Source organism: Serratia sp. PAMC26656 (assembly GCF_016469055.2).
Taxonomy (GTDB): domain Bacteria; phylum Pseudomonadota; class Gammaproteobacteria; order Enterobacterales; family Enterobacteriaceae; genus Serratia; species Serratia plymuthica.
Map to the genome: position 1 here is coordinate 2,846,375 of NZ_CP150486.1, position 113,354 is coordinate 2,959,728.

Below are 113,354 nucleotides of genomic sequence, written 5' to 3' on the forward strand. Positions count from 1 at the left end.
TGGCACGCCAGATGACGCTGCAATTTGACTATGTGTGGTTTGTGCCTTCCAGCGCGGTTAAAACCGATATCGCCGCCGGGCAGCTTATCCCCCTGCCGCTGCCTACCCAGGGTATGGAGGAAGCCGTGGGTATTTTGAGCCGTAACGACGGCGAACTCAGTGATGCGGCGCTGGCGTTTATCGCCACCGTGCGCCGCATCGCCAACGCCACGCGTTCCGCTTAGCTCGCTTCGCGGTCCTGTTCAGCGAATACCTCTTCCGCCAGATGGAACGCCGAGTTTGCCGCCGGCAGGCCGCAGTACAGCGCGCTTTGCATCAATACTTCTTTGATCTCCTCGCGGGTCACGCCATTATTCGCTGCCGCTTTCAGGTGCATGCGCAGTTCGGCTTCGCGGTTAAGGGCGATCAACATGGAAATGGTGATCAAGCTGCGGGTGTGGCGTGCCAGCCCTGGCCGGGTCCAGATCTCCCCCCAGGCGTAGCGGCTGATAAAATGCTGAAATTCCTCGTTTAACGGGCTGAGCCGGTCAAGACTGCGATCAACGTGGGCATCCCCCAGCACGGCCCGCCGCACCTCAATGCCCTGCTGATAACGTTGCTCATCATTCATATCGTTTTGCTCCTGCGGTTAACCGGGATGCCTGTTCCAGCACCCGTTGAGTAAATGTCTGCGCGCTGCCGAGGTAATGCTGCGGATCCAGCAACACAGCCAGCCGCTGCGGGGTTAAATGGGCCATTACCCTGCTGTCTTCCAGCAAGACGTCGAGCAACGTGCGTTGCTGCGCCAGTGCCAGATGGCACTGTTTTTCAATAAGCTGATGGGCTTGCTGGCGGCCGATAGCTTCGCCCAACGCCATCGTCACGGCTTCGGCCATGATCAACCCACCGGTTAACTTCAGGTTATGTTGCATCTGCTGCGGGAACACCTGCAAACCGGCGATCAGATCGCCTGCCGTATGCAATGCGCCCGCCGCCAACATCACCAACTCTGGCAAGCTTTCCCACTCGGCGTGCCAGCCGCCCAGGCCACGTTCATGTTCCTGCACCATAGCGGCATGCAACCCGCCGACCAGCGCCGGAACCCGGTTGGCCGCCGCGAGGATCACCGCGCAGGCCACCGGATTGCGCTTATGTGGCATGGTGGAGGAGCCACCGCGCCCTTCTGCCGCCGGTTCGGCGACCTCCGCCACTTCGGTTTGCATCAGCAAAGAGATGTCTCGCGCCAGTTTGCCCAGCGTACCGGTTAAACCGGCGTACCAGCCGGCAATCTCCAGCAGCCGATCGCGCTGACTGTGCCAAGGCGTATCCGCCGCGCTCAGTTGCAACCGCACGGCCAATGCGGTCACCAGCAGATCACCGTCTTCACCCAGTGACGCCAACGTTCCCGCCGCGCCGCCCAGTTGCAGCGCCAGCACCCGCGAGCGCATTTCATCGAACCGCTGCCGGTAACGCAGCAAAGCATCCAACGTACCGGCCAACTTTAGCCCCAGCGTGGTCGGCAACGCGTGTTGCATCCAGGTGCGCCCAACCAGCACGCAATCCTGATGCAACGTAATTTGTTGCACCAGCGCCGCGATCAACCGGTTCAGATCCTCTTGCGTGAAGGTGATAGCCTGCCGCAGTTGCAGCATCAAACCGCTGTCGATGGCGTCCTGACTGGTTGCTCCCCAGTGAACAAAGCGTGCGGCACCGGTATCGCGCTGCGCGACCAACGCCGTGAGTTGCTTTACCAGCGGGATCGCCAGGTTGCCGGCCAGCGCCGCCGCCTGCGCCAGCGCTGCGCTGTCTATTAAATGACTGTGGCAACAGGCGGCGATGTGTTGCGCGGCGTCTGGCGGAATGATCCCCAACCCAGCCTGCGCGGTGGCCAGCGCGGCTTCGAAATCCAGCATGCCCTGCAGGGTGGCGGTATCGCTGAAACATTCGCTAACCGCTGAAGACCGCAGCAACGGCGTCAGTAATTCCATAAATTCTCCGACCTAAAAGGGGCCTTTCCCGATGATGGCGCGACCCAAGGCAGGGTGCAAGAGCGATAAACGCTACTTTGGGCGATAATCGAAACATTGAACATCTTTCTGCTGCCGGTTGTGTTTTTTGTGATCCCGGTTGGGGTCAGCTCATCTGAAAAGGTGAGCCGACGTAATTTTCCGCCAGCACCGTCATGGCGCTGCGCGACTTCACCGTATATTGCAGTTCCGACAGCTGCAGCCTTTGCTGGAATGCGCTGCCGTCAGGATGGGTGTGCAGCATGTTGGTCATCCACCAGGAAAAATGCTCGGCGCGCCATACCCGCTTGAGGGCATCGTCGCTGTAGCTGTCAAGCCGCCGCCAGCTTTTGCGCAGATAAAACGTCTCCAACGCTTGCGACAGCAGGCAGACGTCCGCCATCGCCAGGTTTAACCCCTTCGCCCCGGTCGGCGGTACGATATGCGCGGCATCCCCCGCCAGCAGCAGGCGCTTGCAGCGCATGGGCTCAGTGACAAAGCTGCGCATGCCAACCACGTTTTTCTGGAAAATACGGCCCTTTTTCAGCGACCAGCCGTCGTGATTTTCCAGCCGGGTTTCAAGTTCGTTCCAGATGCGATCGTCCGACCATTGATCGACGTTTTCCGCCGGATCGCACTGGAAATACATCCGTTGCACGCCTGCCGACCGGGTACTGATCAGTGCGAAACCCCGCGCATGCCGGGCGTAGATTAATTCATCACTGGAAGGGGGTGCCTCCACCAGAATGCCGAACCAACCGAAGGGATAGGTCCGGGTGTAATCCTGGCGCAACCCACCGGGCATCGCTGCCCGGCTGATACCGTGAAATCCGTCGCAACCGATAACGAAATCGCAGCTTAGCTGCTGCTGTTCGCCGGCGTGGCGGTAATGAACCTGCGGCCGTTCGCTGTCCAGTGCCTGTAATGACACCTGTTCGACCTCAAAATAGAGCTGGGCCTGCGCCGCCTGCCGGGCGGCGATCATATCCTTCAGCACCTCGTGCTGGGCATAAACGGTGATCGCCCGGTCAGTGAGCGCAGTGAGATCTATCCGGTGCTGTTGGCCGCCAAACGCCAGCCGAATGCCGTGGTGCTGCGCGCCTTCTCTGCGCATGCGCTCGCCAAGCCCGGTTTGGTTCAGCAGATCTACCGTGCCCTGTTCGAGCACCCCGGCACGAATAGTGGATTCCACCGCCTGCCGGCTGCGCGTCTCCAGTACCACAGACTCAATACCCTGCAGATGCAGCAGGTGCGACAACATCAATCCGGCCGGGCCGGCGCCGATAATGGCAACCTGTGTACGCATGTTTATCTCCCTTATAGCGCTTTATTGAGTGAGCTGGGCAACGCCGGCGTGCGGGTGGAAAAGTGTTTGATCATCAGTGCCACTGCGGCAACCAATGCGGGAATGGCCAGCAGAGTGAAAATGGTGCTGAACGACAGCTGCATTTGCATCAGCACGCCGCCGCTCATGGCGCCAAGAATACCGCCGAAGCGCCCCAACCCCAGCATCCAGGCCACGCCTGTCGCCCGCCCCTGGGTCGGATAAAAACCGGCGGCCAGCGCTGGCATTGAGGACTGCGCCCCGTTCATGCAGGTACCGGCGATAAATACCGTCACCGCCATCAGCACCGGATGGGTATAAACGTAACCAATCGCACAGACAAACAGCCCGGTCAGCAGATAGCCCACCGCCACCACCTTGTGGGGGTTCATTCGGTCCATCAGCCAGCCGATGATCAGCACGCCAATGCCGCCGCCCAAAGGAAACAGTGCGGTAATCAACGAAGCCTGGCGGATGGAGGCGCCGGTTTCGCGGATCAGCAGCGGCAACCAACTGGTCAACAGGTAGAAAATCATCAGGCCCATAAAGTAGGTCAGACACAGCATCAGCGTGCCCATCAGATAGCGCTGGGAGAAAATCACGCCCAGCGCCGATTTCGCCTTCACCTGGCCGCTTTCACTCAGGGTAAAACGCAGCGATTCCGGCAAGTTGATCGGTGCTATGCGCTTGAGCACCGCAGCGATGCGTTCGCGCGGGTAACCGTGCACCGCCATGAAACGGGCGGATTCCGGCAGGGCGACAATTAACACTACCGCCAGCAGCAGCGGCATTACGCCGCCCAGCACCATCACGCTCTGCCAGCCAAAGTGCGGGATCAACCAGGCGGAAACGAAACCGCCCATGGAGGAGCCGAGCGGGAAGCCGCAGAACATCAGGTTCACCAGCAGCGCACGTTTGCGCTCGGGCGCATATTCCGACATCAGGGTGGCGGCATTCGGCATCGCTGCCCCCAGACCCAGTCCGGTTAAAAAACGCAGTAACGTCAACATGGGCAGCGAGGTGGCAAACGCCGTCAGCAGGCTGAAACCGCCAAACAGGATCAGCGACATCACCAGCACCTTTTTGCGGCCAATGCGGTCCGCCAGCGGCCCGGCGGTCAACGCGCCCACCGCCAGCCCCACCAGTGCGGCACTCATCACCGGCCACAGCAAGGTCTTCTCAATCCCCCAGTCCTGCACCAGCGAAGTGGCGATGAAACCGATGATCGCAGTATCGAATCCGTCCAGCGCCACCGTTAAAAAACACAGTATCAGGATCATCCACTGATAACGGGAAAAGGGCTTGGCATTGATAAACGACTGAATTTCTAAGGTGTTGTGATCGGACATTGGCGTTTCCTAAGTTGGCCTGGCGACATAAGCCCGGCGGGAACGGCCAGACGCGACGCTGGCATAATCGCTTTTTGTGCGATTATCGAAACTTGGTTCGTTAATCGACGTTCAAATCAAAACACCGCCAACAATAAGTTTCAATATTGTTAAATTAATTAGCGTGCGATTACCGAACGAGAAAACGTCAACCTTTCTGTAAGGTTTTTATTTTCAAATGGATGAGCGGGTTTTTCGCAAAATGGAATGAATGGTTTTCTGTGAACTGATTAACATTGATGAAACATAATTTTCAGCCGCGCACCGGCCCGATTAACCGGCGCGCTGCCTCAAGGATCAAATGCTCTTGGCGATTTCGCCTGTAGGTAACTGGGCCTGGCGATTATAGCCGCGGATGCCTTTAAGAAAGATGGCGCAAGCGGTGATCACCGCCGGAATGGCGATAATGGCGAAGATGCGTTCGAACCCCCACCCCAGCGCCAGCATCTCTGCGCCGGCAAAGGCGCTGAGGATAGCGCCAATGCGCCCGACGCCATGCATCCAGCTGGACCCGGTCGCCCGCGCCTCGGTCGGGTAATAGTGCGCCGACAGCGCATTCATGCCGGTATTGGCACCGTTCAGGCAAAAACCGCAGGCCAACGCCAGCACGCCGAGCATCACGCTGCTGTGAGAAGCCAACCCTATCATCACCGTGAAACAGGCACCCAGCAGGTAGATCACACCCAGCGCCCGATGGGGATTAACGCGATCCATCAGCCAGCCGGCAAACAGCGAACCTGCGGTACCACCGGCCTGATACAACGCCGTAATCACCGCCGCTTGCGCCACGCTCATCCCAATGCCTTTCACCAGCGTCGGCAGCCAGCTGCCCAGCAGATAGACCAGGAACAACGCCATAAAATACCCCAGCCATAGCATGATGCTGCCAAAACGGTACTGAGGCGATACCACAATCTGCATCGAGCCTTTACCGGGGGCAACCAGCGGCGGCAACGTGTAACGCGTGTTGGCATCGGTACTCCCCGGCGCCAGTTTTTCGACAATTTTGCCAATGCGTTCAGGGCTGGCGCGTTTGGTCACCAGGAATCGCACCGATTCCGGCAGCTTGGCGATCAGCAGCGGCACGCTAAGCAACGGCAGTATGCCCCCCAGCAGCAGCAGCGCATGCCAGCCCATCTGCGGAATAATCCATGAGGCGGCAAATCCCCCCAGCGCAGCGCCGAAGGTAAATCCACAGAACACGACGGTGATAATGAACGATCGTTTCTTTTCCGGTGCATATTCGGATATCAACGTGCCGACGTTCGGCATAGCTGCCCCGAGCCCCAGCCCGGTCATGAAGCGGAAGAAAATCATTTGATCGATATTCTGCGAAAATGCGGTGATCAGCGTCCACAAACCAAAAAAGAACACGCTGTTGATGATTATCACCCTGCGGCCCATCCAATCCGCCAGCGGCCCGGACAACAACGCGCCTATCGTCAGGCCGATCAACGCCGCACTGATCACCATGCCAAGCTGATGATTGCCAACGCCCCATTCGCTTTTCAGCTCCGGCGCGATAAAGCCCATCAGGGTAATGTCGAAACCGTCCAGTGCAATAACGATAAATCCAAGCAAAACGATCAATTTTTGATACCCGGATAACGGGCGATCGTTAATCAGTGTGCGAACATCAATTTCGTTTGAAGCCACAATGTCTTCCTCCGTACAGTCGGCTCAGGCCGCAAATGTCGTTATAAGCGTCGGGACTGTCTCCGCATCGCTGTGTTATTCGCTTTACGGCCACCAGGGCTACAGGCGCAGATGAATGCAAATGTTCGATAATCGCACTAACATTCAAATATCGCACTTCCAATGTAAGAACTCTCAAGCGAGTCGGCAACGGAGGGTATCGATAATCTGGGCGGTTATCGAACCCATTGGTACGTTTGTCGCCAAGTTAAAACACCGCTCTACCGAGAGCCGATAATACAAAACGCTGAAAACTAATATAATTAATAACCTTATTGCCGGGTGAAACGCCAGCGCAGCGGCGAAAAATAATGTTGCCGAAGTGTGAGGAAGATCATTATGACGATGCCAACACCCGCAAATTGCTTAACATTCAGCCAGCATGATGCCGATCACAAATCAAAAATAGCCGGTTTACATAAGGTACCAAATGGTTCATTTTTTCTTCAGGCCGCCATCCACGGCGACCCAGCCCAGACACGGAGAAACCATGAATAATGACCCACAACGTCGCCCGCTCTATTTGCTCGCCCTGCTGGGCCAGGGCATTCAGGGTTCATTGTCACCGCAGTTGTACGAGCAGGAGGCCCGTCGGCAGGGACTGCGTTGCGCCTATCAACTGCTGGATTTCACCCAGCGCGGTTGGGATGACGATCGCCTGCCGGAGGTGCTCGACAGTCTGGCGCTGTTGGGTTTCACCGGCTGCAATATCACGCATCCGTTCAAGCAACAGGTCATTCCCTGGCTGGATGAGCTGTCGCCGCAGGCCAGCGCCATCGGCGCAGTCAATACCGTATTGTTCCAGAATGGCAAACGCATTGGTCACAACACCGATTGCGACGGGTTTATCACCCACTTTAGCCAAGGATTGGCTGGCAAAAATATCCATCGCGTGGTTCAGGTGGGTGCAGGCGGCGCGGGTTATGCGGTGGCTTACGGCCTGCTGGCGCACGGCGTCGGCCATTTGATGTTGCACGATCGCGATCCGGCGCGCAGCCACAGCCTGCAACAGCAGTTGGCGCGGCATTTTGGCGAACAACGGATTAGCGTGACGGAAAACGTAGCCGGAGCGCTGGCCGACAGCGACGGTCTGGTACAGGCCACGCCGATCGGCATGACCGGCCACCCCGGTATGCCGATAGACATCGACTGGCTGCAACCGTGCCACTGGCTGGCGGACGTGATTTATGTTCCCCTGGAAACCGAGTTGGTGAAAAAGGCCCGCGCCAAAGGCTGCCGGGCGATCGTGGGCGACGGAATGGTGGTGCATCAGGCCGCGCTGGCGTTTCAGCTGTATACCGGGCACGTGCCGGATACCGCAAGCATGAGCCAGGTATTCCAGCAGGCCGGTTAACCATAACGGGCGCGGTCAATGTGAACCGCGCCCTGCTATCATCGCAATTGCCTCATCGCCGCCAAACGCGCCGCACCATTCACCGCACCATACTGGGCATAACCGCCTGACCTTTGCAGTAACTCAAAGAAGAAGCGCCCTTCGGCAAAAGGTTGGCTGTAAACGTGCAACAGTTCACCGCCCTGCGCGTCGCGATCGTAGAGGATATGGAATTGCGCCAGCCGGGCGATAAAGGCGTCATCGAGATCAAAACGGGCAGCCAGATCTTCGTAGTAATTATCGGCGATGGCCAACAGCCGCATCCCCTTGGCTTTGGCTTGTTCAACCGCCTGAAAAATATCCCCGGTCGAGAACGCAACGTGTTGTAACCCGGCGCCGTGGTAAGTCTCCACCGTTCTGGCGCTCAGCGTCGCGTTGCTCTGCGAGACGTTAAGCGGCAGGCGGATGCCGTTACAGCGGCTGTGCATTACCCGGCTGTGCACCAGCCCGTAAGGATCCGGCAGCAGTTGTTCGCCGTCCGGCTCGAAACCCGGCACGCAGCGCAAAAACATCACCCAGTTTTTTAAGGCGCTTTCGGGCATCGCCACCGCCAGATGATCGATACTCTCAAGCTCAAAAACGGAGCGCGATGGTCGTTCGCGCAGATGGAAGTCATCCCGATAAATCGCCGCTTCGTCGCCGTTTACCGGAGTCTCGACCAGATAGATCAGGCTGCCATCGGGCGCGCACAGCGCCGGAATACGGTGTTCGTTAGGGCCAACCTGCCCCTGATAGACAGGATAACCGAAGTCATGCGCCCGCTGCAGCAAAGCGGACGGATCCGCCACCCGCCAGGCCACTGCGCACAGCGAAGCGCCATGCCGTTCACGGTAGTCATCGGCGAAAGAGTCGTTTTGCTGGTTAAGGATGATGCGAACCGCGCCGTTCTGATACAGCGTCACTGTCTTGGAACGGTGTTCACCGCGCAGGCTGAACCCCATTTGCTGCAGCCAACCGGCCAGACTTTCCGCCTCCTGCCGGTTTACCGCAAACTCGATAAACTCGATCTGCTGGCTTTCGGGCAAAGGCGCGCTGCGGAACAGTTCCGGCGTGGGCGGCTGAGTGGCGGCCACCTGTTCTTCCAGATACAGCAGCGAACGCAGGCCGTCCTGCGCCGTTGGGGCGCTCGGCGTTGCGCGAAAACCGTCGTTGAAAATCTCCAGCGACCAGGGGCCGGCGTAGCCTTTTTCGACCAGGCGACGGGCGAACTCGACCAGCGGTAATTCCCCCTGTCCAGGGAAACAACGGAAATGCCGGCTCCATTCGATCACTTCCATGTTCATCAACGGCGCATCGGCCAGTTGCAGGAAACTGATTTTCTCCGCCGGGATATCATCCAGTTGATCGAGGTTATCGCCCAAGGCCAAAATATGAAAACTGTCCAGCACCAGCCCCAATGCCGGGCTGTCGACGGCGCGAACCCGTTCCCAGGCCTGGCGATAGCGATTCACATGCCGCCCCCAGGCGAGCGCCTCGTACCCCACCACGATGCCCTGTTGCTGCGCCAGGTTTGCCAGACGCCCCAGATCCTCAATCTGCAGATCAATATCCGCAGAGCAGTCGGGCGCCACATTGCTGCACAGCAGCATGCGATCGCAGCCCAGCGCCTGCATCAGCGCAAACTTGCGCCGCACGCGCTCAAGGTTGGCTGCCAGACGGTTGCGCGGGCCCCCTTCAAAGTCGCGGAACGGCTGGAACAGCGTAATCGCCAGCCCAAGCTCCTGCGCCAGCCGGCGGATATCCGCCGGTTTGCCGGGATAATACAGCAGGTCGTTTTCAAAAATCTCCACGCCGTCAAAACCGGCGGCGGCAATCGCTTCCAGCTTTTCCGGCAGGGTTCCCGCGATGGAGACGGTGGCTATAGAACGAAACATGACTTTTCCCCTTTACGACAGTGGTTACAAATCGGCTCGCCGCCGTTAAAGGGGGAAACGGGCGGCGGCATATGCAGTTATAAATGAACCATAAGGTTCATTGTGTCAATGTGCCGCCCGCGAACGTTAACAACTCTTTAACCCGGATCACAAAAGCGCCGTCACTGCGCAGGGGATCAGATGTTATTTCAGCTTAAGCATCTTCCCGAGCAGGATATCCGTGGGTTCGAGTATGTCCGTATCAATCCCTGCCGAGGGGGTGAAGGTCAATTCACCAAAGATGACTTTACCCTTGGCGATATAGAAATCAACGCGGACAAATTCAAAGGGCGCAGATAATTTCCTGGCATACTCAAAGAGCTCATCGTAGCCTTCGGGTTTCACAAAAGCGTCGATCTCTTCCTGGCTGAGCGCCAGGCAATCTTGGCTATAACAAAGAAACTTGAAGTCTTTATCGAAGAAGTAATATTTTGGCATGCCGGTTTCTCTACCGACGCAAAGTAACGTGCAGTAAGGAACACCATGAAAGCAGTATATTTTATAATCATCAGGGCCAGCGCTATTAGATGACTCTATGAATTTCTCACCTATTATTTTTTTATCGATGTTCTTATAATTTAACTCTGCATAGACCTTCCAATAGTCCTCGCGCATCCAGTTTTCAATGGTTTTCGATGTTTGCACCCTATCCAATGAACTTTTATCCTGACAAATCAGGTTGTAACCCGAACCGTGGTTCCCCTTAATCACGAACTTGTCAGGTAAAGACTCCCACGGGATCTCATGAACCGAATCGCAGGCGAAGTAAAGCTCATTGAGAATTTCTTCACATCCCTGCGCTTTCAAATACTCCCTAACGGCGTATTTATCCGCGCATTGCGTGACCAGTGCATTGTTGCTGTAATTGTTAAGCTTAAGATAATTTATCTTCTCGTTCCATGTCGAAGGAGGATTTAAGTTTAACGCTTTCCCGAATGCCTTTTTATATATAAGTTTGGTCTTGAACGTCGGCGCGAATGTAGCCAGTTGATTCATGATGAATTTATTAATGTGTCTTCTCATACAACCTGTCTCATCATTTGATAACAATATTAAAGGGGTGACCAAGAGGCCATCAAGGGGTTTAAAGCGACGGGTTGTTCTTGCTCACTGCGCCATTGAATCATCGTCGGAGTGGTGCTCAAATCAAATTGGTTATGGCCTAAAGCTCGATTGAGAATACGTGCCGATCGCCAGGCCACCAGGCTAAGCTGCGGATCGGCAATGCCGTGGTGATGCATACTGGCGTTAACGGCAAACAAGCAATTGTCATGTGCCCCTTCCCGCTCAAGGGTAAAATCAGAAGCAATACGGTATTGCCCATCGGGGGTGGTTAACAAACGGTCAGCCAGGGAATCAAGAAATGCCGGGCGGGCTTGTTCATAGCCAGTCGCAAAAATGACCACGTCTGCATCAAAGCTTTCTCGCCCTTGGTCAAGGTGATGCAGCGTCTCTAGCCGATAAACATTATCTTTGGCATTAAGGGCCGTCACTGAACGGCTGGGCAGCAGGTGCACCCATCGTTTCTCACGGAGTACGTCGAAGTGGTGATACATGGCACGATAAATTGCCAACAGAGACTCGCTGGTGATCCCATCGGAAGTCATCTTTTGTTCTTGCAGCATGTGTTCTTTGGCCGCGTGGCCGAGCGTGTAGAAGTTGTCGACATAATCTGGCGTAAAATACTCGTTGGCAAAGGCGGCTTCATCAAGTGCGTTGTAGTTGTTGCGCCGAGATATCCAGCCAAGTTGTTCTGGCCGGCCCCATTCTCCCTGGAAAATATTCAAGAACAGGTCAGCACCGCTTTGACCGCCGCCCACAATGACCACGCGTTTTCCGGCAAGGTTTGGCTGGCGCAACATCATTTCGCTGGCGTGAAAGCATTGATCATTTTGCTCGGTCACACAGTCCGGCAGTTTGATTTGCTTGCCTATGCCCACACACAGATGTTTAGCGTAAAGCACGTCATTCTGGGTGGAGACGACAAACTGCCGCTGTTCGTCATCAAAGTCCACATGGCGAACCTCTTGGTTGAACATCAGCGAATCCAAACCCGTTGCCGCCCAGTTGAGATAATCGGCAAACTCTTCGCGCGACGCTGTACGCTGTTCAGTCGTCAGGAAGCGGTAGAACTTTTTACTCTTCACCAGATAGTTGAGAAAACTATAAGGGTTGGTTGGCGAGACGGCAGTGACCAGATCCTTCAAAAAATGGGTCTGCATATTGCTATCTGCCAGGATCATGCCCGGGTGCCAGGAAAAGTGCGGTTTACGTTCGAGGAATCTGCAATTGAAACCCTCGATTTCGCTTCCAAGCGCAGCAAGACTGAGGTTGGACGGGCCAATACCTATGCCGATAAAGTCCAAACGCTGGTTCATTGTGTGTGCTCCTGAGTGAATAAATCTATTTCCAAAAAAATACATCATGTGGCTGGATAAAATAACGCAACGAAAATTCATAGTGACATTGGGATTATTGACACTATCGGAATCACGCCCTGCATTATTGTTACCAAACCCGAACGCCTGCCATTGACGACCACAAGATCAAAATAACGACCCATTCCGTTTTTTATTTCAATTGAAATTATCACTCACCGTTATTTGATAAATGAATCTCAAATGAAATAAAAAAACTTCAGCGCTATGAGAAGAGAATGCTTTAGGAGACACTGTCGAGTTGATGGAATTCGACGGATTGACCGAGGAATTCATAACATGTCCCTATGTTAATTTGCATATTCCGCATCGCATCATCCTTAATGAGACATTGCCGAATCAGAGTATCGCTAAAGCTGAAGTCTGGCATGTGAAAAAGCATAAAATTAAAGTCTACACACAGGTTATCAATGTGAAATTAAAAGTGAAATCGTCAATATTCATGAAATTTCACTTTGGTTTAGCCTCTTTCGCACCTAAAACCTGGGTTGTCGTGCAGTTAAAAAACAAATAAAAACATACAAATTCAACAAATTACAAATAAATGACCATAAATCAACCGTCACACCTGACCTTGCGCAATGCCTGTGTGATTTCTATCCATTTACATCGTCGCATACGATATTGTGAGCAATTTTAAATCCAAAGTCGGATTTTTTATCCTGAATTCGTATTTTTTACCGGAGGAAAGGCATAATCAGAGACGTTGAAAATTTGGAAAAAAATACTTTCCTGTACGAAACGCATTCAGCTTGTGTGCAATATTTTAGATCCAGCTTAAGGTTTCCATATCAAACCTGGCCCCAGTTCAGATTGATATATTCTCTGCTATGTGGTTATAAACAAGAAAGTAGTCTCCTATTACTATTATGCCATTTTCTATACAGCTTCTTTCTCCACACAGCCTATTCCACTCGTTTCATTAACACATATTGGGCGATGTCGCTCAACATCCCGACGCCCCGCCATCCCTATTTGAGCAACATGATGGCGCTCACAAAAGCGCTGACGTGGCAGATTGTATTACCGGGTTACCCCGGTTACTCTTAACCGGTGTCCCCAAAACGATAAGTGACTGATGTGTTGAACAATGATGAGATCCCCACGACCAAACGCAAAAATGACCCTGTTGGTCTGAAGCAGCGAATTTTCGCCGGAGCGCTGTGTGAGTTTGCCGAGGCGGGCCTGAAAGGGGCTCGCATGGAGAACATTGCCGAGCACGCATCCACCACCAAACGCATGGTGGTTTATCATTTCAAGAACAAGGAGTCGCTCTATCTGGAGGTGCTCGAGCACGTGTATCAGCATATCCGCGCGCACGAATCCGCGTTGGATCTGCAAGCGTTGCCGCCGGTAGAAGCGATGACCCGGCTGGTTGAGGAAAGCTTCAATTACCATGCGGAACACCCTGACTTTATCCGTGTGATTTGCATGGAAAACATGCTGCGTGGTCAGTACATCCGCCAGTCACCGCGTATCAAGGCACTGAATCAGAGCGCCTTGACCCTGCTGGAAGATATTTTGCAGCGCGGCAAGCAAAGCCGGGAGTTTACTGCAGATGCCAGCGCCGCCGACGTGCACCGCTTGATCAGCAGCCTGTGTTTCCACTATGTTGCCAATCAGTACACCTTTAATACGCTATTCGAAAGTCATGAACCGCCGGAGGATCAGGTTATCCATAACCGCCGGCTGGCCGTCGTGGCGACCCTGCGCTATCTGGCGCTGTAAGCATTTAAACCGGGAGCCTGAATGGCCAAGACCTCTGCCAGCGAAAACATCGCCACCCATGACATTTTGCTGTCCGCCGCCAGCGGCGATCCCTTCAAGGGCGATCCCAACTTTATGGCCTCGCTGGCGCGGGGGCTGGAGGTGATCCAGGCCTTTACCCCGCAACGCCGCCTGATGTCGATTTCGCAAATCAGCCAGAAAACCGGCATTCCGCGCGCTGCGGTGCGCCGTTGCCTGTATACCCTGAACAAGCTGGGATTTGTCTACGCGCAGGACGGCAAAAACTTCGAGCTGCGCCCGCGTATTCTGACGCTGGCCCACGCCTATCTCGGCTCGACGCCGTTGGCCAAGGCTACCCAGCCGGTGCTGAAACACATCAGCCAATTGCTGAATGAATCCTGCTCCATCGCCACGCTGGACGGCGACAACATTTTGTATATCGCCCGCGCCTCCGCCGAGCGCATCATGACTATCGATCTGAACATAGGCAGCCGGCTGCCTGCATTCGCCACCTCGATGGGGCGCGTGCTGCTGAGCCATCTGCCGGCGGATAAACGGGATGATTACCTGCAACGCATCACCCTGATGCGCTATACGCAATACACCATCGGCTCCATCGACAAATTGCGCGAGGAGCTGGATAAAGTCCGCGCGCAGGGGTATGCGATTAACGATCAGGAGCTGGAGATTGGGCTGCGTTCCATCGCCGTGCCGATCATGTCGGCCAACGGCAGCGTCACCGCCGCGTTAAACGTCGGCGTACAAGCCGGCCACGTTCCGGTAAGTGAATTGACCGAGCGCATCCTGCCGATCCTGCTGGAAGGCGCGCAAGAGCTTTCGCTGCTGACGCACTAACCGGCCTCGTGCGCGTTGGCCAGGTATTTCGCCATTTCCGCCTCTGGCACCATGCCGCCGCCGGTAGCCCATACCAGGTGAGTGGCTTGGTTCATCTGCGGTTCATCCAGCCCGCGCTCGGCCAGCCATTCAGGGCTAGCCGCCACCCGCCACGGCCCTGCCATGCCTGCCAGCGCCGAAGGTTCCAGCTGAATGTGCTCCTGACTGTCCAACAGTCCCAGCAACGCGAACATCTCGCGATCGCTTAACGTGTAAAAACCGCTGAGCAGGCGCTCCATGGCGCGGCCGACAAAACCGGAGGCACGCCCAACCGCCAGCCCGTCCGCAGCGGTTTGGTTATCGATGCCCAGATCCTGCACGGCGATCCGGTCATGCAGCCCGGTATAGACCCCAAGCAGCATGCACGGCGAGTGCGTCGGCTCGGCAAAGATGCAGTGAACGTGATCGCCAAAGGCCAGTTTCAGCCCAAAGGCCACCCCGCCCGGCCCGCCGCCGACACCGCAGGGCAGATAGACAAACAGCGGATGCTGCGCGTCAACCTCAATGCCACGTTCGGCGAACTGCCGCTTCAGGCGCCCACCGGCTACCGCATAGCCCAAAAACAGCGTTTGCGAGTTTTCGTCATCGATAAAAAAGCAGCTCGGATCGTTCGCCGCTTGCAGCCGGCCCTGCTCGACGGCAACGCCATAATCTTGCTCGTACTCAACCACGTTGACGCCATTGTCGCGCAGCTTCTGCTTTTTCCATTCGCGCGCGTCCGCCGACATGTGCACGCTAACGCTGAAACCCAGCCTGGCACTGATGATGCCGATCGACATCCCCAGATTGCCGGTTGAGCCCACGGCAATGCGGTAACGGCTGAAAAACTGGCGGAACTCTTCCGAGAACAGCTTGCTGTAGTCGTCCGTAAGCTGCAACAACCCCGCCTCCAGCGCCAGCTTTTCCGCATGTGCCAGCACCTCATAGATGCCCCCGCGCGCCTTGATTGAACCGGAAATCGGCAGGTGGCTGTCTTTTTTCAGCAGCAGATGGCCGCCGAGCGTCACGCCGTAGCGCTGGTCGAGCGCAGTTTGCATCGCCGGAATGGCCACAACCTCAGATTCGATCACCCCTTTGGCAGCGCGGGTTTCCGGAAAAGCGGCGCTCAGATAAGGGGCGAAGCGCGCCAGCCGCTGCTCCGCATCGGCGACGTCGTCTGCGCCCAATCCTACATAGGGCAATCCGGCCTGCAAGCTGGTTGCTCGCGGGTTGAACCAGGTTATCGGTTTGAGGTCGATCAGGTCCTGCACCAAAGGGAATTGCGTAACCCACTGCTGAATCTGTGATTTATCCATTATTATTCTCTACACTACGTAACGATTCCCTCTAGGGTGCAGCGATTCACCGGCGCTGACAAATGATAAAAACTCAGCCTTGCGTGAGCGGCATTAATGCAAAAGCTGATTTTTTGTTGTGGGGTGAGCCTGACGATTACCCCAGCGCGGATCCAAACAACAGGCCGACGCCAGAAGAGACCGCCATCGCCAGCGCGCTCCAGAACAGGATCCGCACTATTCCCGGGCGGATCGGTGCGCCGCCAGCCTTGGCGGCAACACCCCCGAGAATGCCCAAAGATACCAGAGCAGAGACCACGATGGCCGGAATGGTCCATGTGACCGGCGCCAGCACCGCAACCAGTAACGGCAACAGCGCCCCGACGGAAAAACTCAACGCCGAGGCCAGCGCCGCCTGCAATGGCCGCGCCGTGGTGATGGCCGAAATCCCCAATTCATCGCGGGCATGGGCTCCCAGCGCATCATGCGTCATCAGTTTTTCAGCCACCTGTTTGGCCAGCGCCAAATCCAACCCGCGATGCACATAGATCGAGGTCAGCTCACGGTGCTCGCCCGGATAATCGCTGAGCAACTCCGACTGCTCCTCCGCCAGCGCGGCCTTTTCCGTATCGGCCTGCGATGACACCGAGACGTATTCGCCGGTAGCCATCGACATCGCGCCGGCAACCAACCCGGCAATGCCTGCGAGCAAGATACCGCCGTGCGCCGCATTGGCCGCCGCCACGCCGAGCAACAGGCTGGCCGTCGAGACAATCCCGTCGTTTGCGCCCAGCACCGCCGCCCGGAGCCAACCTATATTCTCAATGCTGTGCCGCTCTTTGTGCATCAGGTCCGTCCTTGTTGTAGGGGATAAAGTTAACCGCGAGCCGCCGCTTCCAGCCCGGCGATATCCAGTTTGACCATCTGCAGCATAGCTTCAGTCACCCGTTTCACCTTCGCGCTGTCGGGATCGCTCATCAACTCACCCAGCCGCTGAGGGACAATTTGCCAGCTCAGCCCCCAGCGATCGCGCAACCAGCCGCACTGCTCTGTGGTTCCGCCTTCGCTCAACGCCTCCCACAACCGATCCACTTCCGCCTGATCCGCGCATTCGACCATAATCGAAAAACTGTGATTGAAAGCATCGAGCGGGCCGGCTTCAATCGCCGCATAGCGCTGATCGCCGAGGGTAAAGGCCGCCAGTTTTACGCTGCCTGCGGGGCCGCTTGGGGTATCGGCGGGCAAGGTGGAGTTCCAGGTCAGGGAAGAACCGGGGATCAGCGCTATGTAACAACGCAGCGCCGCTTCCATGTCTTTTTCAAACCACAGGTGTTGTGTGATCTTCATCGCACCCTCCCCGCTACTCGTCAAGGATCGGTTCGAAACCGCCGAAAATCATGCGTTTGCCGTCAAACGGCATCTGCTCGCCCAGCGCCTTCATGCGCGGGTCGTTCATCATTTTCTCGTTGGCGGCGTCGCGCACCGCTTTTGAGGGATATTCGATCCAGCTGAAAACCACCACTTCATCGGCCCCGGCTTTCACCGCACCGCGAAAATCGGTGAGTTTACCTTCGGGCACGTCGTTGCCCCAACATTCGACAATCCGCGTCGCGCCGAACTCTTTAAATAAGGGTGCGGCCGTGGCGGCCAGCTTAAGGTACGCCTCCTTATTGGCGGCAGGCACCGCCACAACAAAGCCATCAACATAGTTCATGAGATGATTCCTCTTGTCCGTTCGGACATCAGGTAGGGCGCAGGCGATATTGCCCACGCTCCCTTCCATTTTAGACCCGCTGGACGGGGTCAACCATGAACGACAAGTGGCGGGTTTCAGCGGTCGCTGTAAATCAGTGGGGATATTTCTGGCGTGGCGACGCGATTGCGGCCGCTGTTTTTGGCTTTGTAGACTGCCATGTCGGCGATTTTCAACAGATTATCGAGATTTTGCTCTGTACCGCCGATGCAGGTCACCATACCGATGCTGACGGTGATTTGCAGATGATTGCCGGCGGGCATGGCGATCGATTCGATTTCCACCCGCCGACGCAGGCGTTCGGCCAGATACATCGCATCTTGCTGACGTTCGATAAGCGCAACGATCGCGAACTCCTCCCCACCCATGCGACCAAACAGATCGGAATCGCGCAGGTCGCCGGTGATGGCGCGGGTAAAGGACATCAGCGCGGCGTCACCGCCTGCGTGCCCAAAGCGATCGTTGATGGATTTGAAGTAGTCGATGTCCAGCATCATGATGCAGACCTGCTCGCCTTTTTGATTGAGCAGCCGCGTGCCGCGCTGCATAAAGGCATTACGCGTCAGCACATGGGTCAGCGCGTCATGGTTCGCCACGTGTTCCAGTTGCCGCAGCAGTGCATTGCGGGCGAAATTCATGCTGGCGATCGCAATCGGCCCCAGCGCCAGCAGCGCCACCCCCAGCCGCATCGACACGGTGTTCTGCAACGCCTTCATATCGACGTTAATGGCGATCAGACCCAAATCAATGGCCAGATGGCACCATAAAACGTAGATCAGTACCACCACCAGGGTGGTGAAGAGTGAAAACGACATCGCCAGCCACAGCAGGATTGGCATCGGGAAAATCACCGCGCCGGGGCCACCAATCAGGATACTGCCGACGCAGGCCAGCAATAACAGCACCAGAACCGCCAGTTTTCTGCCGGTGTTATACCACTCACGCCGTTGCGTCATACCCTGAACGATACCGCGCAGATAGCCCCGCCAATCGGCAGGAAAGGCCAGGATAAACGGCATCAGGGTAATGTAATTGGTAAACTCCGAAGACATCCACAGCGCCAGCGCGGGGAAATACTCGCGATCAAACAGCAACACCGAGGCCCCGGCTCCGATCACCCCGGTGGTGCCGGCGCTGGCCAGACAAATCGCAAACAGATAAACGCTGGCTGACGTGCGCTCCAGCGTTCTGACCTGCGGCGGCACACGCTTAAACAACTGATACCCCACCACGACACCGGCAATGTTGGCGCCGTTCAGCAACAGGGTTTTGTCGAGCGTGCTGCCGGTGATCAGATCTGCCGTCAAATATCCCAACATCGCCATCACCCAGCCTAAACGGCTGACAAGCCCCGGATAACGAACGAACACCGCCAGCAACACCGCATTGCTCGGCCAAAAGGCCGCCAGAAAGCCAATGGGCCGGCTCTCAATACCAAAGATACAAGCGGCGAACACCAGTATAAAGACGGTGAGCGCTGGCTGTAATGTTGTGGTGTCAGGTGACTGGGTGGTGTGCATCTTGCTTCCAGAGCATTCAAAGAATACGGATAAAATCCTGCCAATATGATGAGGGCGACAATCGATTCATCATACATGAGGGTACGCGTGAAAAATGAGCGGCCAGAGTGGCATTATTGCGACTTTCACAGGTCCGATCACCTGTTAATTGAAGGTTCGCCAATATATTTCAACTGTAGCGCCAAATGGGGCAATACACCCACCTTCCTGCATGCATACCGCAAACCAGGAACAAGGGAGAAAGCGTTGGCATGAATAACGTGCGGGTTACTGAAGGATAGCCACACAGCCTGAGCCTGTGGCCATGATGTTTAGACCTTTGGCGCCGTTATCAACGGCGCCTTGTTGTGGCAGGTTTCCCGTAATTTCAAAGCATTTTTCGGTACATCACAGCGATGGTCAGCGACCTCTAACGCCGATGCGCCAACGAGCGGACCAGACGATCGCCCAGGGTTTGCACGCCCTGCACCAGGATCACCAAAATAATCACCGTCGCGACCATCACCTGATTGTTGAAACGTTGATAACCATAACGGATCGCCAGATCGCCTAATCCGCCTCCGCCGATCACGCCGGCCATGGAAGAAAAACCAATCAGCATCACCACCGTCAGCGTCAGCCCGGCCAGCAGCGTCGGCAAGGCTTCCGGCAGCAGCACTTTAAAAATGACGTGGCGTGCATTGCCGCCCATCGACAAAATCGCCTCGATCCGCCCTTTTTCCACCTCATCCAATGCAGACTCGACGATGCGCGCAAAGAACGGAAAAGCGCCAATGGTGATCGGCACTACCGCCGCGGAACTGCCTAACGTGGTGCCGATAATCAGCCGGGTTAACGGGATCAAGGCTATCAACAGCACCACAAACGGCAGAGAGCGCCCCAGATTGACGATAGCGCCCAGCGCCCCGTTGATGCGCGGTGCGGGCAAGATGCCCTGTTTGCGGGTGATAAACAGCACCACGCCAAGCGGCAGACCGATCGATAAGGTAAACAGCGATGCCAGCGCCACCATATACAAGGTTTCGCCGGTGGCGTTCAGCACCAGCGCCAGAAGATCTTCCCAGGGCAATAGGTTTCTCATAGTAATTCGGCCCTCACACCCCGTTGATTGAGGAATGCCACCACCTCCGCCAGCGGCAAGCCGCCCTGCGGCGATCGCAAACCCACGCGGAAACGGCCGACGCTCTGGCCGGCAATCAGTTCAACGCCCCCACCCAGCAGCGTAACGTCCACCGCATGGCGCTGCGCCAGTTCGCTGAGCACCGGTGAGGCGCGCACGCTGTCGAAAAATGTCAGCTCCGCCACCTGGGTTTCCGGCGCCACCGGCGTCAGGCAGCCCGGCAACAGCGCCTGCCCCAGCGGCGATGCCGGGTTCGCCAGCAACTCGCCAATCGGCCCCCATTCAACCACCCGACCGGCAGCCAGCAGCGCCGCATGGTCACAAATGGCTTTCACCACGTCCAGTTCGTGAGTGATCAGTACAATGGTTAATCCCAACTGGCGGTTGATGTCTTTCAACAAGGCAAGAATAGAAGCGGTGGTTTCCGGATCCAACGCGCTGGTCGCCTCATCGGAAAGCAAATAGTCCGGCCGGGCAGCCAACGCCCTAGCGATACCGACGCGCTGTTTCTGCCCGCCAGAAAGCTGGGAAGGAAAAGCGCGTGCCTTGTCGTTCAGCCCGACCAGATCGAGCAGTTCACCGGCGCGGCGAATGCGTTCCGCACGCGGTACGCCGGCGATCTCCAGCGGCACGGTGATGTTATCCCGCACGTTGCGGGCATGCAGCAGATTGAACCCCTGAAATATCATACCGATACGTTGGCGCTGGCGCCGCAGTTCCGCTTCGCTCAGTTGGGTCAGATCGCGCCCGTCCATCAAAATGCGGCCCGTGCTGGGCCGCTCCAGTAAATTAAGGCAGCGGATCAGGGTGCTCTTGCCCGCGCCGCTGCGGCCGATAATACCGAACACCGAGCCGTCGTTAATGGTAAGCGACACCTGTTCCAGCGCCGGCGGTTCACCGGCGCCGTAGGTTTTACCGAGCCCTTCTACGACAATCATCAGCCGGCGTCCGCAGGTGCCACGGGGATCACCGAGCCCTGATATTTTTGCTGAATGAATTTGGCCACTTCCGGCGACTGCAAATCTTTGGCCAGCTGTTTGATGCGCGGATCGCTCTCCAGTTGCGGCGTAGTAACCAGAATATTGGCATACGGATTATTTTTCGGGCTTTCCAGCCCCAGCGCGTCCTTGGCTGGCGTAAGCCCCGCCTCCAGCGCATAGTTGCCGTTAATCACCGCCAAATCGACGTCATCCAATGCACGCGGGATCTGCGGCGATTCAATCTCCAGTATCTTGAGGTGTTTGGGGTTACCGGCGATGTCTTTTGGCGTTGCCTGATCCTTGGCCGGATCGTTAAAACCGGCTTTCAGGGTAATCAACTCTTGCGCCTGCAGCAGGTATAGCGCCCGGCTCAGGTTGGTGACGTTATTGGGCACCGCCACCTTGGCGTTGTCCGGCACCTCGCTCAGTTTTTTATACTTGCTCGAATAGATGCCCAACGGTTCGATATGCACCGTCGCCGCCACGGCAAATTTTGTGCCCAGCGCCTGCTCTTGCGAATGCAGATAAGGCAGGTGCTGGAAGTAGTTGGCATCCACGTCGCCGTGCGCCAGCAGCTCATTGGAATTCACGCCGTTACTGATCTCAATCACCTTCAGTTTCAGCTGCGGGTCAATTTTCTGCACGTAGGCCAGGATCTCCGCATGGGGCACCGGATCGGCCGCCACCCGCAGCGGTTCCGCCGCCAACAGAGAGGCCGGTAGCGCGAGCGCCGTCAGCAGAGCCAAACGGGAAATCGTCGTTTTAAACATGGTCACCCCCAAGGAAAGATCAAACCTCTGCGCCGGTTAAGAACCGTACGTTCTTATTTATGGTAATTTGATGCCATAAAGTAATAAAAAACTAGCACCAAGCCTTCGCGCACCACCAATACCATTCCGTTATAAGGTATTAATAATCATAATCTTATTAATGAATTAGCTTTCCCGGAAATGGCATATGGGATCCGTTCCTTCATTGCTACGCTGGCAGCCTCGTTCCCCGCAGGCTGGCGCTCTCATGGATTATTATCTCGGCATCGACATAGGTACTTCGAAGATCAAATCGGTTTTATTCGACGAGCAGTTTAATCAATGCCAGGTTGCCAGCGCCGACAACCTGACCGAAGTGCCGTTCCCCGGTTATGCCGAGCAAGATATGGAACAGCTGTGGCGCAATGTGGTCACGACATTGCGAACGCTGGCCGATTCGCCGTTGTTGCAACAAGGGCGCATCCGCGCCATTGGCCTCTCGGGCCAGGGCGAAGGCGCCTGGCTGGTCGATGCTGCAGGGCGACCGGTTCGCAAGGCCATTTTATGGAGCGATACCCGGAGCGCGCCTTTAGTGGCGCGTCTAAAGCAACAGCCGGAACGGGAAGAAAGGTTGTTTCGGGCGACCGGCACCCGCCTGCTGCCGTGCAACAGTTCGCTGATCCTGAAATGGTTGGCGGAAAATCAGCCCGCCGCGCTAAATAGCACGCGCTATTTCTTCTTCGCCAAAGACTGGATCCGCTATCGTCTGACCGGTGCGGCAAATATTGAGTTGACGGATACCGGCACCTCACTGCTCGATCTTCACAGCGAAACGCTCTCCGACGAGGTCTTGACGGCGCTGGGCCTGCAGGCCCTTCGGCCGCTTTTCCCGCCGCTGTTGCGCCCCGGCCAACGCGCAGGAGAGATTACGGTGCAGGCGGCGGCTGTCACCGGGCTGGCGGCGGGCATTCCGGTATGCGCCGGTGCGCTGGATGTGTCGGCGGCAGCGTTGGGCATTGGCGCCGTGCATCATGACGACGTTTACACCCTTTTGGGCACCACCTGCTGCACCGGCATTGTCTGCAACAGCCTGGCGCAGGTCAGCCCGAAAACGCGCTTTATCGCCCATGCGCAACAAGGACGTTATATCAACCTGTTCGCCATGCAAGCGGGCACGCCGAACCTGGACTGGGCGGTACGTGAGCTGGCCGGCGATGGCGATCTCGAGCGTATTGGCGAGCAGATCGCCACCATTCCCGCCGGCAGCGGCGGCGTGATCTATCAGCCCTATCTGAACGGTGAACGCGCCCCCTTCTACAGCCAGGCGGCCCGCGCAGGTTTTTTCGGCATCGGTCAGCATACCGGCAATCTGCACCTGCTGCGGGCGGTGTTTGAAGGGCTGGCATTTGCCATTAAAGACTCGCTGCACGATTACCCGCCGCAGGGCGATCTTTACCTTGCCGGCGGCGGAGCCGCTTCGGACGTATGGTTGCAGATCATCGCCGACTGCACCGGCCGGCGGGTGATCACCAGCCGGGTGAAAGAGCTGAGTGCCCGAGGCGTGGCTATTTTGGCGGCGCAAAGCATTGGCGTGACGGTGTCACATGAAACGCTTGTTCAAGCCGAAAGCCGCCGGCTATTTATCCCCGATCCGGCCAACCAACAGATCTATCAGGCACTCTATCCACTGTTCCGCCAGTTACGCCATCAGCTTGAACCGCTGTGGCAAAGCCGGGAGCAAATACTCAATGCCCTTAACGCAGGAACCCCCGCACCATGAAAACCCTCTTTACCGCTGAATATGCCGGCTCGCTTGATGATTTCCGCCAATTGGGCGAGTTGGTCATCCGCGGTTGGGCGGCCGGCGAAAGCAAACTGAACGAAGACGCGCTGATTGATCTGGCCCATGACGCCAGCTTTATCATCACCAGCTACGACGATATTACCGCCCGGGTGATCGACGCCTGCCCGCAGTTGCAACTGATTGCCTGTACCCGCGCCAATCCGGTCAATATTGACCTGCAGGCCGCCGCACGGCGCAATATTCCGGTGATCTACACCCCAAGCCGCAATTCGGACGCTGCGGCGGAGCTGACGCTGGCGCTAATGCTGAACCTGGCCCGCCATATTCCCCAGGCCCACGCAGCGCTCAAACGCGGTGAGTTCACCCGCGAGCAGCCGCAAGCGGCGGCGGCCAAAGAGGGTCTGCGCAGCGATGTGGTGTGGGACGTGGATAAATCCAGCCCTTATGAAGTGTTTAAAGGCAGCGAACTGCGCAACAAAACGCTGGGCATCGTCGGTTACGGCAGCATTGGCCAACGCGTCGGCCGTATTGCCCGGGCTTTCGGCATGCGGCTGTTGGTGGCGGACCCTTACGTTTCCGGCGTGGAAATTAACGAGCCGGGCATCGAGAAAACCACGCTGGAACGGCTGTTCAGCGACGCCGATTTTATCAGCCTGCACCTGAAGGCGACGCCGCAAACCGACGGGCTGATTGGCCGCGAATTGTTTAACCGCATGAAACCCCACGCGCTGTTTATCAATACCTCGCGCGCGGCGGTGGTGATTGAAGAAGATCTGATTGCCGCCCTGCGGGCAAAACGGTTGGCCGGCGCGGCGCTGGACGTGTACGCCAGCGAACCTATTGACCGTCGGCATCCGTTTATCACCGAGTTCGACAACGTGGTGATTACGCCGCACATCGCCGGTGCCACGCGGGAGACGCTGGTCAAACATACCGAGATGATCGCCCAGGACATACAACGCTATCTCAAAGGCGAGCCGCTGCTGTACGCCTGGCGCTAAGCGCTGCGCGGCGTTTGCTGCATAAACCGCCGGGTGTGTTCCCAGTCGATCACCCCGGCGTCCGATCCCAACCCGCCTGCAACCAACCCCGCCACCGCCGTCGCCAGCAAGCAGGCTTCCGGCACCGCCAGCCCACGGCTTAGCCCGGCGATAAACCCACCGCAGTAGCTGTCGCCGCAGCCGGTGGTGTCCACGACCTCAACCTGATAGGCCGGAATGCGCACGCAGGCATCGCGGGTGACGATAAAGGATCCCTGCTCACCGGCTTTGAAAATACAGCTCCCCACCCCCTGGTCGAGGAAGAACGCGCCAATCTCCTGCGGCGTTTGCCGACCGGACAGGTAAGCAGCCTCCTCCAGCGACGGCATAAAGTAATCGACGCTGGCCAACAGCGGCAGCAACAACGCCAGGGTATGCGGGCCAGGCGCAATCAGGTCGACACTGGTGGTAACGCCGAGCCGTTTGGCATGGCGCAGCAATTTGGCGCTTTGACCGTCGTCCATCGCCGCCAGCAGCCCGGTGCCGCCATGATGCAAAAAACGGGTATCGCACAGCGCATCAAAATCCGATTCGTCAACGAACAGGAAATCCGAGGCCCCACGGTAATGCAGCGCCGGGCGCTCGCCGTTGGGCCTGATCGGCAAAATGGTGGCGGACGTTTCCGCCAGCGTCGTGCGCTGGATCAGCGAGCAATCGATGCCCAGCCGACGGTAGGCACTGAGGATAAACTCCGCCTTTTCATCCTCACCAAGACAGGCCGAGGTGGCAGTGCATATCCCCAGCTTGGCGGCATTCATCACCGCACCGCTGGCGGTGCCCGCCGGGTTCAGCCGGATCTGCTCAATAAACTGCACGCCGCCGCCTGCCGGGATAGCGCTGACCGGCCGCCCCGCGATATCGAGCAAGGTTAGACCGACAAAGACCGCATCATATTGACTCACCGCCAGCCTCCGCCTGTTGCGTCTGTTTTAACCGGCTCTGGATAAAGGACAGCGCCAGCGCCACCACCAGGATCACGCCGGTCAGCGCATCTTTCACCATAAAATTCAGCCCCATCAGGTTCAGGCCGTTCGCCACCATGCCCAGGAACAGCACGCCAACCAGCGTGCCCAACACGTTGGGGCGCCCCTGCGGATGAAACGCGGTGCCGATAAACACCGCCGCGATGGCGTCCAGTAAATAGGCCTGCCCGGCCAGCGGGGTAAACTGGCGCAGGTTGGCCGAAAGGATCACGCCTCCCAGCGCGCAGGTCATGCCTGAGGCGATCAACAGCCAGCACAGGTAACGACCATTGCGGATCCCCACCGCGCGGGCTGCCTGCGGGTTCAGTCCGATGGCATGAATCCGCTTGCCGAAGATGGTGCGCTCGAAAAACAGAAAATAGCCCAGCAGCAGTACGGCCGCGATAACTATCGGTAACGGCACGCCGCCGAGGTTGCCCACCGCCAGATCGTGATACTGCTGCGCCATGCGGCGGTAGGCGATCGAACCCCCACCGTCGGTATAAATACGTTCGATGCTGCTGCCGATGAAAAAGGTGCCGAGCGTCGCCAAAAAGGGCTTAACCCGGAAGTAAACGATCAGCAACGCATTGAGTGCACCGATCAGTGCGCCGCCGGCCAGCGCGGCGACTATCGCCATTTGCCAACTGAGCTGGTATTGCTTCAGGGCGATCAGCGCAAAAGCCGCGCCAAAATCCAGCGCGACGCCCACCGACAGGTCAACGCCACCGGCGGTCACTACCAGCGTCATGGCCAGCGCGACAATCAACAATATTGCGTTACCCTGTAACAAATTACTGAGATTACCCAGGCTGTAAAACACGCTATTGCCCCAAGAGAAGAACAGGAAAAAGACGATAACAATCAGCATAAAGCCGTAGCGAATCAGCAGTTTGTTCAACGCCGTCATGGGTTTCCCCCCCGGTTTTGCCTTGTAGCGGCGGCCAACACCAGCAGGATCAGCCCGCCTTTGATCGCCCCGACCCAAAAGATGTCTACCCGCAACAGCGCCAGCCCGTTCGACAACGCATTGACCAGCAAGGCCCCCAGCAGCGCCCCCCAGACGGTCACGACTCGCCGGCGCGAGAAGGCCGCGCCGATAAAGGTCGCCAGTACCATTTCCAGCAGCAGCGGTTCTTCACTGCCGGGTGAGCTGCCTGAGCCACGAGCTACCAGGGCAAAGGCCGCCAACCCGGCCGCGGCCGCCGCCAGCAGGTAAGAGCCAATCACCAGCTGTTTGACGCGCAAACCGGAGATCTCCGCCGCTTCGCGATTGCCGCCCGCCGCCTGCAACTGCATGCCCCAACGGGTGTGGTGCAATGCCCAGCCAAACAACGCCAGCGCGGCGAGCATTAACCAAACCATCAGCGGCAACCCCAGCCAGGTGTCGTCACGCAGCGCGACAATGGCCGCGTCACTGACGCTGATGCGCCGCTGTTGGGTGATCAGGTTGGCGATACCCACCACCGCCACCGAACTGGCCAGCGTTGCCAGCAACGGCGGCAACCCGACGGCCACCACCAGCAAAGCGTTGACGCCCCCCGCCAACAGCGCTGCGCCAAACGCCAGCACCGCCAGCCACAGATAACCGTCACCGTCGTGAGTCAGGCCGTTACTGATGATAGCCGCCCCCAACACGGCGATCGCCGGCAGGGAAATATCGATGCCGCCGGAAACCACGTCATCACCGCCGCCGCTGATCACGCAGGTCAGGCCAAAACACAGTATCGCCAGCGGCACGCTTTGTTTGAGGATAGTGCTCAGATTCTGCCAACTGGTGAAGTACGGTGCCTGCAAACAGAAAAACAGCAACAGCGCGGCAAACAACAACAGCGGAATTTTATTGGCGATCTGCTCTCCGGGCGGTAAAAAGCGACGCCGGGAGGAGCGTGCCGCCACATTGCCCTCGGTCAATTGGCTCATAGAACCGGCTCCTGTACTAAAGGGGACGCCGTTGAACCGCCGCTGGTCAACGCCAGTAGCGCGTCCTGCGTCAGCCCGGCGGTACGGACATTCGCGACAATCTCGCCGCGCAACATCACCAGAATGCGATCGCACAGCCCAATCAGTTCGCTGCCGTCGCTGGACGACACCAGCACGCAGCGCCCTTCAACCGCCTGGGCGGCAATCAGTTGGTAAATCTCCGCCTTGGCGCCGATGTCTACGCCCAGGGTAGGTTCGTCGAGGATCAACAGTTGTGGGTTAGTCGCCAGCCAGCGCGCCAGAATCGCCTTTTGCTGATTGCCGCCGCTTAACAAACGCACCGGCAATTGCAGATTACGCGGGCGGATATCCAACTGTTCCGCCAGCGTTTTGGCGTGCAGCCGGGCCTTTTTGCGCAGTTCCCACCCCGCACGCGCCAATGTGCCAAGCGACGCCAGGTTGATGTTGTCCGCCACCGGCATGGGCAACACCAGACCGGTATGCCGCCGATCGCGAGGCACCAGCGCCATCCCTGCGGCAGTGGCTTGTGCCGGGGAAGCGATGCGCACCGGCTTGCCGGCTATGCGCAGTTGCCCCTGCTTCAGCAGGCGCAATCCATACAGAGCGTCGATCAAGGCTTCGCGGCCAGAACCCAGCAACCCGGCGATGCCGACGATCTCCCCCGGCGCCAGTTGCAAGCTGACATCGCGCAGCTGTGCACCGTCCGACAGACTTTCTGCGCTAAGCCAGGGCTCCGCCGCCGCCCGTCGTGCCGGGCGCGGGGCAAACAGGTGGGTGATTTCGCGGCCGACCATCATCGGGATCATGCGTGCAATATCGCCATCGCCCAGTTGTTGCAAGGTGCCCACGTCGCGGCCATTGCGAAACACCGTGACGCGGTCACAAATCTGGGCGATTTCCGCGAGATAATGAGAGACGTAAATAATGGCGATGCCGCGCTGTTTCAACCGGGCAATCGCGTTAAACAACAATTGCGACTCTCTGGCTTCCAGCGGCGCAGTAGGCTCGTCAAACACCACCAGTTGCGCCTGCCCGTCGATTAACGCCCGGGCTATCTGCACCAGCTTGCACTCGGCAATGCTGAGATCGCGGACCAGTCGGTTACCGTCCAGGCGGGTGTCCAGCACCTCTGACAAAAACCGTTCTGCGTCATGACGCATGCCGCGCTTGTCCAATCCCAGCCAACGGTTACGCCGCTCCTGGCCGACATACACGGACTCCGCCACGGTGAAGTGCGGGATCAAATGCAGTTCCTGATGGATAAATCGCACGCCGGCCGCCCGTATCGCCGCCGGGGTGACGGAAGCCAGCCGCCGGCCGCCAATGCGAATCTCCCCGCCGTCTTGCGTATAAACCCCGGCGAGGATCTTGATCAACGTGGATTTACCGGCGCCATTTTCGCCAATCAAGCCGTGGACTTCGCCCGGCAGCACTCGCAGTGAGGCACCGCTGAGCGCCTGGGTACCGGGAAAACGTTTCTCGATGCCAATCATTTCCAGGCCGCCCACGGCGGGAGCGGCCTGCGTTTCCTGCTGGCCCATGGCGTTATTTCAGCTCGCCGTAGCCGAGCTGTTTGTACACCGCTTTTGCCTCTTCCGGCCCTTTCACCGGCAATACCGGCACAAAGGTTTGCGGTTGCAACTTCTCGCCGGCGAAATAACGCGCCACGTTATCCGCTGAAGTGGTGCCGATTAACCGCGGCTGTTGCGCCACGTTGGCAACCAGCGGGCTGCCCTTTTCCGCCATGATTTCCAGGGTTTCCGGCCCGGCGTCGATCGCCGTGACCTTAACGTCGCCGGCGCGGCCGCTCTCTTCCAGCGCCTGCACGATACCGATCGCCGGCTGGTCCCAGCAGGCGACGTGAATTGCGTCCAGCGTGCCTTTCGGATGCTGGCTTAACAGTTCGAGGGTTTTCTTGCGCGCATCTTCCGGCGAATTGGCGTATTGCTCGGCCAGCTCCGGTTGAATGATTTTGATGTCCGGGTAATCTTTCAACACGTACTTCCACAGATCGTAGCGAATGCCGCAGATGCGCAGTGAGTTGGAGAAGGCGTTGAACACCGCCACATTGCCTTTGCCGCCCAGCGCCTCGGCGGTATAGCGGCCAATGGTGCTGCCGATGCTGTAGTTGTCCGAGGTGGTGTTGTTGATGGAATACGGCGATACGTGGTCGACGGTGAATACCGGGATCCCGGCGGCGCGCAACGCTTTGAATTTAGGCTCGACGGCGCTGTCGCCCAAAATGCTGATCACCGCATCCACCTTGCGCGCCAGCAGGATATCGTGATTGTCGGCATGTACCTGGTTATCGCGGCCGCCATCGACCGCCACCACTTTGCCACCCAGATGCTCCACTTCGTCACTGGCGCCTTTGAACGCTTCGCGATCCCAAAAATGCTGCGTGCCGACCACCGCCACGCCAATGGTTTTCCCCTGCAATGAAAGCGCCGCCTGGGCGCCATGAGCAGCGAAAACTGACAGTGCCAGCGCTGTGATTTTAATAAGTTTTTTTGTCATTTCTGTTATTACCCTGTTATTCATCCCCTGATGGAACGAACAAAAGCTAGCAACAGGCTATGGCAAAGCGAAATAACAATACCGGTTATGGTTAGTTAAAAAGCGGGATTGTTCCGTGGGATGAAAATGCGGCCGGTGCGGCTCTCCGTTTACACCCAGGCCCCGGCCGCAAAGCGGGTTGAATAAGCCCCTATGCCTGATAAATCCGCGTCTCATAAGGGCGCAGCCGCTGCGGCTCTCCGTTCTGCGGGTAATTACCCAACCGCAGTTGCCAACTGTCCAGCGCCAGAGATTGGGGATCAACCTGCTGCGGTTCGCCGCTCAGGTTGCACAGCACCAGCAGTTGCCGGTCATCCAGGGTGCGGGTATAGGCGTAAATATGCCGATGTTCGTCCAGCAGCAATCGGTAACGGCCATACAGCAGCGCCGGGGTCTGTTTACGTAACCGGATCAGCGCACGGTAGAAATTCAGCACCGAATCCGGCTCCCCACTCTGGCGCGCCACGTTGATATCGCGGTAGTTGGCGTTAAGCGCAAACCACGGCGTTGCGGCGCTAAAGCCGCCGTTAGGTCCGTCGTTCCACGGCATTGGCGTGCGTGAGTTATCACGCGAACTGCGGCGCAGCGTCGCCAGGATCCGATCCTCATCCATTCCCTGTCGGCGCAGATCGGCGGCGCGATTTTTGGTGGCGACATCGTTAAAGTCATCCAGGCCGGCAAAATGGGTATTGGTCATGCCCAATTCCTGCCCCTGATAAATAAACGGCGTTCCCTGCATCAGAAAATACATCGCGGCAATGGCGGTGGCGCTTTCGCGTTGGTAGCGCCCGTCGTCCCCCCATTTCGACACCACGCGCGGAATATCGTGGTTCTCGACGTACAGCGCGTTCCAGCCCTTGCCCTCCAATAGCGTCTGCCAGCGGGTGAAAATGCTTTTGAGGCCGATCAGATCCAGCCCGGTATCCGGCGCCTGCTGATTGGCGGTTTCCCACAGTTTGACGTGCTCGAACTGGAAAATCATGTTCAAGCGGCCATGCCGCTCTCCCACCCAGTCCTCTCCCTGTTCCGCCGAAGCGCCGTTCATTTCCCCCACCGTCATGATGTCGTAGCGGCTAAACACCTGTTCACACATCTCATCAACGTAATCCAGCAGCCCATCGTAGTTGAGATGCCGTTCGAACGACGGTACGTAACGCACCCCTTGCGGGTTCGGCATGTCGGTCAGCCCCGGCTGTTTTTTCATATGGCAAATGGCGTCGATACGGAAACCATCGATGCCCTTGTCCAGCCACCAACGCATCATGTCATACAGCGCTGCGCGCACCTGCGGGTTCTCCCAGTTCAGATCCGGCTGACGCTCGGAGAACAGATGCAGGAAGTATTGTTCGCTGCCGGGATGGTACTTCCAGGCCGAACCATTGAAAATGCTCTCCCAGTTATTGGGCTCCGCGCCGTTTTTGCCATCGCGCCAGATATACCAGTCGCGCCTGGCGCTGGATTTTGATGAGCAGGATTCAATAAACCACGGATGTTCGTCCGACGTGTGGTTCACCACCAGATCGAGTATCAGCCGCATGCCGCGCGCATGCGCCTCCGCCAGCAGGCGATCAAAGTCCGCCATGGTGCCAAACTCGGTCATGATCGCCTGATAATCGCTGATATCGTAGCCATTGTCGTCGTTCGGCGAACGGTACATCGGGCAGATCCACAGGGCGTCTACGCCCAACCATTGCAAATAGTCCAGCCGCGCGGTAATGCCGTTCAGATCGCCAATGCCGTCACCGTTGGAATCCATAAAGCTGCGCGGGTAGATTTGATAAACCACCGCCTCTTTCCACCACCGCGCCGTTTGCGCACCGCTCATGTCATGCTTCCTTATGTCAATGCGCCTGTTCCGACGCCAAAATGCGAGGGAACGCGCGGCCCTGGCGGTCAAACAGGTAACAACACTCTACCGGCAGGCGCACGCCGACGGTTTCTCCGGCCTGAATGGTCGAGCGTTCGGGATTGCGCAGCACCCAGGGTTCCGCCGCGTTGCCGTTATCCAGATAGAGGTAGGTTTCGTTGCCCATATGCTCGACGAACATCACCTCGCCATGAAACTCGCACTGCGCCTGTTCACCGCCGCGAATATGCTCTGGACGAATGCCGACGTTGACGCTCTGGCCTTCCGCCGCCACCGGTGTGGCGATGGGCAACACCAGCGCTTTGCCGTTGTCCAGTTCCACCACGCTCTGCCGCTCACCGGCACGCCGCAGGATGGCCGGGATCAGGTTCATCTTCGGCGAGCCGATAAACTGGGCGACAAATTCGTTGGCTGGCTGATCGTAAAGCTCCAGCGGCGTTCCCACCTGCTCGACATGCCCTTTGTTGAGCACCACGATGCGGTCGGCCAGCGTCATGGCTTCGACCTGATCGTGAGTCACGTAAATAATGGTCGAACCCAACCGTTTATGCAGTGAGGCCACCTCCATGCGCATTTGTACGCGCAACGATGCATCGAGGTTGGACAAGGGTTCATCGAACAAAAACAGCTTCGGCTCGCGCACGATGGCTCGGCCAATCGCCACCCGCTGGCGTTGCCCGCCGGACAAATCCTTCGGACGCCGCTCCAGCAAGGGTTCAAGCTGCAAAATGCGGGCGCTTTCGCGCACCCGGCGGTCGATCTCCTCCGCCGAATGGCCGGCAAGTTCCAGCGCAAACGCCATGTTCTTGTATACGCTCATGTGCGGATAGAGCGCGTAGGACTGGAACACCATACCGATACCACGCTCGGCCGGCGTATCGTCATTGACATAGTTGCCATCGATATACATGCCGCCGCTGCTGATCTCTTCCAGCCCGGCGATCATGCGCAGCAACGTTGATTTGCCGCAGCCGGAGGGCCCGACGATCACCACGAACTCCCCGCTGTTGATCTGCAGATCCAGCGACTTGATAACCTCTGCGTTAGCGCCATAGCGTTTTTGCAGTTTTTCCAGCGTTAATTGCGCCATATTCCTCCCGAACCCCAGGTAGTTGCATTCAACGGGGCGCAAGCACGCGCCCCGCCATCCGGCTTATTTCAGGTAATCGAGCCACGGCCCCTGGCGTGAGATCATCACGTCCACCAGTTCCGGTATCGCGCGGCATTTATCGTTGACCGAGTCCACCAGCAGCGCCTGGATAACCAGGTCGCGCGAGCCTTCAATCACTGCGTCGGCGGTCAGATCGTGAATCGCAATCTGGTTGCTCAACAGGCCACCGATGCCCGCAGGCATGTCGACCTTGATGCCGTGCACACCCTTGCGGTCGATAATCGCCGGGACTTCGACGGCAATAAACGCCGGCAGTTGCTTGATAAACCCCTGGTTCGGAATGTTGACCGCAGACTCTTCATAACCGGAATCGGTGAGGATCCCTTCCATGATCGGCACCACGCGTTCTTTCAGCTTCAGTTCGATTTTTGGCTGCACATGCCCCAGATAGTTGCGGTAGAAGGTGTAGAAATCGAGGATACCGCGGTGATCGCTGACTTCGCTGGCCCAACGGATGTACTCGCCAAAGTGGCTGTCGCCGGTGATCGGCAAATGGTGAAACTTCTCCAGGATCTCTTTGAACAGCGTGCGGTCCGCCCACGGATAGGCGCTGTCTTTGCCGCCCAGTGCATCGCGTTCGGTGCTGCCTTCTGTCTCCACCAATTTGCCGTGATTGCGGGTGTAAGCCAGAATATCGCTGTAGCCCGGCAGACGGGAGAAATAGTCCGGTGCCTTGGCGCGTACGTCGGCGTAAGCGTCTTTGCCGCTGTCTTTATAGCTGGCCTCCAGCAACACGCTGAAGTGGTTCAGCCCGGCGGCGCGCAGAGTGAGATTGTCGAAGGAGGTGCCGAGCATTTCTGGTAGATAACGCTCAAGTGAGGCGATTTCATGGCACATGCCGACAAAGTTGAGCTGCGGGAAACGGCGATGCACGGTGGTGCAAATGCGGCTCATCGGGTTCGAGTAGTTGAATACCCAGGCGTTCGGGCAAATGTCCGCCACGTCGGCGCAGATGTCGAGGATCGGTGGAATGATGCGCAGCGAGTGGAACAGCCCGCCAGGGCCACCGTTTTCACCATACACCTGCTGAATGCCATACTGTTGCGGGATCTGCCAGTCGAGATCCCACAGGGCAAAGCGGTCGCCCACTTCAATGGAGATAATCACGAACTCCGCTCCGCTCAGCGCGGTTTTGCGATCGGTGGTGGCGCTGACGATAAACGGCAGATCTTCCGCAGCCAGGAAGTCACGGGCGGTTTTCTCGGTCACGGCCAGCGAGGTCGGGTTGATGTCATGCAGCACAATTTCACTGCCGTACAGCGTCTTGCTCTGGAAGATATCGCCCAGGGTGCCGTAGCCGAATTGCGCGCTGCCTGCGCCCACTAAAACGATTTTTGTAGCCATTGCATTTCTCCTGCTTCAGGGTTAATCGAAAATCAGCCTTTTACTGCGCCGTTGGTTAATCCGCTGACGATGCGGCGCTGGAAAATCAGAACCAGCACGATAATCGGCAGTGTGACGATGACCGAGGCCGCCATGATGGTGCCCCAGGGAAGTTCGAACTGAGAGGCGCCCTGCAGCATGCCGATCGCCACCGGCACGGTGCGCTTGCCGCTGGAGATGACAAACGTCAGGGCGAACATGAATTCATTCCAGGCGCCGATAAACGCCAGCAGCCCGGTGGTCACCAACGACGGCCCCATGATGGGCGCGAAGATGCGGGTAATGATGGTCCAGGTGTTGGCGCCGTCGACGATCGCCGCCTCTTCCAGTTCCACCGGGATCGCCTTCATAAAGGTGGTCAGCACCCAGACGGTAAACGGCAGCGAAAAGGTGGTGTAGGACAGCACCAACGCGCCCAGCGAATCGTACAGCCCCATAAAACGCACCAGTTCGAACATACCGGACAGCACCGCCACCTGGGGGAACATCGAGACGCACAAAATGGTGAACAGCAGATATTTGCGCCCGCGAAAGCTGATGCGCGCCAGAGCGAAGGCAGCAGTTATCGACACCAGCAAGCAGATGCCCACCGTCAGCGTTGCCACAACGATCGAGTTCAACAAGCTGCGGGCGATGCCGTTATCCATCAACGCCGTCAGGTAATTGCCCCAGTGCGGCGTACCCGGCAGATAAGCGACCTGGAACAGGCTCCCCCCCGAACGCAGCGAGGTGATCAGCGCGTAGTAAAAGGGAAACAAACAGATGACGCTGGCCAGCGCGGCACCGGCGAAAATCAGTGCCTTATGGCCGTACTTGTGCTGTTGGCGAGTCAGTTTCATGCACGTTTCTCCTTGTCATTCAGGCGGCCCAGCGTGAGGAAGCAGGCGGCGATACCGGCCACCATCATGAACACCAGCACCGAAGCGGCCGAGCCGGAACCCATTTCCTGATAGCTGACCATGCGGTCGCGGGCATAACCGGACACCGAGATGGTGGCTTCACTGTTGGAGGTCAACACATAGATCAGGTCGAATACCCGCAGCGCATCCATCACCCGGAAAATCAGCGCGACGATCATCGCCGGCATGATCAGCGGTAACGTGATGCGCCGGAACCGCTGCCAGGCGTTAGCCCCGTCCACCCGTGCGGCTTCGTACAGATCGCCCGGGATAAGCTGCAACGCGGCCAGCAGCATCAGCGCCATAAACGGCGTGGTTTTCCAGACGTCCGCAATCACCACTGCCCACATCGACAACCCCGGCTCCGCGACCCAGGCCAGCGGCGCGTCGATAATCCCCGACTTGAGCAGCAGATCGTTCACCACGCCGTACTGATCGTGGAACATCCAGCCCCACATCTTGGCGGAGACAATGGTAGGAATCGCCCAGGGCACCAAAATGGCAGTGCGCACCAGGCCCTGTCCGCGAAATTTCTGGTTCATCAGTAGCGCCAGCAACATGCCGAACACCAGTTCCAGCGATACCGACAGCAGGCTGAAACGCAACGTATTGCCCACCGCCTGCCACCACTGCGGATCCGCCAGTACGCCGTACGAGTGGCCGCCCCCGGTCAGATCCAGATAGTTGGCAAAGCCGACAAAGCGGTATTCATCCGGCGCATCCAGCATGGCGTCGGTAAAGCTGTAAAACAGGGTGCGCAGCAGCGGCCAGCCGGCAACCGCAGCCAGCAGCAACATTGCCGGCGCCACCAACAGCCAGGCGATGCGGCTGCGGCGCTGCCGGTGATTAAGCTTGCTGCGTCTGACCGGCTGCACTGCCGCCGAGGCGGGCGTGACCGTCAGGGTTAACCTGTGTGTATCGTGTTTCATGCATCAGACTCCGGGCCGTTAATGGGGGGAATTACACTGCCTTCAACGCCATCCTCTGGCTTTAATCCGCTCCAGCCGCTGCTGTAAATCCGCCACCGCCGTGACGCCGTCACTATCACCGCGCAACACATTGAAGGTGGCGTTGTAGATGGCTTTCGAGACCTGCGCATACTGTCTTTTGGTCTGCGTCGCCGGGCGCGGCATAGCCTGCGTGAAAATGCCCTTGAAATCCGACAGATACGGCGCCTGCGCCAACACCTTGGGATCGTCATACAGCGCGGTCCGCGACGGCGCCCAGCCCATCAGCGTCAGCGCCCTTTTCTGCGATTCGGCGTCGCTGACGATTTTCAGCAGCGCTATCGCCGCCGTGGGGTTTTTGGTGTAGGCGCTGATCGCCCACTGCCAACCGCCCAGCGCGCTGACCGAGTTGCCGTCCGCGCCCTTTGGCAGCGGCAGCACGCCGACCTTGCCTTTGATTGCACTGCTGCTGTCCTGCGCCAGTACATAGGCGTAGGGCCAGTTGCGCATAAACAGCGCGTCGCCGTTCTGGAATACCGCGCGGGACTCTTCCTCCATGTAACCCAACACGCCCTTCGGCGAGATAGTGCCGATCCAGCCCGCAGCCCTGTTAAACGCCTGCGCCGCCTGCGGGTTATTGATGGTGATGTTGCCGTTGGCGTCGATAAACCCTCCGCCGTTCTGCGAGGCCACCCATTCCAGCGCGTTGCAGGTCAGCCCTTCGTAGGATTTACCCTGGAACACCAACCCCCAGAAGTTCTTATGGCCCGCCTGGCGTTCACCCTGCTGAATGCGGGTAGCGATGCGCGTCAGTTCATCCCAGGTGACCGGCGGCTGTTCGCCGTACTTTTCCAACAGATCTTTGCGGTAATAGAGCGCGCCGGTGTCCAGATAAGCCGGAACCGCCTTGACCCGCCCATTGACCACGTTGTTCTGCCAGGCAGCGGGGAAAAAATCCTGCCGGATGTCACTCACGCTGTCGGTCAGATCCAACAGGTGTTTGTTCAGCACGCCGATCCACACGGTATCGGCCTGAAACAAATCAATGGCGCTGGAATCCTTGGCGGCAAACAACTGCTGAAACAGCGACAGCTTTTCGTCGGAGGCGCGGGGAAGATCGATAAACTCCAGGGTATGGCCGGTCTGAGCCTCAAAGCGCTGCTTAATCTCATTGCAGAACTGACGGCCCTCTTTGCTGGGCGCGCATTCCATCCGCAAGGTATCGGCCAGCACCTGGCCGGACATCAGCGCCAGTGCGGTGGCGACCATACTCGGTATCAATCTTCTCATTGCGTCCTCTCTGGTGGCGGCTGGGAATACCGGCATAGGAGCAAACTATCGAAGGCGGGCTATTGGCGGAAATCGTTTTTCGCCGCTAAGATATAGAAACTTTCTATACCAATAGCGGAAAACATGATCGTGGACAAAATTCTGCGGCAGTTTATCGAAGTAGCGATGTTCAAAAATGTGAGTCATGCAGCAAACAAGCTTTGCCTGAGCCAGCCGACGCTGACCCACAACATGAAGAAACTGGAAGAGAACCTGGGGGTGCAACTGCTGGAGCGCACTTCAACCGGGGTTACCACCACCGAATACGGCGATCTGCTGCTGGAACAGGCGCAGATGATGCAGCGCATTTATGACAACACGCTGATCAAGCTGGCGTTCATCAAGGCACGCCAGGAACAGAGCCTGCGCATGGGCACCGGCCACGCCTGGTGGTATATGTTTGTGCGCGACAGCTTTAATGCCTACCGCAGCCTGCACTCTACGGTGAATATTCATATCGATCTGGGTAACCACCTGCGCCTGATGGATCTGCTGCTGGGCGGGGATATCGATATGTTTATCGGCCATGAAATTCAGGGGTTGAACCCCAAGGCCGGCATCAGCTTTTTGCCGCTGTTCAGCACCACCGACAGCATGTTCGTCCGCAGCGGGCATCCGCTGGCAGGCCGGCAGGTTGGGCCGGACGAATTATTGGATTACCCTTGCGTGGAGCTGACGCCGGATGAAAGCCGCTATCAACATATGGTGGAAGACATGCAGCCGAAGAAAATGGCGCGTAACCGGCTGCATCTGGCGGAACGGGTGATTTGCTCGACTAACTCGATGATGTCGGCGGTGGACATGATCAACGATTCTGACGCAGTGATGCTGGCTTATCCCACCTGCATGGCGGGTTATTTCGCCGACTACGGCATTGTGCCGCTGAAAACGACGCAGGAAAGCCTGCGTTGCACGGTGGGCATTTACCTGATGCGCGAAAAGGCGGATGCGCCCCACGTGGTGCAGATGCAGGCGTTAATGCATCAGCATCTGGAGCAGATCCGCCCTCTGTTGCTGTAGTTATTTCTCGCCGGTCACTGCGATCAACGCCTGATACAAGGGCCGGGCGTTGCCTGGCCCCACCACCAGTTGAAACTCGGGGGTGTGGCGCGACGTTTCCACCTCCAGCAACGCCTTAACCCCATCCAGTGCCTCAATCCCCGGCCGATCCAAGCGGCTGCCATCGCGCAGTTCCGCCCTGATGCGGCTGGCGCAGTATCGCAGTTTGATCAGATTGTCCGCCCCGCCGAATGCCGCCAACACCGATGCCGCCAGCTCATGCTTTTCCATTATGCCTCCTGAGAGAGTTTGCCACATGCCGCTGCAGCATAGGGCCGGTCGCCGGGCAAAGTGAAATTGATTTCAGCAGAGAGGATATAGAGTGAATCTATGGCGGACAAAAAAACGGCAATCATTGATATCCCTGCGCCACCGGCAGCGCTATGGTAGGCGCTGAGTTCACAGAATAACCAGGGACCGCAGATGAACCGATTAATCTGGGCTATCGTTATATCATTACTGATCGTTTGCATGCTGCTCTACATAATGACCGGCGCCAAGGTCTGAAGCCCCGACACGACGATCAAAAAGGGTATCCGCGGTAATGCACGGCAGTGACATTGACTTCAGGAGAGTGAAATGAAAGCGATAATCCCTGCGCTGCTGATTTTTGTCCTTTCCGGTTGTATTGGCAGAGGCGGCCCACAGGACGTGCCGCCACCGCCGGTACACAATGATCCGCAGACCTGCAACAACTCATCCGCCAGTGCCAACAGCGACTGTTCGCAATCGGTAGTGCCGGCGATGCACTAATCGGCGGACTGGCGGGCCCCCGAGAAACGCTCCGGCCCGCCGCCTTCCGGCAAAGGTTAAGAAGACTGCTCTTCTTCGTTGGCCAGATTCTTCGCCTGCTGTTTCATAAACACCACTTCCTGCGGGCTGGACATATTGACCCGCTGCGCGCGCAGCAGTTTGAGGATATTAAACAACAGCTCGCTTTTGGTGGCGCCGACCATGCGCGGGCTGGCAACGTAGCCGGTTACGCTGAGGATGATGCCTTCAGGGCCGAGCTGGCTGAAGCGGACATAAGGGGCCGGCGTTTCCTGAATGGCGTCATAATCCTGATAGGCGCTCAGCAGAATATTGCGCACCTGCTCAGGATCGATATCCGTCGGGAAGGTCAACGCAATGGTCACCACGCCCTGGGCGTTGCCCATGGTGGCGTTACGTACGTTCTGCGAGATCAGCTGCGAGTTTGGCACGATCATCGTCGAACGGTCGCTGAGTTGGATTTCGGTGGCGCGGATATTAATCCGGCGCACGTCACCCTCTACGCCGCCGATGCCGATCATATCGCCGACTTTCACCGGCCGCTCCGTCAGCAGGATCATGCCGGAAATAAAGTTCTTCACGATCTCTTGCAAACCAAAACCGATACCGACCGACAACGCACTGACAATCCACGCCAGGTTACTCCACTGGATGCCCAGCGCCGCCAGGGTGATCAGGATCAACAGCACATAGCCCACGTTACTGAACAGCGTGACCAAGGATGCACGGATGCCGATATCTGAAATGGTTTTCGGCAGCAGTTCATGGCTCAACCAACGCTGGGTCACCCGCATGATATAGATGCCGATGGCCAGGCATATCACCGCGTTGATCAGGTTTCCGGGCACGATGTTCAGGCTCTTCAACCCTTCGCCACTCAGAATGGCGATAATCTTGTCCAACAGCGAGTTAGGCGTGGTGGTGCCGAACGTGCCGTTAAACAGCGCGACAATCATCAGTAACAGCAAAGAACATTTGGCGACGGCGGTAAGAATAATCGCCATCTGCTCCAGGTGACGGTCCTTGAAGTTAAAGGACTTCTTGAGCATTTTTCCGCTGGCGGTTTGCGGTGAGAAAATCGCGCCGCACAGATCGACGGCAAACAGCAGCAGGAAATAGAACGCCATCAATACCAGAGCGATCCAAATCACCTGATAGGTCAGGAAGCGGGCGAAAGCGATATAGCCAATCAGCAGAGAGAACAGGATGACCAGCGAGCCCACCAGCGTGCCCATGTGCAGCAACCCGCTGATGGTGGAGCGCTTCTCGACATGTTCGCCCTGCTGCTCCAGCTTGCGGCGGATGCGTTGGGCCCGCAGTGGCATCGCCAGCAGCACCATGCCGATCAACCCGGCCACCAGGCCATTGCCGAAAATGGTCGAGGCCAGGCTGGCGCTCACCACGTTATTGATCTGTTCAACGGTGCCGAACGCCAGCGCCAACCCTGCCAACAACGGCGAGAAGAAACGCAGGCCGGAGGCGACGGCATCGTCCAACGAGGCCAAACGCCATGACGGGCGGTTAAGCGAAAGTGTGGCGCGGCCCAGTCCGGCGATCAGCGCGCAGAAGATCCCCAGCCGATTAAACCCCTCGGCGAAATCCTCCAGCATGGCCGGCAGCGGCTGCACGCGGGTAAAGGTGAGATACAGCAGATTCAGCGCGATGCCGGTGGTGATGACCGTGACGCTGACGGTCGCCATCGCCATAAAGCTGCGGCGCAAACGCCCGTCCGGCAGATAACGAATGCTCACCCAGGCCAGGAAACGCTCGGATAAATAACGCCCCCATGACCAGATAACGACCGCCAATAGCAGCAGGCCAAGGGTGCCGTAGCGCCACTCCTCCTGCCAACTGGCATCCCACGCCTCTTTCATGGCGACATGGAACTGATCCAGCCGCTGTGCGTCATCGTCCGTAGGTTGCACGATCGGTGACCAGAACTTGGCCCCCAACACGCTGCCGGTATTTAGCGCCAACTGGGTTTTGAACGCCACGCGGCGCATATCACCGATTTGCTGCCCCAGATCGAACACGCCGGTTCTCATCTCTTGCGCGCGTTTTACCGCATCATCCAGCTGCTTCTTGCTGTTGTTCAACGCGTTGCGCTGTTGTACCACGGCAGCGGTTTCAGGCATCGAACCGGCGGCGGGTTGCGGGCCCAGGACATCCAACTGCCCCTGCAGCTTTTCCTGCGCCGGTTGCAGATCGGTTGCCAGTTTTTCCAGACCGGCGGCCAGCTCGTCGGTGGTCTGCCTCAGCTTACTGAGCTGGGTATCTGTGCTGGCCTTGGAGACCTGCTGTTTGATGCTATCTAACTGTTTTTGGTAGTTTTTCAACGCGGCGGCGGCATCCGGCGCGCTGACGGCAACAGGGTCATCCTGTGCGGCGACGCTGGTCAGCGGCGTCAACTGCAACCCAAACAGCAGGAACAGGAAAAGAATGATCTGACGGGGTTTTAACATAAATTCAGTGCTCGGCAATGGCATGATAGACAGACGAAACAAACGGGCCGGTATTGACTATTTACCGGCCCGTTTGGCTAATCATAAACTGAGATTATGATAGCTGCTTAATCTCAGCTTAAATATCAGTATTATTCCCATTCAGCACGATTATTCCTCCTACTGCATTACCGCAACGGCACGACCGGAAATCTGGCCGCTTTTGGCCGTTAGCCTACTGATAATCTGAGTGATTGGGCAGTGGCCTATCCTGAAGAATAGCCCTATACTCAGCTCACCTATTAACCAACATTATAAAAGGAGGATTACTATGCCGATGTGTGAATTGTTTTTTTACTCACACTTCTATAGTGATCGCCGTTGCTCAAGCATTACCGGTATCGTGCTGTGATAACCCAGGCTTGAGCGAAGCTTACTGAAAAATTGAGTCCCTTCCCTCCGGCTTACCGGGTTGTCGTCAGCGATGTTTGACGATAGGCATTTGCCTGCCTGTAACTCTTGAGTAAGCAATGAGCACATTATTATCTGCACAATCCGTCGGTTACGACAACGCGTTCGGCCCGCTGCTGGCTGAGGTTTCCTTCAGCCTGAAAAAAGGCGATCGCATCGGTTTAATCGGCCACAACGGCTGCGGCAAAAGCACCCTGCTTAAAATCCTCAGTGGTGCCCTGCCCGCCACTACCGGCAGCGTTACCCTCTCTCACCAATGCCTGATGGCGCGAGTGGAACAACATCTTCCCGTCGAACTGCACGGCTGCACCCTGCTTGATGCGGTACTGGCGCGTCTGCCGGAAAACCAGCGCGTCAGCGAAAGTTGGCAGGGTGAAGTCCTGCTGACCAGCCTGGGGTTTGCTGCGTCCTCCTGGACACTGACCGCCGGTACCCTGAGCGGCGGCCAGCATACCCGCCTGCTGCTGGCGCGCGCGCTGATCCGCCGGCCGGACCTGCTGCTGCTGGATGAACCCAGCAACCATCTGGATCTGCCGACGCTGTTGTGGCTGGAGCGGTTCCTGCAAAACTGGTCGGGCAGCTTCGTGCTGGTTTCCCACGACCGCTACCTGCTGGATAAGGTGACCAACTGCACCTGGATCCTGCGCGACAAAACCCTGCAGTTCTTCCGCCTGCCCTGCTCTGCGGCGCGTCAGGCGCTGGAGGACAAAGATGCGGCGGATACGCATCGCCGTCAGGCGGAGCAAAAGGAGATCGAGCGGGTGGAAAAAAGCGCCCAGCGGCTGGCGGTCTGGGGACGGGTGTACGACAACGAGGATCTGGCCCGCAAGGCCAAACAGATGGAGAAGCGGGTCGACCGCCTGAAAGAGGAGCAAACTCAGCTGACGGCCGCTACTCAGTGGCGGCTCCGGCTGCGGGGCGAAGCCCTGGACGCCGATCGCCTGTTGGCCCTGCCGCAGCTGGATGTACGTCCGGCAGCTGATGCGCCGGTGCTGTTTCGCCTCGCGCATCTGCGGGTGAAAAGCGGCGATCGCATCGCCATCGTTGGCCGTAACGGCTGCGGTAAATCCTCGCTGTTGCAGCATCTGTGGCGGGAATACCAAAGCGCTGTTTCCGGTGAGGTGGTATTCCACCCCAGGGTGCGTATCGGGTATTACGATCAGAGCCTTCAGCAGTTGCAGGATGGCGATACGCTGAGCGAGGCGTTGACGCACTTCGCTCCGCTGACCGAAGAGCAGCGCAAAATGGCGCTGATTGGCGCCGGATTCCCTTACCTGCGCCATCAGCAGCGGATCAGCACCCTAAGCGGCGGCGAACGTTCGCGCCTGCTGTTTGTCGGCCTGACGCTGGCCAACCATTCGCTGTTGCTGCTCGACGAACCGACCAATCATCTGGACATGGAAGGCAAAGAGGAGCTGGCGGAAACCCTGCGCGAATTTGCAGGCGCAGTGATGCTGGTCAGTCACGACCGGATGTTGATAGAAAACAGCTGTAACCGATTCTGGCTGATTGATCATCAACAGCTTGAAGAGTGGCCGGAGCTGGACCCGGTCTATGCCCGGCTGGCGGAAGAACCCGGTGCAGAGCCACAAGCGGCCAGGCAAACCGCCTCCGGCGACAGCGAGGGGTTACACCATGATGAAGAGCGGCTGCTGGCCTGCTTGTTCGAACTCGAGGCTAAACTGCAGGAGGATTTGGCGCGCAAAATCAGGCACCAAAAACCGGCGTTGCAACAGCAATGGCGCAACGAAATTGCTGAAATCACCGTCCGGCTGAAGCTGGACTGACCTTCACAGGCCGCCCGTTCTGGCGGCCTTTCTATTATCCCAGCTACAGGCTTGCCGGGCGGACTTGATCAAATCCAGACATCGTTGACCGCAGTACGTTCTCCCCGTTCGTCACCGGTGTTCAACACGCCGCGAGGTTCGATAAGCATCAGTTGGGTTTCGATCTCGGCAGAGGTTTTGTGTTCGATGCCGCGCGGGACCACATACATCTCACCCGCATTGACCAGCACATGACCATCACGAAAATCAATGCGTAAAACACCGTCCAACACGATAAGGGTTTCATCGGTTTCGGCATGCGTATGCCAGACGAAGTCACCGTGAATTCTGACCACTTTAAACTGATAGTCATTCATCTCGGCAATCACTTTCGGCTGCCATTGTTCGGTAAACAGTGAGAGTTTATGAGCGAAATTAATAGGTTGATACATTTTCAGGCTCCTTGGTTAACAGGAGCCCAGCATAGTTGACCCGGCGGACGGCAATCTTGAATGATTGTGCAACTTCTGGATCAACCTCCTTTGATAAACCTCAGCCAGCGGCCAGGAGAAACGCCAAAATTGCTGATAAATTGGCGCGTCATGTGGCTTTGATCCGCAAATCCCGCATCGATTGAAATATCTGCCAGATGATGGCCCGCCAACATCCGCCGTCTGCAATGTTCAAGACGGCGCATAGTGACGTAGCGGTAGGGGCTGGTGCCAAACAGCACCCGAAAATCCCGGCTCAGACTCCAGCGATCTCTGCCGCTGATCGAAGAAAGCTCATCCAGGGTAATATTTTTATCGAAACAGGAATGGATATATTCCCTTGCCCTTTCAGCCGCCTGATAGTCAAACGCCCGCCGTTGATAACGTTGCCCCCCGACAACGGCCAGGGTTTGCGCCAGGTCATAAAGCGCATCCTCTTCCTCAAGCGTTTCAAACGGATCTTCCATGGCCCTGAGCAAGGGTTGAGCCGCAGCAAAAAGCCGTGGGTCACCGGAAAGACCGCCCGGAATAAAGGGCAATGGCTTGCCGCCGAGTATCTTTTGGATTAATGCAGGCTCGATATAAACCATGCGGTACTGAAACCCCTCTTGCGTACCCGCCTCCCCGTCATGAAGTTCATCCGGATGCAATACCAGGGTGCCGCCGGGCAAGCTATGACGCCTGCCGCCACGATAGTTGAAACTCTGCACACCGGACAACGTGCGGCCAATGGCGTAGGTATCGTGGCGATGGAGCTCATAGCCGTGCCCACCGAAAAAGGCTTCGATACGCTCAATTTGCATTGGGGAGCGGGCCGGTTTAACCCAGTCTTGCAGGTCTTTACTTCGTGACATGGGGGGATACCTGCGTCTGTCGAGACAACGATGATTGGAGGAAGGTTATTGATAATCGTTAAAGCTCGCGTTGGCTAGTTGGTCCGTTAAAAATGACCATTTCAAGATAATGAAAGTCGAAATCTCGGCATAAAGACAGCTTTTTACCCGCTAATCTGGACGCATTCTCATTGAAGAGTGTGACGCATGTTGATATCCAAAAGGCTGACGATTGCCTTACTTCCCTTGTTATCTGCCGGCTGCGTGGTGGGCCCAGGTCAACCTCCCCTCACCACTCTGCCGCTCGCGGCTAAGCCTTTGGCAAAAACGAAAACTATCACGCCCGATACGCCGGATAAATGGTGGTCTTTGTATCAGGATCCCGCCTTAAACCAGGCTGTCGAGCAGGCGTTGAGCAACAACCGGGATCTGCGTGCGGCAGCGGCAAATCTGCTTGCGGCCCGGGCACTTCTACGTGAAACCGATGCGCAAAAACTGCCCAGCACAAGTTTCGCTGCTAAGGGGGGATATGGCAGTTCGCTAGACGATCAAATCGAGGCGGCGTTAGGTCAAAGCGACAATATCCGCACCGGCAGCCGCTATAGCGCCGGGATCGATCTGCAATGGGAACTCGATCTGTTTGGCCGCCTGCGTTCACAGTCCGGCGCGGCACAGGCAGGCACGGAGTCTGCTCAGGCCGAAGAAGACGGCGTGCGCGTGTGGGTTGCCGCCGAAACGACCCGGGCCTGGCTCAGCGCCTGCAGCTACGGTCAACGGATCGGTATTGCTCAACAGGCTTTGGCGCAGGTTGAGCAAGGACAGCAGATTACCGAAGCGCTGTATCAATCCGGGGCCGGTGTCGCGCTGGATGTGGTTCGTGCTCAAGGTTTGGTCTACCAGACTCGCGCCGACCTGCCGGTGTTGAAAGCCAAACGTCAGCGCGTATTGGCTGAACTTGCGGTGTTAATGGGCCGCCTGCCTGCCAATCCCCCGGAACAGGCACTTGCCTGCCTGAAACCGCCAACGCTGGCGTATCGCGGCTTGCCTGACAACGACGGCTTAGCCCTGTTACGCCGTCGCCCCGATGTGCGCGAGGCACAACAACAGCTTGCCGCCGCAACGGCCAATATTCGCGTAGCGACCACCGATCTCTATCCGCGTATTTCGCTGGGAGCCAACATGCTCAGCTCCGCTCACCAGCCTGAAGATTGGGGTAACAGCGGCGCCACGGTCTGGAGCATCGGACCGCTGATCTCATGGTCCTTCCCTAACGTTACGCAGGCCCGGGCACGTATCGCTCAGGCAGGAGCCAAAGAAAGTGCAGCACTCGCGCATTTTGACGGCACGATTTTAGCTGCGCTGAAAGAGGTACAGGTGAGCCTGGCAAGCTATGACTCTGCCCTGCAGCAGCAAAAACTCCTTCAACAGGCAGCCGAAAACAGTCGACAAGCGCTGAAGCTATCGACGCTTGCCTATCAGGACGGTGCCGCAACCGCTCTCGACTATCTCGACAATCAACGTAATGACGTCGCCGTTCAGAGTGCGTTGGCGCGCGCAAATACGCGGGTAATTGAGGCTCAGGTGACGTTATTTAAAGCCCTGGGTGGCGGGTGGCAGCAGGCTCCCTCTGTGGTGCTCCCGGTACCTGAGCGGTCTAAAACCGCTTCCAGCATGTTATTTCCTCCTGTTTTTAAAAGAGAATCATAATAATGACCGAAAATACTTCGCCTGCTAAAAAGCCATTTTTTGCCGCCCGACGCGCAAAACCTCGGCCCCGAACTCTGGCCGGCATCCTGTTGGTTACCCTGTTGGTGTTGGCTTGGGGAATTTACTGGTGGACTACTGGCCGCTGGATGATCGAGACCGATGACGCCTATGCGCGCGCCGACATTGTCACGCTGGCCCCTCGCATCAACGGCTATCTGGTCACCGTGGAGGTTCGCGACAATCAACAGGTAAAAGCCGGCCAGGTACTGGCCCGAATCGATTCCCGCGATTATCAGGCCAAGGTTGAGCTGGCCGAAGCCGCAGTCGCGGCGGCGATTGCCGAAAATGACGTGAAACAGGCGCGTATCGCCAATCTGGCCGCTCGTCAGCAGCAGCAGACAAGCCTGATTGCAGAAGCTCAAGCCGCTGTCCGCGCCGCCGTCGCAGAATCAAATCGCTCGGCCTTGGAGGACCAGCGCCAGCATCGCCTGGCGCGCCAAAACATCAGCAGCGCCCAACAGGTAGAATCGGCTGACGCGGATGCCCGTAAAACCGCCGCACAACTGGCGCAGGCCGAGGCGCGGCTCGCTGGCCAGCAGCAGGCGCTGTCCGTACTCGCCAGCAGCCAACAGGCTACCGAGGCCGAGCGCGACAAGGCGAAAGCCATGCAGACGCAAGCGCAAGCCATGCTGACGATCGCACGCATTAATCTGGCGAGCACCCGGATTGTCAGTCCGATCGACGGCACTGTGGGTGAGCATGCTTTGCGGGCCGGCCAATATGTCGAGACGGGTTCGCCGCTGCTTGCCGTGGTTCCCGGCAATACTTACGTGATTGCCAACTTTAAGGAAACGCAAATTGACCCAATGCAGGTTGGCCAACCTGCCGAGGTACGGGTAGATGCGTTTGATGGGCAGGTTTTCAAGGGCAAGATCGAAAGCTTTTCCCCTGCGTCCGGGGCGCAATTTGCGCTGCTTCCCCCGGATAACGCCACCGGCAACTTTACCAAAATCGTTCAGCGGATGCCGGTGCGAATTCGCCTTGATGCCGGCCAGCCAAGGGTTGAACAGGTTCGCCCCGGAATGTCGGTGATGGTGACGGTGGAGACCCACCATGAGTAGCCGTCTCTCGACCCAGACCACGGTCATGCCCAACACAGACAAAATCTCGTTACGCACCTGGGTGGCCGTATTGGGCAGCGTCGTCGGCTGTTTCATGGCGGGCATGAATGTACACGTCACCAACGCTTCATTACCCGACGTGCGGGGTTCGCTGGGTGCCACCTTTGAAGAAGGATCCTGGATCACCACCGCCTATCTGGTGGCCGAGATCATCATCATCCCGATAACCGGTTGGTTAGTCTCGATATTTTCCATGCGCCGTGTGCTGATGGTCGGAACCTCTGGATTTGTGCTCTTCTCTATGGCCTGCTCGCTGGCCCCCAATATTCAGACCATGATCCTCGCCCGTGCGCTGCAGGGCGCGTTTGGCGGCGTGCTGATCCCCTTGTCGTTTCAGCTAATCGTCGGCGAATTGCCCTCTCACAAGCATTCTCTCGGCATGGCGCTGTTTGCGGTAGCTAACAATGTTGCGCAGGCGGCAGGCCCTTCACTGGGCGGTTGGTTAACCGATGCCTACTCATGGCGCTGGATATTTTATCTGCAAGTCCCCCCTGGGATAGTGCTGCTGGCCGCCATTGGCTGGTCGGTCAAACCGCAGCCCATGAGGCTTGAGAAACTCAAACAGGGTGACTGGTGGGGAATTATCACCATGGCGATTGGCCTTTCCTCTCTGCAAATCATGCTGGAGGAAGGCGGACGAGAGGATTGGTTTGCTTCGTCTTTTATCGTCAATTGCACCTTGCTGGCCGTGTTGGGGATTGCCGGTTTTATTTACGCGGAGCTTAAGAGTAAGACGCCGTTTATTAATTTGCGCTTGCTGGGCCGCTATAACTTCGGTCTCGCCAGTCTGATGCAGTTTTGCTTCGGCGCGGTGGTGTTTGGCGTGGTGTTCCTGGTGCCTAACTATTTCGCCGAAGTGCACGGTTACAACGCCAGCCAGATCGGGGCAATGATGATCCCTTACGGCATTATTCAATTTATCATGTCGTTCGCTACGCCTCGACTGATGCGCTGGACCAGCGCCCGCACCGCGATCGTGGCCGGATTCTTGATTACCGGCCTCGGTTGCCTGATGAACACTCACCTCAATCCCGATGCGGCTTATAACGTCATTGTTCCTTCGCTGATCGTGCGCGGCATCGGGCAATCGTTAGTGGTGGTGGCGTTGGGGGTAATGGCAATTCAAGGGCTGGAAAAGGATCAAGTGGGATCGGCATCGGGGCTTTTTTCGATGGTGCGCAACATCGGCGGGGCTATCGGTATCGCCCTTTCCAGCCAGATCGTGGTTGAGCGTGAAAAACTGCATGCGCAGCGCATTGGCGAATCTGTTACCTCTTTTGCTCAGGCGATGCAGGAACGGCTGGTCGAGACTGTCAGAATACTCTCGCACGGCCATCTCGATCACGCTGCGGCCCTGTATGGTGCGGGGGTGGCAAGGTTGCGCCTGCAGGCTTTGGGGTTGATTGATCAGATCCTGCATCGTGATGCCCTGCTGCTGGCCTACAGCGACGCTTTTTACCTTGCCGGGCTGGCAATGCTGGCCTGCGTGCTGGCAGGGTTCTTTTTGCGAAAAAACTGAGCGCTAACGATAAAACTCGGAAGGCCGCAATCCAAACTGGCGTTTAAAGGCGGCGGCAAAGGCGCTTTGGCTTTCGTAACCGTGCTGCAGCGCCACCTGCACAATCGGCATGCCTTGAGCCAGGCATTCGAGTGACAAAAGCAGGCGCGCCTGCTGCCGCCAACGCCCAAAGGTGATGCCGGTTTGCCGCTGAAACTGACGATGGAACGTCTTGGCGCTCATCGCCAAATCAGCGGCCCAGTCATCGGCAGCACGGTTATCGGCGGGATCTTCGGACAGTGTCTGGCAAACGCGCAGTATCCGTGCATCCAGTGGCCAGGGAAGATTAAAGGGCAGTACGGGCAAAGAACATAGCTCATCGAGGATAAAACGCATCAAACGGCCGTCACGGCTTTCCAGATCGTAATGGCCCGAGACTTTGGTCGCGGCAAGGATCAATTCACGCAGCAGAGGTGAAATCTCGATCACGCAGTCAACATCGGGTAATCCGGGAATAGCATCCTGATTGACGAAAATACTGCGCATTCGCGCCACACCGCGCATTCGCACGGTGTGACTGACGCCCGCTATCAACCACACGCCCCGGCTCGGCGGGACGACCCAACGGCCTACATCCGTTTCAATAACCAACACCCCTTCCACCGCATAAACCAACTGCGAACGCCGATGGCTGTGCGCGGCGATCACGTGACCGTTGGAGTAATCGACGGCAACGCCGGTGACGGGCATCGAGATGGAATCATGGTAGTGATCGGAAGCAAACTCGGCCATCGCTCGTCCTCGGGTTTCAAACAGCAATACCAACTTGTTGGTTTACCACTATTTTATCTTGTTTGGGCTTTTGTTGTCATCCCACTGATCGCCGCAATGCAGGCTCACAAAGCGGGCTTGATCGGTTCCACGTGCCCTATCGCCCGCGAAATGGTGGGGTAAAGCGCCCGCAGTTGGCGTTCTATGTGGTCCACCGCGTCGTGAGCCGCCACAATGGACGCCGCCGGCGATACCCGGCAATGGAAATTGACGATAATGCCATCCGCCGTTTTCCGCGCCCGAATGTTATGCACGTCCTGCACCATCTCCCCCTTTTCCACCGCAATTCGCAAGATCTGGCGGATAGTTGCCAGTTCATCCGGCTCTACGTCCTCACTGGCGATCCAATGAGGCATCTGCGGTTCAAGGTGAGTTTCGATTTCGGTGTCTTCGCCGATAGCCTGGCGCAAAAGGTTTTCAATCTCGCTGGCGATATCATGCGCCTGCGCCACGCTGGCGCTGGCCGGCACCGCCAGATCCATGCTGATCGACATGCGTTCCGGCAGTTGCTGCAACGCCACATTTTGCACCACCGCACCGTGATTGGCGGCAATCACCCGGATGCGGGTCGCCATGTCTTCATCGCTGCGGGTTTGCGGGTTGGCAATCACCGTGGCTTCGGCGTGGGCATACTGCCGCTCCAGCCGCTCGGCGATGGACTGCTTCAGCGCGTTGATGCGCTCCAGCGGCAAGGTGCGGCAGACGGCGACGGTCACCTCGATAAACAGGGCCGCACCGGCGTTGCGAATGCGGATATTCTCGGTCGCCAGTATCGCCGGAAAACTGTCCAGTAACGTGCCGATCTCCTCTTTGGCACCGGCAGGCGCCGTATCCATCAGCGAATCGAACGAGCGTTTGCCTAACTTCAAGGCAGCGACCACGATAAAACAGGCTACGATCAACGCCGCAATCGCATCTGCGCGGCTGAATCCCAGCAACACAAATATCATCCCCAGCAGCACCACGGCGGAAGACAGCATATCGGAAAAGAAGTGCAGTGCGTCGGCTTCCAGCGCCGCGCTGTCGGTGGCCTTCGCCACGCGATTCAGCGCCTTGACGCGGAAATAGTCGACCACAATCGAGATCAACAGCACCGCAATCACCACCGGCGCGGCGACAATCTCATGCGCCTGCCCCAGCAGGCTGGTGCCGGCCTCGTAAACAATCCAGCCCGCCGCGCCCAACAGCAGCAGTACTTCAAACAACGCCGCCAGATTTTCGACTTTGCCGTGACCAAAGTGGTGGTCCTCATCGGCTGGTTTGTCGCTGATGCGCACCGCCAGCCAGGTAATGCTGGTGGCGACAAAATCGGTGAAAGAGTGTATCCCTTCGGAAATAAGACCAATACTGCCGGTAAAAATACCCGCAGCAAATTTACCGGTCGCCAATAACCCACTGGCTATCATCGAGTTTCTGGCAACGGACTGTTTTTCATTTTGCATAGTACGGCTCACATTCGCATTCGCATTGGAATTTATTTTTTATTTTTTGCAGACAATTGCCAGACAAAAGCAACCAGCAGCATACTACCCGAGAATGTCAGCATTAAACTAGACAGGAATTCTGATTTTCCGGTTGAATAAAAATAAATCTCATTAACACCCACAGAGATCATTAAAATGGCATACAGCAGGCCAAGAATAAAAATAATCATTATCGTTTTACTCGTTAAAACCGCAGGCGGCGGTCAGAGTTTTATCGGTATCCTCCCCGTCGTAAATAAAACACTTCGGGGAGGATGCATTCCGGTGGTTCTTCAACGTTCATTAATCATCCCATTTGGTGCTCATATAGGCGGCTAACAGGCCCAGTGAGCTGATAATGCTCAGGAATCCTACAAAAATTGTCATGTTTCCCATTATTATTTCCTCAGTTAACGGTTATCGATAAAAACCTCTTTAATTAAAAAGTGGGTTAAAGGATTATTCATTGCTATTAACACGCCTCCTTATTGGGTGAGATAAAATGTCCGCTCCGGCAGCGACACGAAGCGGATTTTCGGTTTAAATATGCAGAATGTGCTGGGCAATTTTGAAATAGATAATCAGGCCGGTACCATCGATAAAGGTGGCGATAAAGGGTGCGGACACCACCGCCGGGTCGATCCCCACTTTTTTCAGCAACATAGGGATAATCGAGGACACAATCGCGCTCCAGACGGTTATTGCCACCAACGACAGGCTGACGACCATCGTCACGTCCATTCCCACACCCATGATCCACGCGCGAACCCAGGCGGCGACGCCGATAGTGGCGGCGATCAACAGCGAGGTGGACACCTCTTTGCGGATCACTGCCCCCAGGTTGCGCAGGCTGACTTCGCCAAGCGCCATGGCGCGTACCAATGTGGACGTGATCTGCGTACCGCTGTTACCGCCGGTACCAATCAGAAGCGGGATGAAGAACGCCAGGGCGATCGCCGCTTCCAGCTGGTCTTCAAACGCCTTCAGTACGTTGCCGGTGTAAGCTTCGGCGACGAACAGCATCAGCAACCAAACCGAGCGTTTGCGCCACAGCGCCCAAGGGCTGGTTTCCAGATAGGGCTTGTCCAGCGGCAGGCTGGCACCCTGTCGTTGTGCATCCTCGGTGTTTTCATCCTCAATCAGCCGGGCGATTTCCTTTTCCCCCAACACCCCGACCAAGGTTTTATTCACCACCACCGGCACTACGTCCAGCCCGCCCTTGCCTAATAAATGGGCGACGTCATTACGATCGTCGTCGGGCGATACCTGGAAATAGCTGTGGTTAATCATTACCCCAACGGCTTTATCATCCTCCTCGCACTGCAACAGTTTTTTAACCGACAGCGTGCCACGCAATTGATAATCGTCGGCGGTGACAAACAGCTGAGCCGGAATTTCATCCGTTTTAAGTTGTGAAAGAAAATATTCTTTGGCTTTATTGACCGTCATATTACCGGGAACGGTAATAAAATCGGCGTTCATATAGTTTGCTACCGAGGACTCATCCAGAACGTCAGCATTGGCCAGCGCCGGAGATGAGTAATTTTGATGTGACTTCATCATGTTAGTCCCTATTTCTGTTTAAACTTCAACAGCGAATCGCATAGGGGCGTTAACCACAGAGGGAGTGCAGACAGCCTATCTCCGCGTCCAGGTTTTAGCACTATACAACGTATCTGATGTATTTATCAGAAGTTACCTTGGGCTAAACCTTAATCCGATAAAGCCTGTCTTAACCTTGGGCATCTCTCGATGTCGTCAGATCAGTAACCTGTGTTTGTATAGGAGCCTCGCCAAACGAGATACTGCATATAAACTACGGGAGGCATTATAGCCGCGTTTTTTGGCGGCGGGCGTAAATCTGGCCAGCCGTTTATGAAACATTTAGAAAAAACCATTTAACTACAAAGATAATAAAAATGGGGCAGAAAAATCCCACCCCTATTATTACGACGTCAGTGAGCGATAATATAGGCGTTCTTGTCGTACATCGGCCCCTGTCGGGTAAAATCGATGCCTTTCACATAGGGTTTGACCAGCGTGGCGTTGGCTTCGTAATAAACCGGCGCCACCGGCGTATCCACCGCCAACCTCTCCTCGGCCTGTTGGAAATAGAGTTGTACCTGCTGCGGCGTCTTCGCCGCAGTGGCCTGATGCAACAACCGATCGTAATTCTCGTTGGCATATTTGGCGGAGTTTTCACTGCTGGTAGAACGGAAGACGTTCAGGAAGGTGGACGGATCGTTGTAGTCTGCCAGCCAGCGAGAAAAAGCTACGCTGTAATGCCCATTGTTGATGTTATCCAGCGTCACCTTGCGCTCTTGGCTTTGCAACGTCGCATTAACCCCCAGATTCTTTTTCCACATCGCGCTGCTGGCGATGACAATCTTTTTGATGGTGGCGTCATTGCTGTACAACAAATTGAACTGCAACGGGCGCTCAGCGCTAAATCCGGCCTCCGCCAGCAACTTTTTCGCCTGGGCGACCCGCTGCTCCTGCGACCACCCCGCCGCCTCCCCGGCCTTCAGCGTGAAACCGCCGGCCCCGGAAGGGGTAAAGGTCCAGGCCGGTTGCTGGCCGTAGCCCAACACCTTGGTGGCGATAATCTCTTTGTCCAGCGCCAGATTTAACGCCTGTCGCACCCGTACGTCATTAAAAGGTGCCTGCCGGGTGTTAAAGGCAAAATAGCTGGTGGACAGTAACGGATAAGTCACCAGTTGTTCCTCGCCCAGGCTCTTTTTCAACTGCTGATAAAGTTCCGGCGGGGTGCTATAGCCCAGCTCAATTTCCCCGGCCCTGAAGCGCGCCACCTCGGGGAATCCTTGCAGCGGCAGGAAAGTCACTTTGTTAAGCACCGTATGGGCGTTATCCCAATACTGGGCGTTACGCTCCACCACCACTTTTTCGTTCACTACCCACTGCGTTAACCTGAAAGCGCCGTTGCTGACGAAATTCTGCGGCTGCGTCCAGTTTTTGCCGTATTTTTCCACCGCCTTGCGGTTCACCGGCAACACAGGGAAATGCACCAACTGTTTGAGCAGATAGGAGTTCGGCTCAGACAGCGTGACCTGCAGGGTATTGGCATCCAGCGCCTTCACCCCCAACTCCGTCGGCGGTTTGCTGCCGGCATTAATCTCCGCAGCGTTAAGCACATAGGCCGAGGCCAGATAGCTGCCGTACGGCGAGGCGGTTTTGGGATCGGTCAGGCGGCGCCAGCTAAAGACGAAATCCTCGGCGGTAACCGGATCGCCGTTCGACCATTTGGCTTCCGGGCGCAGATGGAAGGTCCAGACATTGCCCTGGTTTTCCCATTGCGTGGCCAGCGCGGGAATAACCTCGCCGTTTTTACCCACCCGCAGCAACCCTTCGAACAGGTCATTGAAGATATTAAACTCCACGTTGCTTTCAGCCAGATTGGGATCCAGCGTCGCAGGCTCATAGCCATTGGCCCGCACCAGTTCCTGAGTGGCCGCTAGTTTGACGCCCACCGGCACTTCGGCGGCATGAACCAGCGTGGCCGCCTGCAAAGACAGGAAGATTAGACCAGCCAATCCGTCAAGTCTGAATGAATGTTTCACGTCTTTATCCATTATTGGTGTTTTGTAGACGCTCATATTCATTGAAGCAGTTGAATAACTTAAATGATTAATCGCTATGACTCATAACCAAAAGACGTGATGAATTTCTTTCATTATCAAACAAATACCCGCCAAAATGGCGGGTATTTGTTTACAGCGGTTGAAACAGCGTCAGTTGCAATCCGGCCGGCGCTTCCAGCCGGTTATTGATCGAATTGAAGGGCGTAACCCGCGGCTCAGACAAGACCTGCGCACCGCCCTGCGCCAGACTGGCCGTGGTTGCGGCAATATCGGTCACCTCAAATGCCACCCTGATCCAACCGGAGACGCGTTCGCCCACTTCTATCTGGTCGATATAAGCGGCGGTGGCGGGCTCCACCAGCTCCAGCGTGGCCTTGCCCGCCTCGAGAATCGCCACCCTGCCGCTGTCTGGCGGCACCGCATCGAGCTGGGTCAACCCCAGCCGATCGCGGTAGAAAGCCAGGGCGTTATCAAAATCTTCGGTGGTGATCACCAGACGTAGCTGTTTTACCGATGATGCAGACATGGTTATCTCCTGGTTAGTTGGCTGAGTAATTTTCATCTGTTAACCTGCATACAGAAAATAACCTGCCACCAAAAGGCAATTCAAAGTCATAGTTCTCAGCCAAAGATGAAAATAGCTCATCATGAAAAGAAAACTGCCGCCCCTGGGGGCACTACGGGCTTTTGACGCGGTCGCCAGACTGCAGAGTTTTAAACTGGCCGCCGAAGAAATTGGCGTTTCGCCGACGGCCATCAGCCACCAAATTCGGCTGCTGGAAAGCCTGCTGGGCGTCAGCGTGTTTGAAAGAACACCGCGCAAGGTGGAATTAACCGACGACGGCAAGATCCTGCAACAGGCCAGCGCGAAGGCGTTCAACCTGTTGCAAACGGCGGTGGAAAACATCGGTGAACGCCAGCGGCCGGCGGTATTGACCTTGTCTGCCACCACGGCGCTAATCACCCACTGGCTGGTGCCGCGTTTGCCGGCGCTGATGCGGCAGTTTCCCGCCATCGACCTGCGGTTGCACGCCGATGACCGCATTGTGGATTTACGCAGCAAACAGATTGATGCGGCGATCCGCTACGGCAACAGGCCGGATGACCTGCTGTCGCCGCGATTGCTGCAACAGGACCGCTTCGTGCTGGTCGTCAGCCCGCAGTTAAATGTCGCTTCAATCGCGGATCTGTTGCAAACCACGCTGATACACATCGATGGCCGCCAGGTGCCGCAACCCTCCCCCGATTGGCCGCGTTGGCGCAGCGAGTTTGGCCCGGCGGCGCTGACGGTCGACGCCGGCCCGCGCTTTACCGACGAAGCCCACGCCATTCAGGCGGCAATCGCCGGCCAGGGCGCGGTTATCGCCAGCCAACTGATGGTGCAGCATGCGCTGGAGAGTGGCGTGCTGGTGGCGCCGTTCGAGTACTCGCTGCCGGGCGCCGCACATTATTTTGTCAGCAACCCCGACGGCAAGCACAGCCGCGCCGTAGCGCAACTGGCAGACTGGTTTGAGAGTGAGATGGCGGATCCTGAGAAGGCGAGCGCGTGAAGGGATATTTTCAACCGAATGAATTCTTTCGACATTAGACAATCAGTTCAGAGTATTCAGGCTGAAGCTTAATTTTTCCTTAGGGCGAGTTAATTTATGAGCGAATGCAAAAAATAATTTAATACGAATCGTTTTCACTATCATTATGACTGTTCTTGGCTACAATCGGGCCTGCTTGCGCTTGCCAGGCGATATTCGCTTTTCTTCTTCGACCTCCAAAAAGGATAACAGTATGAAGCTGCGTCTTTCTTCTCTAGGCCCCGTTGCCCTGCTCGCCTCATCAATGATGCTGGCGTTTTCCGCTCATGCGGCCCCTGCCGATGACGGCATCGTTATTTATAACGCCCAGCACGAAAACCTGGTGAAATCCTGGGTGGATGGCTTTACCAAAGACACCGGCATCAAGGTGACTCTGCGTAACGGCGGTGACAGCGAGTTGGGCAACCAACTGGTGCAGGAAGGCAGCGCATCCCCCGCCGACGTTTTCCTGACGGAGAACTCCCCGGCGATGGTGTTGGTGGACAACGCCAAGCTGTTTGCCTCGCTGGATGCCGCGACGCTGGCGCAAGTCGAACCGCAGTACCGCCCACAGCATGGCCGCTGGATCGGCATTGCCGCCCGATCAACCGTATTCGTCTACAACCCGGCGAAACTGACCGAAGCGCAATTGCCTAAATCACTGCTGGATCTGGCCAAGCCGGAATGGAAAGGCCGTTGGGCCGCGTCGCCGTCTGGCGCAGATTTCCAGGCGATCGTCAGCGCGCTGCTGGAGCTGAAAGGCGAAAAGGCCACGCTGGAATGGCTGAAAGCGATGAAAACCAACTTCACCGCCTATAAGGGCAACAGCACGGTGATGAAAGCGGTCAATGCCGGCCAAATCGACAGCGGCGTGATCTATCACTATTATCCGTTCGTCGACGGTGCCAAGACCGGCGAAAACAGCAAAAACGTCAAACTTTATTACTTCAAACACCAGGATCCGGGCGCGTTCGTCAGCACCTCCGGCGGCGGCGTGCTGGCTTCCAGCAAACACCAACAGCAGGCTCAGGCTTTCGTGAAGTGGATCACCGGCAAGAACGGCCAGGACATTCTGCGTACCAATAACGCCTTCGAATATGCGGTAGGCGTGAACGCAGCTTCCAATCCTAAACTGGTGCCGCTGAAAGAGCTGGACGCGCCGAAAATCGACGCTTCGCAGCTGAACGGTAAAAAAGTAGTTGAACTGATGACCGAGGCCGGGCTGCTGTAAGCCGGTTTTAGAGAGTTTTTACCTTATGTCGAATATTGGCCTCAACGCCACCGGCGCCACGACGCGTTACACCACCACCCGGCGGCATCAGCAGCCGGGGCTGTTTATCGTGGCGGCCGCCCTTTTACTCTCCCTGTTGGCCCTGTTGCCGCTGGGGTTTGTCGTCAGCGTGGCGTTTGAAACCGGCTGGCAGACGGTAAAAGCTCTGGTATTCCGCCCCCGGGTGGCCGAACTGTTGCTCAATACCCTGTTACTGGTGGTCTTCACGCTGCCAATTTGCGCCATTCTGGGGGTCACACTGGCCTGGCTCACGGAGCGCACCACGCTGCCGGGCCGCCGCATCTGGTCGCTGCTGGCGACCGCACCGCTGGCGGTTCCGGCATTCGTGCAAAGCTATGCCTGGATCAGCCTGGTGCCCTCGATGCATGGGCTGGGAGCCGGAGTATTCATTTCGGTCCTTGCCTACTTCCCGTTTATTTATCTGCCTGCCGCAGCGGTGCTGCGCCGCCTGGACCCCGGCATTGAAGACGTCGCCACTTCGCTCGGTACCCGGCCGTTGGCGGTGTTTTTCCGCGTGGTGCTGCCGCAGCTCAAACTGGCGACCTGGGGCGGATCGTTACTGATCGCGCTGCATCTGCTGGCGGAGTACGGTCTGTACGCGATGATCCGTTTTGACACCTTCACCACCGCCATTTTCGATCAGTTCCAGTCCACCTTTAACGGCCCGGCAGCCAACATGCTGGCCGGGGTGCTGGTGCTGTGCTGCCTGGGTTTACTGCTGCTGGAGGCCGCCAGCCGCGGCCGCGCGCGTTATGCCCGGGTCGGCTCCGGCAGTGCCCGCAGCCAAACCCCCTACCGCCTGGGGCCGGTGACGACTCTGCTTGCCCTGTTACTGCCATTGAGCCTTAGCGCGCTGGCGCTGGGCGTGCCCTTTATCACCCTGGCCCGCTGGCTGACGCTGGGCGGGATTGAGGTCTGGCGCAATACGGATTTACTGCCCGCGTTGCTGCAAACGCTGTCGCTGGCCGCCAGCGGCGCGTTGCTTATCACGCTGTGCGCCATCCCGATGGCCTGGTTGTCGGTTCGTTATCCGGCACGGCTGTATCGGCTGCTGGAAGGCTGCAATTACGTCACCAGCTCGCTGCCCGGCATCGTGGTGGCGCTGGCGCTGGTGACCATTACCATTCACAGCTTCCGGCCGATTTATCAGACGGAAATCACCCTGCTGTTGGCCTACTTGCTGATGTTTATGCCACGGGCATTGATCAACCTGCGTGCAGGTATTGCCCAGGCACCGGTGGAGTTGGAAAACGTGGCGCGCAGCCTTGGCCGCTCGCCGGCGCAGGCGCTGTGGAGCACCACTTTGCGGCTGGCCGCACCCGGCGCGGCGGCCGGGGCAGCGCTGGTGTTTCTGGCGATAGCCAATGAGCTGACCGCGACGCTGCTGCTGGCGCCGAACGGTACCCGCACGCTGGCGACCGGCTTCTGGGCGCTGACCAGCGAGATCGACTACGTGGCGGCTGCACCTTACGCACTGATTATGGTGGCGTTATCGCTGCCATTGACCTGGCTTCTTTATTCTCAATCTAAACGCACGGCGGGATTATGAGCACGCTTCAACTGCAGGGTATCGGTAAGTCCTATAATTCGGTCAAGGTACTGGAGCACGTGGATTTGCAGGTGGCACAGGGCAGCCGTACCGCGATTGTCGGCCCTTCCGGCTCGGGAAAAACCACCTTGCTGCGCATTATCGCCGGCTTTGAAATACCGGACAGCGGCAAGGTTATCTTGCAAGGCCTGCCGATGGCCAACGGCAGCGGCTGGGTACCGGCGCATCTGCGCGGCATTGGCTTTGTACCGCAGGACGGCGCGCTGTTCCCGCACTTTACCGTGGCCGGGAATATCGGTTTCGGCCTGAAGGGCAGCAAGCGTGATAAGCAGCGGCATGTTGATGCGTTGATGGACATGGTGGCGCTGGATCGGCGGTTGGGCGCGCTGTGGCCGCATGAACTTTCCGGCGGGCAACAGCAGCGGGTGGCGCTGGCGCGCGCGCTGTCCCAGCAACCCAAGCTGATGCTGTTGGACGAGCCCTTCTCCGCCCTGGATACCGGCCTGCGCGCCGCAACCCGTAAAGCGGTGGCGGAACTGCTGGCGGAAGCCAAGGTGGCGTCAATTCTGGTGACCCACGATCAGTCGGAGGCGCTGTCGTTTGCCGATCAGGTCGCGGTGATGCGCAATGGTCGGCTGGCGCAGGTGGGCCCGCCGCAGGATCTCTATCTGCGGCCGGTGGATGAACCGACCGCCACCTTCCTGGGGGAAACCTTGGTGCTTTCCGCCAAACTTGAACACGGCTGGGCCGATTGCGTTCTGGGCCGGATTGCGGTGGACGATCGCCGCCGTCAGGGGCCGGCCCGCATTATGCTGCGCCCGGAACAGATCCAAATCAGCCTGTCCGAGCCGGCGCAACAGGGCCAGGCGGTGGTCACCAGCATCGATTTCGCCGGTTTTGTCTCAACCCTCAACCTGCGCATGAGCGGCAGCGACGCTGCTATCGAAATCAAAACCGTCAGCCGCGAAGGCATCCGCGCCGGTTCCCACGTCAGCCTGAATATTATCGGGCAGGCGCATATCTTCGCCGAGTAACGTTATAGGGCGGTTCGCCGCCCCGATCATTCAGCCTCCACCTATCGCAGCCATTGCTTAGTAAATCCCCCTTCATCAACTACGATTACTCTGTGACCGATTCATTCACTTGAAGGTCCAGAAGGTAACCCATCGAGGATTATCATAATTATTCATGCTATTTAAGCCGCCCTTCTTTAAGGCAGCTAAGAAAGGTTAATTATGGCACGTACTACCCCTATCGAACGCTACCGCAATATCGGCATCTCGGCGCACATTGATGCCGGCAAAACCACCACCACCGAGCGGATTCTGTTTTATACCGGGGTCAGTCACAAGCTGGGCGAAGTGCACGACGGTGCGGCCACCATGGACTGGATGGCGCAGGAACAAGAGCGCGGCATCACCATTACCTCGGCGGCGACCACCTGCTTCTGGAACGGCATGCAGCATAATTATCCGCAGCACCGCATCAATATTATCGATACCCCAGGACACGTTGACTTTACCATCGAGGTCGAGCGCTCAATGCGCGTGCTGGACGGTGCGGTCATGGTCTATGACTCGGTGGGCGGCGTGCAGCCGCAGTCAGAAACCGTCTGGCGGCAGGCCAATAAATATAAAGTGCCGCGGCTGGCGTTCGTCAACAAAATGGACCGCGTCGGCGCCGACTTCTTCCGCGTGCGTAAAATGATGATCGAACGTTTGAAAGCCAATCCGGTGCCGATCGTCATCCCGATTGGCGCCGAAGACCACTTCACCGGCGTGGTGGATTTGGTGCGCATGAAGGCCATCCTGTGGGACGAAGCTTCGCAGGGCATGAGTTTCAGTTTTGAAGAGATCCCGGCCGAACTGCGCGATTCTGCACAAGAATGGCGGGATAAAATGATTGAAGCTGCCGCCGAAGGCTCGGAAGAGCTGATGGACAAATACCTCAACCAGCAACCGCTGAACGAAGAAGAGATTGTTCGCGGCCTGCGCCTGCGCACCATAGCCGGTGAAATCCAACCGATGCTGTGCGGCTCGGCCTTCCGCAACAAGGGCGTACAACGCATGCTGGACGCGGTGATCGAACTGATGCCCTCACCGCTCGACGTTCCGCCGATGGAAGGCCATGACGAGCACGACAATATCATCATCCGCCGGGCCGCCGACGACGAAAAATTCTCGGCGCTGGCGTTCAAGCTGATGACCGACCCCTTCGTGGGCCAACTGACCTTCATTCGGGTGTATTCCGGCGTGCTGGCCAAAGGCAACAGCGTCTATAACCCGATCAAAGACAAAAAAGAGCGCATTGGTCGCATCGTGCAGATGCACGCCAACGATCGCAAAGAGGTCGAAGAACTGCACGCCGGTGATATCGCCGCCTGCGTGGGGCTGAAAGACGTCACCACCGGCGACACTCTGTGCGACCCTAACGCCATTATCACGCTGGAGAAAATGGTGTTCCCGGAACCGGTGATTGCGCAGGCGATTGAACCGAAAACCAAAGCCGACCAGGAAAAAATGGGCATCGCGCTACAGCGCCTCACCTCCGAGGACCCGTCGTTCCGCGTACGCACCGACGAAGACTCCGGTCAGACCATTATTTACGGCATGGGCGAGTTGCACCTGGAAATTATCGTCGATCGCATGCGCCGTGAATTTGGCGTGGCGACCACCACCGGCAAACCGCAGGTGTCTTACCGCGAAACCATCCGCAAACGCGTGGTCGACGTGGAGGGCAAATTTGTGCGGCAGTCCGGCGGTAAAGGCCAATATGGCCACGTGGTGTTAACGGTGGAACCGAACGAACCGGGCAAAGGCTTCGAGTTCTTCGATGAAATCAAGGGCGGCGTGATCCCGGGCGAATATATTCCTGCGGTGAAAAAAGGCGTGCTGGAGGCGCTGAACAACGGCGTGCTGGCCGGCTATCAAATGGTTGACGTCAAAGTGCATCTGACCTTCGGCTCATACCACGACGTCGACTCCTCTGAGCAAGCCTTCCGCATGGCGGCGATCTTTGGCTTTAGAGACGCCTGCCGCGAGGCTGACCCGGTGATCCTGGAGCCGATCATGGCGGTAGAGGTGGAAACGCCGGAAGACTATGCCGGCAGCGTGATGGGCGACCTGTCGTCGCGGCGCGGTCTGGTGCAAGGCATGGAGGATATCCCCGGCGGCGGCGGCAAGGAGATCCGCGCCAAGGTGCCGTTGTCCGAGATGTTTGGTTACTCAACCACCCTGCGCTCGATGTCCCAAGGCCGCGCGACTTACACCATGGAGTTCAGCCACTACGCCGAAGCGCCGCGCAACGTGGCCGAAGAGATCATTCACCACAGTAAACGTTAAGGGGTTCACTGCCTGCCGCCTACGCGGCAGGCGTCACTCTTTCTCTGCCAACCGCACGACCACCGGCTGCGGCTTGATGCGCATCGCATACACCACCCCGATCATCAGGCAGGCGATACCGCACAGCGTCAACAGCGGCGGCCACGTCTGGCGCAGCATGAAGGTGTAGGCCAGCCCCGCCAGAATTTCGAAGACGATCAGTGGCCCCACCAACACCGTCGGCAAGCGCTGGCTCGCCTCATTCCAGCACAGCGCGCCAATCCACGAACACAGCATGCCGATGGCAATCATCAACGGGACAAACACGTCCGGCCTTGGCCCAAACGGCAGCGCGAATTCCGGCTGAGTGAAAGCCAACTGGCCGCAAACCAACAGGTAACCCGCCAACGCCAGCGGCAAGGTGACTACCCCCTGCGCCGTCGCCCAGGTGGCTGGCCTTTGGTCTGGGTTTTCCCGCAGCCAGCGGGCATTGCGCAGCGGGTACCAGGTCCAGCAAGCCACCGCCAACAGCGCCAGCCCCAGACCGCTGATATAGCGCCAGAGATCGAGCGGTGCCGTATTGCCCTTCAGTTCGGCGACGTTGACGAACGCCAGCCCGCAGGCGATCAACACCAACGCCGGCGTTAACTTCCGCCAGGAAAGCCGCCCGTCATGCCGGCTGTAGAACAGGTTGGCGGTGACCGAAATCACCACCGGCAGCGTGCCGATAATCATGGTGGAAACCGGCGCGCCGGTGCGTTGAATGGCGCTGGCCAGGCACAGGTAATACAGCAGGTTGCCGATAGCCGTCAGTTTGAGCGCTTCAAGCCAGTCTTTACGCTGCAGCTTTCGCAACCGGCGGCGATCGAGCCATGCCAACGGCAAGGCGATCAGGCCAAAGGCCAGGTAACGCCCGGTGGACTGTAACGCCGCAGGATATTCGGGGATTAATACCGGGCCGACAAAAATCAGCCCCCACATCAGCCCAGCCGAGAGGGCAAATAACACGCCAACAAACATAATGACTCCATCAACCCGTGAATACATTTCAGGGGCAGCGTAGCCTAATTGCTCGTGGCAATATTGTAGCAGGTTGCTGTTTTAGCGGGCCAACCTGGGAAACTACGTTAAGCCTGTTTTTTGTATGGTGATATTTTAGCCGGTCTTGGTAGATCTCTTAGTGGGCTGATCTGATGAACCGAAAGCCAGGCGTAGAGTATAAGTCTTAATGTCTACAGGCCATGCTGCAATACATTGTTCAAGTTTGGTACGATTGTCTGCGAAAAGCGCACGAATTCCATCCTCATAGCCAGGCAAGTCTCCGGCGATCGCCTGCATGAACTGATAAGCAGCCTCATGAGCTGCCCGTTTTTGTTCACGCGCCCCCTCCGAATGCATGGCTTCGTCTACCAGACGCCTGAGTATAGCGGATGCGCTGCCGGGTCGGGTGGTTAGCCAGTCCCATTGACTGGGCAGTAAGGTTACCTCGCGAGCAACGACACCTAATTTTGGCCGACCCCGCCCTTTCGATTCTGCAGAATCGTCTTCCACCGTCTCTGCCGATTTGTCCCGGCGGGTGGCATAACGCCCCGTAAATTGCTGGGGAGGACAGGAAAGCCTCTCTACAACGTCAGCATCGGACCCTCGCAGGTCCAAGTCGATCACGCTACCTGTCATATCATCAAAAACAAGAAATGTTCTTAACGATCCCTTTTCGAGCTCATTTTTAACGGCAAGTGCAACCTCAACCAACGGACCTGAGAACAGCAACTGTTGGTCACCAAAGGCTGTCGAAGCCTTCGACAGGTATTCAGACATGCATTCAACCTCAATGGGATGTTAAGGACCCTTAATATACCCGGATAAAATTAATAGTAAATATGATGAAGACAGCTTCATTCTGATTAGTCACCTTTTTGACGACACCCGCGAAACTTGTAACTACCGGTGACTCATAACAACAGTAAATTCAGACTATAACCCCATTTAGCGATGATGAGAGGCCCTCTTCCAGGGGCTGTCTGCCCCATTCGCCATCAACCCCAAATTTTCATGCGGTACCGCGATAAGTATATTTACCCGGGTATTATTGACAGGGAATATTATCCGGGTATTATTCGTGAAAACGCATACCGCTGACAACAACACCATGACTTACCGGAAACGAAGAGGAGGGATGATGACAGACAAACAAGCGCTGAAACGGCAGTACCTGGACACGAAAACCCGAGCGGGGGTGTATGCGATCCGTAACAAGATTACGGGGCGAGTATTAGTTGCAGGCAGTGCTAACGTTCAAGGCACACTCAACCGGCATCGTTTTGAACTGCGATATGCGCAACATCGAAACATGAGACTTGCGCAGGATTGGGTCGAGCATGGTGAGAGTAACTTTCTCTTTGAGGTACTCGACAGGGTTAAAGCCAGTGAAGATCCCGCTTTCGATACCGCGCAGGAATTGGAAATGTTGGTGAGCCTGTGGCGCCAGGAAATCCGCTGCCCCGACCAACTTAGCTACGACGAACCCAGGAAGAAACCTTGATGAACACAAATCTCGATTTTTGTTTGGCGTTATATCGTGCTCACGCCAGTCTGCAACTTAAGCTTGACGATGAATTGGGCACATATCATGGCATCAGCTTCAGTGACTTTACGCTACTGAATGTTATCGCGAGATCGGACGGCGATCGGGTAAATATCTCAATACTCGGGGAGCAGGTTGGTAAACCGCAATCAGCTGTTGTGCGTCAATTGATCGTTCTCGAAAAAATTGGCCTCGTAGCACGCGACAGCACCAATGGGCTTCGTCAGGTCGTGCTTCGCGCGCCCGGCCGTGTATTGGTGAACGTGGCGCGTGAAACCGCAGCGAGTGTTGGCACAAAAGCTCTCGAGTCATTTACCCCGGCAGTGGTTGCAACTGTTTTCGCCGCAATGCTAACGCTGGCAGATGCGCCTTAATACTCTCCTGAGCAACGCCGTCAGTATCGAAAAGCTGGGCATACATTAATGGCGATACTTAGCGGGCCATGACCTGTTTTTGATAGCGCACGGGCGTGACGCCGTAACGGTTGGCGAAAGCACGGGTTAAATGCGCCTGATCGGTTAGCCCCGCAGCCGCGGCTACCTGCGCGGCCGGCATGCCGCGCCCCAGCATCAACTTGGCTTGCGCAAGGCGGATCGCCATCAGCATCTGCTGGGGCGATACATGGTATTCGCCTTTGAATTTGCGCAAAAAATGATACGGACTGAGCGACACCAGCGCCGCCAACTGATCCAGCGTAATAGCGGCGGAAAAGTTATCGCGCAGGTAGGTTTTGACGATGTCAAAACGGTGTGCCGGTTCATCTTTCAGCGGCCGGGCGATACGTGCGTGGGGGCGGAAAATCGCAACCACTTGCAGCAGCAGGTCGTCAATCGTCATCGGATCCCGCGCTTGCCACAGGGCGGCCAACGTCGCCGAGAGTTGCCGCGCCGCCTGCGGATCCTGGCGTACCGCATCGGTAAACCAAAACCCCTGCTCGCCGGACAACAACTCCAGCGCCCCGGGTTCAAGATAGAGCATCCGATAATTCCAGCCACCGGCCGTTTCCGCCTCGCCGGTGTGCAGCTCATCCGGGTTCATCAGCACCAGCGAACCTGGTGCCGCCAGATGCTGTGCGCCACGATAACGGAAACGCTCGGCGCCGACATCGACGGTGCCGATGGCGAAAGCGTCGTGGGTATGCGGTTCGAAGACATAACGCTCGATATGGGCGTGGTAAAGCTCTACGCCCGGCAATTGCGGCAATTGCCGGAACTGTGCGCAATCTTTTTCGAAGGGGAACTGCTGTGGAACACCCTGCACTCTACCTCCATCTCCTGCAACCGCCCTGCATCAAGGCCGAACCTGGCTTGTATGATAGTCAAACCAACGCCGTTTGAGTAGTGCGCAACGCAGTTCCCTGGACGATCGCGCTCATTCGGCGTAGGGTATTTTACCCATCGACTGGCGCCTGTTGAGCGGCGTCAGCGGCTTTGATTATCCCGCCGCAGAGCGGGAAACGGTGTTTAACTCCCTGAAAGTAAGAGGCAACAATGTATCCAGATACTCAACTCTATATTGACGGACAATGGCGCAGCGCAGTTGCCGGCAAAACCCTGCCGGTCACCAACCCCGCTACCGATGAGGTCATTGGCAACGTGGCGCACGCCGCACAGGCCGATCTCGATTTGGCGCTGGCCGCTACCGAACGCGGTTTTAAACTCTGGCGCGACACCTCCGCCTATCAGCGCGCCATCCTGATGCGTAAAGCCGCCGCCTTGCTGCGCGAACGCGCAGACTCTGTCGCCGCCATCATGACGCAGGAACAGGGTAAACCGGTAGCGCAGGCCAAGGTTGAGATCCTTAACTCGGCGGACGTCATTGACTGGTTTGCCGGCGAAGCCAGCCGCACCTACGGCCAAATCATCCCTGCCCGCAGCCGCGATGTTCAACAGCAAACCCTTAAGCTGCCGGTCGGCCCGGTTGCCGCCTTTACGCCGTGGAACTTCCCGATCAACCAGATCGTGCGCAAGCTGTCCGCCGCGCTGGCTGCCGGTTGCTCGATCATCATAAAAGGCCCGGAAGAAACCCCGGCCTCACCGGCAGAGCTGATCAGAGTCTTTGCCGACGCAGGTATCCCGGCCGGCGTGATCGCGCTGGTGTACGGCACCCCGGCGGACATCTCCGAATACCTGATCCCGCACCCGAGCATTCGCAAGATCTCGTTCACCGGCTCCACCCGCGTGGGCAAACATTTGGCGGCGCTGGCCGGGCAGCATATGAAAAAGGCCACCATGGAACTGGGCGGCCACGCGCCGGTGTTGATTTTTGACGATGCCGATCTCGACGCCGCCGCCAAAGAGCTGGCACTGGCCAAGTTCCGCAACGCCGGCCAGGTCTGTATCGCCCCAACCCGTTTCCTGATCCAGCAAGGCGTCTATGAAGCCTTTGTAGAGAAATTCACCGCAGCGGTGCGCGACATCAAGCTGGGCAACGGATTGGATGAAGGCGTGACCATGGGGCCAATGGTGCTGGAGCGCAGCGTCGCCGCCATCGACGCCTTCGTGAAGGACGCCATCGACCAGGGCGCCAAGGCCAGCACCGGCGGCAACCGTCTGCCGGGCAGCGGCAACTTCTTTGAGCCAACGGTGCTGCGCGACGTCCCGCTGAGCGCGCGGGCGATGTCTGAAGAACCGTTTGGCCCGGTCGCCCTGCTGCGTCCGTTTGCCACCTATGAGGAAGCGATAGCCGAGGCCAACCGTCTGCCCTACGGTCTGGCCGCTTATGCCTACAGCCGCAGCATCGCCACGGTAACCGCGCTGGGGCACGATGTGGAATGCGGCATGCTCAGCATCAACCATATCGGTTTCGGCCTGCCTGAAACGCCGTTTGGCGGGGTGAAAGACTCCGGTCACGGCACCGAAGGCGGCAGCGAAGCGATCGAGTCCTATCTGGAGACCCGCTTCGTCACCGTCGCTGGCCGTTAAACTCCCGCAGCCGGAAACGCCAATGCCCCGCAGTCCAAATGCGGGGCATTAGTTACACCAGGCGCAACATTCAGCACACTAACAAAAGGTTAAGCGGCCTTGTCGAACAGCACCCGTGCCGCCGGGGTTAACCCCAGCATATGGATGCAGGCATGCACCATGCCCGGCAACCGCTCGCAGCGCACCGCCACCCCGTCCTCACGCAGCCGTTGCGCATACAGCTCGGCCTCATCGCGTAACGGATCGTACTCACAGCTCAGAATGGTCGCCGGTGGCAATCGCCCCAAGGTTATTGCATGCAATGGCTCGGCGTAAGGGTCACGCGGTTTCTCCTCTTTACCCAAATACGTCTCCCAGCAAAACGCCATCACTTCCCGGGTCAAGAAATACCCCTGCGCGTAGTCGTCGTAACTGGCGGTATTCATCGCGCCGCTCAGCGCCGGATACAGCAACAGTTGATGTTCGATTTGCGGCCCTTCGCGGTCGCGGGCCAGCAACGCCACGGCCGCCGCCAGATTGCCGCCTGCGCTGTCGCCGCCAACCGCGATGCGCCCGGCGATAATCCCCAGCTCATCCGCCTGCTCAACCACTGCGCACAATGCCTGGTAAAAATCCTCCAGCGGCCGAGGGAACGGATGCTCCGGCGCCAGCCGGTAATCGACCGACAGGATCAATCGGCCCGTAGCATTAGCCAGCGCCTGGCAAGGCCGGTCATACAGCGCCAACGACCCCAGGCACCAGCCGCCGCCGTGGGCGTACAACATGGCTGGCAAGGATTCTTCCCCCGCGCTCAGCGGAAGATAAGCGCGAATGGCGATGTTATGGCCGTCGTTGGCGGTTATCGCAAAATCCCGCACCCCGCAGCTCGCTTCCACTTCGCCCTGCAGTTGCAACAGCCCGGCCTCGGCGGCGGCGCGCATCTCGGCCAGGGAACCGGGTGCCGCAGCACCTGCCGTATCCGCCAGAAAACGGGCAATCTGCGTATCAAGCGGCATCGGTCTGCGCCTCCGACAAGAATGGCACCACCAGGGCGATAAACGCCTCGTGACACTCTTCGGTAATAAAATGGCCGCAGCCGGCGACCGTCTCGCCCCGCAGATCCACGGCGTTATCCCGTAATGTGACAAAAGGCGCATCGCCTGTGGCGTGTTCTGCGCCGATGGTCATCACCGGCATCTCGAGCCGGGTCTCGGCACGCCGTTGGTTTTGCCGCACGGTCTCGGGAATGGCGCGGTAGTAGTCAAAACCGGCCCGCAGGCTACCCGGTGCAGAATAAGCGGCAATATAAGTTTCTGCGGCCACCCGATCGCGGCGATAAGACCAGCGGTTAAAGATGTAGCCGAGATACTCCCTCTCGCGCCCCAGCGTCAAGGCCTCCGGCAGATCCGCCAGTTGGTTGAACATGAAATGCCACAGGAAGATGTTTTGGTCCGGCGACACAAAAATCGGCGGTGCGGGGGCCAGCCCTGGGATCACCGCTTCGGTCAGCACCAGTCTTTCCACCGCCTGCGGATAGTCGCTGGCCAGCGCATAGCCGATCCACATGCCAATATCGTGGCCGACCAATGAATAACTTGGGTGCCCAAGCTGCAGCATGGTCTGGTGCAACACGGCGGCGACGCTGCCGGTGTCGTAACCGCCGGTGGGCTTATCCGAATCGCCGATACCCGGCGGGTCCACCGCAATCGCCTTAAAGCCGGCCGTTGCCAGTGCTTGCATCACATAGCGCCAGGTATACCAGGTCTGCGGCCAACCAGGGATCAGCAACACCGGCCGGCCTTCGCCGAGGGTGACGCAGTGAATGCGGTTGCCGTTGACCCGTGCATAGACGTGTTCGGGTTCAGGTCCATTCAGCATGGACCCGTTATTTTGCATTTTCATGGGTATTCTCCGGGGTGGAATAGCGCGGCTCAGCGCAGACCGAGCAAGGTATTGATCTGTTGCTGGTCAACCGGCGCGCCGGCAAAGTCATCAAACACCTTGTCGGTGACGTTGATGATATGGTCGCGGATAAAAGCCGCCCCTTCACGGGCGCCGTCCTGCGGGTGCTTAAGGCAACATTCCCATTCCAGCGTCGCCCAACCGGCGTAGCCGTGCTGCGTCAGCCGGGAGAAAATGCCTTTGAAATCCACCTGGCCGTCGCCCAGCGAGCGGAAACGCCCGGCGCGTTCGGTCCACGACTGGTAACCGCCATAAATGCCCTGTCGGCCGGTTGGGTTGAACTCGGCGTCCTTGACGTGGAACATGCGGATAAAATCTTTATAAATATCGATGTAATCCAGGTAGTTCAGCTGTTGCAGCACAAAGTGGCTCGGGTCGAACAGGATCTGGCAGCGCGGGTGGCCGCCGACGCGCTGATGAAACATTTCAAACGTCACGCCGTCGTGCAGGTCTTCACTGGGGTGAATTTCATAACACAGGTTTACGCCCTGCTCGTCGCAGGCATTGAGCACCGGCAACCAGCGTTTCGCCAACTCATCGAACGCCGTCTCTATCAACCCGGCCGGGCGCTGCGGGAACGGAAACAAATAGGGCCACGCCAGTGAGCCGGAAAAGGTGCCCATGTCGCTCAGCCCCAGCCGCGCGGAAGCTTTGGCCGCCAACAGCAACTGTTGCCGCGCCCATTCGCCGCGCGCCTGCGGGTTACCGTGCAGCGCCGGCGGCGCAAAGCTGTCGCACAACGCGTCATAAGCCGGATGCACCGCCATCAACTGACCAAAAATGTGGGTGGTCAGTTCGCTGACTACCAGCCCCTTGTCTGCCAACATGCCGATCAGTTCATCGCAGTATGTCTGGCTTTCCGCTGCGGTAGCCAAATCGAACAGGCGACGATCCCACGCGGGGATTTGCAGCGCTTTAAAGCCGGTGTCCGCCGCCCATTGCGCAATGGCGGGCAGGCTGTTAAAGGGGACGGCATCGTCACTGAATTGTGCGAGATGCAGGCTTGGACCTTTCAAGGTTTTCATCGTAAACTCCAATTGGTTGTCGATTGACAAACAATAGGCTCAAATGAATCCCGCAGCAAGCAGATTTTAGAAATTCGTTGGCGTCAGAGGCGATTTAAGCGATCCTATCTCACTGAATGACAGGCAAACAGGAGCCGACCGATGGCAGGCAGACCACGCGAATTCGACCGCGAACAGGCATTACTGAAAGCACGGGATCTCTTCTGGCGTCAGGGATACGAAGGCACTTCGATGTCGGATCTGGTGGCCGAGCTGGGTATCGCCTCAGCGCGCATTTACAAGGCGTTCGGTTCGAAGGAATTGCTGTTCCGCGAAGCCATCGCCAGCTACGAAAACCATGAAGGCGGCTTTGCCGAGCGCGCGTTCAGCGAGGAAAGCGGTGTGCGGGCGGCGATAAAGCGCCTGCTGGAAGACGCGGTGGCACTCTACAGCCGTACCGATCTGCCGCAGGGTTGCATGGTGGTCTCTTCCGCCGCCAGCGTCAGCGCTGAAAACAACGGCATCAAAACCTGGCTGGCGGAACACCGCCTGCTGCGTACCCAAGGCATTATTGAGCGGCTGCGGCTGGCGGTGAAAAACGGGGAGTTACCGGCGGATACCGACGCCGACAGCCTCGGTGATTATTTCGCGGTCTTTTTGCACGGATTATCGATACAAGCCCGTGACGGCGTCACAAAAGAACGGCTGCTGACGGCGGTTAACGTGGCGTTGTCCGCGCTGGACAGCCGGCATTAATTCTCGGGTAAATCAATAATCACCAGCGTGCCGTGGCTGCCCGCCAACACGCGGTGCGGTACGCCGGCCGCGGCCTGATACAGTTGCCCGGCGTTCACTGTAATTTCCTCGCCCTGCACCGCCAACCGCAGTTTGCCTGCGATCACCAGCAGCGCCTCATGGTATTCGTGAACCTCATCGTCAATGGCACGCTGATCCATTCGCAGCACTTTGATATTGGCCGAACCGACGCGCCCCAGAATGCTGGAACCCCATGCCTGCGGCAAACCGGCAGCCAGAGCAGTAAGATCGAATAGTGACATAGATCCTCAGAGCAAAGCCGCGCACATCGCGCCACCGCACTATAGCGCGCGCCATACCTGCGGCTAAATAACCGTTGCTTTTAACCTATAACCAGGCCGTCACACCGGTACCCGGCGGCTGATCTCCACCACCTGATCGCTGGGGAGATAGTAGTAATCCGTCACGTGCATGCCGTTACGCACCATCAGCGCAAAGATGCTGCGCTGCCACGCCGGTAATCTGTCGTTGTCTTCGCGGCGCACCACGGTTTCATGCCCCAGGTAATAGGTGGCGTCGTCAAAATTCAACCCGGTTTTCTGCGCCTCTGCGTGGTGCAATAATCGTGGAATATTGGGCCGCTCCATAAAGCCGTAACTGGCCACGCCGCACCAGCAGCCCGGTGATAACTGACGCATCACCAGTCGCTCGGTGTTCGCCACCCGTGGTTCGTTCACAATCATGATGTTCAGCGCCAACACATCGGCGTGCAGCGAGCCGTTACGTTTGACGTGCCATTTCATCACCGGCGGCGTGCCATTCAGATTACGCGTAAGAAATATCGCGGTACCCGGCACCCGAGGAATGGCCTGCGCTTTGATCTGCGCCAGGAAATCCGCCAGCGGCAGGCTCTTTTCACCGAGCGTGCGTGAAGCCGCCGCCACGCCGCGATGCCAGATCAGCATCACGCCATAAACCAGACTGGCCAGCAGCAACGGCACATAACCGCCCTGCATCACCTTGCTGAGGTTTGCCAACAGGAAACTGAGATCGACGATAAAGAAGCCCCCCGCAACCAACAAACTGGTGACCATTCCCCAACGCCACACCTCACGCATCGCCACAAACAGCAACCCGCTGGTCATGATCATGGTGAGCGACACGGCGATGCCGTAGGCGGCGGCCAGGTTATCGGAGGATTTGAAGAACACCGTCAGAAAGACCGTCACCGTCATCAGCAACCAGTTGATGGCGCCGATGTAAATTTGGCCATAGCTCTCCTCGGTGGTTTGCTTCACCCGCAGGCGCGGCAACCAGCCAAGCTGGATAGCCTGACGGGTCATGGAAAAGGCCCCGCTGATGATCGCCTGGCTGGCGATGATGGTGGCAAGGGTAGCCAGGATCACCAAGGGTATTTGCATTATCGGCGGGCACAGGCGGAAGAAAATATTCTGGGTCACATCGGCACCGGAGAGGATCAGGGCGGCCTGCCCGGCATAATTCAGCAACAGGCTGGGGAACACGATGCCAAACCAGGCGAGCCAGATCGGTTTTTTGCCAAAGTGACCCATATCGGCGTACAACGCTTCTGCGCCGGTGACGCAAAGGAACACCCCGCCCAGTACCAGAAAACTGGTTAATCCATTGGAGAACAAAAACGCCACGCCGTACTCTGGGTTGATGGCCATCAGCACCGCCGGATGTTGGATAATACCCCAAACGCCCAGAGCGGCGATCGAGAAAAACCACAGCGCCATGATCGGGCCAAACACCTTGCCGATACGCGCAGTGCCCAGTGGCTGAATGGCGAACAGACTGACCAGAATCACTACCGCCGCCGGTAAAATGAAGGGTTTGGATTCGGGCAATACGATGTTCAACCCTTCCAACGCCGACAATACCGAGATCGCCGGGGTGATCGCCCCATCGCCATAAATCAGCGCCGCGCCGAACAGGCCGGCAAAGACCACCATCGGCCGGGCGCTCTTTTTGCTGACCAGCAGCGACATCAGCGCCATTATGCCGCCCTCGCCGCGGTTATCGATCCGCATGGCGAACATGGCGTATTTGAGCGAGGTCACTATCACCAGTGTCCAGAAAATCAGCGACAACAATCCGAGAATCACCGGTGCGGACGGCGCATCGCCAGACAGATAAAGCACGGTTTTCAGGGTATACAGCGGGCTGGTACCAATATCGCCGAACACCACGCCCAACGCGCCACCGGCCAGCAGAGGCAGGCTCATTTTTGGCGTTTGTTCCAACTCGTTTTCTGCAGTCATCGGACACCCCTGTTGGCCCATTGCACTCTATTCAGGATAGTCAATTCAGGCAGTTAGCGCGTGTATCTTTATTGGCCTGCGGCCTCACGCAGCAACCATTTTTGCAGGTTCAGCCCCTCTTGCGACAGCTCGCTGTCTGCCCGCACGCACAGGTAATAATCGCGACCATCGTCAATCGGCCTGTCAAACAACTTAACCAGTTCGCCGCTGTTAAGATAGGGTTCGATCAGCGGCTCGCGCATCAGGGCGCAGCCCAGTCCCGACTGCACCGCCGCCAGCGTCAGCAGGCCATCCTCAAACATCGGCCCGGTGCTGCGCAGCGGCCGCCTGACGCCGGCCTGCTGGAACCATTGCATCCAGGTATTGCGTTCTTCGTCGTGCAACAACGGCAGCGGCAAAAGTTGATCCGGCGTATCCAGCACCCCGTGCAACCTGATAAAGCTGCGGCTGCATACCGGCACCATTTTGCCGGACATCAGTTTTTCGCTGCGATAGCCGGTCCATTGCCCCACGCCAAAGCGAATCGAAATATCGGCGGCGTCACTGAGATAGTTACGGTGGTTGGCATACACCACGTTGATGTCGATATCGGGATTCTCACGCAAAAAACCGTGCAAACGCGGAATAAACCAGCCCATGCCGAACAGCGGGATAAGGCTGATGGTCACCTGCCGGGAGGCCGATTGCTCACGCACGTGCTCCGTCGCCTGGCGCAGCACGTTAAACGCCGCACGGATCGAGCGGTAATACTCGCGTCCTTCGCTGCGCAGAATCAGGTTGCGGCCCTGCCGCTCGGTGAGCGGCATTTGCAGAAAAGCCTCCAGCGTTTTGAGCTGATGGCTGACCGCCGAAGGCGAGATCGCCAGTTCCTTCGCTGCCGCGGTAATGCTGCCCAAGCGGGCGATAGCCTCGAACGCCCGTACGGCGCGCAGCGGCGGATCGTTCGGCAGCAGTGCCTCGTACTCTTCTGTTTTTTTCATATATTGACTATTTTGGTAAAAAATCGGCCGTGAGTTAAAATTAATATACAAATAAATCAATAAATTAAAAACACACATTTTTTGTATAAGAAATTATTTTTCCGTATTTTACAATTTTTTTTAATTCTCTACTCTGAGCCTCCTGAATCATTATTTTTCGGGACTTCCCCCTATGGATACGCTGGTACAGCAGACCGTCAACGGACTGATGCTCGGCAGTATTTATGCGCTGATCGCCCTGGGTTACACCATGGTGTACGGCATTCTGCGCATTATCAATTTCGCGCACGGTGATGTGCTGATGGTTGGCGCGCTGAGCGCCCTGTCGTCTATCGGCGTGTTGCAGCATCATTTCCCCACTCTGTCGCCGTACAGGGTGCTGTTGTTGGCCACGGCGATCGCCATGGCGGTCTGCGCGCTGGTGTCGATGAGCATCGAACGCCTGGCCTATCGCCGCCTGCGCAATGCCCCGCGTCTGGCACCGTTGATCAGCGGTATTGGCGTCTCGCTGCTGCTGCAAACGTTGGCGATGTTGATCTGGTCGCGCAATCCGTTGATGTTCCCGCAACTGCTGCCCATGTCCCCCATCGCCTTGACCCAGGGCAGCGCCGGGCATGCCCCGGCGGTGATCACCGGCACCGGTATCGCCACGTTGGTTGTCGCCGTGTTGGTGATGGCCGGGCTGCTGTTGTTGGTCGAACACTCACGTTTTGGCCGCGCGATGCGGGCCACGGCGGAAAACCCGCAGGTTGCCGGCCTGATGGGTATCGATCCCAACCGGGTGATCGTGTTGACCTTCGCTCTCGGCGGCGCGCTGGCGGCGGTGGCGGGCATCATGATGGCCAGCAACTACGGCAACGCCGGCTTCTCCATGGGCTTCCTGCCGGGTATCAAGGCTTTTACCGCCGCGGTGCTGGGCGGCATCGGCAACCTGCGCGGCGCCATGCTCGGCGGACTCATGCTGGGGCTATTCGAATCGCTGGGAACCGGTTATCTCGGTGAACTGACCGGCGGCACCTTCGGCAGCAATTATCAGGACGTTTTCGCCTTCCTGATTCTGATTGTGGTGCTGGTATTACGCCCATCCGGGCTGCTGGGCGAGCGCATCGCCACCCGCGCCTGAGGAGATAAAATGACCGTTCTGACCACCTCCCTGCATACCGCTACCCCAGGCCGCGCCAGGCTCGGTGTCGTGCTGTTTATGCTCGGCCTGCTGCTGGCCCCCTGGCTGGCCGGGGCCGCCGGCGGCAACTACTGGGTGCGGGTGATCGACTTCGCGCTGCTGTACCTGATGCTGGCTCTGGGGCTGAATATCGTCGTCGGCCTGACCGGCCTGCTGGACATGGGATTTATCGCCTTTTACGCGGTGGGCGCCTATCTGACCGCGCTGCTGTCATCGCCGCACCTGACCGAACAGTTTCCGCTGCTTCTGCACTGGTTCCCGGAGGGCTTGCATCTGTCCATCCTGCTGCTGATACCTTTGTCTGCGGTGCTGGCGGCCCTGTGCGGCATTCTGCTCGGCGCGCCGACGTTGCGGTTGCGCGGTGACTATCTGGCGATCGTCACGCTGGGTTTTGGCGAAATCGTGCGTATTCTGATGCGCAACCTCGATCGCCCGGTCAATATCACCAACGGCCCAAAGGGCATTTCCGGCATCGATCCGGTCAGCCTGTTCGGCCTGAAATTTTCCGGCATGCATGAGTGGTTCGGCATCCGTTTTTCCTCGCTGTATTTGTATTACTACCTGTTCGCCGCCCTGCTGCTGGCGATCCTGTTTATCTGCCTGCGCCTGCAACATTCACGGGTCGGCCGCGCCTGGACCGCCATCCGCGAAGATGAGGACGCAGCGCGGGCGATGGGCATCAACACCCGTAACTTCAAGCTGCTGGCGTTCGCCATCGGCGCCACTTTCGGCGGCATCGCCGGCGCGCTGTTCGCGGCGTTCCAGGGATTTGTCTCACCGGAATCCTTCACCCTGCAAGAGTCGATAGCCGTGCTGGCGATGGTGGTGCTGGGCGGTATGGGCCACATTCCCGGCGTGATCCTCGGCGCGTTGCTGCTGGCGGCGCTGCCGGAGCTGTTACGCAGCACCATGGGGCCGCTGCAACAGGCCCTGTTCGGCCAAGTGTGGATTGACCCGGAAATTATCCGTCAACTGTTCTACGGCCTGGCGCTGATTCTGGTGATGCTGTATCGCCCAGCGGGCCTGTGGCCGGCGCGTCATCAATCGGGAGCCGCATCATGACGCCATTGCTCACCCTAAAGCATGTCAGTAAACGCTTTGGCGGGCTGACCGCCGTGGATGACGTCAGCATGAGTATCCGCCAGGGGGAAATCTATGGGCTGATCGGGCCGAACGGCGCCGGTAAAACCACCTGCTTCAATCTGATTACCGGCCTGTACCGCGCCGATGGCGGCGAGTTCCGCCTGCTGGATCGCCGCTACAAACCGCAGGCGATCGACAAAGTCGTGCAGGCCGGCATCGCCCGCACTTTCCAGAACCTGCGGCTGTTCAATGAGATGAGCGTGCTGGAAAACGTGATGGTGGGCTGCCATGTGCGCACCCGCAACGGCCTGTGGGCGGCTATTTCACGCCACCGCCGCGCCCGCGAGGAAGAACAGGCAACGCGTGAGAAGTCCCACGCGCTGCTGGAATACGTCGGCATCAGTCAGTTTGCCCACTACCGCGCCGGCGATCTTTCCTACGGCCACCAGCGGCGGCTGGAAATTGCCCGGGCGCTGGCAACCGACCCGCAATTATTGGCGCTGGATGAACCGGCCGCCGGCATGAACGCCGCAGAGAAAGTGGCGCTGCGCGAGCTGCTGCAACGCATTCGCGAAAGCGGCAAAACCCTGCTGCTGATCGAGCACGACGTCAAGCTGGTGATGGGACTGTGCGACCGCCTGACGGTGCTCGACTACGGCAAAGTCATCGCCGAAGGCGAACCTGCTCAGGTACGGCGCGAACCGGCGGTGATCCGGGCTTATCTGGGAGGATCTGCGCATGTCTGAACCCTTACTGTCAGTCAAACGGCTAAAAGTGTCTTACGGCGGCATTCATGCGGTGAAAGGTATCGATTTTACGGTTAATCACGGCGAACAGGTGACATTGATCGGTGCCAACGGCGCGGGCAAAACCTCCAGCCTGCGCGCGTTGACCGGCCTGCACCCCTTCGAAGGAGAGATTCTGTTCGACGGCCAGTCCATTCGCGGTGTTCCTCCGCATCGGTTGCTGCAGCAGGGGCTGGTGATGGTGCCGGAAGGCCGCGGCATTTTCGCCCGTATGACGGTGCTGGAAAATTTGCAGCTTGGCGCTTACTCCCGCCGCGATAAACCGGCGATCCAGCAGGATCTGGAACGGGTTTGCACTCTTTTCCCACGCCTGCGCGAACGGTTACGGCAACAAGCCGGGCTGCTCTCCGGCGGCGAACAACAGATGGTCGCTATGGGCCGTGCGCTGCTCAGCCGGCCACGTCTGCTGGTGCTGGATGAACCGTCAATGGGCCTGGCGCCGATCGTGGTCGAAGCCATTTTTGACGTGATCAAAACCCTTGCCAGTGACGGTGTCACGCTATTACTGGTGGAACAAAATGCCCGACTGGCGCTGGAATCGACCGATCGCGCCTACGTGCTGGACAGCGGCAGCCTGAGCCACAGCGGCCGGTCTGCCGGCATGCTCGACGATGAAAAAATCAAACAAGCCTATCTGGGCGAATAACCGTTTTTACTTTTAACCGCACCGGGAGTGTTACATGAACAAGATAACTCGCTTTAAGCCGCTGGCCCTGGCCGCCGCCGTTCTGGCTACCCTTGGCGCAGCCGCGCCTGCGCAGGCCGCCGACACCATTCTGATCGGTCTGGCTGGCCCGCTGACCGGCCCTTCCGCCCGTATCGGCAAGGATCTGGAAAACGGCGCTCAGTTGGCGATCGCCGATGCCAACGCCCAGAAACCGACGCTGAACGGCAAGCCTGTCACCTTTAAACTGCTTTCCGAAGACGACCAGTCCGATCCGCGCACCGCCGTTGCAGTAGCGCAGCGCCTGGTGGACGAAGGCGTCGCCGGCGTGGTCGGCCACTGGAATACCGGCACCAGCATCCCGGCGGCTCGCATTTATCACGACGCTGGCATTGCCCAGGTTGCGCCGGTCGCCACCGGTCATGCCTATACTCAACAGGGGTTTGATACCAGCTTTCGCGTGATGGGCCATGATGACGACGGCGGTAATTACGCCGGTGAATATGCCGTCAAGGTGCTGAAAGCCAAACGTATTGCGGTCATCGACGATCGCACCGCATTCGGCCAAGGGCTGGCGGACGAGTTTATCAAGTCGTTGGCGGCGCAGGGCATGCAGCCGGTAGCGCGTGAATACGTCGATGACAAAACCGTCGATTTCAGCGCGGTACTGACCACCGTTCGCAGCAAGAATGCCGATCTGATTTTCTTCGGCGGTGTGGACTCACAGGCGGCACCCTTGGCCCGCCGCATCAAACAGCTGGGCATGAACACTCAACTGATGGGCGCCGGCGGCTTCGTCAGCCAAACCTTCCTGACGCTGGCGCAGAAAGAAGGTGAAGGCGTGGTGGCGCTGGAACCGGGCCTGCCGCTGGAACAGATGCCGGGCGGCAAAGCCTTTGAGCAGGCTTACCGCGACCGTTACAAGACCCACATCGAACTGCATGCGCCATTCGCCTATGACGCCACCCGGGTATTGATTGCCGCCATTGAGCAGGCAGGATCCGCCAATCCGGCCGATTATCTGCCGAAACTGCGCGCCATTCATTATCAGGGCGTCACCGGCAACATCGCATTCGATCCGCAGGGCAACCTGCAACAGCCAAGCTTCACCCTCTACAAGGTGGTCGACGGCAAATGGCAGCCGCAGAGCGTGTTGGGCGGCGCTAAAACACAACAATAAAGCAAGGGGAGCAAGGTGATGAGCTGTGCAAAAAACGAATTGGGCATTCTGGCCCGTCGGCGTATAGAGGCCGAGATCATCAAGCCGATCTACCAGATTCTGGTGCGTGAGATCGGCAAGGAGCGCGCGCAGGCAGTGATTGGCGAGGCCATTGAAAACGCCGCCATCGATGCGGGCAAGCAGTTTGCCGCGCAGGAGCCGAATGGCGCCGATTTGCAGAGTTTCGCCGCCTTGCAGTATCTGTGGGAAAAAGACGATGCGCTGCAGGTGAAGGTGATCCATCAAGACGAGCAGCAGTTCGACTATAACGTCACCCGCTGCCGCTATGCGGAGATGTATCACGAGATGGGGCTGGGCGAGATTGGCCATCTGCTGTCTTGCGCCCGCGACAGCCAGTTTATCGTCGGTTATGCGCCGGACGTCGAGCTGCAACGCACCCAAACCATTATGTCCGGCGCGCCCTGCTGCGATTTCCGCTATGCCGCAAAAGCGTCGGGAGAGAAAAAATGATCCCTCAGGTTAACGGCGAACGCCTGTGGCAAAGCCTGCGCGATATGGCGCAGTTCGGCGCCATCCCGAAAGACGGTGTCACCCGGCTGGCGCTGAGCGAGGAAGATCGTCAGGCGCGCGACCAACTGCGTGCCTGGGCTCTGGAGGCGGGATGCAGCGTGCGGATCGATCGCATGGGCAACATGTTTTTGCGCCGCGAAGGAACCCGCCCGGAACTGGCACCGGTCTTCACCGGCTCCCACGTCGACTCACAGCCCAACGGCGGGCGCTTTGACGGCATTTATGGCGTGCTGGCCGGGTTGGAAGTGATCCGCACCCTGAACGATCGCCAGATTGCCACCGAGCGCGCGTTGGAGGTGGTTAACTGGACTAACGAGGAAGGTGCTCGCTACGCCCCGGCGATGATCGCCTCCGGCGTGTTTGCCGGCGTGTTCGATGAAGAATACGGCCTGTCGCGTCGCGATGCCCAGGGCGTCAGCATCGGTGAAGCGCTGAAGCAAATCGGTTATGACGGCGAAGATCCGGTCGGCGGCAGGCCAATCCACGCCGCCTTTGAGCTGCATATCGAACAAGGTCCGATCCTCGAGGCGGAAAACCTCGAGATTGGCGTGGTGACCAGCGCGCAGGGCCAGCGCTGGTACGAATTGGAGATCCTCGGTTTCAGCGCCCATGCGGGCACCACGCCGATGGAACGGCGCCGCGACGCCCTGCTCGGCTTTGCCGCTATGGTCACGGAGGTCAATCAGATCGGCCTGGATTTCATGCCGGACGCACGCGCCACGGTAGGCATGGCGCAAATCACCCCCAACTCGCGCAATGTGGTGCCGGGCAAGGTGTTTTTCAGCGTCGAGTTCCGTCATCCGCAGGAGGCGGTGCTGGAACAGATGGAACAGCGGTTGCTGGCGGCGGTCGCGGAAGTGGATGCCGGCACGTTGAGTGCACGCGCCGAACGCATTTTCCAATATCAGCCGATACGCTTTGATCAAGGGTGTATCGACAGCGTACGCCAGGCCGCACAGGCGCTGGGGTATTCGCACCGGGATATAGTTTCCGGCGCGGGTCACGATGCCTGTTATCTTAGCCGGGTAGCCCCCACCGCGATGATTTTTATTCCCTGCGTGGACGGCATTAGCCACAACGAGCTGGAAAATATTTCACCCGCCTGGGCCACCGCCGGTGCCAATGTGCTGCTCAACGCGCTGCTGGCGCAAACGGGCGCCTGATCCCCTCGCCCCGGTTAGCCGACCGGGGCAATAGCAAAAAATATTCAACAAACTGGTTGAATATTCATCACCCTGTTCTATATTCAACCATATGGTTAAATTATCTTCCTCACAGCTGGACGCCATTTTCCACGCGCTTTCCGACCCAACGCGCCGCGCTATTTTGCGTGCGCTGGCTGACGGCGAGCACAGCATTGGTGAACTGGCCGCGCCGTTGCAAATGTCGTTTGCCGGCGCCTCCAAGCATATCAAAGCACTGGAGCTTGCAGGCCTGGTGCAGCGAACCGTGCAGGGAAGAAACCATATCTGCCGGCTTGAACCCGGGCCAATGGCGCAGGCCATGCAATGGCTGCAAACCTACGAGCATTTCTGGACAGAACGGCTGGACGCGCTGGAAATAGCGCTGCGGCAGCCCGAACAGTATCCTCCCAAGGAGTGAACCATGAACGACTACGGTATGATTATTGAAACCGGCACGCTGCGCATTCAGCGGCTGCTGCCCGGCCCGATCGAACGGGTCTGGGCCTATCTGACGGAATCCGACAAACGCGCCACCTGGCTGGCCGCCGGCGTGATGACGCTGGAAAAAGGCGCGGCGGTGGAGTTGGTATTTCGCAATTCCGATCTGACGGGCGAACACGAGCAGACCCCCGCCAAATACAAACAAAGCGACTGCAACGGCAAACACCTCGGCCATATCACCTGCCTTTTCCCGCCGCGGCTACTGAGCTTTACCTGGGAGGAAAAGGATCAGAACCGTCCTTCCGAAGTGACCTTTGAACTGACCGAACAGGACAACGCGGTGCTGCTGACGGTCACCCACCGACGCCTGGCCAACCGTGACGACATGCTCGGCGTGGCCGCCGGTTGGCATACCCATCTGGATATCCTGCTCGATCGCCTGCACGATCGTCAGCCACACTCGTTCTGGACCACCCATGCCAAGCTGGAGGAAGAGTACCGGGCGAGACTGTAATCAGCTTTCATCCCGGCGTCTGAACGCCAGGTAACCGGTGACCAACGTAAAACCGCCGACCAGCAACACCAGCAGAATAAAGCCGTGGTGATTGCTGGCCAGCGGGATCCCTCCCACGTTCATGCCGAAGAAACCGGCGACGATGTTAATCGGCAGCGCCAGCACGGTGATTACCGTCAGGGTGTACAGCGTGCGGTTGTTCTGCTCCATCTGTTTGGCGCCAATCTCCTCTTGCAACAGGCGAATGCGCTCGGTCAGGCTGGCCAGATCGTTCAGCACCACGGTGAACTCTTCGGTGAACTGCCGCAGATCCTGCACCACGTCCCGGCTAAGCCAGGCCGGTGGCCGGTTCAGCAAGCGAAACAGTGCGGCGGGCTCCGGCGCCAGCAGGCGCTGAAAGCGCAATAACATGCGGCGCATGCGCCCCAGTTCGGTGCGGTTGCGTTTCACATGGTTACTCAGCAGGCGATCTTCAATGGTGTCGACATACTGGTTGGCCTGTCGCACCACCTGCTCCAGCACCTCTTCCTGTTCTTCCAGCAAGTGCGCCAACAGCTCGGTGGACGACGCCAGTTGCAACGGCCCCAGACGCCCCAGCAGCCGTTCGATCAACCGCAGCGGCTTGTGCCGCACGGTAACCACCAGCCCGCTGCGACAATACAACCACAGCGTGGCGATCTCCGGATTATTTTCTTTGGGGTGGAAAATCACGTCGTTGAGCACCGCAAACAGGTCATCCCCCTGCCGTTCGATGCGCGTGGTATGGGAGCCGTGACGGATCTCATCGAAGAAAAAGTCGGAAATCGCAAAGTGATTTTTCAGCCATTTCTCTGCCGCCGCATGGTTCAGATTGAGGTGCAACCAAATAAACCCTTCGCCCGGCGACAGAGCCAGGTAAGCCTGGCAGGCCTGCTGCGAAGAAACGCGCAGCGGCGGTTCTCCCGTGCGGAACACATGGCCGTAAATCAGCCCGGTAACTTCATCATCAAAATCGAGCTTGTGCATTTTATCCGCAACCGTCTGAACCATAAATCTTTATCCCGAATAACCGCATTAATCAATAAACCAGACTCAGCCTTTATATCAATCTTTAAATACCAACGTTAATTATTTTCACGTTTCCAGATGATTAATATTACCGTCATAAAAAAGTCACATTATTTCCCAATACTTTCATGGCAACACCGTTCAACACCGTCAGTATTCTAATGAAGTTTATCGGGAAGGTCCTTTATGAGCGATAACAGCGCCGTTCAAGCGGGTGCACCCTCTGCATCCAGCCTGCCAAAGATCTACCAAAAGAACAGTCGACTCACTGTTCTTTTTTTTGTTTTTTTATTAGTACTGGGGATCGCTTTTGCCGGGGTAAATCTATTTAACGACGTGACCGATGCCGGGGCAGTATATACCAGCTATCTCCCTTTTCTTTTATTGGGGTTAGCGCTGCTTATTGCGCTGGGCTTTGAATTCGTTAATGGTTTTCACGATACTGCCAATGCGGTAGCCACCGTTATTTACACCCACTCCCTGTCGCCGATGGTGGCAGTGGTCTGGTCAGGGTTTTTCAACTTCCTCGGCGTTTTGCTCTCCAGCGGCGTGGTGGCATTCGGCATCATTTCGCTGCTGCCGGTTGAATTGATTCTGCAAGCCGGCACCGGTAACGGTTTTGCCATGGTTTACGCCCTACTGTTCTCGGCGATTATCTGGAACCTGGGCACCTGGTGGCTCGGGCTACCGGCCTCCTCGTCGCATACGCTGATTGGTTCCATCATCGGCGTAGGCGTGGCTAACGCCCTGATCCACGGTCGTACCGGCACCAGCGGCGTGGACTGGGGACAGGCGATTAAAGTGGGTTATGCGTTGCTGCTTTCACCGGTGATCGGTTTTGTGTTTGCCGCCCTGCTGCTGCTGGCGTTGAAGGTGTTCGTTAAAAACCGCCAGCTGTACACCGCCCCAAAAAATGATGCGCCGCCGCCGCTGTGGATCCGGGGCTTGCTGATCCTCACCTGTACCGGCGTCTCCTTCGCCCACGGCTCCAACGACGGGCAAAAAGGCATGGGCCTGATTATGCTGATCCTGGTCGGCACCATGCCGATCGCCTATGCACTGAACCGCTCAATGTCGCCGGAGCAAATCCCGCGCGTGGCGGCGCTGGCGGAGGTCACCAAAAACGATCTGTTGCGCCAATTCCCGGCGGTCAGCCAGGTACCGCCGCGCGAGGTGCTCACCGGCTATGTGCGTTCCAACGAATTGACGCCGGACGTAGTGCCCGCGCTGGCGCAACTGACCGGCGCCATCGGCGATCAAGTCCGCCAGTACGGTTCTGTCGACAAGATCCCAGCGCAGGCGGTGTCCAACACCCGTAACGATATGTATCTGGCATCGGAAGCCATCAAGCACCTGAAAGCGGAAAAGCAGCTTCAGTTTTCCGCCGACTCACAGCGCAATCTGGATGCGTTGAAAGGCGATCTGGACAGCGCCACTCGCTTTATCCCGTTCTGGGTCAAGGTGGTGGTGGCGATTGCCCTCGGCCTTGGCACCATGGTCGGCTGGCGGCGTATCGTGGTTACCGTTGGGGAGAAAATCGGTAAAAGCCACCTGACCTATGCCCAAGGCGCCAGCGCCGAACTGGTGGCGATGACTACCATAGGTGCGGCGGATGCCTTTGGCCTGCCGGTTTCGACCACCCACGTGCTGTCCTCCGGCATCGCCGGCACCATGGCGGCTAACCGCTCCGGCCTGCAAATGTCGACCCTGCGCAACCTGCTGATGGCTTGGGTTCTGACGCTGCCGGCCTCGGTACTGCTTTCCGCCGGGCTGTACTGGGTTTTCACTCATTTCTAAAACCGGGTTAACACGGAGAATCAATTATGGCTATGCATGAATTTAACCGCGACGACACTTTCAACCAGCGCCTGCTGCAGGAGTTTTATGACAGCTATGACGAGGAGCTGGAAATGGAGCTGGATGACCTGCGGTTTGACGACACCGAAGTGGACAGCGATCAGAAAAAAGCCTGGCGCAAACAGTATTTCCGCGAGCTGCTGCGCCTGCAAGGCGAACTGGTGAAGCTGCAAGACTGGGTAATGCGCACCGGCCACCGCGTGGTGATCCTGTTTGAAGGCCGCGACGCCGCCGGCAAAGGCGGGGTGATCAAACGCATCACCCAACGCCTGAACCCGCGAACCTGCCGCGTGGCCGCGCTGCCGGCACCGAACGACCGCGAGCGCACCCAGTGGTATTTCCAGCGCTACATCGCCCACCTGCCGGCGGCGGGTGAAATCGTGCTGTTCGACCGTAGCTGGTATAACCGCGCCGGGGTGGAAAAAGTGATGGGGTTTTGCAACGACGAGGAATACGAAGAGTTTTTCCGCAGCGTGCCGGAATTTGAGAAAATGCTGACGCGCAGCGGTATTCAGATCGTCAAATACTGGTTCTCGATCACCGACGACGAGCAGGAACTGCGCTTCCTCAGCCGCATCCACGATCCGCTGAAGCAGTGGAAGCTCAGCCCGATGGATTTGGAGAGCCGGCGCCGCTGGGAAGACTACACCGAGGCCAAGGAAATCATGTTGGCGCGCACTAACATTCCGGAAGCCCCCTGGTGGGTAGTTCAGGGCGTCGACAAGAAAAAGGCGCGGCTGAACTGCATCAGCCACCTGCTCCAGCAACTGCCTTACGAAGAGACCGAAGGCAACGTGATCACTCTGCCGCCGCGCAAGCGTAGCCCGGACTATAACCGCCATCCGGTGCCTGACGATATGGTAGTCCCTGAAGTGTATTGATTTTCAATGGGGATGGTTTGCCATCCCCTGCCTGACATCATGATGAATACGCTGGCCTTTTGCCGGCATATTCCGCCTTCACCCTATTTTCTCCACATTTGCTGTGCAGACTCTTGCTGATATTTTTTAGTCACTTAGAGTAAGAGCCTCGCTTGTCATGTCATTCTTGAATTGTGTTATCCCTTTCTCCCTTCGGCGTTTTCGCGCCGTTATCGCGCTCAGCCTGCTTTTTATCATCGTCCCTGCACAGGCCGCCGCGCCGCTGGTATTGCATTCAAAAGCCGTGTTGGTCGTCAATCAGCGTACCGGCAAAACGCTGTTCCAGAAACAGGCCAATCGCGCGTTACCCATTGCTTCGCTGACCAAGCTGATGACCGCTATGGTGGCGCTGGATAGCCGCCGTCCGCTGGGCAATAAAATGAGGGTGACTGCCGCCGATCGCGATTTATTGAAGAAAACTCACTCGCGGCTGACCCTGGGTTCGTCACTCAGTCGCCGCGATATGTTGCACATTGCGCTGATGTCATCCGAGAACCGTGCGGCAGCCGCCCTAAGCCGTCATTACCCCGGCGGCCGCAAGGCGTTTGTGGCGAAAATGAATCAGAAGGCGCGCAGCATCGGCATGAAACACGCCCGTTTTTATGACCCCACCGGGCTGACGCCGCGCAACGTCGCCAGCGCCAACGATCTGCTTAAAATGGTCAATCACGCTTATCGTTATCAAACCATTCGCCGTTTCAGCACCGATAAACAGCACGTTGTTTACCCCGGCCGTGGCCAATTGGTGTACCGCAGTTCCAATGGCCTGATCAATAACCGCAACTGGAACATTCAACTGCAAAAAACCGGTTATACCAACGAGGCCGGTCACTGCGTGGTGATGAGAACCGTCATCAAAGGGCAGCCGGTAGTGATCATCCTGCTGGGTTCCCAACAGCGCTACGGCCATTATGACGATGCGCTGCGCCTGAAAGCCTGGCTGGAGTCCTGATCCCTCGCGCAGGGCGTCTTTAACCGCCCTGCGCATAACCAAATCCGTTTTTTATCAATGGAATATCCTATCCCCAATCAGTATTACGCCCTTGGTGGTCTGCATGGTATTTGTCATAAATAACTGATGATAAAGGAGCAGGAAAATGGCTTATGCCTTGAGCGTGTTGGATAAAAGTCCGATTGCCGAAGGAGAAAGCGCCGCCCAGGCGCTGACGCGCACGCTGCATCTGGCGCAGCAGGCGGAAATCTGGGGCTATCGCCGTTTCTGGTTGGCGGAGCATCACAATACTCCGCAGCTCGCCTGCCCTTCACCCGAGGTGTTGATCGCCTATTTACTCGGGCAAACCTCACGCATTCGTATCGGTTCCGGCGGCGTAATGCTGCAACACTACAGCGCTTATAAGGTTGCGGAAAACTTCAACCTGCTGGCGACGCTTGCCCCGGGCCGGGTAGATCTGGGTGTGGGGAAAGCCCCCGGCGGGCTACCGCTCTCTACCCAGGCGTTGCAGGCTGCGCACGACCAGCAGAATAAGCCGGATTTTCCGCAGCAGTTGGCCCAGCTCAATGCTTATCTGAATGACGATGCACAACCTGGTCTGAGCGCCACCCCCCAACCTGAGCACTCCGCTCAACGCTTTCTGCTGGGTGCCAGTAGCGAAAGTGCCCAACTGGCCGCCGAACACGGCTGGGCGTTTGTTTATGCCGCACAGCTCAATGGCAACCCAGACGATATTCAGCGGGCGCTGGCGCACTATTCCGCGCAAAGCGGTGGCCGCAAAGCCCTGCTGGCGGTCGCGGCGATCGTCGCGGACACGGCCGCGCAGGCCAAAGAATTGGCGGCCGGGATCCAGCAATACCGCGTGCACGTGGCCGGCGGGCAGAGCGTGACCGTTGGCAGTCTGGAACAGGCGGAGAGTTTTGTTCAGCAGGCCGGCGCGACCGATTACCGCATCGAGCCGCGCGAAAGCCATATTCTGCTCGGCACTGCGCAGCAGGTGCGCCGGCAGTTGGACCAACTGCACCAACAATATGGCGTGGAAGAGTTTGTTATTGATACACCGATTAGCCAACCCGCCGCCCGCCTGGCCTCTTTGCAACTGCTGGCGCAGGAGAGTCTGGCGTTGGTGTGATCGGGGAACGGGGCCATAAGCGTTAAATCGGCATTGACCATTGGCCATACCGATTTGATGCCTCACATTCAGTTAACCGAGGTGCCGGCGACCATCGCCACCGCCAAATCCTGCGCCAGCCTCTCTCGTTCTTCCTCAAGCAGGTTGGCCAGGCTGATACGAACAGCCGGGCCACTTTTCAGTCGGAACGGCTCACCGCTTTGCACCAGCCAGCCGCGCTGCGCCATGATTTGGCTGGCGGCGGCTTCTGAGCGCACCGGCAACCAGATATGCACCCCTTCCCCCGGCGGCAATGGCGTGCCAGCCAGTGCGCCCATTCGCGCTGCCAGCGCATCGCGCCGCGCCTGATAGGTATCCTGCGCCCGTAATAACAAGCCATCGCCTTGCACCTGCGTCCATAATTTGACGGCAATCTGCTGCAAGATATGGCTGACCCAACGCTCGCGAATGTATTGATCGGCACGCATCGCCTGCAATAGCGACGATTTGCCGCAGGCCAACGCAATGCGCAGGTCCGGGCTGAGGAACTTGCTCAGCGACAGCACATACAGGCCGTTGTCGGCACTGCAGGGTAAATGCAGCGGCTGTTGCGACAGCGGCCCCCAGAAATCATCGACGATCGCCAGGCAGCCGGGCTGTTGCGCCAGGAACTCGCGCCAGCACTTGGCGCGGGCAGCGCTGAGCGACATACCGGTCGGGTTCTGCGCCCGCGGTGTGAGGATCACCGCGCACCCCAGCGTTGCAGCGCCCTTCTCCGGCAATTGGCACCCTTGATCATCGACCGCAAGCGGCAGCGGTTTTAGGCGAAGGTGCCGCAACAACGTCAGCAGCGGCGGCCAACAAGGATCTTCCACCCAGACCGCAGCCCCCGGTGCCGCATGGCAGCGCAGCGCCTTTTCAATGGCGTCCAGCGCGCCGGAAAACACCGCCGGGTCGCCCAACGCTGCTCCTTGTTCGGTGAGCCACTTGCTGCCCAGCGTGCACAATGCCGGCAAATCACCGCTGACGTCATAGCCATTCTGCTGCGGGAAGACATCATCCTTGCCCAGCGACAGCGCCGGTAACAGCGCAGCATCCAGATTGCCACTGGCTAAATCGCGCATGCCTTCAGGCACCCGGCGTACGCTGCGCACCGCCCTTAACGGCTGGTCAAGCACCTGGGTACCGGCGCGGCCGCGTGTGGCCACCAAACCGGCATCCCGCAACTTGCCGTACGCACTGGCGACCGTATTGGGGTTCACCCCCAGTTCCCCGGCCAACTGGCGCACCGGCGGCAACAGGTCACCCGGTTGCAAATCGCCCCGTTTTATCTGCGCGCCGATCTGTTCAGCAATCTGGACAGCGCTGCCGCCTTTTGCATACAATGAACCCATACATAAAACCTTTTTGTATTAGTTCAAATAAGCTTACCCGTTTAAAACGCAAAAGTTAAGGGGTCAACATGGAAAAACATTACGTACTCGACATTCAGCACGCCGGCAAAGCCTTCGCCCGCATGCAGATGTTCACGCCCTGGGCTGCCGACCAACTGCAACAGGCCCTGGCCCTGTTTCCCGCCGAGCAGGGCTACCAACTGCACATCAGTCAGGTCAAAGAGCGGCGAATCCTTTATCAGAGCGGTGCAAGCGGTATTACCGTGCTCGCCGATGCGCTGGAACTGGCGCCTTATCACCCTGCGAGGGAGGTCGCGCAATGAAAAAAGTTGTCGCTATCAGGCATGTAAATTTTGAAAACCTCGGTATTCTGGGATCATTGCTTTCACTGCGTGGCTATCAGATTGATTATTACGATGCCGGCCGTGACGATATCCGCGCCATCAACAATGAAGAGACCGATTTGCTGGTAGTGCTCGGCGGGCCGATCAGCGCCGCACAGCATTTTGCCGGGCAGCAGCACTACCCGTTTCTTAACGACGAGCTGGCGCTGGTCACCCAACGGTTACAGCAACGTCAGCCCACGATCGGCATTTGCCTGGGCGCACAGGTGATGGCTCAGGCTTTGGGCGCCGGTGTAGTGTCGCTGGGCGTGAAAGAGATTGGTTACGCGCCGCTGACGCTGGCGGAAAATGAAGACTCCGTACTGGCGCCGTTGGCAGCAACGCCGGTGCTGCACTGGCACGGGGATATGTTTACCGTCCCGGAGGGGGCAACCTGTGTGGCCAGCACCGAGGCTTGCCGTTATCAGGCGTTCGAATATCAGGATTTCGCGCTTGGGTTGCAGTTCCACCTGGAAGCCGATCATCACGATATTGAACGCTGGCTGGTTGGCCACGCCTGTGAGCTGGAGTTGGCCGGCATCGCCCCGCAGCAATTGCGCGACCAGGCCTCACGCTACGGCGCAGAATTGGAACGACGCGCCCGCCAGGTGTTTGCGCGGTGGCTGGATAAAAACGAACAAAGGACGTGTTAGATGCAACAGACTTCGCAATTGCAACCGCCGCAGATTGATGTGATCAGCATTCAATCGCAGGTAGTGTATGGCAGCGTCGGCAACGGCATCGCCTATCGCACCCTGCTGAAAAAGGGGCTGGAAGCGCTGCAGGTGCCCAGCGTGCTGTTCGGCTGCCCGCCCTATTACGGTGCCCCCAGCGGCGGCGTGATTTCCGCCGAATGGTTTAGCGGTTTTCTGGAGGATTTGATCGCTCGCGGTGTGATGAAACGCACGCGGGCGGTGATCATCGGCTATCTGGGTGATGTCGCCCAGTGTCATATTCTGGACGCTTGGCTGCAACGCGTTCGCGCTATCAATCCGCAGATAAAAATCTATATCGATCCGGTGATGGGCGATTACGGTGAAGGCGTGTACGTGGACCCGCGTATCGTCAGTTGCTATCGCTCGCCGTTCCTGAGCCTTGCCAACGGACTGACACCCAATGGGTTTGAACTGGAGCAGCTTTGCGGGCACAGCCTGGCTACGCGGGAACAGACGCTACACGCTGCGCAGGCGCTGTTAAATGGCACGACCGAGTGGGTGTTGGTGACCAGCGCACCGGGCATAGCGGAAAACGACGATGAGTTAGGGTTATTGCTGGTCAGCCACAATCAGGTGCAAAGCTACACCCACCCTAAAATCAAATCGAAGGTGAAAGGCACCGGTGACATGTTTACCGCGCTGCTGGTCAGTCATTTGCTGCACGGCAGAAGCCTCAACGACGCCATAGTTACCGCCGGTGGCGAGGTGTGTGACGTGTTGGCGGAAGCGGAGCATTTCGGGTGGGAGGAGATTGGCAGCCTGCGCGCCTTGAGATAGGACAGCGTCATCAAGGGGCAGCTCGCTGCCCCTGTTCGCCTGATTCAGCGTTTCTTCTTTTTATTGAAATCTAATTCAAACGCAAATACCGCGCTCTGGATTTTTCTTTCCATTGCCAGGCCGAGATTGATAAAGCGGCACGACAAACGCGAGAAATGCACCGGCTTGTCATTGTCATCCAACTCCTGATCTTCGTTGATCACCATCAGTTCCATATTGACTTTGAAACTGCCGTAGCTGCCAAGATCCAACAGCGCCTTTTTGAACTGGAGGCCCGGCTGAAGTTTGTCCGGCAACGGGCCGTCGAAGCGCAAACCCACACCGCCGGCGGAGAGATCGTGGATCCTTAATTGGTACGCGGTACCGTCAGCATATTCACCGCTGCAGAGAAACTGACGCCAGTGGGGCGTGGTGACGCGGAACTGACGGCGGCGCTGGATGTAAACCAACTCCTTTGGCAGGCGGGTTGAACAGGCTTGAACGCCCAGATGGTCGGTAAATTCTGGTTGGCCAACGGCAAATTCGATCTTCGCATCATTGCTTTCAATCACGATGGTAAATTCGCCATCCGCCCGCGTATCCGCATCGTCGCCGCTGAAAACGATATTGTCCGGCCCAACGCTCAATAATAAGCTCTGAAATTGCTGCTGCTGGTTAACGACCCGCAGCGGGGTGCGTTGTTTACAAATGTCACGCAATATCGCCAGAACCTCAAAACGCTCCCGTTTGATAAACAATCCGTTATCATTGTGCTCCACACGTCTCTCCTGACTCTTCCCAATGGCGATTACATATTCCTTACAGTTATCATCACTGGGAATATTCCTAAAGTCAAATTTGCCAGCGATGCCAAGCCTGTGGGAGCAGTCTTGCGAAGCGTTTTGCCCAGGCCCGCTGGCCTCGTTCGTCGGCGATCAGATCCTGGCGGATCTCGATGCCAACGTAAGGTAACCCGCGCCGTTCCGCATGCACCGGCAGGGTGTAATCCGTCGCATCGGTCATCGCATAAGGTTCGTTGACCCCCACTTGCAGATCCCCTTCCTCCCGCAGCAGCTCTGCCAGCAGGTGGGCAAACGCCGGTTGGCGATTAAACAGCAGCCCAACCTGCCAGGGGCGGGAATGGCCTTTGAACACCGGCGTAAAACTGTGCATCGCGATAATAGCGGTGGGTTTTTCGCGCATCTGCCGCTCGCCCAGCATGTTGTCAATGCTGTGGTGATACGGCAGGAAAATTTCCCGCTCGCGGGCCAGCGCATGCTCGGCATCAATGCCGATATTGCCGGGGATTGGCGTCAGCTCCGACAGATGCGGGATCGAGCTGGCGATGCCCGGAGCCCGGTTACAGTCGATCACTAAACGTGAGTAACGCTGATGAATCAGCGTGGCATCCAGATGGCGGCTGAGGTGAAGTGAAACCTCCAACGCGCCAATATCCCAACCGATATGACGGTCGATTTCGCCGGGCGGCAACCCCAGATCGCCCAAGCGTTGCGGTATCGCCTGGCCGGCGTGATCGCACAGCAATAAAAAGGGCGCTGTGCCCTTGGGCGTTTCAACCGCAACGGCAGGAGGCTCATCGGCGGATAACAATTGCGGAACAAAGGACTGTGGCATGCAAGACTCCGGGGTGGGATAAACCCTCATCCTAGCGCTATCCCACCGCTGGCCCCAAGCCGGGGCTTAGATCAAAAACGCATGATTGCGTGGCCGATCACTCTATGCAGGCTTCCTGCGGCTGATGAACCGCAATATAACGCTGGAAGCGCGACGGTTTTAGCCGGGTAAGATCAACCAACACCAATCCGTCGATACAGTTGTTGAACGCCGGATCGGTGCCAAAATCAATAAACTGCACCCCGCCCGGCTCACACAGCTCGGTATATTGTTTATACAAGGTGGGGATCGAGCAGCCGATGTTGCTCAGCAGGCTTTTCAGCCGCACCAGATCTTCTTGATAATTATCGCCGGCAAATTGCGCCAAGACCTGCGGCAACGAAGCCGGATAAGGCTGCCGAGACTGCGCCAACGCGCTTCCCGGCGAGAAATACAACCGGTAGAAGGCGATCAACAGGTCACGCGCCGCCACCGGCATACCGCCGGAGATGGAAACCGGCCCAAACAGATAGCGATACTGTGGGTATTTTGCCAGATAGGCGCCAATGCCCAGCCACAGGTAATCCAGCCCTCGTTTGCCCCAGTAGGCCGGTTGGATAAAGCTGCGGCCCAGTTCGATGCCCTGCGCCAGGATCGGTGCCATATCGCGGTCATAATGGAACAGGCTGTTGCTGTAAATGCTTTCCAGACCCTTGCGCTCCAACTGTTCGGCGGTGGGAATAAACCGGTAGGCGCCGACAATTTCCAGTTCGTCCGCATCCCATAGCACCAGGTGATAATAGTCGTCGTCATAGCTGTCCAGATCGCGCCGGCGGCCGGAGCCTTCGCCCACCGCGCGGAAAGCGATCTCACGCAGGCGACCTAATTCACGCAGGATAGGCGTACGAGCCTCATCCTGGCGGCGATACAGGTAAATGATTTTGCCGTCCGGCGTTACGCCAAGTTGTTCGCAATTTGCCAGCGCCTTCTTCAGCTCCAGCCGATCTTCAGGCAGGGCGATGGCCGATTCGCTGGCGAACAGCCCTTCCTTACCCTGGCCCAAACGATAGATGTGACGGCGGAAGCGTTCGGCCAAATCTTTGGCACTGGTGTGGCCATCGTGCCAGTTGGCAAAAGGAATGCGGCCGCCAACGCGGATTTTGATGCGGCCGCCCTGCTGCTGGAACATTTCACGCACCAGCAACAAGGTGGATAACGGACGGTAGACCAGCGAGGTGAAGTAAAACAGATTGCTGTTACGCGCACTGATGTGGATCGGCACAATCGGCGCCCGCGCCTTGGCCGCCAGGCGCAAGAAGCCGGTATGCCAGTGGCCGTCGCGAATGCCTTTCGGGCTCATGCGCGACACTTCTCCGGCGGGGAACAAGATCAGCGCCCCCTGTTTGTCCAGTTGCGCCTGCATGCCTTCAATTTGCTTGCGGCTGGTTTTATAGCCCACGTTGTCCACCGGCACGAACAGACTGCGCAGCGGTTCAATATAGGTCAGCAGCTGGCTGGCGACCACCTTCACATCCGGCCGCACCGCCGCGACTGCACGCAGCAACACCAGGCCGTCCAGCGAGCCGATGGGATGGTTCGCTACCAGCACCACCGGCCCCTGGCTTGGAATATTTTCCAGGTCACCGTCTACCAGCTCACAGCTGAGGTTGAAGTAATCGACCACTTGCTCGATCAAATCCAGACCCTTAAGGTGCGGATAATCGGCGGCAAACTGTTTGAATTCTTTTTCGAAGAGTAAAGTTCTGAGCAGGCTACGCTGCCAGGCAGGGGTATTGCGGTGTGGAAATGCATCTTGCAACAGAGAATCCAAGCTGAACATCGCGTTATCTCCTGGCTTAGTCGCTGCAAACTTAAGCCAGCGCTATGACCCTAACATGTCAGTTACATGACAGAAAAATGAAATCCCTCGCCTATCAGGTATAGCAAATTATTGAAGATAGGGTGGCGACGGTTTTTCCATCACTGCCGGCGTAGCATTTTATGCTCCTGAAACTCACGCCCTGATGTGCCAAACACCGGCCACTGGAGAGACGCCCTCGGCAAAGAGTGGGGGGAACCGGCAGCACAGAACCACAGGGTGAAAAGCTATTCCATACGCCAACATTCCGACAGCCAGGAGGGGTTATTATGCGACATATTTCACATTATTCCCGACCTGCTTACCCTCGAATCATTAACCCGACTTCACTATGATCTACATCATGGTATTACCTTACCCTTCTCACTATTATCAAATTAATCAACGCAGAGGATAGGAATACTACCCAAATCATTTTAAACATGGTGACACTCAGCATTCCTCCTCTGTTTGAACCCTCTCTATTTTCTTTAACTTTTTTGTTAATTAGCAGTGTTTGTTTTTATTTTAAAAGAGGAATTAACGATGTCCCATTTACTCATAGCGTTGGCGTTACTCGCCTTACTGCCCGCCACCCTGCATGCAGCGCAAAAAGCCAGTGGAATCAGCATATCCGGCACGCTCAGCTTTGCAGGTAAAATAGCCACACCCACTTGTGAAATTAGACGGGATAACGGCCAGTTCATTTCATCTTGTTACCGGGAAACCGCTGGCAGTGGCTTCGGTTATATCGCCATGCCGCTAAGCGCAATGTCATCGGAATTAATTTCCGACGCCACTATAGAGAAAGTAAATAATAACCCTGTCATGCAACGGGTAACCCTAAGTTATAACTAACTCTGGAAATTCATCAATAACCTCTCCAGGGGATATCATTAAAAAACCTTGGAAACTGTAAATTAGCTTTATAAATTCGAACTTTCATTTAGGTTTTTTAACCTGTTCGATTTTCTTCTCCCTGCGATGGGCAAAGCTGCACCGCCCATCCATCTTCATGTCCGAAATCCGCCATCGCGCCGCCGCATTTCGTGTAATAATCTCCCCATCAAACGTGAGGAGTGATCAAAATGCAGACCTTTTTTATTGATCGTATGGCGACGCCAGTTGGCGAACTGGTGCTGATTGCCGACGAACAGGACCGTTTGCGCGCTATCGACTGGACCGAGCACGAAGTGCGCCTGATGAAGCTGATGAATACCCATTACCGCGCCGACCGTTTCCAACTGCAGGAAAAGCGTAATCCCGGTGGCCTGACCGACAGTATGCAGCGGTATTTTGCCGGTGAGCTGACGGTGATAGACAACCTGCCGGTGATGACCGCAGGCACTGAGTTCCAGCGCACCGTCTGGCAGCAACTGCGCCAGATCCCCTGTGGCGAGATCATTACCTATGGCGAACTGGCGAAACGCATCGGGCGTCCGACCGCCTCCCGCGCGGTCGGTATGGCCAATGGATCCAATCCGATCAGCATCGTGGTGCCTTGCCACCGGGTGATTGGTTCCCAGGGTGCATTGACCGGTTATGCCGGCGGCGTGCAGCGCAAACAGTGGCTGCTGAAGCACGAAGGCTATTTGCAGAAAGATTTGCTTTAATTCGCCAGCGCGCTCTGGCGTGGTTGGGGAAAGTAGATCGGCCGGAACGAAGCAGGCAATATTGCAAGTTCCGGCTGCTACTGCGTAATCAAACGGCTGGGAATGTCAATAGTAAAAGATTCCTTATCCCAAAAAACCCTGCGTAATTTGCGGTCTCTGACGGGACATAAACGACAACTGCACAAGCAAACCATTCACGTAAGTTATAAACAAATCAAAAAATTTCAGTCAGCTACAGGATAATCATCGGCATAAGCGAACAAAATTCGCACACAACACCCCTGTTCATGTTAACGCTACCCTTATCACCTGCGGTAAAAGATGTTAAAATTGACGCATATCAATTATTGAATGAGCGTAATCTATGATCCCGGAAAAACGCGTGATTCGTCGTATACAGTCTGGTGGTTGTGCGATCCATTGTCAGGACTGCAGCATCAGCCAGCTGTGCATTCCTTTTACTCTAAATGCTCATGAGCTGGACCAGCTCGACAACATTATCGAAAGGAAAAAGCCTATTCAGAAGGGGCAGACCCTGTTTAAGGCTGGCGATGAACTGAAATCGCTGTACGCTATCCGCTCCGGGACCATCAAGAGCTACACCATTACCGAACAGGGTGACGAACAAATCACCGGTTTCCATCTGGCAGGCGATCTGGTCGGTTTTGACGCCATTGGCGGCCTGAAGCACCCAAGCTTCGCTCAGGCGCTGGAAACCGCAATGGTCTGCGAAATCCCGTTTGAAACCCTGGACGACCTTTCCGGTAAAATGCCTAACCTGCGCCAGCAAATCATGCGTTTGATGAGCGGCGAGATTAAGGGCGACCAGGACATGATTCTGCTGCTGTCGAAGAAAAATGCCGAAGAGCGCCTAGCGGCGTTCGTCTACAACCTGTCGCGCCGCTTTGCGGAACGGGGCTTCTCACCGCGTGAGTTCCGCCTGACCATGACCCGTGGCGACATCGGCAACTATCTCGGTCTCACCGTTGAGACCATCAGCCGCCTGCTGGGCCGCTTCCAGAAAAGCGAAATCCTCAGCGTCAAAGGCAAATACATCACCATCGAAAACGTCGATGCCCTGTCGGTGTTGGCCGGCACGCCTCGTATCAACGTGACCGTAAACGCCTGATCCCATGCCGGGTCAATAATTCCGCAGAATTATTGACCCGGTACATCTCCACCACTGTTCTGATTTTCAATGTTGGGTTACTCTGTAAATTAACAGACTGTTGATTTTCAGCTGTAAGGAGGCCCTATGGCGAAGTATCAGAATCTTCTGGTGGCTATTGACCCCAATCAGGACGATCAGCCGGCGCTGCGTCGGGCGGTTTACCTGATAAAACGGAACGGCGGGCGTATAAAAGCCTTCCTTCCGATCTATGACTTCTCTTACGAGATGACGACCCTGCTCTCCCCCGATGAACGGACGGCGATGCGGCAAGGCGTTATCAGCCAACGCGCCGCGTGGATTAACGAGCAATGCCGTTTTTACCTCGACGAAGGCGTTCCTATTGAAATCAAAGTGGTCTGGCATAACCGCCCTTTCGAGGCAATTATTCAGGAAGTGATCACCGCCAAGCATGATTTACTGCTGAAAATGGCACATCAGCACGACCGGCTGGAATCGGTCATTTTCACGCCGACCGACTGGCACCTGTTACGCAAATGTCCGTGCCCAGTGTGGATGGTCAAAGATCAACCCTGGCCGGAAGGCGGCAAAGCGGTGGTCGCCGTCAATCTGGCCAGCGAAGAACCCTATCACGATCCGCTGAACATCAAGCTGGTGCAGGAAACCGTCGAACTGGCGCAAAACGTCAACCAGACGGAAGTGCATCTGGTCGGAGCCTACCCTGTTACCCCTATCAATATCGCCATTGAACTGCCTGATTTTGATCCCAGCGTCTATAACGACGCCATTCGCGGACAGCATCTGATCGCCATGAAGGCATTAAGGCAGAAGTTCTGCATTAACGAAGAGTTCACCCACGTTGAAAAAGGTTTGCCGGAAGAGGTGATCCCGGATTTGGCCGAACACTTGCAGGCGGGCGTGGTGGTGTTGGGGACATTAGGCCGCACCGGTATCTCCGCGGCGTTTATCGGCAACACGGCAGAACATGTGATCGACCATCTGAAATGTGACCTGCTGGTGATTAAGCCGGATAACTTCAACTGCCCGATCGAAGTCGATGAAGACGATGAACACGACGACGAGGACTGATTTTCAGGCATAAAAAAACACGGGCCAATTACGGCCCGTGTTTTTATAGGCTGCGGTTAATTCTGCAACGCTCTCAGTATCGCTTCCACACTCTCTTTGGCATCGCCAAACAGCATCTGGGTGTTCTCTTTGAAGAACAGCGGGTTCTGCACGCCGGCGTAACCGGTGTTCATCGAACGTTTAAAGGCAATCACGTTTTGCGCTTTCCACACTTCCAGCACCGGCATACCGGCAATCGGACTGCGCGGATCCTCCAGCGCGGCCGGGTTCACCGTGTCGTTGGCGCCTATCACCAGCACAGTATCGGTATCCGGGAAATCTTCGTTGATTTCGTCCATCTCCAACACCACGTCGTACGGCACCCTGGCTTCCGCCAGCAGCACGTTCATGTGGCCCGGTAAACGCCCGGCAACCGGGTGAATGCCGAAACGCACTTTGATGCCGCGCGCACGCAGTTTTTCGGTGATTTCCGCCACCGGATACTGTGCCTGCGCGACCGCCATACCATAGCCTGGGGTGATGATCACCGAAGTGGAATTCTTCAGTTGCTCGGCCACCTCTTCCGCCGTGGTTTCACGATACTCGCCCATTTCTTCCGCATTGCCGGTCGAGGAACCATCGGTACCAAAACCGCCGGCGATCACGCTGATAAACGAACGGTTCATCGCCTTACACATAATGTAAGACAGGATGGCACCCGAGGACCCCACCAACGCACCGGTAACGATCAGCAGATCGTTGCTCAACATAAAGCCCGCAGCGGCAGCCGCCCAACCCGAATAGGAGTTGAGCATCGACACGACTACCGGCATGTCGGCACCGCCGATAGAGGCCACCAGATGCCAACCGAAAGCCAGCGCGATCGCGGTCATCAGCACCAACGCCACTGCCTGCCAGCCCACGCTGTCGGCACGAACGAACACTACCAGCAGCAGGAAGGAGACCACCAGCGCCGCCAGGTTCATCTTGTGGCGATTCGGCAATGCCAGCGGTTTAGATGAGATGATGCCACGCAATTTACCGAAAGCGACAATCGAACCGGTGAAGGTGACCGCACCGATAAAGATGCCGAGGAACACTTCGGTCAGATGGATATTCTCCATCACCGGCTCCATCGGCGCGCCGTGATCCAGATAGCTGTTCAAGCCCACCAACACCGCCGCCAGGCCAACGAAACTGTGCAACACCGCCACCAACTCCGGCATTTCGGTCATTTCGACTTTTTTCGCCAGATAGACGCCGATGGAGCCACCGATAATCATCGCAATGATGATCCAACCCACGTTACCGGAATCCGGCCCGAGGATGGTGGCAATCAGCGCAATTGCCATCCCGGCGATGCCAAACAGGTTGCCCTGCTTCGACGTTTCATGGCGCGATAGACCGGCCAGGCTGCAAATAAACAAAATAGCGGCAACAATGTATGCAGCTGTAACTAATCCTCCAGACATGTGCTACCCCTTAGTTCTTGCGGAACATCTTCAGCATGCGCTGAGTGACGGTGAATCCACCAAAAATATTGATGCTGGCAATCAGCACGGCGATGAAGGAGAGGAAACTCACCCAGCCGCCGTGACCAATTTGCAATAACGCACCGACCACGATAATCCCTGAGATCGCATTGGTGACCGACATCAACGGGGTATGCAATGCATGGCTGACGTTCCAAACCACGTAGTAACCCACCACGCAGGCCAGCGCAAACACGGTAAAGTGAGACAGGAACTCTTTTGGCGCTGCGTTAGCCAACCAGCCGAACAGAATAATCGCCAGCGCGATCAGCCCGTATTTCAGCCAAGGTGAAACCGGTTTTGCCGCCGGTTTAGCGATTGGAGCCGCCGCTTGCGCCTGTTTCGGCTGCGCGGAAACCTGGATTGGCGGAGCAGGCCAGGTCACCTCGCCGCTGCGCACCACGGTGACGCCGCGGATCACGGTGTCCTCGAAATCGATATCGATTTCGCCGTTTTTCTCTTTCGTCAGCAATTTCAGCAGATTAACCAGGTTAGTGCCGTAAAGCTGTGAAGACTGGGTCGGCAAGCGGCTTGGCAGATCGGTATAGCCAATGATTTTTACGCCATTGTCAGTGACGGTCACGCGGTCGGCCACGGTCAACTCGCAGTTGCCGCCGTTTTGCGCCGCCAGATCGACGATCACGCTGCCCGGCTTCATCGAAGCCACCATCTCTTTAGTGATAAGTTTTGGCGCAGGTTTACCCGGGATCAGCGCGGTGGTGACAATAATGTCGACCTCTGCCGCCTGGGCGGCAAACAACGCCATCTCAGCCTTGATAAAGGCTTCCGACATCACTTTGGCATAACCGTCGCCGCTGCCCGCATCTTCCTCAAAGTCCAACTCGAGGAATTCTGCGCCCATGCTTTGCACTTGCTCTTTTACTTCCGGGCGGGTATCGAAGGCACGCACGATCGCCCCCAAGCTACCTGCCGCGCCAATCGCCGCCAAACCCGCGACGCCTGCACCGATGATCATCACTTTCGCCGGTGGAACCTTGCCGGCGGCGGTGATCTGGCCGGTGAAGAAACGGCCAAACTCGTGTGCCGCTTCAACAATCGCGCGGTAACCGGCGATATTGGCCATCGAGCTGAGCGCATCCATCGATTGCGCGCGGGAGATACGCGGTACCGAATCCATCGCCATCGCGGTTACGTTGCGCGCAGCCAGTTTTTCGATAAGCTCCGGGTTTTGCGCTGGCCAGATAAAACTGACCAACGTGCTGCCCTCACGCATTAACGCGATCTCATCCTCTTGTGGCGCGTTAACTTTCAAAATCAGATCCGATTGCCACACGTCGGCAGTATCGGTAATCGTCGCCCCTGCGGTTTCATAAGCCGCATTGTCAAAGCTTGCCAGTTTACCCGCGTCGCTTTCGACAGCGACGGTAAAGCCCAGCTTCAGCAGTTGTTCCACCGTTTTCGGCGTTGCTGCAACCCGGGCTTCATTGGCCAACCGTTCTCTTGGTACACCAATACGCATAATGTTCCCTTCTCACCTGTCTTTGATGATGTTTATTATCTTCCTACCCATAGCAGTAGCGCCGGCTGACATCTCGACCCGTCGTCTTTCAAGACTGTGCATTGTTGGCTGCAATTTGAAAGCCACAGAGTGACTTGTCGGCATCGAATTAAGGCACCATCTATAACCTACTGAAAATATGATCGATGATCCATAATTGCTTACGCATTCACGTCTGTTTTTACATAAAAATTCAGATAACGACATGACAAATCGCAATTTTAAGTTAAAAAGCCGTGCGCAACGCCGTTTTTGCTTGCAGATTTGTGACGAACGCAGGTCTGAAGATATCCGCTCCACGCGGCCAGAATGAATGAAAGTTATAAATTTGTGAATAATTAACACTTATGTCATCAAAGGCTTTATTATTGAAACTTATGACGATTACGCAGCAAATGGCGTAAACAATCCTTCATGGGATTTGTCTCATGCGATGACATAAAATGCTGAGACACTTGTCGAGATTACATGTAATAATCGGCGGCTGAATTACCCATAAACAGTTCAGCACGTTATAAACGTTAATGCGCTTGGCGAAAGGATTTTTTATGAAGCTGAAGAACACGATCATCGCATCAGCCTTGTTATCACTCACTGCGCTGTCTGCTCATGCGGCACTTGAGTTAACTCCTGAAAAAGCAGCGGCGCTGAAGCCGTTTGATCGCATCACTATTACCGGCCGCTTTAATGCCATCAATGAAGCCGTTGATGCCGTATCCCGCCGTGCAGACAAACTGGGCGCAGACTCCTTCTACATCCAGGACAGCAATAACAGCAACAACGGCGGCAACTGGCGCGTCACCGCAGATCTTTATCATAAAGACGCGGCAGAAGTGAGCAAAGAGCCGAAGTACCGCGTCATTAACGGCGTGACCGAATTGCCAAAAGAACAGGCCTTCCTACTTGAGCCCTATGATACGGTCAGCGTCAGCGGTTTCTACCGCAGCCAGCCGGACATCAACGACGCCATCACCAAAGAAGCGAAAAAGAAAGGCGCAGCCTCGTTCTTTATCGTGCGTCAGGTTGATGCCAACCAGGGCGGTAACCAGTTCATCACCGCTTACATTTATAAAGCCGATGCGCCTAAGCGCGTGGTTCAGAGCCCGGACGCCATTCCTGCCGACTCTGAAGCCGGCAAGGCCGCATTGGCCGCCGGTGGCGCCGCCGCCGCCCAGGTTGAAATCCCAGGCGTGGCTTCTTCAGGTTCGCCAAGCCGTGACGTAGGCCGTTTCTTCGAAACCCAGTCTTCTACCGGCCAACGCTATACCGTCACGCTGCCGAATGGCACCAAAATCCAGGAAGTGAGCAACGTTACCGCCGCACAGATGGTGCCGTTTGATTCCGTGACCTTCACCGGTCACTTCAACAGCATGACGGACATTTCCACCGAAGTGGCGAAGCGTGCCGCTGCGAAAGGTGCCAAGTTCTATCACGTGACTCGTCAGTGGCAGAACAAGAGTGGCGGCAACCTGACCGTGAGCGCCGATCTGTTCAAATAAGTTTCACTTCGCGGTTTATTCTCGGGCAGCCATTGGGTTGCCCGTTTTTTTTGCCGATAAGCCTCCGCCGGTTGAATAATTTTTTGTAAATTCCGCATATTCAATCATTGCATCGGCAACGATCCATCCGTAGAATTTGCGCCTGTTTTTAGGGCTATTATCTATTTGTTCAGTAATTGTCATTGCGTTGTTACTGCCAACTAGCTACCTAACAGTTGTTTATTCTGCGCTCAGGATCCGTCATTGGAAAAAAAACTAGGTCTTACCGCGTTAACCGCATTGGTGCTCAGTTCCATGCTGGGCGCCGGGGTTTTCAGCCTGCCGCAAAACATGGCGCAAGTCGCCAGCCCGGCCGCACTGCTGCTGGGTTGGGCTATCACCGGCGTCGGCATCCTGTTTCTGGCTTTTGCCATGCTGCTGCTTACCCGCCTGCGGCCCGATCTGGACGGCGGGATTTTCACCTATGCGAAAGAAGGCTTTGGTGAGCTGGTGGGTTTCTGCTCCGCCTGGGGATATTGGCTATGTGCGGTGATCGCCAACGTCTCTTATCTGGTGATCGTGTTTGCCGCACTGAGCTTGTTTACCGATCGCGGCGGCGATGTCATTTTGGGTGACGGCAATACCTGGCAGGCGCTGTTGGCGGAATCATTGCTGCTGTGGATCGTGCATGCACTGGTGCTGCGTGGGGTGCAAACCGCGGCCAGTATCAACCTGGCGGCAACCTTGGCCAAGCTTTTGCCGCTTGGCCTGTTTGCCGTATTGGCGGCTATCGCGTTCAAAATGGACGTATTTACCCTGGATTTCCACGGCGTCGCGCTCGGTAAACCGGTGTGGGAACAGGTAAAAAACACCATGCTGATTACCCTGTGGGTGTTTATCGGTGTGGAGGGCGCGGTGGTGGTTTCCGCGCGGGCTCGCAATAAAAAAGATGTGGGCCGTGCAACCATGTTGGCGGTGCTCTCCGCGCTGGCGGTTTACCTGCTGGTGACGCTGTTGTCGTTGGGGGTAGTGCCGCGCAGTGAACTGGCCGGGATGCGTAATCCCTCGATGGCGGTGCTGATGGTTGATCTGATTGGCCCCTGGGGAGATGTGATTATCGCCGCTGGCCTGATCGTGTCAGTATGCGGCGCTTATTTGAGTTGGACGATTATGGCCGCTGAAGTGCCGCTGCTGGCCGCCCAGCACGGTGCTTTTCCTAAAATATTCCGCAAGCAGAACAAGAATCACGCACCTTCGGCTTCGTTGTGGCTGACCAATATTGCGGTGCAATTCGCGCTGGTGGTGATCTGGCTGACCGGCAGCAACTATAACTCGTTGCTGACTATCGCCTCGGAAATGATTCTGGTGCCTTACTTCCTGGTCGGCGCCTTCCTGTTCAAGGTCGCGCTGCGTCGCCAGGACAAACGGCTGATGTTCGCCGCCACCGGTGCCTGCCTGTACGGTATTTGGCTGCTGTACGCATCAGGGTTGATGCATCTGTTGATGTCGGTGTTGCTGTATGCGCCGGGGTTGCTGGTGTTTATCTATGCTCGACGCGGACACGAGAATGTCAAATTGCTGAATCAGTTGGAGAAAGGCAGCATTTTGCTGTTGCTGATGGCCACGGTGCCGGCGGGTTGGTTTATGCTGCAGTAGTGAAGGACGGCCGGGTGGAATCACCCGGTCAATACCTTAGGATGCGCGCAGGGTAATGGTCATGCGTTCCCCTACCTGAGAGATGATAACCCCCTCAACGCACTCTTGCTGAATGGCCGCCAACTGCTGTTGGTCCAACGCATACGGCAGTTTAATGTCGAACACTGCCAGCCCCTGCTGCTGCGCCAGATCGATCAGGCGCACGATATTGGTTTCGTCGCTGACCTGGGTGGATACCACCTGCAGCGCCAGTTCCTTCAACTGCTCTTTTCGCGTTTGCGAGGCGCAAGCCTGAGATTTCAATACCATGCCAAAAAATGGCATCACACCATAGATTGCATCAACAAAGCGCCAGTGCTTCTTGCACGATGCGGACAGAAAATCCATGTAATCAAAACAGATTTTCTCACTGCGCGCGACGGATGCAAGGTGACTGCTGTTCATCCCTTCCTCCCTCTCATTGCCAGTGTATTACATCCTGAAATGGATAATCGATGCGAAGCTTTAACGAATTTCCGACGTATAATGGCATAATTCCCCTATTGTTTGCCAGTCTGTCCAGGAGCTTTAATCAATGGAACATCACAACTCCGCGCCGGTGCTGATCACGGGCGGCGCACGCCGGATTGGGCTGGCATTGGCCAGGTCATTCTTGCAGCGTGACATCCCCGTGATCATTGCCTATCGTAGCGATTACCCGGCACTGAACGAGCTGAAAAGACTGGGAGCAACGTGCATTCAGGGCGATTTCTCGACTCACGACGGTATTTACCGCTTTGCCGATCGGGTGCGCCAGGCCGCACCGAAATTGCGCGCAGTGATCCACAACGCCAGCGCTTGGCTGGCCGAATCTGCGGAGGTGCCGCCGGAGCAGATTATGGCCGCGATGCTGCAAATTCACGTTTACACCCCTTATCTGCTCAATCAGTTGCTGGAGCCCTGCCTGCTTGGCCAAGGGCAGGCAGGCGCAGATATTATCCACCTGACCGATTATGTGGTGGAAAAAGGCAGTGACAAGCATATCGCTTATGCGGCCAGTAAAGCCGCGCTGGACAACATGACTCGCTCTTTCGCCCGTAAACTGGCACCGGAGGTCAAGGTCAACGCCATCGCACCAGCGTTGATTATTTTCAATCCGGGCGATGATGAGCCTTATCGTCAGCAGGCGCTGGCAAAGTCGCTGATGAAAATTGCCCCGGGTGAAAGCGAAGTGGTCAATCTGGTCAATTATTTGCTGGACAGTCGTTATGTCACCGGTCGCACCCATGGTGTGGACGGAGGACGTCCACTGCGCTAGGCAAAGATGTGCATGGCGTATCGCTGACCCCCGCGTTATGCTGAACTCCGTTATTCTTATAAAACCGCTGACTATGCATAAAATTGTTTTTGTGGAAGACGATCCTGAAGTCGGCAAGTTGATTGCCGCCTATTTGGGCAAACACGATATAGAAGTGTTGATTGAGCCGCGTGGCGACAGTGCTCAAGCACGCATAGAGCAAGAACTGCCGGACCTGGTGCTGCTCGACATTATGCTGCCCGGGAAAGACGGCATGACGCTGTGCCGCGATTTGCGCCCGACCTTCCCCGGGCCGATCGTGCTGCTCACTTCGCTCGACAGCGATATGAACCATATTCTTTCATTGGAAATGGGTGCCAACGATTACATTCTGAAAACCACGCCGCCGGCGGTTTTGCTGGCACGGCTGCGTTTACACCTGCGCCAGCATGGCAATCACCCCAAGGAAGAGTCAACGCAACCGATCACCCAGCACAATGCGCTGCACTTCGGGTTGTTGTGCATCGATCCGGTTAACCGCCAGGTGACGCTGGGTGAAGAAGTGATCACCCTTTCCACCTCGGATTTCGATCTGCTGTGGGAATTAGCCACCCACGCCGGGCAGATCATGGACCGCGAGGCGCTGCTGCAAAACTTGCGCGGCGTGAGCTACGACGGCCTTGATCGCAGCATCGACGTGGCGATTTCCCGCCTGCGCCGCAAGCTGTACGACAATGCGCTGGAGCCCTTCCGCGTCAAAACCGTGCGCAATAAAGGTTATCTGTTCGCACCAAATGCCTGGGAGTTCGTACAGCAATGAGAAAGCTTTTCGTGCAGTTCTTCCTGCTGCTGTTCATCTGCTTTCTGGTGATGGCGATGTTGGTGGGCCTGGTGTACAAGGTCACAGCCGAACGCGCCGGTCGCCAGTCAATGGACGATCTGATGAAAAGCTCGCTGTACCTGATGCGCAGCGAACTGCGGGAAATTCCATTGAAAGACTGGAATAAGACCATCGCGACGCTGGACTTGAATCTGTCGTTTAAACTGCATATCGAACCGCTCGGCAAACAGGATCTGAGTGAAGATCTGAAAAAACGGCTCCGCCTCGGCGAAATTATCGCTCTCGACGATCAATACACCTTTATGCAACGCATCCCGCGCAGCCATTACGTGTTGGTGGTCGGCCCCATTCCGTACCTGTTCTACCTGCATCAGATGCGGCTGCTGGATCTGGCGCTGCTGGTGTTCATCGGCATGTCGCTGGCGTTACCGGTATTTTTGTGGATGCGCCCGCACTGGCAAGATTTGCTCAAACTGGAGAACGCCGCCCAACGACTCGGCGCAGGCCATCTGGATGAGCGCACCCATTTTGACCCGACCTCGAGCCTGAACCGACTCGGGGTGGCATTCAACCAGATGGCGGACAACGTCAATACGCTGATTGCCAGTAAAAAACAGTTGATTGACGGTATCGCCCATGAATTACGTACCCCTCTGGTACGGCTGCGCTACCGGTTAGCGATGAGCGATAACCTTTCCGATAGCGAACAACAGGCGCTAAACCGCGATATCGGTCAGTTGGAATCGCTAATAGACGAGTTATTGACCTACGCGCGGCTGGATCGTCCACAGGTGGCGCTGAATATAGAACCGCTCGACCTGCCCAACTGGCTGGAAGACAAAGTAGAGGATATGCGCCTGATTCACCCGGAGCGCGAGATCCAGCTGGATATTCCGCATGCCGGCGATTTTGGCGGCGTCGATTTACGGCTGATGGAGCGGGTGCTGGATAATCTGGTGAACAATGCCTTGCGCTACAGCGAACAGCGCCTGCGCATCGGCCTGTGGTTTGACGGCGACGGAGCCTGCCTGCAGGTAGAAGACGACGGGCCAGGCATTCCACCTGAAGAACGCGAACGCGTGTTCGAACCCTTCGTGCGCCTCGATCCCAGCCGCGATCGCGCCACCGGCGGTTGCGGACTGGGCCTCGCGATTGTTCACTCTATCGCCGTCGCCTATCAGGGCCATGTTTACGTAGACGCCAGCTCACTCGGCGGCGCCAGCTTCCGCTTCTGCTGGCCAGTGAAGCCCACTTTCAATTTAAAAGCAGACCCGGTGTAACCCCCTTCAGCACAACAGTCTGAACGATCAGGTTATCCGGCTCACAATAATAGGGAGCCAAACAATGACATCTGCACATTCGCCTTCATCCGCCTACCGCGAACTGCGCGCCATTTTCACCCGACTATCGCGATTCGGCCACCTGTCCGCCATTGCCGGCTGGGATATGCAGACCATGATGCCGCCAGGCGGAAACAAAGCGCGCTCGGAAGCACTGGCCGAACTGAGCGTGCTGCAACACCAGATTTTGACGGCGAAAAATACCGGACAGCTTTTTGAACGCGCGCAGCAAGAAACGCTGGATGGCTTTGATCAAGCCAATTTGCTGGAAATGCGCCGCCAATATGACAACGCCGTACTGGTGCCGGAGTCGCTGGTTGAGGCTAAATCGCTGGCCGGTGCGCGTTGTGAACACGCCTGGCGCTCCCAACGCCCCGCCAACGACTGGGAAGGGTTTTCGGAGAACCTGCGTGAAGTGGTCAAACTGACCCGTCAGGAAGCGCAGATCCGTGCTGAAGCGGCAGGCTCAAGCCGCTATGACGCCCTGCTCAACCTGTATGAGCCGGGCATGCGCAGCAGCGATATTGACCGTATTTTTGGCGATCTCAAAACTTGGCTGCCCGACCTCCTGCAAAAAGTGGTGACCAGGCAGGCCCAAGAGCCTTGCCTCATTCCCGAGGGGCCGTTCAAGGTCGATACCCAGCGTCAATTGGGTCTGAGCGTGATGAAACTGCTCGGTTTCAACTTCGACGGGGGCCGCGTGGACGTCAGCGCTCACCCCTTCTGCGGCGGTGTGCCGGAAGATGTTCGTATCACCACCCGCTACAATGAGAAAGAATTTCATACCGCATTGCTCGGCATTATCCATGAAACCGGCCATGCGCGTTACGAGCAGAACCTGCCGCGTGATTGGCTGGGCCAACCGGTGGCGCAGGCGCGTTCTACCGCGATCCACGAATCGCAAAGCCTGCTGTTTGAAATGCAGTTGGCGCGTGGCAGCGATTTCCTGAAAATTCTGCGCCCGTTGATTATCAAGCAGTTCGGTGAGCAGCCGGCGCTGGAAGAAAGCAACTTCATCCGCCTGAATCAACGCGTTAAACCTGGCCTGATCCGCGTGGATGCGGACGAAGTGAGTTACCCGGCGCATGTGATCCTGCGTTATGAAATCGAGAAAGCCCTGGTCGAAGGCGCTATTGAAGTGGAAGACATCCCGGCGCTGTGGAACGAAAAAATGCGCGATTACCTTGGCCTGGATACGGTCGGTAACTACCGCAATGGCTGCATGCAGGATATTCATTGGACCGACGGCGCTTTCGGCTACTTCCCGACTTATACGTTGGGCGCGATGTACGCTGCGCAACTGTTCCACAGTGTCCGTGAAGCGCTGCCTTCGCTGAACAGCGACATTGCCGAAGGTAACCTGACGCCGTTATTCCACTGGCTGAAACAGAATATCTGGTGTCACGGCAGCCGTTTCTCTACTGATGAGCTGATCACCAAGGCTACCGGCGAAACACTCAACCCACGTTATTTCCGTCAACACCTGGAAGACCGCTATCTGTAATGCCCCCAGGCACGGGTAAAACCGTGCCTTTTCCCTCCTGGTTTGCCTACGCCCTTCCATAGAGCACTGTCTTCGCTTACGACACCTTAGCCGCAGAGTGTCGGTTGGTGGTTCCACACATGTATGTTGTAACTAAAGTAACCATGCAGGCCAGCGCATTTCTGCCAGCCAGGCTATCGCGCGGCGTGTGCGCTAATCATCTCTATCAACTGCGAACGCAACTGAGGCGGCAGATCGTGACCCATCTTCGGGATGACCTGCAGTTGCGAATGGGCGATCGCTCTGGCGACGGCAACGCCACCGGCTTTGCGCACCAAGCGATCGGCATTGCCGTGGATCACCAGCGTCGGTGCCGTGATCCGGCGGCTGTAACGACGCAAGTCGCCACTGCCGAGCAGCGCCGACAACTGCCGTTGCAGGCCTTCGGCATCCATCCCCCGCTTTAATAAGCGCCTAACCAGTATATCAAGCTCCGTCTCCTCGACCGGATAGGCCGGGCTTCCCAGTGCGCGCAACCCCTCTTTCAAAGACTGGCATTGCTGTTGCGGCGTCGCATTTGCCGGCGGGCGCCGCAGCAACAGTTTCAGCAATGACGGTGCCGGCGGCGGCAATAACGGTTGGTTGGTGCTGGAAAACAAAATGGTCAGCGACTTTACCCGCAGCGGGTATTCCGCCGCCAGCACCTGAGCAATCATGCCGCCCATTGAGGCGCCCAGCACGTGAGCCTGCGCTATTTGCAGGTGATCCAGCAAATGCACCGCGTCTTCCGCCATGTCTTCTAACGAATACGGCACCTGGGTTTGCCAGCCCAGTTGAGCGCGCAATATCAATAGCCACAAGGGCTGCAACCTCTTACCCTGCGTCTTGCCGGACAGGCCGACATCGCGGTTATCGAAGCGAATCACCCGAAAGCCTTTGCCCACCAACGCGCGGCAGAAATCGTCCGGCCACAGCAGCATCTGCGCGCCAATGCCCATAATCAACAGCAACGGTGGATGAGCGATATTGCCCCAGTCCTCGTAGGCTATCGGTACTTCGCCCTGCTCGGTGAGCCCGCGACGGATCGCGATATCGTTCATTTACCGTTCCTTTTTGCGTTATGGCGCGCCGCGGCAGGCCACCTCCCGCGGCTTGTACATTAGGTTACACGCCGAAACCAATCACTCACGGAAAGCATTCTGCCATTTACCTACTATCTTAACACCGGCCCCGCAGTGGGCTTGATACATGACGAGTAATTTGAGGATTCTTTGATGAAAAAAGTATTAGCTCTGGTTGTTGCCGCTGCAATGGGTCTGTCTTCTGTTGCCTTCGCTGCTGACGCTGCCACCACCACTACCGCACCTGCGGCGACGGCTACCACTACTACTGCTGCACCGGCTAAAACCACTCACGTGAAAAAACATCACGCGAAGAAAGCGGCAGTTCAAAAAGCGCAGTCGGCCAAAAAGCATCACAAAGCCACCGCTAAAAAAGCCCCGGCTCAGAAAGCTCAGGCAGCAAAAAAACACCACAAAAAAACCAGCCATAAAAAAGCTGCGTAACAGCAATCTGATGTGAGGCTCCCCTCACCAGTCCAGAATTGATTTGTCCAACACCCGGTTCGCCGGGTGTTTTTTCATCGGGGGTTCTCATCAATGCTGCGCCGCTATTTATTTGAAATCATTCTGGTCGCCCTGATCCTGTGCGGGTTGATCGCCACCTTCTTTTATTTGTAGCCGCAGATTTTCTCCGGTTATAAATTATCGAAAAATCAATCACTGCCCATCTACACAACAGCTAAATCAGTCTATAGTTAG

The 113,354-nt window shown here is 57.2% G+C and carries 106 protein-coding genes and 1 riboswitch (1 of these 107 cut by a window edge); of the genes, 48 read left to right on the forward strand and 58 right to left on the reverse strand.

The genetic code is table 11. The features are described 5' to 3' along the window. Positions 1-224 carry the final stretch of a LysR substrate-binding domain-containing protein gene (locus tag JEM67_RS14415; protein ID WP_199635917.1) on the forward strand. It extends 712 nt beyond the left edge of the window, so only the last 224 of its 936 coding nucleotides appear in the window; its start codon lies beyond the left edge, outside the window; its stop codon occupies positions 222-224. Here JEM67_RS14415 and pcaC read toward each other — a convergent pair. The 5 genes from pcaC to JEM67_RS14440 form a co-directional block, all read right to left on the reverse strand. Further along, positions 221-610: a 4-carboxymuconolactone decarboxylase gene (pcaC, locus tag JEM67_RS14420; protein WP_013812994.1), complete on the reverse strand. Its 390-nt coding sequence runs from the start codon at positions 608-610 to the stop codon at positions 221-223. The two genes, JEM67_RS14415 and pcaC, sit on opposite strands and share 4 nt — an antisense overlap. Then, complete coding sequence (locus JEM67_RS14425) at positions 603-1,967, reverse strand: 3-carboxy-cis,cis-muconate cycloisomerase (protein WP_199635918.1); 1,365 nt, start codon at positions 1,965-1,967, stop codon at positions 603-605. The genes pcaC and JEM67_RS14425 overlap by 8 nt, the downstream gene beginning before the upstream one ends. Before the next feature lie 145 nt (positions 1,968-2,112). Continuing rightward, on the reverse strand, positions 2,113-3,291 hold the full coding sequence (locus JEM67_RS14430; protein WP_199635919.1) for a 4-hydroxybenzoate 3-monooxygenase: 1,179 nt from the start codon (positions 3,289-3,291) through the stop codon (positions 2,113-2,115). 11 nt (positions 3,292-3,302) lie between these two features. Further along, positions 3,303-4,658, reverse strand: coding sequence for an MFS transporter (locus tag JEM67_RS14435; RefSeq protein WP_199635920.1), 1,356 nt, complete (start codon positions 4,656-4,658; stop codon positions 3,303-3,305). A gap of 336 nt (positions 4,659-4,994) precedes the next feature. After that, positions 4,995-6,356, reverse strand: coding sequence for an MFS transporter (locus JEM67_RS14440; protein ID WP_370576159.1), 1,362 nt, complete (start codon positions 6,354-6,356; stop codon positions 4,995-4,997). Between the two features lie 526 nt (positions 6,357-6,882). On the opposite strand from JEM67_RS14440, the gene JEM67_RS14445 reads away from it, so the two are divergent. Continuing rightward, positions 6,883-7,746: a shikimate dehydrogenase gene (locus tag JEM67_RS14445; protein WP_199635921.1), complete on the forward strand. Its 864-nt coding sequence runs from the start codon at positions 6,883-6,885 to the stop codon at positions 7,744-7,746. 38 nt (positions 7,747-7,784) lie between these two features. Here the strand turns inward: JEM67_RS14445 and JEM67_RS14450 are convergent, their stop codons facing one another. The 3 genes from JEM67_RS14450 to JEM67_RS14460 all read right to left on the reverse strand — a co-directional run bounded on the left by JEM67_RS14450 (position 7,785) and on the right by JEM67_RS14460 (position 12,076). Further along, positions 7,785-9,659 carry a bifunctional sugar phosphate isomerase/epimerase/4-hydroxyphenylpyruvate dioxygenase family protein gene (locus tag JEM67_RS14450; RefSeq protein WP_199635922.1) on the reverse strand — a complete coding sequence of 625 codons (1,875 nt, stop codon included), beginning with the start codon at positions 9,657-9,659 and terminating at the stop codon, positions 7,785-7,787. A gap of 183 nt (positions 9,660-9,842) precedes the next feature. Beyond that, complete coding sequence (locus JEM67_RS14455) at positions 9,843-10,721, reverse strand: ATP-grasp fold amidoligase family protein (RefSeq protein ID WP_199635923.1); 879 nt, start codon at positions 10,719-10,721, stop codon at positions 9,843-9,845. Between the two features lie 29 nt (positions 10,722-10,750). After that, on the reverse strand, positions 10,751-12,076 hold the full coding sequence (locus JEM67_RS14460; protein ID WP_199635924.1) for a lysine N(6)-hydroxylase/L-ornithine N(5)-oxygenase family protein: 1,326 nt from the start codon (positions 12,074-12,076) through the stop codon (positions 10,751-10,753). A 1,140-nt stretch (positions 12,077-13,216) separates the two neighbouring features. Here JEM67_RS14460 and JEM67_RS14465 point away from each other — a divergent pair. Both JEM67_RS14465 and JEM67_RS14470 read left to right on the forward strand, forming a co-directional pair. Continuing rightward, positions 13,217-13,864: a TetR family transcriptional regulator gene (locus JEM67_RS14465; RefSeq protein ID WP_199635925.1), complete on the forward strand. Its 648-nt coding sequence runs from the start codon at positions 13,217-13,219 to the stop codon at positions 13,862-13,864. A gap of 21 nt (positions 13,865-13,885) precedes the next feature. Next, on the forward strand, positions 13,886-14,719 hold the full coding sequence (locus JEM67_RS14470; RefSeq protein ID WP_199635926.1) for an IclR family transcriptional regulator domain-containing protein: 834 nt from the start codon (positions 13,886-13,888) through the stop codon (positions 14,717-14,719). Here the strand turns inward: JEM67_RS14470 and JEM67_RS14475 are convergent. From JEM67_RS14475 to JEM67_RS14510, 8 genes are all read right to left on the reverse strand, one after another. Continuing rightward, positions 14,716-16,053, reverse strand: coding sequence for a D-serine ammonia-lyase (locus tag JEM67_RS14475; RefSeq protein WP_199635927.1), 1,338 nt, complete (start codon positions 16,051-16,053; stop codon positions 14,716-14,718). The two genes, JEM67_RS14470 and JEM67_RS14475, sit on opposite strands and share 4 nt — an antisense overlap. 136 nt (positions 16,054-16,189) lie before the next feature. After that, entirely contained in the window at positions 16,190-16,879 is a 690-nt protein-coding gene (locus JEM67_RS14480; protein ID WP_199635928.1) for a VIT1/CCC1 transporter family protein, read from the reverse strand. 29 nt (positions 16,880-16,908) lie between these two features. Further along, a complete protein-coding gene (locus tag JEM67_RS14485) occupies positions 16,909-17,379 on the reverse strand; it encodes a VOC family protein (protein ID WP_013813008.1) in 471 nt (156 codons plus the stop codon). A 13-nt stretch (positions 17,380-17,392) separates the two neighbouring features. Continuing rightward, the gene (locus JEM67_RS14490) at positions 17,393-17,746 is read right to left on the reverse strand and encodes a DUF1428 domain-containing protein (RefSeq protein ID WP_013813009.1); all 354 of its coding nucleotides are present in this window, start codon (positions 17,744-17,746) and stop codon (positions 17,393-17,395) included. A gap of 116 nt (positions 17,747-17,862) precedes the next feature. Beyond that, positions 17,863-19,305 carry a sensor domain-containing diguanylate cyclase gene (locus JEM67_RS14495; protein WP_199635929.1) on the reverse strand — a complete coding sequence of 481 codons (1,443 nt, stop codon included), beginning with the start codon at positions 19,303-19,305 and terminating at the stop codon, positions 17,863-17,865. Between the two features lie 409 nt (positions 19,306-19,714). Next, complete coding sequence (locus JEM67_RS14500) at positions 19,715-20,386, reverse strand: methionine ABC transporter permease (RefSeq protein ID WP_199635930.1); 672 nt, start codon at positions 20,384-20,386, stop codon at positions 19,715-19,717. Further along, the gene (locus JEM67_RS14505) at positions 20,383-21,363 is read right to left on the reverse strand and encodes a methionine ABC transporter ATP-binding protein (RefSeq protein ID WP_199635931.1); all 981 of its coding nucleotides are present in this window, start codon (positions 21,361-21,363) and stop codon (positions 20,383-20,385) included. The genes JEM67_RS14500 and JEM67_RS14505 overlap by 4 nt, the downstream gene beginning before the upstream one ends. After that, positions 21,363-22,175: a MetQ/NlpA family ABC transporter substrate-binding protein gene (locus JEM67_RS14510; RefSeq protein WP_199635932.1), complete on the reverse strand. Its 813-nt coding sequence runs from the start codon at positions 22,173-22,175 to the stop codon at positions 21,363-21,365. Before JEM67_RS14510 ends, JEM67_RS14505 begins: the two co-directional genes overlap by 1 nt. A gap of 247 nt (positions 22,176-22,422) precedes the next feature. Here JEM67_RS14510 and JEM67_RS14515 point away from each other — a divergent pair, with 247 nt between their 5' ends. Together JEM67_RS14515 and JEM67_RS14520 are read left to right on the forward strand one after the other, a co-directional pair. Further along, positions 22,423-23,934: an FGGY-family carbohydrate kinase gene (locus JEM67_RS14515; RefSeq protein ID WP_199635933.1), complete on the forward strand. Its 1,512-nt coding sequence runs from the start codon at positions 22,423-22,425 to the stop codon at positions 23,932-23,934. Next, positions 23,931-24,959, forward strand: a complete 1,029-nt coding sequence (locus JEM67_RS14520; RefSeq protein ID WP_199635934.1) for a 2-hydroxyacid dehydrogenase — start codon at positions 23,931-23,933, stop codon at positions 24,957-24,959. Before JEM67_RS14515 ends, JEM67_RS14520 begins: the two co-directional genes overlap by 4 nt. On the opposite strand, the gene JEM67_RS14525 is transcribed toward JEM67_RS14520, so the two are convergent. The 11 genes from JEM67_RS14525 to JEM67_RS14575 all read right to left on the reverse strand — a co-directional run bounded on the left by JEM67_RS14525 (position 24,956) and on the right by JEM67_RS14575 (position 38,017). Next, positions 24,956-25,900 carry a carbohydrate kinase family protein gene (locus JEM67_RS14525; protein ID WP_199635935.1) on the reverse strand — a complete coding sequence of 315 codons (945 nt, stop codon included), beginning with the start codon at positions 25,898-25,900 and terminating at the stop codon, positions 24,956-24,958. The genes JEM67_RS14520 and JEM67_RS14525 overlap by 4 nt on opposite strands. Next, on the reverse strand, positions 25,887-26,870 hold the full coding sequence (locus tag JEM67_RS14530; protein WP_199635936.1) for an ABC transporter permease: 984 nt from the start codon (positions 26,868-26,870) through the stop codon (positions 25,887-25,889). The genes JEM67_RS14525 and JEM67_RS14530 overlap by 14 nt, the downstream gene beginning before the upstream one ends. Continuing rightward, entirely contained in the window at positions 26,867-27,883 is a 1,017-nt protein-coding gene (locus tag JEM67_RS14535) for an ABC transporter permease (RefSeq protein ID WP_199635937.1), read from the reverse strand. The genes JEM67_RS14530 and JEM67_RS14535 overlap by 4 nt, the downstream gene beginning before the upstream one ends. Continuing rightward, complete coding sequence (locus tag JEM67_RS14540) at positions 27,880-29,445, reverse strand: sugar ABC transporter ATP-binding protein (protein WP_199635938.1); 1,566 nt, start codon at positions 29,443-29,445, stop codon at positions 27,880-27,882. The genes JEM67_RS14535 and JEM67_RS14540 overlap by 4 nt, the downstream gene beginning before the upstream one ends. 4 nt (positions 29,446-29,449) lie before the next feature. Further along, on the reverse strand, positions 29,450-30,421 hold the full coding sequence (locus JEM67_RS14545) for a sugar ABC transporter substrate-binding protein (protein ID WP_006325526.1): 972 nt from the start codon (positions 30,419-30,421) through the stop codon (positions 29,450-29,452). 190 nt (positions 30,422-30,611) lie between these two features. Beyond that, positions 30,612-32,285 (reverse strand): glycoside hydrolase family 13 protein, encoded by a 1,674-nt coding sequence (locus JEM67_RS14550; RefSeq protein ID WP_199635939.1) that lies wholly within the window; start codon positions 32,283-32,285, stop codon positions 30,612-30,614. A 16-nt stretch (positions 32,286-32,301) separates the two neighbouring features. Then, on the reverse strand, positions 32,302-33,417 hold the full coding sequence (locus tag JEM67_RS14555) for an ABC transporter ATP-binding protein (RefSeq protein WP_013813022.1): 1,116 nt from the start codon (positions 33,415-33,417) through the stop codon (positions 32,302-32,304). A 63-nt stretch (positions 33,418-33,480) separates the two neighbouring features. Next, the gene (locus JEM67_RS14560; RefSeq protein WP_013813023.1) at positions 33,481-34,842 is read right to left on the reverse strand and encodes an alpha-glucosidase; all 1,362 of its coding nucleotides are present in this window, start codon (positions 34,840-34,842) and stop codon (positions 33,481-33,483) included. A gap of 32 nt (positions 34,843-34,874) precedes the next feature. Then, positions 34,875-35,720 (reverse strand): carbohydrate ABC transporter permease, encoded by an 846-nt coding sequence (locus JEM67_RS14565; RefSeq protein ID WP_199635940.1) that lies wholly within the window; start codon positions 35,718-35,720, stop codon positions 34,875-34,877. After that, positions 35,717-36,709, reverse strand: coding sequence for a carbohydrate ABC transporter permease (locus tag JEM67_RS14570; RefSeq protein WP_199635941.1), 993 nt, complete (start codon positions 36,707-36,709; stop codon positions 35,717-35,719). Before JEM67_RS14570 ends, JEM67_RS14565 begins: the two co-directional genes overlap by 4 nt. A 42-nt stretch (positions 36,710-36,751) precedes the next feature. Continuing rightward, positions 36,752-38,017, reverse strand: coding sequence for an ABC transporter substrate-binding protein (locus JEM67_RS14575; protein ID WP_199635942.1), 1,266 nt, complete (start codon positions 38,015-38,017; stop codon positions 36,752-36,754). Between the two features lie 123 nt (positions 38,018-38,140). Here JEM67_RS14575 and JEM67_RS14580 point away from each other — a divergent pair, with 123 nt between their 5' ends. Beyond that, complete coding sequence (locus JEM67_RS14580; protein ID WP_013813027.1) at positions 38,141-39,076, forward strand: LysR substrate-binding domain-containing protein; 936 nt, start codon at positions 38,141-38,143, stop codon at positions 39,074-39,076. On the opposite strand, the gene JEM67_RS14585 is transcribed toward JEM67_RS14580, so the two are convergent. Together JEM67_RS14585 and JEM67_RS14590 are read right to left on the reverse strand one after the other, a co-directional pair. Further along, complete coding sequence (locus JEM67_RS14585; RefSeq protein WP_062790613.1) at positions 39,077-39,346, reverse strand: PTS transporter subunit EIIB; 270 nt, start codon at positions 39,344-39,346, stop codon at positions 39,077-39,079. Continuing rightward, positions 39,346-39,588, reverse strand: coding sequence for a hypothetical protein (locus JEM67_RS14590; RefSeq protein ID WP_199635943.1), 243 nt, complete (start codon positions 39,586-39,588; stop codon positions 39,346-39,348). Before JEM67_RS14590 ends, JEM67_RS14585 begins: the two co-directional genes overlap by 1 nt. 106 nt (positions 39,589-39,694) lie before the next feature. On the opposite strand from JEM67_RS14590, the gene JEM67_RS14595 reads away from it, so the two are divergent. Further along, entirely contained in the window at positions 39,695-39,868 is a 174-nt protein-coding gene (locus JEM67_RS14595; protein WP_013813029.1) for a hypothetical protein, read from the forward strand. Between the two features lie 56 nt (positions 39,869-39,924). On the opposite strand, the gene JEM67_RS14600 is transcribed toward JEM67_RS14595, so the two are convergent. Then, positions 39,925-42,348: a DUF3772 domain-containing protein gene (locus tag JEM67_RS14600; RefSeq protein ID WP_199635944.1), complete on the reverse strand. Its 2,424-nt coding sequence runs from the start codon at positions 42,346-42,348 to the stop codon at positions 39,925-39,927. A 509-nt stretch (positions 42,349-42,857) separates the two neighbouring features. On the opposite strand from JEM67_RS14600, the gene JEM67_RS14605 reads away from it, so the two are divergent. Continuing rightward, complete coding sequence (locus JEM67_RS14605) at positions 42,858-44,585, forward strand: ABC-F family ATP-binding cassette domain-containing protein (protein WP_199635945.1); 1,728 nt, start codon at positions 42,858-42,860, stop codon at positions 44,583-44,585. A gap of 68 nt (positions 44,586-44,653) precedes the next feature. Here the strand turns inward: JEM67_RS14605 and JEM67_RS14610 are convergent, their stop codons facing one another. Continuing rightward, the gene (locus tag JEM67_RS14610; protein ID WP_006319691.1) at positions 44,654-45,016 is read right to left on the reverse strand and encodes a cupin domain-containing protein; all 363 of its coding nucleotides are present in this window, start codon (positions 45,014-45,016) and stop codon (positions 44,654-44,656) included. A gap of 80 nt (positions 45,017-45,096) precedes the next feature. Beyond that, complete coding sequence (locus JEM67_RS14615) at positions 45,097-45,909, reverse strand: AraC family transcriptional regulator (RefSeq protein WP_199635946.1); 813 nt, start codon at positions 45,907-45,909, stop codon at positions 45,097-45,099. A gap of 186 nt (positions 45,910-46,095) precedes the next feature. Between JEM67_RS14615 and JEM67_RS14620 the strand changes: the two genes are divergently transcribed. Genes JEM67_RS14620 through JEM67_RS14630 form a run of 3 tightly spaced genes read left to right on the forward strand, consistent with a single transcriptional unit; the run spans position 46,096 to position 50,295 of the window. Then, the gene (locus JEM67_RS14620) at positions 46,096-47,595 is read left to right on the forward strand and encodes an efflux transporter outer membrane subunit (protein WP_199635947.1); all 1,500 of its coding nucleotides are present in this window, start codon (positions 46,096-46,098) and stop codon (positions 47,593-47,595) included. Between the two features lie 2 nt (positions 47,596-47,597). Further along, positions 47,598-48,716, forward strand: a complete 1,119-nt coding sequence (locus JEM67_RS14625) for an HlyD family secretion protein (protein WP_199635948.1) — start codon at positions 47,598-47,600, stop codon at positions 48,714-48,716. Continuing rightward, positions 48,709-50,295 carry a DHA2 family efflux MFS transporter permease subunit gene (locus JEM67_RS14630; RefSeq protein ID WP_199635949.1) on the forward strand — a complete coding sequence of 529 codons (1,587 nt, stop codon included), beginning with the start codon at positions 48,709-48,711 and terminating at the stop codon, positions 50,293-50,295. Before JEM67_RS14625 ends, JEM67_RS14630 begins: the two co-directional genes overlap by 8 nt. A gap of 3 nt (positions 50,296-50,298) precedes the next feature. Here JEM67_RS14630 and JEM67_RS14635 read toward each other — a convergent pair whose 3' ends face one another. The 7 genes from JEM67_RS14635 to JEM67_RS14665 all read right to left on the reverse strand — a co-directional run bounded on the left by JEM67_RS14635 (position 50,299) and on the right by JEM67_RS14665 (position 56,693). After that, the gene (locus JEM67_RS14635; RefSeq protein ID WP_199635950.1) at positions 50,299-51,066 is read right to left on the reverse strand and encodes an AraC family transcriptional regulator; all 768 of its coding nucleotides are present in this window, start codon (positions 51,064-51,066) and stop codon (positions 50,299-50,301) included. A gap of 104 nt (positions 51,067-51,170) precedes the next feature. Further along, the gene (locus JEM67_RS14640) at positions 51,171-52,547 is read right to left on the reverse strand and encodes a cation diffusion facilitator family transporter (protein WP_199635951.1); all 1,377 of its coding nucleotides are present in this window, start codon (positions 52,545-52,547) and stop codon (positions 51,171-51,173) included. 32 nt (positions 52,548-52,579) lie between these two features. Further along, on the reverse strand, positions 52,580-52,759 hold the full coding sequence (locus JEM67_RS14645; protein WP_013813035.1) for a hypothetical protein: 180 nt from the start codon (positions 52,757-52,759) through the stop codon (positions 52,580-52,582). Between the two features lie 112 nt (positions 52,760-52,871). Then, the gene (mgtS, locus tag JEM67_RS14650) at positions 52,872-52,964 is read right to left on the reverse strand and encodes a protein MgtS (protein WP_013813036.1); all 93 of its coding nucleotides are present in this window, start codon (positions 52,962-52,964) and stop codon (positions 52,872-52,874) included. A 144-nt stretch (positions 52,965-53,108) separates the two neighbouring features. Continuing rightward, a complete protein-coding gene (locus JEM67_RS14655) occupies positions 53,109-54,131 on the reverse strand; it encodes a magnesium transporter (RefSeq protein WP_199635952.1) in 1,023 nt (340 codons plus the stop codon). Positions 54,132-54,203: 72 nt separating this feature from the next. Next, a riboswitch (M-box (ykoK) riboswitch) is annotated at positions 54,204-54,377 on the reverse strand. A 146-nt stretch (positions 54,378-54,523) separates the two neighbouring features. Further along, positions 54,524-56,188: an ABC transporter substrate-binding protein gene (locus JEM67_RS14660; RefSeq protein ID WP_199635953.1), complete on the reverse strand. Its 1,665-nt coding sequence runs from the start codon at positions 56,186-56,188 to the stop codon at positions 54,524-54,526. A 109-nt stretch (positions 56,189-56,297) separates the two neighbouring features. Continuing rightward, a complete protein-coding gene (locus tag JEM67_RS14665) occupies positions 56,298-56,693 on the reverse strand; it encodes a VOC family protein (RefSeq protein ID WP_199635954.1) in 396 nt (131 codons plus the stop codon). 121 nt (positions 56,694-56,814) lie between these two features. Between JEM67_RS14665 and JEM67_RS14670 the strand changes: the two genes are divergently transcribed. The 5 genes from JEM67_RS14670 (at position 56,815) to fusA (ending at position 63,916) form a co-directional block, all read left to right on the forward strand. Further along, positions 56,815-57,717, forward strand: a complete 903-nt coding sequence (locus JEM67_RS14670) for a LysR substrate-binding domain-containing protein (RefSeq protein WP_199635955.1) — start codon at positions 56,815-56,817, stop codon at positions 57,715-57,717. A gap of 232 nt (positions 57,718-57,949) precedes the next feature. After that, positions 57,950-58,966, forward strand: coding sequence for an iron ABC transporter substrate-binding protein (locus JEM67_RS14675; RefSeq protein WP_199635956.1), 1,017 nt, complete (start codon positions 57,950-57,952; stop codon positions 58,964-58,966). A 25-nt stretch (positions 58,967-58,991) separates the two neighbouring features. Then, on the forward strand, positions 58,992-60,575 hold the full coding sequence (locus JEM67_RS14680; protein ID WP_199635957.1) for an ABC transporter permease: 1,584 nt from the start codon (positions 58,992-58,994) through the stop codon (positions 60,573-60,575). Further along, positions 60,572-61,609, forward strand: coding sequence for an ABC transporter ATP-binding protein (locus tag JEM67_RS14685; RefSeq protein WP_199635958.1), 1,038 nt, complete (start codon positions 60,572-60,574; stop codon positions 61,607-61,609). Before JEM67_RS14680 ends, JEM67_RS14685 begins: the two co-directional genes overlap by 4 nt. A 201-nt stretch (positions 61,610-61,810) precedes the next feature. Continuing rightward, positions 61,811-63,916 carry an elongation factor G gene (gene fusA / locus JEM67_RS14690; RefSeq protein ID WP_199635959.1) on the forward strand — a complete coding sequence of 702 codons (2,106 nt, stop codon included), beginning with the start codon at positions 61,811-61,813 and terminating at the stop codon, positions 63,914-63,916. Between the two features lie 33 nt (positions 63,917-63,949). On the opposite strand, the gene JEM67_RS14695 is transcribed toward fusA, so the two are convergent. Both JEM67_RS14695 and JEM67_RS14700 read right to left on the reverse strand, forming a co-directional pair. Continuing rightward, positions 63,950-64,915, reverse strand: coding sequence for a DMT family transporter (locus JEM67_RS14695; protein ID WP_199635960.1), 966 nt, complete (start codon positions 64,913-64,915; stop codon positions 63,950-63,952). 135 nt (positions 64,916-65,050) lie between these two features. Further along, positions 65,051-65,713 carry a DUF2239 family protein gene (locus tag JEM67_RS14700; RefSeq protein ID WP_199635961.1) on the reverse strand — a complete coding sequence of 221 codons (663 nt, stop codon included), beginning with the start codon at positions 65,711-65,713 and terminating at the stop codon, positions 65,051-65,053. 361 nt (positions 65,714-66,074) lie between these two features. On the opposite strand from JEM67_RS14700, the gene JEM67_RS14705 reads away from it, so the two are divergent. Together JEM67_RS14705 and JEM67_RS14710 are read left to right on the forward strand one after the other, a co-directional pair. Further along, complete coding sequence (locus JEM67_RS14705; protein WP_199635962.1) at positions 66,075-66,437, forward strand: GIY-YIG nuclease family protein; 363 nt, start codon at positions 66,075-66,077, stop codon at positions 66,435-66,437. Beyond that, a complete protein-coding gene (locus tag JEM67_RS14710) occupies positions 66,437-66,853 on the forward strand; it encodes a MarR family winged helix-turn-helix transcriptional regulator (RefSeq protein WP_199635963.1) in 417 nt (138 codons plus the stop codon). Before JEM67_RS14705 ends, JEM67_RS14710 begins: the two co-directional genes overlap by 1 nt. Before the next feature lie 58 nt (positions 66,854-66,911). Here JEM67_RS14710 and JEM67_RS14715 read toward each other — a convergent pair whose 3' ends face one another. Beyond that, positions 66,912-67,739 (reverse strand): AraC family transcriptional regulator, encoded by an 828-nt coding sequence (locus JEM67_RS14715; RefSeq protein ID WP_199635964.1) that lies wholly within the window; start codon positions 67,737-67,739, stop codon positions 66,912-66,914. Positions 67,740-67,969: 230 nt separating this feature from the next. Here JEM67_RS14715 and JEM67_RS14720 point away from each other — a divergent pair, with 230 nt between their 5' ends. Then, positions 67,970-69,403, forward strand: coding sequence for an NAD-dependent succinate-semialdehyde dehydrogenase (locus JEM67_RS14720; protein WP_199635965.1), 1,434 nt, complete (start codon positions 67,970-67,972; stop codon positions 69,401-69,403). Positions 69,404-69,492: 89 nt separating this feature from the next. Here the strand turns inward: JEM67_RS14720 and JEM67_RS14725 are convergent, their stop codons facing one another. The 3 genes from JEM67_RS14725 to JEM67_RS14735 are packed head-to-tail and all read right to left on the reverse strand — an operon-like array spanning position 69,493 to position 72,369. Beyond that, entirely contained in the window at positions 69,493-70,398 is a 906-nt protein-coding gene (locus JEM67_RS14725; protein ID WP_199635966.1) for an alpha/beta hydrolase, read from the reverse strand. After that, the gene (locus tag JEM67_RS14730; RefSeq protein ID WP_199635967.1) at positions 70,388-71,284 is read right to left on the reverse strand and encodes an alpha/beta fold hydrolase; all 897 of its coding nucleotides are present in this window, start codon (positions 71,282-71,284) and stop codon (positions 70,388-70,390) included. The genes JEM67_RS14725 and JEM67_RS14730 overlap by 11 nt, the downstream gene beginning before the upstream one ends. 29 nt (positions 71,285-71,313) lie before the next feature. After that, complete coding sequence (locus JEM67_RS14735) at positions 71,314-72,369, reverse strand: sugar phosphate isomerase/epimerase family protein (RefSeq protein WP_199635968.1); 1,056 nt, start codon at positions 72,367-72,369, stop codon at positions 71,314-71,316. 141 nt (positions 72,370-72,510) lie between these two features. Here JEM67_RS14735 and JEM67_RS14740 point away from each other — a divergent pair, with 141 nt between their 5' ends. Next, positions 72,511-73,104: a TetR/AcrR family transcriptional regulator gene (locus tag JEM67_RS14740; RefSeq protein WP_199635969.1), complete on the forward strand. Its 594-nt coding sequence runs from the start codon at positions 72,511-72,513 to the stop codon at positions 73,102-73,104. On the opposite strand, the gene JEM67_RS14745 is transcribed toward JEM67_RS14740, so the two are convergent. The 3 genes from JEM67_RS14745 to JEM67_RS14755 form a co-directional block, all read right to left on the reverse strand. Continuing rightward, on the reverse strand, positions 73,101-73,406 hold the full coding sequence (locus tag JEM67_RS14745) for a cupin domain-containing protein (protein WP_199635970.1): 306 nt from the start codon (positions 73,404-73,406) through the stop codon (positions 73,101-73,103). The genes JEM67_RS14740 and JEM67_RS14745 overlap by 4 nt on opposite strands. Before the next feature lie 99 nt (positions 73,407-73,505). Continuing rightward, complete coding sequence (locus tag JEM67_RS14750; protein WP_199635971.1) at positions 73,506-75,386, reverse strand: potassium transporter Kup; 1,881 nt, start codon at positions 75,384-75,386, stop codon at positions 73,506-73,508. Between the two features lie 68 nt (positions 75,387-75,454). Beyond that, positions 75,455-76,366 carry a LysR substrate-binding domain-containing protein gene (locus tag JEM67_RS14755; protein WP_370576152.1) on the reverse strand — a complete coding sequence of 304 codons (912 nt, stop codon included), beginning with the start codon at positions 76,364-76,366 and terminating at the stop codon, positions 75,455-75,457. Positions 76,367-76,538: 172 nt separating this feature from the next. On the opposite strand from JEM67_RS14755, the gene JEM67_RS14760 reads away from it, so the two are divergent. The 9 genes from JEM67_RS14760 (at position 76,539) to JEM67_RS14800 (ending at position 83,991) form a co-directional block, all read left to right on the forward strand. Continuing rightward, positions 76,539-77,489, forward strand: coding sequence for a branched-chain amino acid ABC transporter permease (locus JEM67_RS14760; protein WP_199635973.1), 951 nt, complete (start codon positions 76,539-76,541; stop codon positions 77,487-77,489). Positions 77,490-77,498: 9 nt separating this feature from the next. Next, positions 77,499-78,611 (forward strand): ABC transporter permease subunit, encoded by a 1,113-nt coding sequence (locus tag JEM67_RS14765; RefSeq protein ID WP_199635974.1) that lies wholly within the window; start codon positions 77,499-77,501, stop codon positions 78,609-78,611. After that, positions 78,608-79,378, forward strand: a complete 771-nt coding sequence (locus JEM67_RS14770; protein ID WP_199635975.1) for an ABC transporter ATP-binding protein — start codon at positions 78,608-78,610, stop codon at positions 79,376-79,378. The genes JEM67_RS14765 and JEM67_RS14770 overlap by 4 nt, the downstream gene beginning before the upstream one ends. Beyond that, positions 79,371-80,084, forward strand: coding sequence for an ABC transporter ATP-binding protein (locus tag JEM67_RS14775; protein ID WP_199635976.1), 714 nt, complete (start codon positions 79,371-79,373; stop codon positions 80,082-80,084). Before JEM67_RS14770 ends, JEM67_RS14775 begins: the two co-directional genes overlap by 8 nt. 34 nt (positions 80,085-80,118) lie before the next feature. Then, a complete protein-coding gene (locus tag JEM67_RS14780) occupies positions 80,119-81,282 on the forward strand; it encodes a branched-chain amino acid ABC transporter substrate-binding protein (protein ID WP_199635977.1) in 1,164 nt (387 codons plus the stop codon). Between the two features lie 18 nt (positions 81,283-81,300). After that, positions 81,301-81,792: an L-2-amino-thiazoline-4-carboxylic acid hydrolase gene (locus tag JEM67_RS14785; protein WP_013813062.1), complete on the forward strand. Its 492-nt coding sequence runs from the start codon at positions 81,301-81,303 to the stop codon at positions 81,790-81,792. After that, entirely contained in the window at positions 81,789-83,015 is a 1,227-nt protein-coding gene (locus tag JEM67_RS14790; protein ID WP_199635978.1) for a Zn-dependent hydrolase, read from the forward strand. The genes JEM67_RS14785 and JEM67_RS14790 overlap by 4 nt, the downstream gene beginning before the upstream one ends. Before the next feature lie 91 nt (positions 83,016-83,106). After that, positions 83,107-83,454, forward strand: a complete 348-nt coding sequence (locus JEM67_RS14795; RefSeq protein WP_004944937.1) for an ArsR/SmtB family transcription factor — start codon at positions 83,107-83,109, stop codon at positions 83,452-83,454. 3 nt (positions 83,455-83,457) lie between these two features. After that, entirely contained in the window at positions 83,458-83,991 is a 534-nt protein-coding gene (locus JEM67_RS14800; protein WP_199635979.1) for an SRPBCC family protein, read from the forward strand. Here the strand turns inward: JEM67_RS14800 and JEM67_RS14805 are convergent, their stop codons facing one another. Next, on the reverse strand, positions 83,992-85,020 hold the full coding sequence (locus tag JEM67_RS14805) for a transporter (protein ID WP_199635980.1): 1,029 nt from the start codon (positions 85,018-85,020) through the stop codon (positions 83,992-83,994). A 204-nt stretch (positions 85,021-85,224) separates the two neighbouring features. On the opposite strand from JEM67_RS14805, the gene JEM67_RS14810 reads away from it, so the two are divergent. The 4 genes from JEM67_RS14810 to JEM67_RS14825 all read left to right on the forward strand — a co-directional run bounded on the left by JEM67_RS14810 (position 85,225) and on the right by JEM67_RS14825 (position 89,899). Then, the gene (locus JEM67_RS14810; RefSeq protein WP_199635981.1) at positions 85,225-86,835 is read left to right on the forward strand and encodes an inorganic phosphate transporter; all 1,611 of its coding nucleotides are present in this window, start codon (positions 85,225-85,227) and stop codon (positions 86,833-86,835) included. A gap of 26 nt (positions 86,836-86,861) precedes the next feature. Continuing rightward, positions 86,862-87,776: a polyphosphate kinase 2 gene (gene ppk2 / locus JEM67_RS14815; RefSeq protein WP_199635982.1), complete on the forward strand. Its 915-nt coding sequence runs from the start codon at positions 86,862-86,864 to the stop codon at positions 87,774-87,776. Between the two features lie 157 nt (positions 87,777-87,933). After that, positions 87,934-88,767 (forward strand): D-alanyl-D-alanine endopeptidase, encoded by an 834-nt coding sequence (pbpG, locus tag JEM67_RS14820; protein ID WP_199635983.1) that lies wholly within the window; start codon positions 87,934-87,936, stop codon positions 88,765-88,767. 145 nt (positions 88,768-88,912) lie between these two features. Beyond that, positions 88,913-89,899, forward strand: coding sequence for an LLM class flavin-dependent oxidoreductase (locus JEM67_RS14825; RefSeq protein ID WP_199635984.1), 987 nt, complete (start codon positions 88,913-88,915; stop codon positions 89,897-89,899). Positions 89,900-89,967: 68 nt separating this feature from the next. Here JEM67_RS14825 and JEM67_RS14830 read toward each other — a convergent pair whose 3' ends face one another. Beyond that, complete coding sequence (locus tag JEM67_RS14830) at positions 89,968-91,272, reverse strand: aminotransferase class I/II-fold pyridoxal phosphate-dependent enzyme (RefSeq protein ID WP_199635985.1); 1,305 nt, start codon at positions 91,270-91,272, stop codon at positions 89,968-89,970. Between the two features lie 68 nt (positions 91,273-91,340). Here JEM67_RS14830 and JEM67_RS14835 point away from each other — a divergent pair, with 68 nt between their 5' ends. The 3 genes from JEM67_RS14835 to pdxY are packed head-to-tail and all read left to right on the forward strand — an operon-like array spanning position 91,341 to position 93,148. Then, positions 91,341-91,595, forward strand: a complete 255-nt coding sequence (locus JEM67_RS14835; protein WP_199635986.1) for a hypothetical protein — start codon at positions 91,341-91,343, stop codon at positions 91,593-91,595. Beyond that, entirely contained in the window at positions 91,592-92,308 is a 717-nt protein-coding gene (locus tag JEM67_RS14840; protein ID WP_199635987.1) for a glutamine amidotransferase, read from the forward strand. The genes JEM67_RS14835 and JEM67_RS14840 overlap by 4 nt, the downstream gene beginning before the upstream one ends. After that, the gene (pdxY, locus tag JEM67_RS14845) at positions 92,309-93,148 is read left to right on the forward strand and encodes a pyridoxal kinase (protein ID WP_199635988.1); all 840 of its coding nucleotides are present in this window, start codon (positions 92,309-92,311) and stop codon (positions 93,146-93,148) included. A 44-nt stretch (positions 93,149-93,192) separates the two neighbouring features. Here pdxY and JEM67_RS14850 read toward each other — a convergent pair whose 3' ends face one another. The 3 genes from JEM67_RS14850 to olsF all read right to left on the reverse strand — a co-directional run bounded on the left by JEM67_RS14850 (position 93,193) and on the right by olsF (position 96,581). After that, positions 93,193-93,906: a flagellar brake protein gene (locus tag JEM67_RS14850; protein ID WP_013813074.1), complete on the reverse strand. Its 714-nt coding sequence runs from the start codon at positions 93,904-93,906 to the stop codon at positions 93,193-93,195. 73 nt (positions 93,907-93,979) lie between these two features. Next, positions 93,980-94,762 (reverse strand): N-formylglutamate amidohydrolase, encoded by a 783-nt coding sequence (locus tag JEM67_RS14855; RefSeq protein ID WP_199635989.1) that lies wholly within the window; start codon positions 94,760-94,762, stop codon positions 93,980-93,982. A gap of 97 nt (positions 94,763-94,859) precedes the next feature. Beyond that, entirely contained in the window at positions 94,860-96,581 is a 1,722-nt protein-coding gene (gene olsF, locus JEM67_RS14860) for an ornithine lipid synthase OlsF (protein WP_199635990.1), read from the reverse strand. Between the two features lie 564 nt (positions 96,582-97,145). Between olsF and JEM67_RS14865 the strand changes: the two genes are divergently transcribed. From JEM67_RS14865 to uspE, 4 genes are all read left to right on the forward strand, one after another. After that, on the forward strand, positions 97,146-97,457 hold the full coding sequence (locus tag JEM67_RS14865; protein ID WP_013813077.1) for a hypothetical protein: 312 nt from the start codon (positions 97,146-97,148) through the stop codon (positions 97,455-97,457). 230 nt (positions 97,458-97,687) lie between these two features. Continuing rightward, complete coding sequence (ogt, locus tag JEM67_RS14870; protein WP_013813078.1) at positions 97,688-98,212, forward strand: methylated-DNA--[protein]-cysteine S-methyltransferase; 525 nt, start codon at positions 97,688-97,690, stop codon at positions 98,210-98,212. Positions 98,213-98,576: 364 nt separating this feature from the next. Continuing rightward, positions 98,577-99,341, forward strand: coding sequence for an FNR family transcription factor (locus JEM67_RS14875; RefSeq protein WP_004944979.1), 765 nt, complete (start codon positions 98,577-98,579; stop codon positions 99,339-99,341). A gap of 126 nt (positions 99,342-99,467) precedes the next feature. Next, the gene (gene uspE, locus JEM67_RS14880) at positions 99,468-100,430 is read left to right on the forward strand and encodes a universal stress protein UspE (protein WP_013813079.1); all 963 of its coding nucleotides are present in this window, start codon (positions 99,468-99,470) and stop codon (positions 100,428-100,430) included. A gap of 56 nt (positions 100,431-100,486) precedes the next feature. Here uspE and pntB read toward each other — a convergent pair whose 3' ends face one another. Next, positions 100,487-101,881, reverse strand: coding sequence for a Re/Si-specific NAD(P)(+) transhydrogenase subunit beta (pntB, locus tag JEM67_RS14885; protein ID WP_013813080.1), 1,395 nt, complete (start codon positions 101,879-101,881; stop codon positions 100,487-100,489). A 10-nt stretch (positions 101,882-101,891) separates the two neighbouring features. Then, a complete protein-coding gene (pntA, locus tag JEM67_RS14890) occupies positions 101,892-103,421 on the reverse strand; it encodes a Re/Si-specific NAD(P)(+) transhydrogenase subunit alpha (RefSeq protein WP_199635991.1) in 1,530 nt (509 codons plus the stop codon). 587 nt (positions 103,422-104,008) lie between these two features. Here pntA and ydgH point away from each other — a divergent pair. Beyond that, positions 104,009-104,959: a DUF1471 family protein YdgH gene (gene ydgH / locus JEM67_RS14895; RefSeq protein ID WP_013813082.1), complete on the forward strand. Its 951-nt coding sequence runs from the start codon at positions 104,009-104,011 to the stop codon at positions 104,957-104,959. Between the two features lie 15 nt (positions 104,960-104,974). On the opposite strand, the gene JEM67_RS14900 is transcribed toward ydgH, so the two are convergent. Next, on the reverse strand, positions 104,975-105,142 hold the full coding sequence (locus tag JEM67_RS14900; RefSeq protein WP_158307045.1) for a hypothetical protein: 168 nt from the start codon (positions 105,140-105,142) through the stop codon (positions 104,975-104,977). Positions 105,143-105,202: 60 nt separating this feature from the next. On the opposite strand from JEM67_RS14900, the gene JEM67_RS14905 reads away from it, so the two are divergent. After that, a complete protein-coding gene (locus JEM67_RS14905) occupies positions 105,203-106,594 on the forward strand; it encodes an amino acid permease (RefSeq protein WP_013813083.1) in 1,392 nt (463 codons plus the stop codon). 36 nt (positions 106,595-106,630) lie between these two features. On the opposite strand, the gene JEM67_RS14910 is transcribed toward JEM67_RS14905, so the two are convergent. Further along, complete coding sequence (locus JEM67_RS14910) at positions 106,631-107,038, reverse strand: hypothetical protein (protein WP_199635992.1); 408 nt, start codon at positions 107,036-107,038, stop codon at positions 106,631-106,633. 130 nt (positions 107,039-107,168) lie between these two features. Here JEM67_RS14910 and folM point away from each other — a divergent pair, with 130 nt between their 5' ends. The 4 genes from folM to JEM67_RS14930 all read left to right on the forward strand — a co-directional run bounded on the left by folM (position 107,169) and on the right by JEM67_RS14930 (position 111,555). After that, positions 107,169-107,891: a dihydromonapterin reductase gene (gene folM, locus JEM67_RS14915; protein ID WP_013813085.1), complete on the forward strand. Its 723-nt coding sequence runs from the start codon at positions 107,169-107,171 to the stop codon at positions 107,889-107,891. A 73-nt stretch (positions 107,892-107,964) separates the two neighbouring features. Then, entirely contained in the window at positions 107,965-108,690 is a 726-nt protein-coding gene (gene rstA / locus JEM67_RS14920) for a two-component system response regulator RstA (protein WP_004945009.1), read from the forward strand. Next, on the forward strand, positions 108,687-109,991 hold the full coding sequence (rstB, locus tag JEM67_RS14925) for a two-component system sensor histidine kinase RstB (protein WP_199635993.1): 1,305 nt from the start codon (positions 108,687-108,689) through the stop codon (positions 109,989-109,991). Before rstA ends, rstB begins: the two co-directional genes overlap by 4 nt. Positions 109,992-110,055: 64 nt before the next feature. Beyond that, entirely contained in the window at positions 110,056-111,555 is a 1,500-nt protein-coding gene (locus tag JEM67_RS14930) for a carboxypeptidase M32 (protein ID WP_199635994.1), read from the forward strand. Between the two features lie 173 nt (positions 111,556-111,728). Here the strand turns inward: JEM67_RS14930 and JEM67_RS14935 are convergent, their stop codons facing one another. After that, on the reverse strand, positions 111,729-112,634 hold the full coding sequence (locus tag JEM67_RS14935; RefSeq protein ID WP_199635995.1) for an alpha/beta fold hydrolase: 906 nt from the start codon (positions 112,632-112,634) through the stop codon (positions 111,729-111,731). 174 nt (positions 112,635-112,808) lie between these two features. On the opposite strand from JEM67_RS14935, the gene asr reads away from it, so the two are divergent. Then, positions 112,809-113,099 carry an acid resistance repetitive basic protein Asr gene (gene asr / locus JEM67_RS14940; protein WP_013813090.1) on the forward strand — a complete coding sequence of 97 codons (291 nt, stop codon included), beginning with the start codon at positions 112,809-112,811 and terminating at the stop codon, positions 113,097-113,099. The last annotated feature ends 255 nt before the right edge of the window (positions 113,100-113,354 follow it).

What these genes read in the sequence shown, in the direction of transcription:
- pcaC (WP_013812994.1), bottom strand. Translation starts at nt 610, where the DNA reads ATGAATGATGAGCAACGTTATCAGCAGGGCATTGAGGTGCGGCGGGCC.
- JEM67_RS14425 (WP_199635918.1), bottom strand. Translation starts at nt 1,967, where the DNA reads ATGGAATTACTGACGCCGTTGCTGCGGTCTTCAGCGGTTAGCGAATGT.
- JEM67_RS14430 (WP_199635919.1), bottom strand. Translation starts at nt 3,291, where the DNA reads ATGCGTACACAGGTTGCCATTATCGGCGCCGGCCCGGCCGGATTGATG.
- JEM67_RS14435 (WP_199635920.1), bottom strand. Translation starts at nt 4,658, where the DNA reads ATGTCCGATCACAACACCTTAGAAATTCAGTCGTTTATCAATGCCAAG.
- JEM67_RS14445 (WP_199635921.1), top strand. Translation starts at nt 6,883, where the DNA reads ATGAATAATGACCCACAACGTCGCCCGCTCTATTTGCTCGCCCTGCTG.
- JEM67_RS14450 (WP_199635922.1), bottom strand. Translation starts at nt 9,659, where the DNA reads ATGTTTCGTTCTATAGCCACCGTCTCCATCGCGGGAACCCTGCCGGAA.
- JEM67_RS14455 (WP_199635923.1), bottom strand. Translation starts at nt 10,721, where the DNA reads ATGAGAAGACACATTAATAAATTCATCATGAATCAACTGGCTACATTC.
- JEM67_RS14460 (WP_199635924.1), bottom strand. Translation starts at nt 12,076, where the DNA reads ATGAACCAGCGTTTGGACTTTATCGGCATAGGTATTGGCCCGTCCAAC.
- JEM67_RS14470 (WP_199635926.1), top strand. Translation starts at nt 13,886, where the DNA reads ATGGCCAAGACCTCTGCCAGCGAAAACATCGCCACCCATGACATTTTG.
- JEM67_RS14475 (WP_199635927.1), bottom strand. Translation starts at nt 16,053, where the DNA reads ATGGATAAATCACAGATTCAGCAGTGGGTTACGCAATTCCCTTTGGTG.
- JEM67_RS14480 (WP_199635928.1), bottom strand. Translation starts at nt 16,879, where the DNA reads ATGCACAAAGAGCGGCACAGCATTGAGAATATAGGTTGGCTCCGGGCG.
- JEM67_RS14485 (WP_013813008.1), bottom strand. Translation starts at nt 17,379, where the DNA reads ATGAAGATCACACAACACCTGTGGTTTGAAAAAGACATGGAAGCGGCG.
- JEM67_RS14490 (WP_013813009.1), bottom strand. Translation starts at nt 17,746, where the DNA reads ATGAACTATGTTGATGGCTTTGTTGTGGCGGTGCCTGCCGCCAATAAG.
- JEM67_RS14495 (WP_199635929.1), bottom strand. Translation starts at nt 19,305, where the DNA reads ATGCACACCACCCAGTCACCTGACACCACAACATTACAGCCAGCGCTC.
- JEM67_RS14500 (WP_199635930.1), bottom strand. Translation starts at nt 20,386, where the DNA reads ATGAGAAACCTATTGCCCTGGGAAGATCTTCTGGCGCTGGTGCTGAAC.
- JEM67_RS14505 (WP_199635931.1), bottom strand. Translation starts at nt 21,363, where the DNA reads ATGATTGTCGTAGAAGGGCTCGGTAAAACCTACGGCGCCGGTGAACCG.
- JEM67_RS14510 (WP_199635932.1), bottom strand. Translation starts at nt 22,175, where the DNA reads ATGTTTAAAACGACGATTTCCCGTTTGGCTCTGCTGACGGCGCTCGCG.
- JEM67_RS14515 (WP_199635933.1), top strand. Translation starts at nt 22,423, where the DNA reads ATGGATTATTATCTCGGCATCGACATAGGTACTTCGAAGATCAAATCG.
- JEM67_RS14520 (WP_199635934.1), top strand. Translation starts at nt 23,931, where the DNA reads ATGAAAACCCTCTTTACCGCTGAATATGCCGGCTCGCTTGATGATTTC.
- JEM67_RS14530 (WP_199635936.1), bottom strand. Translation starts at nt 26,870, where the DNA reads ATGACGGCGTTGAACAAACTGCTGATTCGCTACGGCTTTATGCTGATT.
- JEM67_RS14535 (WP_199635937.1), bottom strand. Translation starts at nt 27,883, where the DNA reads ATGAGCCAATTGACCGAGGGCAATGTGGCGGCACGCTCCTCCCGGCGT.
- JEM67_RS14540 (WP_199635938.1), bottom strand. Translation starts at nt 29,445, where the DNA reads ATGGGCCAGCAGGAAACGCAGGCCGCTCCCGCCGTGGGCGGCCTGGAA.
- JEM67_RS14545 (WP_006325526.1), bottom strand. Translation starts at nt 30,421, where the DNA reads ATGACAAAAAAACTTATTAAAATCACAGCGCTGGCACTGTCAGTTTTC.
- JEM67_RS14550 (WP_199635939.1), bottom strand. Translation starts at nt 32,285, where the DNA reads ATGAGCGGTGCGCAAACGGCGCGGTGGTGGAAAGAGGCGGTGGTTTAT.
- JEM67_RS14555 (WP_013813022.1), bottom strand. Translation starts at nt 33,417, where the DNA reads ATGGCGCAATTAACGCTGGAAAAACTGCAAAAACGCTATGGCGCTAAC.
- JEM67_RS14560 (WP_013813023.1), bottom strand. Translation starts at nt 34,842, where the DNA reads ATGGCTACAAAAATCGTTTTAGTGGGCGCAGGCAGCGCGCAATTCGGC.
- JEM67_RS14565 (WP_199635940.1), bottom strand. Translation starts at nt 35,720, where the DNA reads ATGAAACTGACTCGCCAACAGCACAAGTACGGCCATAAGGCACTGATT.
- JEM67_RS14570 (WP_199635941.1), bottom strand. Translation starts at nt 36,709, where the DNA reads ATGAAACACGATACACACAGGTTAACCCTGACGGTCACGCCCGCCTCG.
- JEM67_RS14575 (WP_199635942.1), bottom strand. Translation starts at nt 38,017, where the DNA reads ATGAGAAGATTGATACCGAGTATGGTCGCCACCGCACTGGCGCTGATG.
- JEM67_RS14580 (WP_013813027.1), top strand. Translation starts at nt 38,141, where the DNA reads ATGATCGTGGACAAAATTCTGCGGCAGTTTATCGAAGTAGCGATGTTC.
- JEM67_RS14585 (WP_062790613.1), bottom strand. Translation starts at nt 39,346, where the DNA reads ATGGAAAAGCATGAGCTGGCGGCATCGGTGTTGGCGGCATTCGGCGGG.
- JEM67_RS14590 (WP_199635943.1), bottom strand. Translation starts at nt 39,588, where the DNA reads ATGCAAACGATCAGTAATGATATAACGATAGCCCAGATTAATCGGTTC.
- JEM67_RS14595 (WP_013813029.1), top strand. Translation starts at nt 39,695, where the DNA reads ATGAAAGCGATAATCCCTGCGCTGCTGATTTTTGTCCTTTCCGGTTGT.
- JEM67_RS14600 (WP_199635944.1), bottom strand. Translation starts at nt 42,348, where the DNA reads ATGTTAAAACCCCGTCAGATCATTCTTTTCCTGTTCCTGCTGTTTGGG.
- JEM67_RS14605 (WP_199635945.1), top strand. Translation starts at nt 42,858, where the DNA reads ATGAGCACATTATTATCTGCACAATCCGTCGGTTACGACAACGCGTTC.
- JEM67_RS14610 (WP_006319691.1), bottom strand. Translation starts at nt 45,016, where the DNA reads ATGTATCAACCTATTAATTTCGCTCATAAACTCTCACTGTTTACCGAA.
- JEM67_RS14615 (WP_199635946.1), bottom strand. Translation starts at nt 45,909, where the DNA reads ATGTCACGAAGTAAAGACCTGCAAGACTGGGTTAAACCGGCCCGCTCC.
- JEM67_RS14620 (WP_199635947.1), top strand. Translation starts at nt 46,096, where the DNA reads ATGTTGATATCCAAAAGGCTGACGATTGCCTTACTTCCCTTGTTATCT.
- JEM67_RS14625 (WP_199635948.1), top strand. Translation starts at nt 47,598, where the DNA reads ATGACCGAAAATACTTCGCCTGCTAAAAAGCCATTTTTTGCCGCCCGA.
- JEM67_RS14630 (WP_199635949.1), top strand. Translation starts at nt 48,709, where the DNA reads ATGAGTAGCCGTCTCTCGACCCAGACCACGGTCATGCCCAACACAGAC.
- JEM67_RS14635 (WP_199635950.1), bottom strand. Translation starts at nt 51,066, where the DNA reads ATGGCCGAGTTTGCTTCCGATCACTACCATGATTCCATCTCGATGCCC.
- JEM67_RS14640 (WP_199635951.1), bottom strand. Translation starts at nt 52,547, where the DNA reads ATGCAAAATGAAAAACAGTCCGTTGCCAGAAACTCGATGATAGCCAGT.
- JEM67_RS14645 (WP_013813035.1), bottom strand. Translation starts at nt 52,759, where the DNA reads ATGATTATTTTTATTCTTGGCCTGCTGTATGCCATTTTAATGATCTCT.
- mgtS (WP_013813036.1), bottom strand. Translation starts at nt 52,964, where the DNA reads ATGGGAAACATGACAATTTTTGTAGGATTCCTGAGCATTATCAGCTCA.
- JEM67_RS14655 (WP_199635952.1), bottom strand. Translation starts at nt 54,131, where the DNA reads ATGATGAAGTCACATCAAAATTACTCATCTCCGGCGCTGGCCAATGCT.
- JEM67_RS14660 (WP_199635953.1), bottom strand. Translation starts at nt 56,188, where the DNA reads ATGAATATGAGCGTCTACAAAACACCAATAATGGATAAAGACGTGAAA.
- JEM67_RS14665 (WP_199635954.1), bottom strand. Translation starts at nt 56,693, where the DNA reads ATGTCTGCATCATCGGTAAAACAGCTACGTCTGGTGATCACCACCGAA.
- JEM67_RS14670 (WP_199635955.1), top strand. Translation starts at nt 56,815, where the DNA reads ATGAAAAGAAAACTGCCGCCCCTGGGGGCACTACGGGCTTTTGACGCG.
- JEM67_RS14675 (WP_199635956.1), top strand. Translation starts at nt 57,950, where the DNA reads ATGAAGCTGCGTCTTTCTTCTCTAGGCCCCGTTGCCCTGCTCGCCTCA.
- JEM67_RS14680 (WP_199635957.1), top strand. Translation starts at nt 58,992, where the DNA reads ATGTCGAATATTGGCCTCAACGCCACCGGCGCCACGACGCGTTACACC.
- JEM67_RS14685 (WP_199635958.1), top strand. Translation starts at nt 60,572, where the DNA reads ATGAGCACGCTTCAACTGCAGGGTATCGGTAAGTCCTATAATTCGGTC.
- fusA (WP_199635959.1), top strand. Translation starts at nt 61,811, where the DNA reads ATGGCACGTACTACCCCTATCGAACGCTACCGCAATATCGGCATCTCG.
- JEM67_RS14695 (WP_199635960.1), bottom strand. Translation starts at nt 64,915, where the DNA reads ATGTTTGTTGGCGTGTTATTTGCCCTCTCGGCTGGGCTGATGTGGGGG.
- JEM67_RS14700 (WP_199635961.1), bottom strand. Translation starts at nt 65,713, where the DNA reads ATGTCTGAATACCTGTCGAAGGCTTCGACAGCCTTTGGTGACCAACAG.
- JEM67_RS14705 (WP_199635962.1), top strand. Translation starts at nt 66,075, where the DNA reads ATGACAGACAAACAAGCGCTGAAACGGCAGTACCTGGACACGAAAACC.
- JEM67_RS14710 (WP_199635963.1), top strand. Translation starts at nt 66,437, where the DNA reads ATGAACACAAATCTCGATTTTTGTTTGGCGTTATATCGTGCTCACGCC.
- JEM67_RS14720 (WP_199635965.1), top strand. Translation starts at nt 67,970, where the DNA reads ATGTATCCAGATACTCAACTCTATATTGACGGACAATGGCGCAGCGCA.
- JEM67_RS14725 (WP_199635966.1), bottom strand. Translation starts at nt 70,398, where the DNA reads ATGCCGCTTGATACGCAGATTGCCCGTTTTCTGGCGGATACGGCAGGT.
- JEM67_RS14730 (WP_199635967.1), bottom strand. Translation starts at nt 71,284, where the DNA reads ATGAAAATGCAAAATAACGGGTCCATGCTGAATGGACCTGAACCCGAA.
- JEM67_RS14735 (WP_199635968.1), bottom strand. Translation starts at nt 72,369, where the DNA reads ATGAAAACCTTGAAAGGTCCAAGCCTGCATCTCGCACAATTCAGTGAC.
- JEM67_RS14740 (WP_199635969.1), top strand. Translation starts at nt 72,511, where the DNA reads ATGGCAGGCAGACCACGCGAATTCGACCGCGAACAGGCATTACTGAAA.
- JEM67_RS14745 (WP_199635970.1), bottom strand. Translation starts at nt 73,406, where the DNA reads ATGTCACTATTCGATCTTACTGCTCTGGCTGCCGGTTTGCCGCAGGCA.
- JEM67_RS14750 (WP_199635971.1), bottom strand. Translation starts at nt 75,386, where the DNA reads ATGACTGCAGAAAACGAGTTGGAACAAACGCCAAAAATGAGCCTGCCT.
- JEM67_RS14755 (WP_370576152.1), bottom strand. Translation starts at nt 76,366, where the DNA reads ATGAAAAAAACAGAAGAGTACGAGGCACTGCTGCCGAACGATCCGCCG.
- JEM67_RS14760 (WP_199635973.1), top strand. Translation starts at nt 76,539, where the DNA reads ATGGATACGCTGGTACAGCAGACCGTCAACGGACTGATGCTCGGCAGT.
- JEM67_RS14765 (WP_199635974.1), top strand. Translation starts at nt 77,499, where the DNA reads ATGACCGTTCTGACCACCTCCCTGCATACCGCTACCCCAGGCCGCGCC.
- JEM67_RS14770 (WP_199635975.1), top strand. Translation starts at nt 78,608, where the DNA reads ATGACGCCATTGCTCACCCTAAAGCATGTCAGTAAACGCTTTGGCGGG.
- JEM67_RS14775 (WP_199635976.1), top strand. Translation starts at nt 79,371, where the DNA reads ATGTCTGAACCCTTACTGTCAGTCAAACGGCTAAAAGTGTCTTACGGC.
- JEM67_RS14780 (WP_199635977.1), top strand. Translation starts at nt 80,119, where the DNA reads ATGAACAAGATAACTCGCTTTAAGCCGCTGGCCCTGGCCGCCGCCGTT.
- JEM67_RS14785 (WP_013813062.1), top strand. Translation starts at nt 81,301, where the DNA reads ATGAGCTGTGCAAAAAACGAATTGGGCATTCTGGCCCGTCGGCGTATA.
- JEM67_RS14790 (WP_199635978.1), top strand. Translation starts at nt 81,789, where the DNA reads ATGATCCCTCAGGTTAACGGCGAACGCCTGTGGCAAAGCCTGCGCGAT.
- JEM67_RS14795 (WP_004944937.1), top strand. Translation starts at nt 83,107, where the DNA reads ATGGTTAAATTATCTTCCTCACAGCTGGACGCCATTTTCCACGCGCTT.
- JEM67_RS14800 (WP_199635979.1), top strand. Translation starts at nt 83,458, where the DNA reads ATGAACGACTACGGTATGATTATTGAAACCGGCACGCTGCGCATTCAG.
- JEM67_RS14805 (WP_199635980.1), bottom strand. Translation starts at nt 85,020, where the DNA reads ATGGTTCAGACGGTTGCGGATAAAATGCACAAGCTCGATTTTGATGAT.
- JEM67_RS14810 (WP_199635981.1), top strand. Translation starts at nt 85,225, where the DNA reads ATGAGCGATAACAGCGCCGTTCAAGCGGGTGCACCCTCTGCATCCAGC.
- ppk2 (WP_199635982.1), top strand. Translation starts at nt 86,862, where the DNA reads ATGGCTATGCATGAATTTAACCGCGACGACACTTTCAACCAGCGCCTG.
- pbpG (WP_199635983.1), top strand. Translation starts at nt 87,934, where the DNA reads ATGTCATTCTTGAATTGTGTTATCCCTTTCTCCCTTCGGCGTTTTCGC.
- JEM67_RS14825 (WP_199635984.1), top strand. Translation starts at nt 88,913, where the DNA reads ATGGCTTATGCCTTGAGCGTGTTGGATAAAAGTCCGATTGCCGAAGGA.
- JEM67_RS14830 (WP_199635985.1), bottom strand. Translation starts at nt 91,272, where the DNA reads ATGGGTTCATTGTATGCAAAAGGCGGCAGCGCTGTCCAGATTGCTGAA.
- JEM67_RS14835 (WP_199635986.1), top strand. Translation starts at nt 91,341, where the DNA reads ATGGAAAAACATTACGTACTCGACATTCAGCACGCCGGCAAAGCCTTC.
- JEM67_RS14840 (WP_199635987.1), top strand. Translation starts at nt 91,592, where the DNA reads ATGAAAAAAGTTGTCGCTATCAGGCATGTAAATTTTGAAAACCTCGGT.
- pdxY (WP_199635988.1), top strand. Translation starts at nt 92,309, where the DNA reads ATGCAACAGACTTCGCAATTGCAACCGCCGCAGATTGATGTGATCAGC.
- JEM67_RS14855 (WP_199635989.1), bottom strand. Translation starts at nt 94,762, where the DNA reads ATGCCACAGTCCTTTGTTCCGCAATTGTTATCCGCCGATGAGCCTCCT.
- olsF (WP_199635990.1), bottom strand. Translation starts at nt 96,581, where the DNA reads ATGTTCAGCTTGGATTCTCTGTTGCAAGATGCATTTCCACACCGCAAT.
- JEM67_RS14865 (WP_013813077.1), top strand. Translation starts at nt 97,146, where the DNA reads ATGTCCCATTTACTCATAGCGTTGGCGTTACTCGCCTTACTGCCCGCC.
- ogt (WP_013813078.1), top strand. Translation starts at nt 97,688, where the DNA reads ATGCAGACCTTTTTTATTGATCGTATGGCGACGCCAGTTGGCGAACTG.
- JEM67_RS14875 (WP_004944979.1), top strand. Translation starts at nt 98,577, where the DNA reads ATGATCCCGGAAAAACGCGTGATTCGTCGTATACAGTCTGGTGGTTGT.
- uspE (WP_013813079.1), top strand. Translation starts at nt 99,468, where the DNA reads ATGGCGAAGTATCAGAATCTTCTGGTGGCTATTGACCCCAATCAGGAC.
- pntB (WP_013813080.1), bottom strand. Translation starts at nt 101,881, where the DNA reads ATGTCTGGAGGATTAGTTACAGCTGCATACATTGTTGCCGCTATTTTG.
- pntA (WP_199635991.1), bottom strand. Translation starts at nt 103,421, where the DNA reads ATGCGTATTGGTGTACCAAGAGAACGGTTGGCCAATGAAGCCCGGGTT.
- ydgH (WP_013813082.1), top strand. Translation starts at nt 104,009, where the DNA reads ATGAAGCTGAAGAACACGATCATCGCATCAGCCTTGTTATCACTCACT.
- JEM67_RS14900 (WP_158307045.1), bottom strand. Translation starts at nt 105,142, where the DNA reads ATGACAATTACTGAACAAATAGATAATAGCCCTAAAAACAGGCGCAAA.
- JEM67_RS14910 (WP_199635992.1), bottom strand. Translation starts at nt 107,038, where the DNA reads ATGAACAGCAGTCACCTTGCATCCGTCGCGCGCAGTGAGAAAATCTGT.
- folM (WP_013813085.1), top strand. Translation starts at nt 107,169, where the DNA reads ATGGAACATCACAACTCCGCGCCGGTGCTGATCACGGGCGGCGCACGC.
- rstA (WP_004945009.1), top strand. Translation starts at nt 107,965, where the DNA reads ATGCATAAAATTGTTTTTGTGGAAGACGATCCTGAAGTCGGCAAGTTG.
- rstB (WP_199635993.1), top strand. Translation starts at nt 108,687, where the DNA reads ATGAGAAAGCTTTTCGTGCAGTTCTTCCTGCTGCTGTTCATCTGCTTT.
- JEM67_RS14930 (WP_199635994.1), top strand. Translation starts at nt 110,056, where the DNA reads ATGACATCTGCACATTCGCCTTCATCCGCCTACCGCGAACTGCGCGCC.
- JEM67_RS14935 (WP_199635995.1), bottom strand. Translation starts at nt 112,634, where the DNA reads ATGAACGATATCGCGATCCGTCGCGGGCTCACCGAGCAGGGCGAAGTA.
- asr (WP_013813090.1), top strand. Translation starts at nt 112,809, where the DNA reads ATGAAAAAAGTATTAGCTCTGGTTGTTGCCGCTGCAATGGGTCTGTCT.